Genomic DNA, 93,868 nt, shown 5'->3' with positions numbered 1-93,868 from the left:
GGCGGACTCCACTCGAACAAGAACGATCAAAAAGAAAAGAATAAGACGTTATTTATGTGACTCATGATTTTTTGGCGCCTGCGTCATCCACACTTGCTTCATGCTCAATTCAGACAGCAGACACACCACATAGCGCGGCGATGTATCCCGACGATCCCTCAAAAGGATCGCTGACGGGACCGCGGATCATAACCTAATCCGCCAAAGAGATCTTCCCCTTCTGCACAGTTTCGATCCTTTTTATCCACAGGCTATTCTTATCGCAGCTCCCTGCTGCACGCCAAATGGAAGGCGGGTACACATTTTACCCACTCCTTATTAAACGTATTCAAGCATACCCTCGGAGGCACGATCGTTACGGTGACATCGATCATGATCTTACTGGACAGATCGTAGGAGGATCCTTGCGCTTTGCAATAGAGTCCGTATAATTCCCTGCCCGCGCGTCTACGCCTTTTCTGTGCTCTGGCAGGCAGAAATTCCAAAAATAATCGGAATGGCTGGCGTGTGAAGTGTGATGTTAATTGACTCAGGACTGTACAATTATTACAATCCTGCCTCTTTCCGTTATATAGACTGTGATATGCGATTGAGGCGTCGGTCATTTTCACGCCGAACAGCCAAACGCGTTTACTGTGAAGTTATAATTTTCCAAGTTTAGGTAGAAATCGCCATGAAACGCACTTTCCAACCGTCCGTATTGAAGCGTAACCGTAGCCATGGTTTCCGTGCTCGTATGGCCACCAAGAATGGTCGTCAAGTTCTGGCCCGCCGTCGTGCGAAAGGCCGTGCTCGTCTGTCTGTTTCTAAGTAATAAAAGCTAACCCACCGAGTGGTTAAGCTCGCATTTCCCAGGGAGTTACGTTTGTTAACTCCCAGTCATTTCACTTTCGTCTTCCAGCAACCGCAACGGGCTGGCACGCCGCAAATCACCATTCTCGGCCGCCTGAACTCGCTGGGGCATCCCCGCATCGGTCTTACCGTCGCCAAAAAGCATGTAAAACGTGCTCATGAACGCAATCGGATTAAACGCCTGACGCGCGAAAGCTTTCGCCTGCATCAACATTCATTGCCTGCAATGGATTTTGTCGTGCTCGTGAAAAAAGGGGTATCTGAGCTGGATAACCGCACCCTGACGGAAGCATTGGAAAAACTATGGCGTCGGCACCGTCGTTTGGCTCCCGACTCCTGATCGGGTTGATACGTGGTTATCAACTCGTTATCAGCCCGTTACTCGGACCACATTGCCGGTTCCGGCCAACGTGCTCGCAATACGGGATTGAAGCAATACGCAGGTTCGGCATGATAAAAGGCTGTTGGTTGACGCTTAAACGCGTATTAAAATGCCATCCTTTGAACCCTGGTGGTGATGATCCCGTACCGCCAAAAACCGACAATAACAGAGAACATTAACGATGGATTCGCAACGCAATCTTCTTCTCATCGCTCTGCTATTCGTAACCTTTATGCTTTGGCAGGCTTGGGAAACGGATAAAAATCCGCCAGCAACCACGCAGGCCATACAGCAGGCGACGAACGCAGTGACCGGTGATGCTACCAACCAGGGCGTACCGGCTAGCGGTCAAGGCAAACTGATCACGGTGAAAACCGACGTGCTGTCGCTGACCATCAACACGCGTGGCGGCGACGTCGAGCAAGCGCACCTGCTGGCTTACCCGGATACATTGGGTTCAGATAAACCTTTCCATCTGCTGGAAACCACATCAGAGTTTGTCTATCAGGCTCAGAGCGGTTTGACCGGCAAAAACGGCCCGGACAACCCGGCTAACGGCCCGCGTCCGCTGTTTACCACCACACAAGATAGCTTCGAGCTGGCTGATGGCCAGAACGAACTGCGCATTCCGATGACGTACACCGCTGCGGACGGCGTAACCTATACCAAAACGTTTGTTCTGAAACGTGGCGACTATGCACTGAACGTTGACTACAGCGTCAACAACACCAGCGCTCAGCCTCTGGAACTCACGCTGTTCGGTCAGTTAAAACAGTCTATCGACTTGCCTAAGCACCGTGACACCGGCAGCAGCAACTTTGCACTGCACACCTACCGTGGCGCGGCGTTTTCTTCCAGCGAAGACAAGTACAAAAAGTACAGCTTCAGCGACATGGACGAAAATCTGAATATCACAACCAACAGTGGTTGGGTGGCGATGCTGCAACAGTACTTCGCAACCGCGTGGATTCCGACGACGGCAGGCGCGAATACGTTCTATACCAATAAGCTGGGCAACGGTCAGGCTGCGATTGGCTTCAAGGCTGCGCCAGTTGTGGTTGCCGCGGGCAGTCAACAGAATCTGAACGCCACCCTGTGGGTCGGCCCGGAAATTCAGGACAAGATGGCTGCTGTCGCGCCGCATCTGGACCTGACAGTGGATTACGGTTGGCTGTGGTTTATTTCTCAGCCGCTGTTTAAGCTGCTGAAATTCCTGCACGGCTTTATCGGCAACTGGGGCTTCTCCATCATTGCCATTACCTTTATCGTACGTGGCGTGATGTACCCGCTGACGAAAGCGCAATACACCTCAATGGCGAAAATGCGCTTGCTGCAACCTAAATTGCAGGCAATGCGTGAGCGTATTGGTGATGACAAACAGCGCATGAGTCAGGAAATGATGGCGCTGTACAAGTCAGAGAAAGTGAACCCACTGGGCGGTTGCTTCCCGCTGCTGATTCAGATGCCAATCTTCCTGGCGCTGTATTACATGCTGATGGGCTCCGTTGAACTGCGCCACGCACCGTTCGCGCTGTGGATTCATGACCTGTCTGCACAAGACCCGTACTACATTCTGCCGATCCTGATGGGCGTGACGATGTTCTTCATCCAGAAGATGTCACCAACCACCGTGACCGACCCAATGCAGCAGAAGATCATGACCTACATGCCGGTCATCTTTACGGTCTTCTTCCTGTGGTTCCCGTCAGGTCTGGTTATGTACTACATCGTCAGCAACCTGGTTACCATTCTCCAGCAGCAGTTGATCTACCGCGGTCTGGAAAAACGTGGTTTGCATAGCCGCGAGAAAAAGTAATCCGGTTGATAGCTAACCGATAGAAAGCGTAAGGCGGTCATTGACCGCCTTATTTTTTTATAAGCTGTTTTATCACCTAACGATACGTAAAATAGCCTGACAGACAGGCATCAACGCAGAGAGAATATCATGAGCAATACCGACACCATCGTCGCCCAAGCCACGCCACCGGGACGCGGAGGCGTGGGTATTTTACGCGTGTCAGGACGGGCCGCCGCCGAGGTGGCACAGGCCGTTCTAGGTAAGCTCCCTAAACCGCGTCACGCCGATTATCTGCCGTTCCGCGATGCCAACGGCACCACGCTCGATCAGGGTATCGCCCTCTGGTTTCCCGGCCCAAACTCCTTTACCGGTGAAGATGTGTTGGAGCTTCAAGGACATGGTGGTCCGGTCATTCTTGATTTGCTCCTGAAACGTATTCTGACACTGCCCAACGTGCGCATTGCACGCCCCGGTGAATTCTCTGAACGCGCCTTCCTGAACGACAAACTCGATCTTGCGCAGGCAGAAGCTATTGCTGACCTGATTGACGCCAGTTCGGAACAGGCTGCTCGCTCAGCGCTGAACTCTCTGCAAGGTGTATTTTCCACCCGTGTAAATCAGTTGGTGGAAGCACTTACTCACCTGCGAATCTACGTCGAGGCTGCCATCGACTTCCCAGATGAGGAGATCGACTTTCTCTCCGATGGCAAAATTGAGTCACAGCTCAATGGCGTGATGGCCGATCTGGATGCCGTCCGAGCCGAAGCGCATCAGGGTAGCCTGCTGCGTGAAGGAATGAAGGTCGTGATCGCGGGTCGGCCTAATGCGGGTAAATCTAGCCTACTCAATGCATTAGCGGGTCGTGAAGCCGCGATTGTGACGGATATCGCAGGAACCACGCGCGACGTATTACGTGAACATATCCACATCGACGGCATGCCGCTGCATATCATCGACACCGCCGGGCTACGCGATGCCAGCGACGAAGTGGAACGCATTGGTATTGAGCGTGCCTGGCAGGAAATCGAGCAGGCCGATCGCGTGCTATTCATGGTCGATGGCACCACCACGCAGGCAACTGAACCTGAGCAGATCTGGCCGGAATTTATGGCTCGCCTGCCAAAAACGTTGCCGATTACCGTAGTGCGCAATAAGGCTGACGTTACTGGTGAAACGCTTGGTATCGAGGATGTGAACACTCACTCACTTATCCGTCTTTCCGCCCGTACGGGTGACGGTGTGGATACGCTGCGCGATCATCTCAAGCAAAGCATGGGATTCACCAGCAACACCGAAGGTGGTTTTCTGGCACGACGCCGCCATCTGCAAGCACTGGAACTGGCAGCCCAGCATCTGATTCAGGGGAAAGAACAGCTGGTGAGCGCCTACGCGGGCGAACTGCTGGCAGAAGAACTACGGCTGGCACAGCAGTCTTTGAGTGAAATCACCGGTGAATTCACCTCTGACGACCTGTTAGGCCGTATCTTTTCGAGCTTCTGTATCGGGAAATAAGATAGTAAACGGAATTCAGCCCAGAAATTAGCCGCCCAGCTTTCGCCTGCCGTCCACCCGGAGTCACATCATGGAAAGGAGCAGGCAAATAGCCAGTGTAGGGCGGCACCATTTTTGCGGTTCAGTGGACAGAAAAAGGAATAAGCAGGACACATCTCAACAGCCCCCACTTTTCTTATCAGGTTGATGACATTCAAATATGGCAGAACTCTCTGATAACTCTTGCATAATTCCCCCACCAGCAAACCAATTTCTATTCAAATTAATCGTCCCCGCCGCTATTTTCCTTTCCCCAATTCCTCACAGATATAATCCGTTAGAGATAAATAAAATTCATTATAAAACGAATAGATAAAAGATAATAAAATGAAAAATTAAAAAACTATTTTGTGAACCAAAAGTTATTGTGGTATTAATAAATTGAAACCCAATTTTTACCTTGCAGGATAATTATTTATCCCTGCCATTTATTTTTCTTATAAAGAAACACGATTTTATTATATAGAGTGCTATTTATGCATTTTTTAATGATAGGCATCTTGTCTTATTTTTCGCATAACGCTTAAATAGGTGATAAGAGAAATGAACAATAACCTCATTGTAAAAGATGACAGTTCAAATTATTATCAAAGTAATCTTGTAATAAAGAGAACGGAAAAAGGTTATCTCCCTAACCTACCGTCTCTGAATGGTACTCGTATTATTGCAGCCCTTCTTGTGTATCTCTTTCACACATCGATCGGGAATATGCTAAACCTGTTCTCGGATGAATCTATCGGTGAAGCCTACTCTTTTGTCTTGAGTAAGGCGGGATGGGTAAGCGTATCGTTTTTCTTTATTCTGAGCGGCTTTGTCATGAATTGGTCATCGCCATCCGTTCGCAGCCCGCTTCAATTTTATAAGAAACGATTCGCAAAGATATACCCTGTAAGCATGTTAATTATCATCCTACTTGTTTTTACTGGAATAATAAGTGTTGGACGTGTTGATGTCTGGTTACCCAATTTATTATTGATACAGACATGGATACCACAGGGCGATATCTATATTGGTGGCAACGTCCCCAGTTGGTTTCTCTCCGTGATTGTTTTCCTTTATATTGTTTACCCTTTCCTGCTCAAGGTCGTCAAGAAAATACCGACGGAGTCTTTATGGGTGTCCGTATTATTATGCTACGCCGCCTTAATTGGCGTTTATGGCGCAATTTATACGTTATTACCCACCGTTCCACTGATCGAAGGTTGGCCTTTTGAAGTGGGTGAAATTCAATGGTGGTTTGCCTATACTTTTCCACCAACACGCGTTTTTGAATTCACTATTGGTATGTTACTGTCACGTATTATTCAGGAAGGAAAATGGATCTCCGTTTCAGTAACGACAAGCGTAATATTAACTGCACTGACCTATTGCATTGATCTTTTTATGCCTTTCCTGCTGAGTTTCAATTTGGTGACTCTTATTCCGCTGGTATTACTAATAGGTTCACTCGCGGCGAGCGATCTACAAGGGAAACGTTCGTTTTTACATGCGAAACCAATGCAATGGTTAGGAAGCATTTCTTTCTGCTTTTATCTGATCCATTTCTTAGTGCTTCGCTTGCTGAATGAATGGACTGATGGCAATCAATACGGTGTGGCAGACGCCGCGCTGCTGATCATTGCCGCTGGAGCGGTTAGTCTTATCGCCGGCTGGTTGCTTTATCAATTCATCGAGCAGCCTGTAGGCAATTTACTGACGGCCAAAAAGAAACAAAGCGTGAGTAACCAAGTGCAAGAAAGCACCCCAACATCTTGATAAATAAACGATGTGACTAAGGATAGGTCTGTTCTGACAAGGCAGTGCAATAATAGGCTCAGCATTCATGCTGAGCCTATCGTGACACTTACTTCAGCGTTGCTTTCACTACGGCTGACAGCGGCGTCGTTGGGCGACCAATCAGACGGCTCAGTTGCTTACCGCCATCGAACAGCCCGCCTTTGGATGCACCGACGTCAGAATCCGCAATAATCTGCGCGAAAACATCGGGGAGCCCAGCGGAAACCAGTGCAGCGGTGAACTCTGCTTCAGACAGGTTTTGATAACCGATAGATTTACCCGACTGTTTACTAATTTCAGCAGCCAGTTCCGCCAGCGTATAAGGTTCATCACCAGCCAGTTCGTAAACCTTGCCAGCCTGCCCTTCCTGCGTCAGCACCGCGACCGCAGCGGCGGCGAAGTCTTCACGGGTTGCAGACGTAATTTTGCCTTCGCCTGCGCTACCGATAAACACACCGTGTTCCAGCGCCGCAGGGATGCTGGCCGCATAGTTTTCGGTATACCAGCCGTTGCGCAACAGGACATGCGGTAAACCAGAGTCCTTCAGCAAGGCCTCCGTTTGACGGTGTTCTTCCGCCAGCGCCAGAGGGGACTTATCCGCGTGCAGCAGGCTGGTGTACGCAACCAGTTTCACGCCGGCTTTCACTGCGGCTTCAATGACGTTGCGGTGTTGCGCCGCACGCTGGCCAACCTCACTTGAAGAGATCAGCAGCACTTTATCCACACCTTGCAAGGCGGACGCCAGCGCTTCAGGTTGATTATAATCCGCCGCTTTCACCAGCACGCCTTTTGCAGACAGATCGGCAACTTTATTGACATCACGCACCAGCGCCACGATGTCGCCCGCCGGAACCTTCTCTAACAGTTGTGCAATGACTAAACGGCCCAGTTGGCCAGATGCACCAGTAATAGCAATCATCTCAAGCTCCTTTTATTGACTGTCTTTCATTAACCATCTTTTGTTAACCGTCTTTTGTTAACAACAACTGGATGGCATAATATCGGCAAAGCTAACTTTAAGTAAGTACATACATAAAGGTAAGTATAGTGAGTCAATCTAAAACGCCTATCGATTTATTGCCGCCCCTTCTGCCAACTGGTGATGTCTTCGCTGAGAAATGTCCCTCTCGCCAGATACTTAACCACGTTACCAGCCGTTGGGGCGTACTGATTCTGATTGCATTACTTGATGATACGCATCGTTTTAGTCAACTGCGTCGACGGATTGGCGGTGTGAGCGAGCGTATGCTGGCGCAGACTCTACAATGGCTGGAAAGTGATGGCTTTGTCCTGCGAACGGCCTATCCGGTTGTCCCACCACATGTTGAGTATAGCCTCACCCCATTAGGCAAAGAGGTTGGTGTGCGGGTAAAAGAGCTGGCGATATGGGTCGAAGGGAATCTGGACGAGATTATGGCGGCGCAGCAATCAAGTGAACAACCATCGGGTGAACAGCGGTCAGATAAACAACCGTCAGGTAAACTGCGCGCCTCTTGAAGCGCGGTCCTTGCTCAGTAAGAAGCGAGTATGAGGAACAGGCGGTGATATCAGAGAGAATGGCTTTCCTGCTCTCGTCATCAACCGCCATAAACCAAAATGCATCTTTAGTTGGTCACGACGATATATTGTCGATACCAACAATGATGCCGTGCTCATTGTGCCAAACACGCTGAATCTTGTTACGACTCAATTCCTGAGAAAATCCATCCGGTAAAGAAAAACTTCTGGCAACGCGTTCGGCATCTAGCGCATCAGCACGCGTTCTTTGTTCTTTTCTGGAACGATAGCGATAGTGCTCCAGTTTCCCCCAGGCAATTAAGAGCGACGCATTTACCAGGAATATGCATAAATGTATCGGTATAGTCCAACCATCAGAGGTAAAGGTAGGCAGTTCGGACATATGACTATTCAAAAAAGTTCCGATGAATACCTCGGAAAACAGCCAAATAAAAATTCCCCATCCACATAGCGTCAGGAAAGAATCAACAAAGAGTGGAAACCAGCGTCTTTCAGAAATGATTAAAGGTGAATGCATCATTTATCCTCTTTCAATACCACGATCTGGGCTTTCCCAACGCGCTCGTTTTTTACGGGAACGCAGCATGACCTTTGGAAAACTGATCAGGCTGGTACACAGACTCAACGTCCAATACACCATGGGATACCAGATTACCCAGAACAGATATTTGCCAATATCTTTCTCATAGCGTCGTTCGATCAACATACTGACGGCAAACTGGATTAAACAGACCACGCCAATCATCATGCCGGTAAACGCGGGAGGAAAGAGCGTTTCTACCCGAATCCCCTCAGGCAGTTGTATTAAAAAGCCTAATAAATACAACAAGACGCTCATGGCATAAGTGAAGGCCCATAATATTGAAATCGAGTATTCAAGGAATAACGGCCACATGCGGCGATAGCGCCATGACCATAAATGACGGAAGTTTTTTAAAAAGACCTCGGCACCGCCCTGCGCCCAACGTAGCCGCTGTTTCCACAAGCCAGAGAGTTTTTCCGGCATCAAAATCCAACACAGTGCTCTTGGCTCAAAAAATATCGACCAATGGCGCAATTGGAGCTTCCAGCTAATATCGATATCTTCCGTGATCATATCGGTACTCCAGTAGCCAACTTCTGCTAACGCACTGCGACGAAAAGCGGCGATAACGCCAGAAACGGTGAACACTTTGCCGTAAACGCGCTGTGTACGTTTGATCAACCCAATAATTGAGGAAAATTCACCAACCTGAATACGCCCAATCAGCGTCGAGCGCGTTCTTATTCTTGGGTTTCCCGTTACTGCGCCGACCCGAGGATTATTGATCAACGGGTTAACTAAATAGGCGACAGCATCGGGATCGAGAAGTGCATCGCCATCAATACACACCAGCAGATCGCTTTTGGCCGCGGCACACGCGGTTTGAAGCGCCACCGCCTTGCCCTGATTATTCGCCAGATGAATGACTCGCAGTTTGTCATATTGGTTCGCCAACCGATCGAGCACATCTCCCGTGTCATCATTGGAACCGTCATTCACCGCGATCACTTCGATATGGGTATAACGCTGTGCTAATGCCGCTTCAATCGTTTCACATACGTTAGGCCCTTCGTTATAGCAGGGGATCAGGATCGAAACTAACGGGCGACCGGCGGGTTCATCGGGTATCCCCTCTGCTCCCTTGCGCCAATGGCGTTCATAGTGAAACCAAAAATACAGCCCTCCCGTTATCCATATCCCCGACATAAATAAAGGCCAGAAAAAGGTAAAGTTAAGAACGACATCCCCCGTAAAGGAAAACATCGCGCCAAAAGGGATGCCGAGCATCAGACATAAGATTAAGAAAGCTAAGATTCTCTCTATCATGGCAGTGGATACCATTCTGGTGAAATCATGGGGCGGATGCTTTCCAATTCAGGTGAATTGTTAAGAAAATCATCCGGATAGTAACCGTAATTTTGCGCACCATTCAGTTGCAACACGGTCATCCATTTAACCAATTGTTCGGTGTCTAACCACGGCTCTTCCGGGACACGCCAATCCCGAGCCTGAAGTTCAAAAACCGTTTTATTCAGCGCGCCAGGGCGACGAGCCACTTCTTGTACCAACTTTTGCAACCACGCATTGCTGTCCTTGGGCGCGATGTTTTCCATCAATGGCATCGACATGGGGGCAACCCAATCATAAGCGGCAAGGAAGTCATCCAGATTTTGGGAGAACCATGCTTCACTTTCCGGTTCAATAATCGGTAATGCGAAAATGTTACGTGCGGTACGAACTTGCGGGCCACGAATGTCACGCACACGGGCCGCCAGGTCGAGCGTAAAGTCCGTTAGCGCTTTACTTTTAAACCGCGTCCAGCGTGCATTAAGCTCGGGATCACGACGAATGCTGGCAATCGAGTCGGGGAATCCAGCCTTCCGATATGCCTGCATCGCCGGATGGCTTGCATCTTCATCCTCTGCCAGCACGGCATCATCATGAAATAAGATGCCCTCGAACATGGCGTAGGCAGAAAGATCTTCATAGATATCACTAATTCGTCTTCTGGCTTCCGCATCCCATAGCGATAAACGTCTATATTGGCTACGGTTGATACTTCGCTGGCCGCTCTCGCTGTCAATCCGCTCAACGCGCGGCAACGTTTCATCATCCATATCAAAGGCCAGTACCGGCATCCAGGCATAAACGCGAACAAGCGCTCGCGATGCTAGCTGCCAGGCCACATGATTGAATAAATCTTCTCGAACGGGCATCCAACGATTAGGGAAGTAGAGTGACTTTACGTTGCCATCTCCTTTCGGATCGGAGAAAGCCTGAAGATAGACGGTATTAATACGCAAGTCGGCAATGCGCTGAACTAATGCATCGATATTACGAGACTGCTGCGCTTTATCGGTGTCATAAACATAATCCAGATCGATATGCGCAACCCGTATCATCTCAGGTTCACGGACATAGCTAACCAACAGCGCAAACTGCTGTACATCGGGATTGTTGTTAATCAGTATGCGAGGAACGCTATAGGGTGAGTCGGTTGATGCGGGCCCATTTTTAAGCGTGAGTGCCAGCTGATAACCCTGTTGCTTAACGATGTTTAGGGCATCGCCTCCTACCGCACCATAAGGCCAAACCCAAACCCGAGGCTTTTTCCCCGTCGCGTCAGCGATCCTTTTAGTAATGAGATTCGTATCATGCGCAAAACGTTTACGATACTCATCTCGCGTTTCGTATCGCTTGCTCTCAGGAAAATACTGACGAGTAACGGCGGCGGGCTCCATGTTGCCCTGCGGGTTTGCCTGAATCCCTTTATGTAAGTCATAGGTATGGGCACCAATTTCTACCAGACCAGATTGCGCCATTTCACCGACTTGCTGCCAGGTAAGAAAATGGTTGCGAGGTATTTGAACACCACTAAAATCCACCGGCTGATCTTCAGGTGTGTCCAACCAGCGCCCTACGGGTGCCAGTACTGCCGGCCAACCATAGGCTTTCAGCAGAGGGTAAACGCGATGATAAAAACTGCTGTAACCATCATCAAATGTCAGTAGCACCGCCCTGTCTGGTAGCGGTTTCCCCCCTGCGCCCGCAGCCAGAATGTCATCAACGGATACCGGGTGGTAACCATTTTCCCTCAACCAGGCAAAGTGTTCATTCAGTGCGCTGGTGCGTACCGCCATGAAACGTTGATCGGCTCCATTATCTGCCACATCGTGATAAGCAATAACGATATATTGATTGGCTTTCCACGGCTGTTCCTTGACCAAAACCGGGCGTTCTGCGGGTGAGCTATATTTCACGTCAACGGAATGTGCGCAGGCGGTGATCATTAACACCCCCAGCAGCATCACAACGTTTCGTAGTCGTATGAATGACATCACCTTTCTCCTCAAAACCGATAATTCAAATCAAAAGACAGCGACACATTCTGTTCCCGCTTGCCGTCGTAAGGCCGTTTATCCCACTGAACGCTCACCCCCGTATCCAGCACGTCGTTCCACCGTACTCTTTGCCCGTATCCGAGTTGGGTGATGGCGCCAGCGGAGGCGTCTTTCTGCCAGTAACGCCCGACACCCGCCGTTATCTCTTGATGCCACTCCGTCTGGTAATGTCGATAAAGCAAGTGATCGATGGCTAAGGCGGGTAATACGGCCACATACTTCCGTGGATTGTAATAAGGAGTGTTTTGCTGACTGTTCGCCCCCACACTGAGCGACGGGGTGAAATCGATGACTAAAGACGGTGATGAAAAGACGCGTTCTTGCCCACTCAGTGCATATTCCTGACGCCTGTTGCCATCAGAAAACCACCCGTGCGACAGGTCTGCTTGCCATGAGCGCCGTTCACTTTGCCGCCAGCGCACATACCCTCCAGCACCATTGGCCGTTACGCCATTTTTAAGTGCCTGTAGCGGTGTGCTGCGCATGAGCCGTTCGGCATTAAGGCCGACACGCCAAAAGTCATTAACATCATGGCGATAAGAGAGACGCCCGCCGATATCAGAACCCAATCCAAAATTTCGGTGTGAAAGCTCAGCCTCAGCCCAATGGTCACGATCGGTAAATTCCACGCCGCCGCGAAGAGTGCGGTGGGTCGCCTGCCCATCACTGAAATCGCTTTGATTAAAAGCCCCCCCAGAGAACACACGCCAATGGTCGGCAAACGGCGGACTATAGAGCACGGCATCAATCTCAGTGTCGTTCATTCCTTTCGTTGGACTGTCAGACTTGAGCCCCTGAGCGCCAGCAATACGCAACTCCGCCATGTGATGAACCTGACGCAGGCGCGCTAATCGTTTCACAGAGAAATCATCTGGGTAGCGGGTTACAGTATCGTCAGTCAGTTGTTCAAGTTGGCGCCATTCCTGCAATTCCAATGCAGTAAGTCCCTGGTGGGTTTCCAACCGGAATGATCTTGGCTCCAACAACTCAACTCGCTTTAATAACGTTTCGGCACGACGCGGCCATCCCCTGCTGAGATAAACTTCGGCCAAACGTATATTCAGCTCTTGGTTTCCTGGCCCGGTAAAAGCCAGACGTTCCGCCAGTCGTTGCGCCGCAGGAAAATCGTTATGAGAAACCAGTGACTGTATACGCAGGTATTTGATGTCAACCCAATCGTCGTTAGGTATGAAGGTTGATAAACCATAAACACTTTTCTTATAAGGTGTTTTTTCTCCAGCCTGAACGGACAACTGCGTTGCCTGTTCAACTTTTTCACTCTCCAGAATGCTGTAGAAAAAATCGCCTTGCCGCGCTATCTGCAAGCGTTGCGAAGGATCTTCCTGTATTACCGCGCTGAGAATCTGCTCTGCTTTCTCTGGCTGCTGCAAATAGAGATAAGCAGAAGCGACCCAGCGTCGAGCATAACTGGGAATATCTCCCTCTTTGAGGAGGGATTGATATTCCGAAATAACCTCTTCCATGCGATAGCGAACCAGCAATGCACCTAGCCGATCAATTCGCGCATGGCGATAACTGGCTTTTGCTGACGGATGCGTTCGCCATTGATTCATCAAGGCGCTATAACGCGCTAAAGCGCGATCCGCCACAACGAAACGTTCGTTCTCCGTTGTCGAGGCAATAAACGCAAGACGGACCAATTCCGCCGCCGCCTCCAGTTCTCGCTGACGCTGCCTTTCGTCGGTCTGGACGCCGTGGAGCTTGCCGTTTTCCAGAGCGTTTAACGCTGGCGCGCTAACATTATTGCTGGAGAGAATATCGCTGTAGTCATAGCGCAGGGCTTTATCCTGTGGTGCATAACGCATAGCCTGAATGATAGAAAAGAGAGAGTCAGTGTGCTTTCCCGCAATTCGTTGCACCCATGCTAATTCACGCCAATGGTTTGCCGTTGGCTCACGCTTAACGCGAGACTCAGCGAGTTCCAGCGCTGTTTTTGTCTGTCCGGCATCGGCGAGGGTGAGTATCAAACCACTACGTGCATCATCATCTCGTGGAGAACGTTGCAAAACCCGACTCCATAACGCCACTGATGGCTGCCACTGACGGAGATTACGGTAGGATTTCGCCGCCGCTCTCAGAGCAGGATCGGGCAGTGACATCGTTGGCGAATAGGCTTCCCAAATTCGCCTCACTTCAGCATCCTTTCCCGCCCAACCGTTAATTTGTAGCCAGTCGGTTACTTCAGCTGCGGTCAATACACGGTTTCTGGATTGCCCATCGAACCATGACGTCGCCGTGGATATATCCCCCTGACGAGCATTGATGATTAATGTGTCGTAATGAGATTCTGCCGCCACCACGCTGCCAGAAAAGGAAAAATAAACTAATGATTTAAGTAAGTTAAATAATATTGGGTTGAGTCTGCTTGAATGAGAATTAACGAAACTCATCGCTGAATCTCCCCACCAGTGATGACAGGATGACATTCAAATACATCGTTGAACGCTGGTTTCATGACTTAACACCTCTAATCGAGTCTAAACGCGGCATGCAGCTATCCCTCCCGTGATTCGAAGTCAGAGATAGACGCTAAGGCCAGTTTGGCGCATAATAATGCATATAGTTTTTTTATCAATATAATTTTTATACGCATATGGCGAAAACTTCAATGACAGGTTCAGAACAGGTAGTGAAAGGGCGCAGCTGGGGACTGGAACGTCGGCTTCAATTCATCGACTTTCGGTTACGGTGGAGTGGGCACATAAATCGTACAGATTTAACGTCTTTTTTTGGGTTATCTATCCCTCAGGCGTCGCTCGATATCGCTAAATATATTGAGCTCGCCCCTTATAATCTGGTCTACGATCGACGAACCAAAACTTACACGGCTACGCCAACATTCTCTGCGGTCTACCCACAGAATTCCGCCCAGCGCTATTTAGCAGAATTATTGGCAATGAAAACGGGCGTCCTTGAAGCAGATGCCAGTTTCATCGAGTCTGCTCCAGAAGTGTGCTGGGTGAATATCCCGCTCAACATCTACAATGAACAGGTTGTTGAAGTCATTGTCAGAGCGATTCGTGACAAAACGGCGGTGAACATCTGCTATCAATCCTCATCATCAATGGATAATTCGCCACGGCTGATTTCCCCACACGCTTTAGGCAATGATGGCGTTCGGTGGCGAGTGCGTGCCTACTGTCATATCAGGCAGCAATTTAGTGACTTCACGCTTACGCGCATCCTCAGCATTGAAGGCGTCGAACTTTCGACAATCGATCCCACTAGCGATTATTCGTGGCATACCTATCTTCAGTTAATTTTGGCTCCGAGCGATAAACTGCCGCTGGCACATCAACGCGCGTTGGAATTGGAATATGGTATGACCAATAGAGAGTTGAATGTATCCTGCCGTCTGGCATGTTTACATGAAACACTCAAGCAATTCCATATCAGCTTAACGGATGAAAATAACGAAGAAGATCAGCTGTTTGTATTGAAAAACAAAGAAGATATTCAAGCACTTCTGGGGGCGTGACCCCCACCCCTTCACGCCTATTAATTTCTCATCGGCACAACACATAGCAAGGTCATGATTAAGTGAATTCTTATATTGATTTCACTTAATCATCCTTGCGTCAGAAATTCATAAAATGATGTAAAATAAGAAGGTAATTTATAGTGATTCTGCTACAAAAGTGATGCAGGGCAAATAGGTTAACCGGGAAAAAAAATGAAAATTCGCGCATATGAATTATTAATTATTTTCAGTTCAACCTTACTAATGAGTTACTTAGGTTTGTCTTTTCGGCTACTTGACGATACCTCCCTATTCTGGCCAGCAGACATTCTATTATTTTGCTTTCTCATACGCTATCGCAGTCGAGATAAAAGCATAAAAAACAAATTATTGCATAGCGTTATTTTATGCATAGTCGGTTTTCTCGGCATGCTGTTGCCCGCTATTTATCTTGAAAACAATCAATCTTTTTTTGAAAAAATTATTCACTGCGCGATAAGTTCAGTTTTTTTCATTACTGCATGGATTACATTAATTATATTTTTTAAGATAAGGGGTAAGACTTACAGTCAATTAAGTAAAAACTACATTTTCTTTATATTTATTTCTATTTCTATAGGATCCATTTTTTCAGCTTTATTTTATGGGATGTATTTGTCCACAAAAACCAGTGATGACAATGTTTTCATCCTTTCAAGAAAGTGGTTTAGCGAAGAGCTAAGTTCTGGTGTTATTTTCGTTTTTTTATTCCTAAAAGTGACAAGGAATGTTAAAAACATTTTTAAAATATCAACATTTTCAATTAAAAAAACATTCAAAAAACCATTATTTATACTTTACCCTATCATTATTATCTTTTGCATAGCGTCGTTAAACATCACACTCAGCGTATTGGCAATATTGCCATTAACTTATCTTTCGTTATCCCATTCATTTAACAAGATTATTTTAATGTGCACTGCAACGGGTATTGCACTAAATTACATCTATATAAACAGATTAATAGATGTTCATAACACAATAGAAAAGGAGTATTTGTTCGAATTATCTTATTTATTTCAAATCAACACATCAGTGATTATCATCACCGTTCTTATCGCCTCTTTCTTTATTAACAAAAACAGAAAGAACATAAAAAGAATAGAATTAATCAGCAACCATGATGCTCTAACTGGCATGTTAAATAGACGTTCACTCAATCAGCACATGATGAATATCATTAACTCCACACGTGATGGGGATAATAAAGTCATGTCTCTGCTTGTTCTTGATATTGACCATTTTAAAAAAGTGAATGATACCTATGGTCATGCTGTAGGCGATAACGTCATCAGAGAATTTTCTACAACGCTTAAGCAATATACCCGACCTCAAGACCTGCTCTGTCGATGGGGTGGCGAAGAGTTTTTAATCATAATTCAAGGTCTCTCAGTCAACGACTGCTTAGATATCGCAGAGAGAATACGGTCTATTATAGAAGGGGCTCCATTAGCGATTTCAGATGGTCATATTGTTCGATGCACAACCAGTATAGGAGTCAGTTTTTTTCAACTGGAAAGAATTGAGGATTTCCATGAAGCGTTTAAGGAAGCAGACGAATTATTGTACATGGCAAAAGAGCAAGGACGTAATCGCGTAAATTCGGTACAAAACTAATATCATGGTGCCTGCATCCGTTTAGAATGCCTGATCGGTATAAACGGAGCACTATCCTACAGATGAAAACGAAAATCGACGGTAGAGAACTTGCTATGCAATCACCAAAGAAGTGGCTGATCCTGGCCATTGTTTCCAGTGCGCTGTTCCTGATTGTTATCGACATGACGGTGCTGTACACCGCACTCCCGACACTGACTCACGACCTACACGCCACCGCATCGGACAAGCTGTGGATCGTTAATATCTACGCGTTGGTTGCCTCCGGCTTGCTGCTGGGAATGGGTACGCTGGGCGATAAGCTGGGTCATAAACCTCTGTTTATTTCCGGATTGCTGGTCTTCGGCGCGGCGTCATTGTTCGCCGCCTATTCTCCCACTCCCCACATGCTCATCGCCGCACGCGCTCTGCTGGCGGTTGGCGCGGCGATGATGATGCCCGCCACGCTCTCGATTATTCGACTGACCTTTTCTGATGAACGGGAACGCGCACTGGCGATTGGTATCTGGGCTGCGGTGGCATCCGGCGGTGCCGCGTTTGGCCCCGTCATGGGCGGGATACTGCTTGAATACTTCTGGTGGGGCTCGGTTTTCCTCATCAACGTACCGGTCGTTCTGCTTGCGCTCATCATGGGAATCACCGTCATTCCCCACCGGCCGGGTAATGCTTCACACCGCTGGGATTTCATCGGTTCTCTATTAATTATGGTGGGTTTGATTGGTGTAACCTATGCCATAAAAGAGCTGGGCAAGCGGGTTCCGTCTTATGAAGATGCGCTAATCGCGCTGCTGATCGGCGTGGCGTTTATTACCCTGTTTGTGCGGCGTCAGCGTAACAGCCAGCACCCCCTAGTCGATTTCTCTCTCTTCCGCCTGCGACCTTTCAGCGCAGCAGTAGCCGCGGCTATCGTAGCGGCGGCCGCATTAATCGGAATGGAACTGGCTTTCACCCAGCGACTACAGCTTGTGGTCGGGCTGTCTCCGCTACAGGCAGGGCTGTTTATTTTGCCTCTGTCATTGGCGTCCTTTATCTCAGGCCCGTTAACCGGAAGAATGCTGCCACACGTAAATAGCGGGACAATGTTATCCGCAGGGCTGCTGGTTTCCGGGCTTGGTATGGGAAGCTATCTGCTGCTCCACAATGCCCCCATCATCGTACAAGTCATCAGCCTGATGGTGATTGGGGCTGGCGTAGGTTCGACCATGACGGCCGCATCGAGCACCATTATGCAGGTTGCTCCAGCATCAAAAGCAGGGATGGCGGCCTCAATCGAAGAGGTATCCTATGAATTAGGGGGCGCGACGGGCGTGACGCTGATGGGCAGTTTGCTGTCTTTCGCTTATTCTGCGACGTTTATGCTGCCTGCTGGGTTTACCGCACCGGACACCGCGTATGACAGCCTGGATGAGGCGTTAATTTTTGCCGAATCCTTACCGGAAAATATGCAGCAACTTCTGACCGCACAGGCACATTCCGCCTTTGACTCCGGGTTTTCCATCGTACTGGCAGCGGCAACGCTGATCCTGCTGTTAACGTCCGCCTTCGTCTGGACAACGCGCAATCATAAACAACATCGTAACCAGGCCGCTGACGCGTAGCATCACCGACGACCGGATTAAGGTAATAAAAAACGCCGTTCAGTAATGAACGGCGTTGATGATTTAGCGACGTACTATCTGGCAGATCAGTACGTTTCTTTACCGTATTGCAGTGAACGAGGCCCGTACAGCATCCCGCGTGGATGACCCGCCGCGAGCAAGCGCGAGCTGGTCACGCCAGCAACATCATGGCCTTTGTCAGAGATCGTGTCCGCAATCTGGCTCACCGCAGCCTGCACCAGAGCACCGATGATGCCGCCGTTAGAATTTGATTGCTGCTCGTTGCTGGACGCCGTTGCACTTCCGCTCCACAGCAGTTTTCCGGTACGCAGATCAACCAGACGTGCATCCGCAGAAACGCGGGTTTCGCTGCTAATCACGATGTATGACGTGCCGTATTCTTTTACGTCCAAATACAGTGCAGCATCAGCACCAAAGATTTGGTGCAGCTTCGCCGTACTCAGCGCATGAATATCCGCCGCGGTCGACAGACCATTCTGTTTGAACGTTTCGTCTACGACAGCGACAGGCAAGACGTAATAACCGGATTCCGCCAGCGGATAGGTAACTTGTGAAAGCAGGCTATAGCTCGCTTTCACATCCGGCGAATGATTAACCGGCGGCAATACCAAAATAGACTTAGGCTTGCTCTGCTTAAATGCCGTGTAGTCATAAGGCACAGGTTTAGCACAACCGGTCAGCACCAGCGCAAAAACCAGACCACATAATCCTAAGAAACGATTCATTTAATGCTCCCTTTATTTTTACTCAACAGAAAGTCCATAAAAGGTGCTGATTCAGGGAATTTCGCTTTTTCAGTTTCAAACTGTTGGCGAGCTTCGCTATCACGGCCAGTGTTGGCATACAGCAACCCAAGTTGAGCATAGAGTCCCGGTGGGACAGGTTTATTTGCGGCTTTCGCTTTTTCGATCGATTCATTCAAAGCAAGAATCTGCTGCTCAGGGCCAACTTTATCTTGCTGATAGTAATCGTAAAGAGCCGGCTGATATTTTTCCCAGCTGTAAATGGTTTTTGGCTGGGACGCACAGCCAGCCAGTACTGTCGCTGCAAGCAGCAGGACAATTTTCTTATGAGATAACATGGTTATATTCCTATTCCATTAGTTCGCTGGGCGCCAGGCACCACTTTCAATTCCCGCAACCAGATTATTGACGGCTTCACGAATAGCCAAATCCAGCACTTTACCGTTCAACGTAGAGTCATAGCTGGCCGTACCGCCGAAACCGATAATTTCACGGTTGGACAAGGTGTACTCACCGGCACCTTGTACGGAATACACGACTTCAGATGTTTGTACGTTCACCACATTCAACGTGGTTTTTGCGTAAGCAACCTGTGTTTTGCCGCGACCAAGGATGCCCCACAGTTGATGGTCACCCACTTCTTTGCGACCAAACTCGGTCACATCGCCGGTAACAACATAGGTAGCGCCTTTCAGCGTCTGCGTTTGCCCTTTAATGCCCGCTTCTGCTTTCAGCTCTTCCATATTGGTGCGATCCAACACGTTAAAGCGGCCACTCTGCTGAAGATGGCTAACAAGAATGGTCTTGGATTGATTACCTAAGCGGTCAACACCATCAGAAAAAATACCGTTCATGTAGTTAGAGCGGTTTTCAAATTTTCCGACGGAAATCGGGCTACGAACGCCCTGATAAGGCGTACTGTAAGAAGTAACTTTTTGTGCTTCTACGGTACGGGAAGACTCTGTAGCACATCCGCTCAATAACGCTGCTGACATGAATACAGAACAAAGAACGACTTTTTTATTCATAACACTATCCCTTAGTGACAATCCATTAACCCTGAGCAAAGCCCTGTTATTGATTCATAATGAAAATGCCGTAAAAACGTTATTTAGCTGCAACACTGTTTTGCTGCGTTTAAATAGCGCCCGACATTATGAGGGGCGTAAGGAAAAGTAACGAGTTATTTCATGAAAAAATTAACAAAAATCATGAAAACCAGAATTTTTACCTAGGGTAAACCACTGTAAACCAGATAAAAAACAAGGTTATATGCAACCATGACATTACTTTTGCATAACATCACAACTTACTGAAACGATTCAATAATTTCATTAATAACCTCTGCGATATTTAACATTAACCGACTTTTTACCTGCTCTATATCAAGGTCAGGGTGTTATCCAGCTATTAGGATAAAGGCAATGATCGAGGGATCCAGGGTGGGAGAAGGTAATGAACCGGTTTGTTATTGCCAGTACTCAAGACTGTATGGGGTGCCATGCATGCGAAATCGCCTGTGTCATTTCACACAACGATGAGCAGTATCCAGATAGCACCACGGTGTTTCAGCCCAGAATCAAGGCATTCAATACGCCAACGTTGCGGGCTGCCGTAACATGTCGCCATTGTGAAGATGCCCCCTGCGCCAGCGTGTGCCCAACGCAGGCCTTGATCAGAAAAGACAATAGCATTCAGCTCGTTCAGGAAAAGTGCATTGGCTGTAAAAGCTGTGTGCTGGCTTGCCCGTTCGGTGCGATGTCCATGGTGACAAATCCCGTGGACAATAGCACTGTCGCCCATAAGTGCGATCTCTGCGCCGATCGTCCAGAAGGGCAAGCCTGTGTCGCCGCCTGCCCAACACACGCCTTGCAGTTGGTCAGCGAACAAACGTTAGCGGCACGCCGTCAGGAAAAACAGCAGACGATGGCGCTGCGTTCAGCCTCCCACTGGCAGCGTGAAACACCCGTGCTGAAAGCGCTGACGACCAATCCGCTCAGTAAAAGAAAAAACTGGCCGCGCCGGGATGCTGAGAAAAAGCCGCTGACTCAGAGAACCTCCACGTTTGATGAAATCTATCACGGCTTCTCCGTTCAGCAGACGGAAGATCAGGCTGATCGCTGCCTTTCCTGCGGTAAACGTGCGATCTGCGAGTGGACCTGTCCGCTGCATAACAATATTCCCGAACTACTAAGTCTCGCGAAACAGGGGCGGATTCTTGAAGCCGTCGAGCTCTCACACCAAACCAGCAGCCTGCCGGAAATCTGCGGCCGGGTATGCCCGCAGGATCGGCTATGCGAAGGGGCCTGTACACTGGGTAAAGAGTACGGCGCCATCACCATCGGCAACGTAGAGCGCTACATTACCGATACCGCAATGGCAATGGGCTGGTCGCCCGATATGACGCGTGTCGTTCCCAGCGGCAAACGTGCGGCGATCGTCGGTGCTGGCCCGGCAGGGTTAGCCTGCGCCGATGTGCTGGCGCGCAACGGCGTGCAGGCTGTCGTGTTCGACCGCCACCCGGAAATTGGTGGGCTGCTCACATTCGGGATCCCGTCGTTCAAACTGGATAAAGAGGTGCTGATTCATCGCCGTGAAGTATTCAGCGCGATGGGAATCGAATTCCGGCTGAATACCGAAGTGGGGAAAGATATTTCTCTGGCTCAGCTTCTGGATGACTATGACACCGTTTTCCTCGGCGTAGGCACCTACCGCTCCATGAAGGCTAACATTGATAATGAAGAGGCTCCCGGCGTCTTCGATGCGCTCCCTTTCCTGATTGCCAATACCAAGCACGTCATGGGACTGCCTGAATTAGACGACGAGCCTTATATCTCGATGGCGGGCAAACGCGTCGTGGTGCTCGGCGGTGGAGATACCGCAATGGACTGCTTACGCACATCCGTTCGACAAGGTGCAGTATCCGTCACCTGCGCGTACCGTCGCGATGAAGCGAATATGCCCGGCTCGAAAAAAGAGGTAAAAAATTCCCGTGAAGAAGGCGTGGAGTTCATGTTTAACGTCCAGCCACAAAAAATCTGCCTCAATGAACAGGGCGAAGTGTGCGGGATTAGTCTGGTTCGCACTGAACTGGGCGAGCCAGACGCCAGCGGTCGTCGCCGTCCGCGCCCTATTCCCGGATCAGAATTTGTGCAACCTGCGGAAGCCGTGATAACCGCATTTGGCTTCCAGTCGCACAGCATGCCGTGGCTGGAAGAGGCCGAGATCGGTCTGGATAACTGGGGCTACATCACGGCTCCCCTTAATAATCAGATACCTTGCCAGACCAACCATCCACGTATTTTTGCTGGCGGTGATGCCGTACGCGGTGCCGATCTGGTGGTGACCGCCATTGCCGACGGGCGCAAAGCCGCACTGGGTATGATTGCGACAATGGGGCTGACCGCCGCCACGGGCGCCATTCCCGCACACCCGCAGCGTCCCGAAACGAACGCAACTCGCGAGGAGGTTCGCTCATGAATCAATTTGTTATCGCCGAAGCAGAAAAGTGTATCGGCTGCCGGACCTGTGAAATCGCCTGTGCGGTCGCCCATAGCGGAGGCCAAAGCGCGCAACTGCGGCCTTCTCACTTCTTTCCGCGCCTAAAAGTCGTTAAAAGCGCCAGCGTCAGCGTACCCGTTCTGTGCCGACAGTGTGAAAATGCGCCCTGCGCCAGCGTGTGTCCAAATGACGCGCTGGTGCGCGATCGGGACAGCATTCAGGTGATTCAGTCCCGCTGTATCGGCTGCAAAAGCTGTGTGGTCGCCTGTCCTTTCGGCGCCATTAATGTGGTGACAAAAGCGTCGAATGACGAAGGGGAAACGCACCTCACGCAAAGCGAGGTTCACAAATGTGATTTGTGCGCGGATGTCGCCCAGAGTCCCTCCTGCGTCAGCGTGTGTCCGACATCGGCGCTGCGATTAGTGACAGCGGATGAGTTGCGCAAGCAGACGCTGGAAAAACAGCGGCGTTCCGCACTGGGGTGGCCGAGCCATTAAAACAAACGGGACAGGTGGTGGACAGGGAGGGAGCGCCACAAAACACACGATGCAGGAAATTCGTTGTGTCTAATTAATAATTATCGCCGATTTATCCATCGATTTTTCTTTAGATCACATATTAGTCTGATAATATGCATTGGTAATGCCTGATAGGTTCCCATCTTTTATCACGATCACGGAGTGAACAATGACCTGCCATTTTGTCAGGTGGACAAGCACGGAAGCGCTTCCTGACTTACAAAGACTGCCCGATAGGCTCATCTCATCAACACAGGGTTTTTCAGCCAAACGCCGCGAGCGTTATCTGAAAAGTCGCGTGCTGCTGGCTGAGATGATGTTCTATTTTTTCGGCTATCCACTGTTACCCACACTACTGGAGTCCCCTGAAGGACGCCCTTATTTTGCCGATCCCAACATGCCCAATTTCAGCATCGGCTATGCAGGCAATACCATCGCTATTCTCCTGAGTGAAGAAGGGAGCGTGGGTATGGATATCGAAATCGTTCATGTCAGGCCAACAAATCAGGCTGTTCCACAGATGCAGGCGCAGACGCAGGCCGAACAAGCGTGGATCGATGCTCAGCGCGATCCGCTGGAAGCAGCAACGCAACTCTGCACCATTCGCCAGTCATTGATGAAAATCCCTGGCGTAAACAGCCATCCTCCCAATAACCTGAAACTCCACCCCGCCTCTGGCAGACTGCGTTCAACCTGCACCCCCGCCGTAGAAGTGATGAGCGATGTTGATGATTATCTTGCCTGGGCCTGCGCCCATATCCCTACACTTAACCGATTGATCATGTGGAAATATACATCGACATCGGGCATGAGAAAATCGGGAGAAATTCTACAGCAGCAGCGCCAGTCTTTGCGCTATATGAAATTAACCAGTCATACGATAGAAAAAGCCATCTCTACCGCCTCACTGTAGCCAGCCGCTTCATCACAGGCTGAGGCTCCGGGAAAACCCCGGAGCCACGAACGGATTAATGCGCGTCGATAAACACGATTTTCAGCAGGAACAGCAGCGCAACCACAACCACACATGGGCTGATTTCACGCCAGCGTCCCGTCGCTAACTTCATCACACAGTAGGAAATGAAACCCAGTGCGATCCCTTCGGTAATCGAGAAGCTGAACGGCATCATCACCGCGGTAATAAAGGCTGGAACGGCTTCCGTCAGGTCATCCCACTTCACACGCGCCAAGCTGGATGTCATCAGTACACCCACGTAAATCAGTGCGCCAGCGGCCGCATAGGCAGGCACCATACCCGCCAGCGGTGACAGGAAGATCACCAGCAGGAACAGCAGACCCACCACCACTGCGGTCAGGCCAGTACGTCCACCAACGGACACGCCAGAAGAGCTTTCAATATACGCCGTAACGGAGGAGGTCCCGATAAACGAACCAGCCACAGAGCTAACGCTGTCAACATACAGCGCCTGCTTCATACGCGGGAACTTACCGCGCGCATCGACCAGACCGGCTTTATCCGTCACGCCAATCAGCGTACCGGAGGAGTCAAACAGGTTAACCAGCATGAAAGAGAAAATAATACCGGACATTCCGAGGTTCAGCGCCCCAGCCAGATCAACCTGACCAACCACCGACGTTACGCTCGGTGGCATAGAGAACACGCCAGCAAATTTAACATCGCCCAGCAGCAGGCCAATCGAGGTGGTTACCACGATCGAGATCAGTACCGCGGCGTGAATATTACGTGACGCCAGCGCCACAATAATGAAAAAGCCCAGAGCGCCCAGCAGCACGCTGTGTGAGGTCAGATTGCCAATCGTCACCAGTGTTTCTGGGTTAGGAACGATAATACCGGCATTTTTCAAGCCCATCATAGCAATGAACAGCCCGATACCGCTGGCGATCCCCAAACGCAGACTGAGCGGAATATTGGCGATCATCCAGTAGCGAATCTGGAAGATGGTCAGCAACAGGAAACCGATTGCGCCCCAGAAAATAGCACCCATCGCAACCTGCCATGGCAGCCCCATCGCCCCCACGACAACAAACGCGAAAAACGCATTCAGCCCCATTGCCGGAGCCAGCGCCACAGGCAGGTTAGCCAGCAATCCCATCAAAATACTACCAAATGCTGCGATCAGGCAGGTGGTCACAAAAACCGCTTTGGTATCCATCCCCGCCGCACCCAGGATTTGCGGGTTAACAAAAACGATGTAGACCATCGTCAAAAACGTCGTGAAACCGGCAATCGTTTCCGTACGTGCTGTCGTGCCGTGTTGTTTAAGTTTAAACACGCGCTCCAGCAGGCCCTGCTCGGTAGCAAGACCGGGTTGTGATTTATTCATTAGTACCAATCCAAAGAAGGGAGTAACTGTCGTCGGGTATCCTATAACAAAACGCTACGTTTTTACGTTGATCCCACGTTTTTTTTCATCGAATAAGAAGAACCTATTAACGTCATCGTTTTCTCTCGGTTAAATCCCCCTGATTTTACGCAAGATAGCGTTAAAAATGGCTTTGTAGGTCGCAATATCGGGTCAATTGGTTAAAGTAAGGGCTTCATCTTTTATTTCATCGATAAGGATTGGTCATGCCCCGTATTGAATGCGTCTTCTTCGACTGTGATGGCACGCTGGTTGATAGCGAAGTGCTGTGTTGCCAGGCTTATGTGAATATCTTCATCCCGTATGGGGTGAACTTATCGCTGGAGGAGGTGATAAAAACCTACAAGGGCGTGAAGCTGTACGAGATTATTGCCCGCATCAGCCAGCAGCACGGTTTAACCGTATCGGTAGAAGATGCGGAGCGTCATTTCCGGCAAGAGGTGAAACGTCTTTTTGATGAATCTCTGCAACCTATCGAGGGCGCACGTGAGCTAGTGCAGTCCATCACCGTTCCGATGGCCGTGGTTTCCAACGGCCCGGTCAGTAAGATGCAGCATTCGCTCGGCCTGACGCAGATGCTTGATCTGTTTGGCGACCATCTCTACAGCGGCTACGATCTGAAAAAGTGGAAGCCCGATCCAGCGGTGCTGTATCACGCTGCCGAGCAGCTACAGCTTCCCATCGAGCACTGCATTCTGGTTGAAGATTCCGCCGCTGGCGTACAGGCTGGCATCGCGGCGGGTATTCCGGTGTTCTATTACTGTGCCGATCCCCACAACCAGCCGATTCATCACCCGCTGGTCACGATGTTCGACGATATGCGCGAACTGCCGCAAATCTGGCGCGAGAAAGGCTGGAATATCACGATGTAGCAGTACCACTCAGGCGACCAGACTCAGGCTTAATACCGATCGTTTCAGCATCGAGATACTCGGGGCGACCACAGGGGTGAGGCCTCCCTACGGGAACCTCCCCCTGTGTTTCCCCTAATAACGGGCTTCAGTGACCCGTATTCGTCTCAGGCTGGTTTATTCCGCCACCACAGCAAACGGCGCTTCGGCTGTTTTTCCTGCTGGTTAAAACGGGCGTTAACCCGGTTAGCCAGCAGTTCAAGCGACAGGCAAAACACGAAGTAGACCAGCGCGACAAACAGGAAAACTTCCATCGGATAAACCATGCTGCGGTTATTGACCTGGGTAGCGAGAAACGTCAGCTCGCCGACGCCGACAATGTAGGCCAGTGAGGTGTCTTTAATCAGGGAAATCCACTGGTTAATGAAGGAGGGCACCATCATCCTCAGCGCCTGCGGCAGGACAATCTGCCACAGCACCTGCCAGCGGCTTAATCCCAGCGAGAGCCCAGCCTGCCACTGGCCGCGTCCAATCGCGACAATGCCCGCCTTCACCCCATGCGCCAGATACGCCGAGGCGATCAGCGCCAGCGCACACACCACCGTAGTGATTTCAGGGATATCAACGCCAAAAACGATCGGCAGCAGGAAGTAGGTCCAGAAAATCAGCATGATGACGGGAATCGCCCGAAAAAACCCTAGCACCATCGCCAACAGCGCGCTCCATACGCCTCGTGACATCGCCAGCGCCACGCCCAATATCGTCCCCAAAACGGCAGACGCGATGCCCGCCAGCAGGCTCATCAGCAGCGTCAGCGCCGCGCCGCCCAGCGGGCCCTCCGGGAACGTGCCCCACATCAAATAGCCGAGGTTATCGGTGATAACGGTAAAATCCATCTTAGTGTCTCTCCGCCAAACTACGCTGCTGACGCCACATGCCCCAGCCTTCCATCACGGCAATAATCACGATGTACAACACCGTCGCCACGCCAAACGCCTGAAAAGTACGTAAGGTTTCCGTCTCCACCTGACGCGACGCGTAGGACAATTCAGCGACGCCAATCGCCATCGTCAACGACGAGTTCTTAACGATATTCATGTATTGCCCAAGCAGCGGCGGCAGGGCAATTTTTAGCGCCTGCGGCAGCACCACATAGCGCATGGATTGCCAACCGGTTAACCCCAGAGCATGCGCCGCGTACTTCTGCCCACGCGCCACACCGCGAATACCGGCGCGAATTTCCTCGGCAATAAACGCGCTGGAGTAGAGCGTCAGCCCAGCCAAGCCCGCCAGAAACTCAAAAGAGGGCCACGCTAACGTCATGCCCAACAGCGAAATAACATGCGGAGTGTTCAGCCATTGCATCATCTCTGAGGGAAAAAGCTGACCGGCACCGAAATACCAGAAAAACAGCTGCACCAGCAGCGGCGTATTACGGAATAGCGAGCTGTAAGCGACAACGACGCTGCTCAGCACCCGAACCTGACTGTCTCTGGCGGCTGCCAACAGAAAGCCCAGCACCGTGGACAAGGCGATCGTACTGAGGGAAATACCCAGCGTAATCAGGAAACCGTGCCACAGCCAGATGAGGTATTGAGGAGCCAACAGCCACGACTCAAGCGATTGCAGCGCCGTATCCATGCGTTTTATCTCTCTTTGTCATTATTACGAGGTACAAATAGAAATGCCCTCTGCATGCAGAGGGCTAAGATCATAGCACTGAAGATGTCAGCTATCAGGATTTAGGTTGCTGATCCAACGGGGCAAAGGTGAAGTCGCCGCGCGGCTGAGCCGATTTCGTGCTTGGCCCAAACCAGCGATCGTAGATCGTCTTCGCTTCGCCCTGTTTTTCCAGATTAATCAGCGTGTCGTTAATCTTCGCTGTCAGGCGCTCTTCGCCCTTCGGAATCCCGACGCCCTGATACTCTTTGGTGATGCTGAACGGAGAGATTTCAAACTCCGCTTTCTGGGCATCTGGCACATTAGCCAGTAAGCCGACTAACTTGGCATCATCCTGCGTGATGGCCTGAACGTTACCGTTACGCAACGCAGCGAAGGCCAGCGGCGTATCGTCGTAGGAAATCACTTTGGCTGTCGGGTAATGTTCACGCAGGGTAATTTCCTGCACGGTGCCTTTATCCGCGCCGATACGCAGCGTTTTGATGTCTTCCGGCGTTTTCAGCACGCCTTTACGGGCGATGAATTTTTGTCCGGTCGCGAAGTAAGGGATACTAAAGTTAACCTGCTTGGCTCGTTCATCCGTAATGGTGAAGTTCGCGGCAATCAGATCGACTTTCTGCGAGCTTAACAACGGAATGCGGTTAGCCGGGTTCGTCGCGCGCAGTTCAACCTTCACACCCAGCGCCTTACCAATCGCCTCGGCGATATCCACGTCATAGCCCACCAGTTTTTTACTCTGTGGATCGACATAGCCAAACGGCGGGTTGCTGTCGAAGACAGCGATTTTCACCACGCCCGCCTTCTGAATGTCATCTAATTTATCTGCCTGTGCAGCACCAGAAATGGAAGCCAACCCGGCCAATAAAGTCACTGTCAAAATCTGCTTTTTCATTCCCTGCCCCTTGATTATCGCTGTATTAACAGCAGGCTATCAGCAGGGTGAAAACGCGGGAAATAACATAAATAGCTATAATATAACCTTATGTTACTTCGGTATTCTGGCAGATTATCCTGATTCAGGTACGGCTGGATAGATTGATGGAACGCAGCAAACTACCGGCGAGTACGTCATTAATCTGGCAGGCTACCTCATCAAAGAGCGCATAGCGTCGGCGGTATTCTGCCCGCTTGCGGCTGGGAATGTCCTGTTCAGACTTTCTCGGCAGAGATAGCGGTAGCGCAATGTTGCCATCAGGTCGCGGTTGACCGCCGTGGGCGAAGAGGAACGCATTGTAGTCGGCCAGAAAAACATGGCGTTTCTTACTGCGATAGCGCCAGTGTTTATAGATATGCGTTTCGTTACTGACCGCGATAACGTGCGCCAGATTAAGGCCTTGAGCCAGGTTAAGCAGGCATTCCAGAAGAATACGTTTGGGAAACAGACTATGGCAATCTCGCGTCGCGCCCTGAATAACCTGATGCGGCGTTTGTGCATCCGGCCCCTGAATCCCACCGATAAACAGGCCCATTTCCCCTTCAATGCGCAGGATGGAGAACGTCATCTGTGCCAGCACGTGCTCGCTGTTCTCAAGCTGTAGAGAGAGCTCGCCTTCCTTACACATTTGATCGTTAGTCATCAGGCGAAGCGTGTAATTTTCATCGCTTTTTCCCTGAAAACTGGCCAGCACGTTACCGCCCCCGTTCTGGCTATATAACAAGCGCTGGCGATGTAACGGCAACGTTTGAATAAAGCGGTAATGATCCATTAAGGCCGTACAGGTTTGATCTGTCGGTAGCGACGCCATCAGGTAGGGGCGCTGGAGCTTACTATAAAGCTCATTGCCGTCACGTCGAAAAATATCCTGTACGGGATAATCGACGATAAAACTGAGCCATTTCATGGTCAGCAGCGGGTGAAGCATCACTCGGGCGGTATATTTTATACGCCATTGGAGACTCTCCCAGCGCCGATCCGGCTTGTGTTTACCCGTTGCCAATGCCAGCAACAGGGAAAATGCGGCCCGAAACTGAGTCTTCGTATTTCCAAGTGATTGTGTAGAAGTAATGTCCATGAATGTCACCATGATTAAGATGACGAAATCGTAGCGGGACATTCATCAATGAAACTAAAATCGCGACGCCTAAAAAGCAGCGTTCTCTTATTCGTTGAGGATTAATTTAAGATAAGCGCTCGCCTAATGGCGATCGTTTAAGCATCGAGATACACGGGCGACCACAGGGGTGAGGCCTCCCTGCGGGAACCTCCCCCTGTGTTTCCCTAACAACGGGCTTAAGTGACCTGTATTAGGTGCTAGCCTGTTTTCCTGGTGCACTTAGCGTAACGCCGCTTTTCCCCCAGACAGCACCAGCCAGGTCATCATCCCCCCAATCAGCCCCCAAAACGCCGCGCCAATTCCCCACAACGTTAATCCAGAAACGGTAATCAGGAAAGTGACCACCGCCGCATCACGCTGTTGTTCATCCAGTAAAGCGCGATACAAACTACCCGAAATGGTGCTAAGCAGCGCCAAACCGGCGATAGCGTGAATCAGCGGCTGCGGCAGCGCCGTGAAAAGCTGCCCGATAGACCCACCGAAAACACCCGCCAGCAGATAAAATCCACCAGCGGCGACGGCGGCAAGATAGCGTTTTTTCGGATCGGGATGCACATCCGACCCCATACAGATCGCGGCGGTAATCGCGGCGATACAAACGGAAAAGCCACCGAACGGCGTCAATACCAGCGCGATTAATGCTGTAATGGCAATCAGCGGCGACACGGGAACCTGATTGCCAGCGGCTTTTAGCGTGGCAAAGCCCGGTGCGTTCTGCGACGCCATGGTGACAATGAAAAATGGAATACCGACGCCCAACAGCGATGCCCACGAAAAATGCGGCGTAATAAACTCCGGTACGGCAAACACCAGCGGCGAATCAGAAACCGCAATTTGCCCACGCCATAAAGCCAGCAACAGGCCAGCGAACAGCGTTAACACAATGGCAAAGCGAGGGATCAGCCGACGACTGAGCAAATAGATCGCGCACATCGTGAAAGCCAGCCAGAAATCCTGTTGCAGGGAAAGAAAGGCATCCGCACCAAAGCGCAGCAAAATCCCCGCCAGCATCGCGGCAGAAATGGCCTGTGGAATCACATTCATCAGGCGGGCAAAAAGACCGGTGATCCCGCAGATAAAGATAAGCGCGGAAGCAAACAGGAACACGCCAATCGCTTCATTGAGCGATGTACCCGGCAGACTGGTAACCAGCAGCGCCGCTCCCGGCGTTGACCAGGCAGCCAGTATCGGCGCGCGGTAATAGAGCGACAGGCTAATGGACGCCACCCCTTGCGCAATCCCCAGCACGCTTAACCAGCCGCCGATTTGCGCCGCACTGGCACCCGCGGCTTCCGCCGCCTGAAAAATGATGGCGGCCGAACTGGTGTAGCCCACCAGCACCGCAACAAAACCGGCGATAAAGGCCGAAAAAGTGACATCTTTTAGCGCAAATGACACAGGCATGATATACCTTCACTCTTATCGTGCGCTATAACGCACAGAAAGCGTTAACATAGCAGCGTGCGTTATAACGCACAAGCAGGAGTAGCATTGATGTCTGATGAGCTAACCCACCGTATTGGCAATACCCTGAAAACGTTGAGACAGGAGAAAGGCTGGAGCCTCACACGCGCGGCAGAAGAAACCGGCGTGAGCAAAGCGATGCTGGGTCAGATCGAGCGTGGCGAATCCAGCCCAACGGTCGCCACCCTGTGGAAAATTGCAACGGGACTGAATGTGGCGTTTTCCACCTTCATTCAACCGACGCTCGCCGAAGAAGACGTGGCGTATCGTTCGGTAGCAAGTTCAGCATTCAGGGAACGCGAAGCTGGTATGCACGTTGTGCCGATCTTCCCCTTCGATAAAAAACTGCGTTTTGATATGTTTGTTATTGAGCTGGCAGCGGGTGCCAGTAGCACCTCATCGGCGCATGAAAGCGGGGTGATCGAGCATATTATTGTGCTGGAGGGCCAACTGGAAATGACCGTTGATGGGCAGACGCAGTTATTATCCGCGGGGGATGCCCTGCGTTTTGCCGCCGACAGAGAACACCGCTACCACAACCCTGCCGATACTACTGTTCGCTTCCACGATCTGATTCACTATCCTGATAAAAATTAAATCGTGATAAAAAATAACGCCCTGCAAGCAGGGCGTCAGCATGATAAGCCTAAGAACGGGCTTACTCTTCTTCTTTCTTCTCTTTCTGCGCCAGCAGCTTCTCCAGCGCATCGCCACCGAGGTGACGGAAGTCCTGACCTTTAACGAAGTAGAAGATAAATTCGCAGATGTTCTGGCAACGGTCACCGATACGCTCGATAGAACGGGCGCAGAACAGCGCGGTCAGTACGCTTGGGATGGTGCGGGAATCTTCCATCATGTGAGTCATCAGTTGACGCACAATGCCTTCGTACTCTTTATCCACTTTCTTGTCTTCGCGATAAATACGAATCGCTTCGTCCAGATCCATACGGGCAAAAGCATCCAGCACGTCATGCAGCATTTGCACGGTGTGGCGCCCTAATGATTCCAGGCTAACCAGCAGCGGCTGATGCTGATGGGAGAATTTCTCCAGCGCGGTGCGACAGATTTTATCCGCTACGTCACCGATACGTTCCAGTTCAGAGATGGTTTTGATGATCGCCATCACCAGACGCAAGTCGCTCGCAGTAGGCTGACGCTTCGCGATAATGCGCACGCAGGCTTCATCGATCGCCACTTCCATCATGTTAACTTTGGAATCGCCTTCAATGACCTGCTGAGCCAGCTGCGCGTCCTGATTATGCATCGCGGTAATCGCGTCAGTCAGCTGTTGCTCCACCAGCCCGCCCATTGTCAGGACCTGCGTGCGGATATGTTCCAGTTCGGCGTTAAACTGACCGGAAATGTGTTTGTTCAGATTCAGATTATCCATGATGCTTCCTAATCAACCGTAACGGCCGGTGATGTAATCTTCAGTCTGTTTCTGCCGTGGAGCAGTAAACAGGGTATCAGTATCGCTGAACTCAATCAGCTCACCCAAATACATAAACGCCGTATGATCGGAACAACGCGCCGCCTGCTGCATGTTATGCGTCACAATGACCACGGTGTAGTCTTTTTTCAGCTCGGAGATCAGCTCTTCAATGCGGCCAGTCGAAATCGGGTCGAGTGCAGAACAGGGTTCATCCAGCAGCAGGACATCCGGGCGAATCGCAATACCGCGCGCAATACATAAACGCTGCTGCTGACCACCAGACAGGCTATAACCGCTCTGGTGCAGTTTATCTTTCGTCTCTTGCCACAGCGCCGCTTTGGTCAGCGCCCACTGCACACGCTCATCCATATCGGCGCGGGACAGTTTCTCAAACAGGCGAACGCCAAACGCGATGTTATCGTAAATGGACATCGGGAACGGGGTCGGTTTCTGGAAAACCATGCCGACCTTGGCGCGCAGCAGCGCGATATCTTGCTTATCCGTCAGGATGTTATTGCCATCCAGCAGGATATCGCCTTCGGCGCGCTGCTCAGGGTAGAGCTGGTACATTTTGTTCAGCGTACGCAGCAGTGTGGATTTACCACAGCCGGACGGGCCGATAAACGCGGTAACCTGATTCGCGGCAATATCCAGCGTGATGTTTTTCAACGCATGGAATTTTCCGTAATAGAAATTCAGATCGCGTACCTGGATTTTGTTGGATGTCTCAGTTGCCATACTCATCAAGACTTCTCTCTTTTTCCTGGCGCTGCCTTGCAACACCTTGAATTTATTTAATGTTTCTTAGCGGAGAAAATAACACGCGCCAGAATGTTCAGCAGAAGAACACACAGTGTAATCAGTAGTACGCCCGCCCAGGCCAACTGTTGCCACTCCACAAACGGGCTCATGGCAAACTTAAATATGGTGACCGGCAGGTTAGCAATCGGATGCATCAGATCCGTGCTCCAGAACTGATTCGACAGCGACGTAAACAGCAGCGGCGCGGTTTCCCCCGCGATACGCGCGATAGCCAGCAGCACCCCAGTGATGATGCCTGATACCGATGCCTTCAGCGTAATCGCAGAAATCATTTTCCATTTCGGCGTACCCAGTGCATAAGCCGCTTCACGCAGGCTATCCGGCACCAGTTTAAGCATGTTCTCAGTAGTACGAATCACAATTGGCACCTGCAACAGCGCCAGCGCAATGACTCCCGCCCATCCCGAGAAATGCTGCATCTTTGCCACCACCAATGTGTAGACAAACAGGCCAACCACAATCGAAGGGGCGGATAGCAGAATATCGTTGATGAAACGAATCACTTCGGCGATCCAGGATTTACGACCGTATTCCGCCAGATAGATGCCCGCCATAATCCCCAGCGGCGTACCCAGCAGCGTCGCCCACAGGATCAGCAATCCGCTACCAACGATGGCGTTCGCCAATCCACCGCCTGCCGTATTGGGCGGCGGCGTCATCTCGGTAAACAATGCCAGAGACATACCATCTACGCCTCGAGTCACTGTTGAGAACAGGATCCAGATCAACCAGAACAGGCCAAATGCCATCGTGGACATGGATAAGAACAGCGCAATGCGGTTTTTCTGGCGACGCCAGGCCTGCATTTTACGCCGCGAGCGTGCCAGTTCGGCTTCTTGCTCTATGCCTAATGTTGCCATTAGCGCGCTCCCTCATTTTTTGCCAGACGCATCACCATCAACTTTGAACACGCCAGAACAATAAAGGTGATCACAAACAGAATCAGACCCAGCTCCATCAGCGCCGCCGTGTGCAGACCCGATTCGGCTTCGGCAAATTCATTCGCCAACGCAGAAGTAATACTGTTGCCCGGCATATACAGCGACGCGCTGTCGAGCTGGTAGGTGTTACCGATGATGAAGGTGACCGCCATGGTTTCCCCCAGAGCACGCCCCAATCCCAACATCACCCCACCGATCACACCGTTTTTGGTGTAAGGCAGTACAATGCGCCAGATCACTTCCCACGTCGTACAGCCGATGCCATAAGCGGACTCTTTCATCATGACTGGCGTTTGCTCAAACACATCACGCATGACCGCTGCAATGTACGGGATAATCATGATGGCAAGAATGACGCCAGCAGCCAGAATACCGATTCCGAACGCCGGGCCGGAGAACAGTGCGCCAACAATAGGAATGCCGGACAGGACGTTGCCTACCGGCTGTTGGAAGTATTCGGCAAACAGCGGAGCGAAAATGAACAGCCCCCACATGCCGTAAACAATACTCGGTATGGCCGCCAGCAATTCAATCGCCACGCCAAGCGGACGCTTCAGCCATGCGGGTGCCAGTTCGGTGAGAAATAACGCAATCCCGAAGCTAATCGGGATGGCAATAATCAGTGCGATCAGTGAGGTCACGACGGTTCCGTAAATCGGCACCAGTGCACCAAACTGCTCTGCGGGCGCATCCCACTCTTTCGTCCACAAGAAGGCAAAACCGAACTTCTCGATGCTAGGCCAGGACGCCACAATCAGGGAAACAATGATGCCTCCCAATAGCAGTAGCGTGACCAGCGCCGCCAGTTTTACCAGCGTGCTGAAGAGGATATCGCCATATTTTCCCGGGGCTTTGATAGTTGGCTTGTACTCCGCCATACGTCTCTCTTCTCGTTTTAACTGCATTTAATAAGCTATTGAAGGCAGAGAGGTTGCTATCACCTCTCCGCCCCGATACGACTTGTTATTCCACTACCGTATTTCCAGCACCTGACAACCTCATCACGCTCTGGTTATCAACCTGTCGATACAATAATTAATACTGTGCTTTACCGCTGCTGTCTTTTACCTGAGTTTTCCAGGCAGCACGGATTTGCTCAACCACTTCTTTAGGCAGAGTGGCGTAATCCAGCGCTTCTGCTTGCTCGCCGCCTTTCTTGAACGCCCAGTCGAAGAATTTCAACACTTCAGCGCCCTGTTCAGGTTTTTCCTGTTTGGTATGAACCAGGATGAACGTCGTTGAGGTGATCGGCCATGCATCAGCGCCTTTCTGGTTAGTCAGATCCTGAGCAAAAGACTTGCTCCAATCGATCTCTTTAGCCGCATTGCTGAAGCTTGTACCAGTTGGGCTAACCGCTTTGCCATCGGCAGAAATCAGTTTGGTGTAAGCCAGGTTGTTCTGCTTGGCATACGCATATTCTACGTAACCGATAGAACCAGGCAGACGCTGTACGAACGCTGCGATACCGTCGTTACCTTTACCGCCCAGACCGGTTGGCCAGTTCACAGTAGAACCTGCACCAATCTTCTCTTTCCACTCTGGGTTCACTTTCGCCAGGTAGCTGGTGAACACGAAAGACGTACCAGAACCGTCAGCACGACGAACAACAGCGATATCCTGATCCGGCAGCTTGGCATTCGGGTTCAGTTTGGTGATCGCCGGGTCGTTCCATTTTTTGATGTTGCCCAGGTAGATATCACCCAGTGTTTTACCATCCAGCGTCAGTTCGCCAGATTTGATACCAGGAATGTTCACTGCCAGTACCACGCCACCGATAACGGTAGGGAACTGGAATAAACCATCCTGTGCTAATTTGTCGTCAGCCAGCGGCGCATCAGAAGCACCGAAATCTACAGTTTTAGCGATAATCTGTTTTACACCGCCAGAAGAACCGATTCCTTGATAGTTAACTTTATTGCCGGTTTCTTTTTGATAAGAGTCAGCCCATTTGGCATAAACAGGCGCAGGGAATGTCGCACCGGCACCGGTGAGGTTAGCAGCAGCAAAAGCAGAGAATGCCGTCAGAGAAAAGGTTGCCGCAACAACACTGGCAAGAGTGGTACGCATCAGTTTCATAATCCCTCCTGTGGGATAATCGACGTGTCGACGTGGAGTCGTTATCAATCAGAGTTATCAAATCAGAGTGTAGTTCGCAGGAGGAAAAATAGGACAATTTGGTGACAGTAAAATGTACGCAATATGACAGTTTTATGACAATGAGAAAGGGCGCGGGAAAATTCAGGTACCACCAGCCAGAACACGCGTCCTGACTGGTTCCGGAGATCGGTCAGTGAGTCTGACTATGACTAAGTAATTTATAAATGGTATCAGGCTTATAGCTATCGCCTTGATAATAAATCGCCCAATCAGTTACCCTTGATATATCAACAGAATACACACCACCTTCCTGCATATCCTCAACGTAGAACGGATGATTGATTAATGTTCCCGTCACTACCGTGTCGTGGATTGCTTCGGGTATAAACCACATATGTTCACGCTCTTCGCCTTCTTCACCATGAGGAATGCCAAACTTCACCATGAAACGCCATTCACTCTCGACAGGCTTCGGTGATTTTTTTAACAGCTTAGCTAAAAAACCCTGCTTAGCCGGTTCATCACTCACATGGTAGTTTTCAAACATATTGACGAAATAGCGCCAGCGCAGCTGCGCTTTACGCGACATTTCCGCCGTCTCCGCATTGGTACGCCAGAACATGATGGCATTCTGCTCATCAAACCCTTTAAAGAACGTTTGCAGTACCGGATTTTCTTCGTTGGTACGAAACAGCATACAGGAAGGTTCCTGATGCACATCATCCCGATCGGCACGATCGCCCAGAAACACACCCTCCGGTGTCCCTTCCAGATCGTAGCGCATCTCTTCCAGAGGCCGCAGTTGGTCAATCGGCGTGGATTGATTCACATGCCGCAGCCCTTCTTCAAACGGTAATGCCACCAGATATTCATAGCCGCTGTCCGTTTGCCCGCACAGAATCGGCTCGTTAAAGGTAATTTGCTGATTTTGAATGGCATTATTGACAAAACTTCTGAATAAATCCGGGATGCCGTAATACGAACTCAGCGTCTCTGGAATGACAAGTTCCGCTTCCGTCAGCCCGCATCGCGCCAAACCATGCGAGTGAAACCAGAATGTTGTTGGTGGATCGTTTTCGGTGTCGTACACGGCATGAATGGTATACAACGATTCAATTTCCGGCAGAACATCATCCTCTAGCTGAAAATTCAGCCATTCGCGGGTAAACACGTTACCAGCGGCAGAAATATCGATCCCCAGGAGAAAATCCGGTACCACGGCGCTTAATAAACGAAGCTGATGAACGTAGTCTTCCAGCGGATTTGACCCAAAAAGACACTCGACCATCACTTCCTGCGTTGCCGCATTAGCCTGCGCCAATAGCTCAGGTGAAATCGGATCGGTTGAATGTATCGGCGTGATTTTATTCTCAGGATCGCGCTCCGATACCTCAAGATAAAAGGTCAGCTCTCTATCATGATGGCGACAGGTATAAAAGAATCCGCCCTGTCCCTGCTCGGTATAGCTTATTTCACCCTCGGTAAAGAATGACTGCGCCTCTAATAGGCTTTCCAGTAGCGGATAGTTCATCTCTCGTGAGGAAAAAGCAACCATCGTTGAAGGCGCTTTTTCGCCCTTTCCCTCGGCGATATCCAGGTATTGTTGTTTGTTATTCATATTAAGAACGAGTCAGTATTCAATATGGGTAAACCAATATACCGAATAAATTTTAATGAGGAGAGTTCAGTGAGCGTAAAAAGAGTGGAGTATAGAAAATGGGTGGTGATATAAAAAATAAACGAAGGTAAATAGCGCCAAGGCTACTTACCTTCATTCTTTAAAAATTACTCAACAGTAACTGATTTCGCCAGATTGCGTGGCTGATCAACGTCAGTGCCTTTAATCAGCGCAACGTGATAAGACAGCAGCTGCAACGGCACCGTATAGAAGATTGGCGCAATCACTTCTTCGATATGCGGCAGCGGAATAATTTTCATATTTTCGCTGCTGGTGAAACCGGCATCTTCATCAGCAAAGACATACAGCTCACCGCCGCGCGCCCGAACTTCTTCGATGTTGGATTTCAATTTCTCCAACAGTTCGTTGTTCGGTGCCACCACCACAACCGGCATATCCGCATCAATCAACGCCAGCGGGCCGTGTTTCAGCTCGCCTGCTGCATAGGCTTCAGCGTGGATGTAAGAGATCTCTTTCAGCTTCAGCGCGCCTTCCATCGCGATCGGATACTGATCGCCACGGCCAAGGAACAGCGCATGGTGCTTATCAGAGAAACCTTCTGCCAGAGATTCGATGAGTTTGTCCTGAGACAGCATCTGCTCAATACGCGCTGGCAGCGCCTGCAAACCATGAACGATATCATGCTCAATCTGCGCATCCATGCCGCGCAGACGGCCAACGCGCGCCACCAGCATCAGCAGAACGGTAAGCTGGGTGGTGAAGGCTTTGGTCGAGGCCACACCAATCTCTACGCCCGCTTTGGTCATCAGCGCCAGATCGGATTCACGCACCAGAGAGGAACCCGCCACGTTACAAATAGCCAGAGAACCCAGATAGCCCAGTTCTTTGGACAAGCGCAGCGCCGCCAGCGTATCCGCCGTTTCGCCGGATTGAGACAGGGTAATCATCAGGCTGTTCTTACGTACCGCTGGTTTGCGGTAGCGGAATTCTGAGGCGATTTCTACGTCGCACGGAATCCCCGCCAGCGCTTCAAACCAGTAGCGGGAAACCATGCCGGAGTTGTAGGACGTCCCGCAGGCGATAATCTGAACGTGCTCAACCTTCGCCAGCAGTTCATCCGCTTTCGGGCCTAATTCAGAAAGATTGATCTCGCCGTGACTGAAACGCCCTTCAAGGGTGTTCTTGATTGCCATCGGCTGTTCGTAGATCTCTTTCTGCATGTAGTGACGATACGCGCCTTTGTCACCGGCATCGTAATTCACTTTTGATTCGATTTCTTCGCGTGTGGCAAGTTGGCCGGATTTATCAAACACGCGCACGTCACGGCGGGTGATTTCCGCCACGTCGCCTTCTTCCAGGAACATAAAGCGACGCGTCACAGGCAATAGCGCCAGCTGATCGGAAGCAATGAAGTTCTCACCAACACCACGGCCAATCACCAGCGGGCTACCAGAGCGAGCAGCAACCAGTACGCTTGGATCGCGGTTATCCAACACCACCATGCCATACGCACCGCGCAGCTGTGGGATCACACGCTTAACCACCTCAACCAGCGTTCCACCGTTTTGCTTCTGTTCAAAATGAACCAAATGGGCGACCACTTCCGTATCGGTTTCAGAAACAAAACGATAGCCGCGGCCGATCATCAGTTCGCGCAGCGGTTCGTGGTTTTCGATAATGCCGTTATGGACGATGGTGATATGTTCAGAAACATGCGGGTGAGCGTTCTCTTCAGAAGGTTCGCCGTGCGTTGCCCAGCGGGTATGGGCAATCCCCGTACCGCCGTGCAGATCGCTTTCTTCAGCAGCCTGAGACAGTACCTGTACTTTCCCCAGACGGCGTAAACGGGCGACGTTGCCTTCGCTATCAACAACCGCTAACCCCGCAGAGTCATAGCCGCGATACTCAAGACGACGTAAACCTTCCAACAAAATTTCAGCAACATCACGTTGCGCAACTGCGCCTACAATTCCACACATCGATGGTATTCCTATAAAAGTGACATATTGTGTCACCAGGGATGTCTTAGACCTGATTGTTCCGGTTTTTCCGGGTTCCCCGAGCCTTGTAGAGAGTTGGGGATTATTATGTTTTGTTCTGTACTCTGGGCTCGACCAATACAGGGGAGCAGCCAACGTACAGGACAAAACCGCCTCCGCCGTGTGCGGAGGCATAGCATAACTATTTCTTCTTCACCGGACGCTGCCAGCCGGAAATATGCCGCTGTTTCACGCGGCCGACCACCAGCTCATTCTCCGCCACATCGTGCGTGACGGTCGTTCCCGCGCCGATTGTCGCGCCGTTGGCTACGCTAACGGGCGCCACCAGTTGACTATCAGAACCGACAAACACGTCATCACCAATTACCGTCTTGTGTTTATTCGCACCGTCATAATTGCAGGTGATCGTTCCCGCGCCAATATTAACACCGGAACCGATATCCGCATCACCCAAATAGCTAAGATGACCGGCTTTTGATCCTTTGCCCAAGCGCGCCTTTTTCAGTTCGACAAAATTGCCAACATGCGCACCTTCAGCTAGTTCCGACCCCGGACGCAAGCGGGCAAACGGACCAACGGTACACTCAGCGTCTAATACAGCGTCTTCCAACACAGAGTAAGGACTGATCTCACAGTCGTCGCCAATAATACTGTTTTTGATCACACAGCCCGCACCGATTTTCACCCGGTTGCCTAGCTTAACATTGCCTTCCACGACAACATTGACATCAATCACCACATCACGACCATGAGTCAGTTCGCCACGCAGATCAAACCGTGCCGGATCGAGCAGCATGACACCAGCCAGCAGCAGTCTATCCGCCTGTTCACGCTGATAAACCCGCTCCAAGGCCGACAGTTGCAGGCGATTATTAACGCCTTCCACTTCGCTCAACCGTTCAGGATGAACCGCCTCAACACACTGGCCTTCTTCCGCTGCCATCGCAATGATATCGGTGATATAAAACTCGCCCTGTGCGTTGTTGTTATTCAATTGGCTTAACCAACGCTTCAGATCCTTACCGTTCGCAATCAAAATTCCGGTATTGATCTCGTTAATTTGGCGCTGTTCTTCACTGGCATCTTTGTGCTCAACGATCCCGACTACAGCACCGTTTTCACGCACAATCCGCCCATAGCCCGTTGGATCGTCCAATTTCACCGTCAACAGACCGATACCGCCCTGCGGCTTAGCTTGACGTAAACGCCCCAGCGTTTGCGACGAAATTAGCGGCACATCGCCATATAGCATCAGGATATCTTCATCATCGGCAAAATAAGGGGCAGCTTGCTGCATCGCATGGCCAGTTCCCAACTGTTCAGCCTGTAGCACCCAATTCAATGCCGGATCGGTCAATTCATGCTTTAACAAATCGCCGCCGTGACCATATACCAAATGAACGTGCTGTGCGCCTGTCGTCATTGCGGCATCAATGACGTGCTGAACCATCGGCTTACCTGCCAGTTTGTGTAACACCTTAGGAAGGTCGGAATACATACGGGTTCCCTTACCCGCAGCAAGGATCACCACACTCATAGCACTATTTGACATAAGCATCCTGACAGTGCGAAGCCATCGCTCCGCAAGAATAAAAATGGCTAGCCTGTTACGGCATGAATAACCAGAGTTTACCGAAACTCATGCATAACGCGGATACTTTTTGGTGAGTTTTTTCTGAAAATCTCGCACAAAACGATGAATACCTATGGCGAGAGTGTGATGTCCCCAACAACAGAAATGGCACAGGGTTTCATAAAAAACAGACTTTATTTTTAAGTATTTCCATTTGTGACACACACAAAAGAAACAGCGTTTCATTTATAGCAATATACGCGGGCGAATAATTCAATAACGAAGGAGACACAATGAAACGTTGTTCTTCACCAAAATGTCATTCTTTACGGAAACACCGTTCTTCACGCCTCGCAGCCGTCGCGTTGACGAATGCATTACTTTTCAGCTTCAGCACACACGCCGCGACAGAATCAACGCCAGTCTGGCACGGTATCGCCTTTGGTCAGTCAACAGACGTAAACTTTTCATCCAATGTCCTGCCGGAAAAGATTGGTGTCAACGACGTCACCATTAACGGCAAGAAATTAGCCCCAGGGGATAACGCTGATTTGTCCGCCCCCATCACGATTGAGAGCCGTGGCGGAAAGATTGCCAACACCCATGACGGGCTGACGTTCTTCTATACGCAACTGCCTGCCAATGTGAATTTTACGCTTCAGTCTGATATTACCGTGGAACAGTTTGGGCCAGAAAACGGCGCCAAGCCCGCGGCTCAGGAAGGAGCGGGAATTCTGGTGCGCGATATTATTGGCGTACCGCGTCAGAATCCGCTGAAAGAAGGGTATGAAGAGTTCCCTGCCGCGTCCAACATGGTGATGAACGCCATCATGACGCAGGATAAAAAGTCTCATACCGAAATTAAACTACAGGCTATTTTGCGCAATGGCGTGACGCAGCCGTGGGGTAATGCGGGCGCGAAAATTACCAAAACCAGCTATCAGGAAAATGTGAATCTGGAGCAAACGCCGACGTTCCGCCTGAAACTGGAGCGTACCAACGATGGCTTCATCACCTCTTATGCACCGAAAGGCACAGATAACTGGGTATCGAAAGAAGTCAAAGGCGCGGACGTCGTCACCAAGCTGGATAAAGACCATTACTACGTCGGTTTCTTTGCCTCCCGTAACGCCAAAATCACCGTCAGCAATGCACAGTTGACCACCACGCCAGCACAAACCAAAGCTTCACCGGCGTTTAAAGCTAAGGACTACGATCCTTTACTTCAGGTGATGTCATCGCCTAAAACCACCAGCGAACACTATGTCGTGCAGGCCAAAGCCAATTACAACGGCACGATCGCGGTTTCACAAGACGGTAAATCTCTGGGTGATGCTAAGCAGATAAAAGCAGGAGAGACCTTCTCTCTGCCAGCGAAAATTGCCGGCAACGGTGCTGAATTCAAGATAGCCTACCAGCCTGTGGAAGGGGATGATAAAGCGGTAAAAGAGAGCACATTGAAAGTTGAAAGAGTGGCTTACGCAGACGCTAAAAATCTGTATGTTTCGCCACAAGGTTCAGCCAGTAATGACGGCAGTAAAAATGCCCCGCTCGATTTAGCCAGCGCCGTCGCCGCTCTACCAGCAGGCGGCACCATTTGGCTCAACGATGGCGATTACAGCGCGTCTGAAATCCCTGTCAGTGCCAGCGGCCAGCAAAAAGCCGTCAAGAATCTGTTTGCTGTCGGCAATAAAGCCGTCATTCACGGCCTGCAACTGAAAGCGAGCCATTGGCATGTTAAAGGGATTGAAATCACCGAGAAACCGTTCCGTATCGAGGGAAGCTACAACACCATCGAACGCGTTATAGCGCACCACGCTGACGATACTGGTATTCAGGTGACCTCGACGGCCGATGTAGGCAGACCGCTGTGGGCCAGCCATAACCTGATCCTGAACTCAGAATCTCACAGTAATCAGGATCCAGGCAAAATTAACGCCGACGGTTTCGCGGTGAAAATGCGTGTCGGTGAAGGCAACGTGATTCGCGGCGCGTTCTCGCACAATAACGTCGATGACGGCTTCGACCTGTTTAACAAAATCGAAGACGGCGCAAACGGCGTTGTGGTGATCGAGAACTCAATTGCCATGAACAACACCAGCAACGGCTTCAAAATGGGTGGGGAAGGTCAGCCAGTGGCGCATCAGGTTAAAAACAGCATTGCTGTGGGTAACAAACTTGATGGTTTCACCGACAACTTCAACCCTGGCGCCTTGATCGTTGAAAATAACATTGCGTTAGATAACGAACGCTTTAACTTTATTTTCCGTCCAAGCCCTTACTCTGGCCCGGAAAAACAAGGCGTCTTCAAGAACAACATGTCGCTGAAAACCAAAGCGGGTAAATATGATGATGCGGTTGTCGGCAGTATCGATAACACCAACTACTTCATCAAAGGCGACCGCTCTGTTAACGCGCAAGGTAAGGAAATCACAGTAAATAATTTCGTGTCGGTAACCATCCCTGAAACGTTTACGCGTGATGCCAAAGGCAATCTGGTACTTGGCGACTTCCTGAAGAAAAAATAAGTTTGTGCAGAGAGCACCACAGATTTTGCCATTATCCGGCGCAAAAAATTATGCTGAGGAGATAGCAGGCTTAGGATGAGCAGCATGGACGCTGCGAAAGCTTGCGCCACGTCAGGAACGTGTCGCAAGCGGTCCGTTAAGCCTGATACCGACGAAGGTACCGCGTAGCGGCATAATTTAGCCGGAAGCCAGGGTTCGCAGGGCGGCGGCGACTGAGCGTCCCTGCGTCGGGCGCGTGATACGGAATAGCATGAAAATGGCGAAATTATCGCGCACGAAACCATCTCTTAGTCTGCATAAAAATGTAACTAAGAGGTGAATCTGTGAAGGCAGGCAGGAAAGAGGCATCACCTTAAATGCAAAAAGGCCAGTCAGTGTGAACTGACTGGCCTTCAATCATTGCAAGCTTATCTGTTACATCGCTTTTCTGGTCAGCTCGATAACGCGCAGCTTCGCAATCGCTTTGCTCAGCTCTGCTGAAGCCTGAGCATAATCCACATCACCATGCGAATTACGGATATGATCTTCAGCTTTGCGTTTAGCTTCCAGCGCACGAGCTTCATCCAGATCCTGCCCACGGATTGCGGTATCAGACAGTACGGTAACGGTATTCGGCTGCACCTCAAGGATGCCGCCAGAAAGATAAATATACTCTTCCTCACCGTGCTGCTTAACGATACGAACCATACCAGGTTTAATGGCAGTAAGCAGAGGGGCATGTCCCGGATAAATACCCAGTTCGCCTTCGCTCCCCGTTACCTGGATCTTCTGCACCAGACCGGAGAACATTTGCTGTTCTGCACTCACGACATCCAGATGGTAAGTCATAGCCATGTCACCCTCCTACAAGGCGTTACAGTTTCTTGGCTTTTTCCACGACTTCGTCAATGGAACCAACCATGTAGAACGCCTGCTCTGGCAGGTGGTCGTATTCGCCTTCCATAATCCCTTTAAAGCCACGGATAGTGTCTTTCAGGGCAACGTATTTACCCGGAGAACCGGTAAATACTTCCGCTACGAAGAACGGCTGTGACAGGAAGCGCTGAATTTTACGTGCACGAGATACCACCAGCTTGTCTTCTTCAGACAGCTCGTCCATACCCAGAATCGCGATGATGTCTTTCAGTTCCTGATAACGCTGCAGAATAGACTGCACGCCACGGGCAACATCATAGTGTTCCTGACCAACAACCAACGGATCCAGCTGACGGCTGGTGGAATCCAGTGGGTCAACGGCCGGGTAGATACCCAGAGAAGCGATCTGACGGCTCAGTACCACGGTTGCATCCAAGTGAGCAAAGGTGGTGGCTGGAGATGGGTCAGTCAAGTCATCCGCAGGAACGTAAACGGCCTGAACGGAGGTGATAGAACCGGTTTTGGTTGAAGTGATACGTTCTTGCAGAACGCCCATCTCTTCCGCCAGCGTCGGCTGATAACCTACCGCAGAAGGCATACGACCCAGCAGTGCGGATACTTCCGTACCGGCCAGGGTATAACGGTAGATGTTATCGACGAACAGCAGTACGTCACGGCCTTCATCACGGAATTTTTCCGCCATGGTCAGACCGGTCAGTGCTACGCGCAGACGGTTACCTGGTGGCTCATTCATCTGGCCATAAACCAGTGATACTTTGTCGATTACGTTGGAATCGGTCATTTCGTGGTAGAAGTCGTTACCTTCACGGGTACGTTCACCCACGCCTGCAAACACGGAGTAACCGGAGTGCTCGATCGCGATGTTACGGATCAGCTCCATCATGTTTACGGTTTTACCTACGCCCGCACCACCGAACAGACCCACTTTACCGCCCTTGGCAAACGGACACATCAGGTCGATAACCTTGATGCCGGTTTCCAGCAGCTCTTGTGAGTTTGACAGCTCTTCATAGCTCGGAGCAGCGCGGTGAATAGCCCAACGCTCTTCTTCGCCGATGTCGCCTTTCATGTCGATGGGTTCACCCAACACGTTCATGATACGACCCAGCGTTGCTTTACCTACCGGCACTTCGATCGGGTGGTCCAGGTTATTCACATTCAACCCGCGACGCAGACCGTCAGAAGAACCCATTGCGATACAGCGAACAATACCGCCGCCCAACTGCTGCTGCACTTCCAGCACCAGTTTCTCAGCGCCGTTCTCTACCTCAAGCGCATCGTACACCTTTGGTACGGCATCTTGCGGGAACTCGACGTCCACCACGGCGCCGATTACCTGGATAATCTTTCCAGTAGCCATCTTGAATCCTCTACGTAATTCGACAATACGTAATTCGTAAACCTGCTTTAAACCGCGGAGGCTCCCCCGACGATTTCGGTGAGTTCCTGAGTAATGCTGGCCTGACGAGCTTTGTTGTATACCAACTGCAGCTCTTTGATCAGGCTACCGCCGTTATCGGTCGCGGCTTTCATCGCAACCATTCGCGCGGCCTGCTCACTAGCCAGATTTTCTACGACGCCCTGATAAACCTGAGATTCCACATAACGGCGCAGCAGGGTATCCAGCAGCGACTTAGGATCGGGTTCATACAGGTAATCCCAGGATTTCTTCTTCAACTCACCGTCATCCGAAGGCGGTAACGGTAACACTTGAACAACAAGCGGTTCCTGAGACATGGTATTGATAAACTTGTTGCTTACGATATACAGCTTGTCCAGACGACCTTCGTCGTAGGCTTGCAGCATAACTTTAACCGGACCGATCAATTCTGATACGGAAGGGTTGTCTCCCATACCGGTAACCTGAGCAACAATGTTTCCGCCTACCGAACCGAAGAAAGAAACCGCTTTGGAACCAATCAGCGCTAAATCAGTTTCAACGCCTTTGTCACTCCAGGATTTCATATCAGCCAGCAGCTTCTTGAACAGGTTAATGTTCAAACCACCGCACAGGCCACGGTCAGTAGACACCACCAGATACCCAACGCGCTTAACATCTCGTTCTTCCAGGTACGGGTGTTTATATTCCAGATTTCCTAACGCAAGGTGACCAATCACATTGCGTATGGTTTCCGCATAAGGACGGCTGGCCGCCATACGATCCTGCGATTTACGCATTTTGGAAGCGGCGACCATTTCCATTGCTTTGGTGATCTTCTGCGTATTTTGGACGCTTGCGATCTTACTACGTATCTCTTTTGCGCCGGCCATCTTTGCTTCTCCTCAAAGCCTTGCGGCCTGCTTTACAGCAGGCCACCGGGCGTTACCAGGACTGGGTTGCCTTAAAAGTATCGAGGATGCCTTTAAATTTGCCCTCGATCTCATCGTTATAAGCGCCAGTCTGGTCGATTTGTTGCAGAAGTTCGCCATGCTCACGATCGGCGTAAGCCAGCAGTGCCGCTTCAAAGCTACCGACTTTCGACAGCTCAACATCTTCCAGATAACCACGTTCTGCCGCAAACAGAACCAGAGACTGCTGTGCGACAGACATCGGCGCATACTGTTTCTGTTTCAACAGCTCGGTCACTTTCTGACCGTGGCTCAACTGCTTACGGGTTGCATCATCAAGATCGGACGCAAACTGAGAGAATGCTGCCAGCTCGCGGTACTGTGCCAGTGCGGTACGAATACCACCGGACAGTTTCTTCATGATCTTGGTCTGTGCTGCACCACCCACACGGGATACGGAGATCCCTGGGTTAACCGCAGGACGAATACCGGCGTTAAACAGGTTGGATTCCAGGAAGATCTGACCATCGGTAATAGAAATTACGTTGGTCGGAACGAACGCAGAAACGTCACCCGCTTGGGTTTCGATGATCGGCAGAGCGGTCAACGAACCGGTTTTCCCCTTCACTTCACCCTTGGTGAATGCTTCAACGTAATCAGCGTTAACACGCGATGCACGCTCCAGCAAACGGGAGTGGAGATAGAAAACGTCACCAGGATAAGCTTCACGGCCTGGCGGACGACGGAGCAGCAGAGAAATCTGACGATAAGCAACGGCCTGTTTGGACAGGTCATCATAAATAATCAGCGCATCTTCACCGCGGTCACGGAAGTACTCGCCCATCGCACAACCGGCATACGGTGCCAGATATTGCAGAGCAGCAGACTCAGACGCGGTAGCGACAACGACAATGGTGTTTTCCAGTGCGCCATGCTCTTCCAGTTTACGCACCACGTTAGAAATCGTGGAGGCTTTCTGGCCGATAGCGACGTACACACATTTGATGCCGGAATCACGCTGGTTGATGATGGCGTCGATAGCCAGAGCGGTTTTACCCGTCTGACGGTCACCGATAATCAGCTCACGCTGACCACGACCGATTGGAATCATGGCGTCAACGGACTTATAGCCCGTTTGTACTGGCTCATCAACGGACTGACGTTCGATAACGCCAGGCGCAATCGCTTCAACCGCAGAGAAACCGTCGTGATCCAGTGCGCCTTTACCGTCAATCGGTGCGCCCAGCGTGTTGACCACACGACCTAACAGGCCACGGCCAACCGGAACTTCAAGAATACGGCCGGTGCATTTTACTTTCATGCCTTCAGCCAGATCCGCATACGGGCCCATGACTACCGCACCAACGGAGTCGCGCTCCAGGTTCAGTGCGATCGCATAACGGTTACCCGGCAGAGAGATCATCTCCCCCTGCATCACGTCTGCCAGACCGTGGACGCGGATGATTCCGTCACTGACGGAAACAATAGTACCTTCATTGTGAGCTTCGCTCACCACATTGAACTGAGCAATGCGCTGCTTGATCAGTTCGCTGATTTCGGTGGAATTCAGTTGCATGCTCCAGTCCCCTTAAGACTGCAAGACGTCTGCCAGACGTTCCAGACGACCGCGAATGCTGCCATCTATCACCATGTCGCCCGCGCGGATAACCACGCCGGCCATGACAGACTTATCAATTTTGCAATTCAGCTTCACTTTGCGTGACAGACGTTTTTCCATAGCGGCAGCGATCTTCGACAGCTGCTGCTCACTCAACGTGTTGGCAGAAATCACATCGACGTCAACCGTCGATTCCAGTGCTGCCCGCAGTTGAATAAATTGTTCCAGTACTTCAGGAAGCACCGGTAAACGTCCGTTCTCGGCCATCACCTTAATCAGGTTCTGACCGGCTTCATCAAGTTGATCACCACAAACGGCAATGAACGTTTTCGCCAGCTCAATCGGTGCTACTGCACCAGAAAGCAATTCGGCAATTTGTTCATTGCGCGCTACTTCGGCCGAAAACGCCAGCATGTTCTGCCAGCGATCCAAGGCCTGATTCTCAACCGCAAAGTCAAAAGCTGCTTTGGCGTAGGGGCGAGCTACCGTGACAAATTCAGACATCAGCCCCTCCCTCCTTACAGTTCAGCGACCAGTTTATCAACGATGTCGCTGTTAGCAGCTTCATCCACGGAACGTTCAATAATTTTCTCGGCACCGGCAATCGCCAATACGGCAACTTGCTTACGCAGCTCTTCACGAGCGCGTTTACGTTCGGCTTCGATTTCAGCCTGCGCCTGCGCCACAATCTTGTTACGTTCAGCTTCCGCTTCAGCTTTCGCCTCATCCAGGATCTGAGCACGGCGTTTGTTCGCCTGCTCGATGATAACCTGAGCATCCGCTTTGGCTTTCTTCAGTTGATCTGTCGCATTGGCCTGAGCCAAGTTCAAATCTTTTTTGGCACGTTCAGCAGAAGCCAGACCGTCAGCAATTTCTTTCTGACGTTTCTCGATGGCTGCCATCATCGGCGGCCATACATACTTCATGCAGAACCAGACAAACAGGACGAACGCAATGGCCTGGCCGAGGATTGTTGCATTAATATTCACAGCACAATGCCTCTTTCAAAGTTAAATAAGTTGATGTTTTAACCTCAGCAGAAAACATTCTGCTTAGGCCACCGCAAACATCACATACAGCCCCAGACCAACAGCGATCATCGGGATGGCGTCAACCAGACCCATGACGATAAAGAACTGTGTACGCAGTAAAGGAATCAGGTCAGGCTGGCGAGCAGCACCTTCCAAGAATTTACCACCCAGAATGCCGATACCGATCGCAGCACCGATTGCCGCCAAACCCATCATTAACGCGGCAGCCATGTACAGCAGATCCACACTCAGGTTTTCCATGACAGTCTCCAGTTTGTTTCAGTTAAAAACGTTATTTGTTGAAAGAAAATCAATGCTCTTCAGATGCCATCGAGAGATAAACAACCGTCAGAACCATGAAAATAAAAGCCTGAAGCGTAATAATCAAAATGTGGAAAATAGCCCAAGGCACATTTAACAGCCATTGTGACCACCACGGCAACAGACCGGCAATCAGGATGAAGATCAACTCACCCGCATACATATTGCCAAACAGTCGCAAGCCTAAGGAAATAGGTTTGGACAGCAGGCTGACACCTTCAAGAATCAGGTTAATAGGAATAAATACTGGATGGTTGAACGGCTGCATGGTCAGTTCTTTAACAAAACCACCGAGACCCTTCATTTTGATGCTGTAGAACAGAACCAGGATAAACACCCCAAGCGCCATCGACAGCGTAATATTAACGTCAGCCGTCGGAACCGCACGCAGATACGCATGCGCCGGATCGTATCCCAGCAGACTATAGATACCTGCCCAGGCTTGCGGCAACAGATCGATAGGCAGCAAGTCCATCAGGTTCATCAGGAAAACCCAGACGAAAATGGTCAGCGCCAAAGGAGCAATCAGTTTGCTTTTGCCATGGAACATATCGCGCACGGTACCATCAACGAAACCGATAATCAGTTCGACGGCCGTTTGCAGCTTACCTGGCACACCGCTGGTGGCGCGCCTAGCGACACGGTGAAAGATAACCAGAAAGAGGATCCCAAGAGCGATGGAGAAAAACATCGAATCGACGTTGATCGACCAAAAACCCGTCCCTACCTGCAAATGGTGCAAGTGGTGACTGATATACTCTTGCGGAGTAGAGATTTCTCCAGCAGCCATGATGTCCCTTACCCTTTTGTTGTTAACTACGGTAACGATTAATTACGGCCGGTGCCACGATCTGCATAACCAGCACCGATAAATAAGTCAGGCCAAGCGGAAAAAATGCCGCTTTAAATACGCCCAACGCCACCACTAACAATGCAATGGTGATAAATACCTTAAGCGCTTCACCAATCGCGAATGACCAGGCCACACGCCCATCAGCAGGCTTATGCGACTGATGACGCAAGGCGAAGAGCACAAACAAAACATTCGGCAACCAGGCTGCCAATCCCCCACCTAATGCAGAAGCGGCAGCATTGACGCTATTGAGGCTGAAAGCAGCACTCAACAAAGCAAAAGTCACTAACTGTAACAACAGCAGCCTGAAGGCCACTTTTCCGCTGTAAAGGGATACAGGCATGACGTTTGCTCTCTCCGTACCTTTTCAGAGGTATACCGAATGACGTATAAAACTGCCTTTACACCACTGAGTCAAGCAGCAAAAAACGAGCAAATTATACGGGTCATACCTGCGAATTCAATCGATAAGTAGCGAAAAGGTGAACAATTATTTAAATTTCTTTCTGAAGCCCCGTTTTTGCTAACAATCATCCTTGTTCATACCTAGTGTAATTAATTTCTAAAGCCCTCCAATCTGTGATGTGACTCACATAAAAGGCTTTACGACTATTTATAACAGAACGTGTTTTTTTTTGTCTTTAGCAAAATAAGCTATTTATTTTATTTAACTTCAATAAGTTACAAAAAAACCCATTCCAAAAATGCAACAAACAACGTTTCAACGACCTATTGACATTATTGATATCGTTTTTTTACTCAATTAACACAAAAATAACTAAATTTTGATACTGATGATTTATTTTCGCTCGTTATTATTCAGTACGAAAGTAAAAGAGCCGCGCTGAAAAAACCAAGATGTAAAATTTCAGTGATCGCAATGCGTTCTGGAACGATGCCCTCCGTAAACGAGATGGCTGGCTGATACGCAATATTTAGTTATAATTTTTTTGATAAAAGACAAAATTAGTTTGGTTTAAGCACGACCAAATGGCGTTCACCTTCCAGATCAGGAACAGATAAACGGACAACCTGATCTAATGAGACACCTTGTGGCAAAGATGACAATTCATCCTCTGGAAGTACGCCTTTTAGGGCATAAAATCGCCCTGCAGGTCTGGCTGGAAGATGATTGCACCAGCTAATCATGTCATGCAGAGAGGCAAATGCACGACTGATTACACCATCAAAAGGCGGCTCCGCTGGAAATTCTTCAACGCGACTTTGCACCGGAGTGATGTTTTCAAGCTGCAGTTCATGCTGAACCTGACGCAGGAAACGTACACGCTTACCCAGACTATCCAGCAAGGTAAAATGCGAATCAGGGCGAACAATCGCCAATGGAATCCCCGGTAGTCCAGGCCCCGTTCCCACATCGATAAAACGCTGACCGTGTAAATGCGGTTCAACCACGATACTGTCCATGATATGGCGGACAAGCATTTGCTGCGGGTCGCGTATAGACGTCAGGTTATAAGCCTTGTTCCACTTATTCAGCATGTCAACATACTGTATCAGAAGATTTTTTTGCTTATCTGAAATCACAATACCAGCCGCATTGAGCAGATTATCGAGTGTGTTGCGCACTATAAGATCCCGATGAAAAATATAAGGTTAATAATAAAAATAGCCGGATAACCGGCTATTTAGGGGATAAGTTTACCTTAAATCAGGCGCTGCGGCGCAGCAGACCCTGTTTTTTAAGCCAGATCAGCAAAATGGAGATTGCCGCAGGCGTTATGCCGGAAATACGCGAGGCCTGACCGATAGACGAAGGTTTGTGATCGTTCAGTTTGGCAATAACCTCGTTGGACAACCCGTTAACCTGCTTGTAATCCAGATCGGCAGGCAGCAACGTATTTTCATTACGCAACTGCTTCTCGATTTCATCCTGTTGACGAGCAATATACCCTTCGTATTTGACCTGAATTTCAACCTGCTCGGCAGCCTGCTCGTCGGTTAATCCCGGAGCGAACAGCGGTAGCGCAGTAAGTTGAACGTAATCCACTTCTGGACGACGGAGCAGCTCTTCACCGTTCGCTTCACGGGACAACGGTGTTTTCAGCAGTGAGTTAACTTGATCTAACAGCTCAGACTGCGGGTGAACGTGAATATCGCGCAGGCGCTGACGCTCTTTTTCAATACTCTCAAGTTTCTCGTTGAAACGTGCCCAGCGATGATCGTCGACCATCCCTAGTTCGCGACCGATTTCAGTCAAACGGAGATCGGCGTTATCTTCGCGCAGCATCAGACGATATTCGGCACGCGACGTAAACATACGGTAGGGTTCTTTCGTCCCCAGCGTACAGAGATCGTCAACCAGCACGCCGAGATAGGCCTGATCGCGACGCGGTGACCAGCCTTCCTTATCGGCAGCCAATCGAGCCGCATTCAGTCCTGCCAGCATGCCCTGTGCAGCGGCTTCTTCATACCCTGTGGTACCGTTGATTTGTCCAGCGAAGAACAAACCATGAACAAATTTGTTTTCCAGCGTTGGCTTCAGATCGCGCGGATCGAAGAAATCGTACTCAATGGCATAGCCAGGGCGGACAATGCGTGCATTTTCCATTCCCGTCATTGAACGAACAATCTGCCACTGAACGTCAAACGGCAAACTGGTTGAGATCCCGTTAGGATAAATTTCATTGCTGGTCAGTCCTTCTAGCTCAAGAAAGATCTGATGTGTGTTTCGATCGGCGAAACGCATGACTTTGTCTTCGATCGAGGGGCAATAACGCGGGCCGATCCCTTCGATGATCCCGGCATACATCGGGCTACGATCCAGATTATTACGGATCACGTCATGGGTTTTCTCGTTAGTGTGCGTGATGTAGCACGGCATTTGTGCCGGATGCTGGCTCGCATTCCCCAGGAACGAGAAAACTGGCATTGGGTTGTCACCGTGCTGTTGAGCCAGCACGCTAAAATCGATCGTTCTGGCGTCAATACGCGGCGGAGTACCGGTCTTCAGGCGGTTAACACGCAGAGGTAGTTCACGAAGGCGACGCGCCAGCGGAATAGAAGGCGGATCGCCTGCACGCCCACCGCTGTAGTTATCCAGGCCAATGTGAATCTTGCCGTCGAGGAAAGTGCCTACCGTTAATACAACGGCTTTTGCACGAAACTTTAGTCCCATCTGAGTAACGGCACCGACGACACGATCGTTTTCTACAATCAGATCGTCAACTGCTTGCTGGAAGATCGTCAGGTTTGGCTGATTCTCCAGAGCGGTGCGAATTGCCTGACGGTAGAGCACACGATCTGCTTGTGCGCGAGTGGCTCTGACCGCTGGGCCTTTACTGCTGTTTAGTATCCTAAACTGTATCCCTGCCTGGTCGACAGCACGCGCCATCAACCCTCCCATGGCATCGATCTCTTTAACCAGATGACCTTTTCCAATACCGCCAATCGCCGGGTTACAAGACATTTGTCCTAGCGTATCGATATTGTGTGTGAGTAAAAGCGTCTGTTGGCCCATTCGGGCAGAAGCCATCGCAGCTTCTGTTCCGGCATGACCGCCACCGATCACGATGACGTCAAATGGATCTGGATAAAACATGGTACTGCTCCTCGCATTATTGCGAATGATAAGTGGCGAACGATCGTTATTTGCCCTGGGGTGGGGGATTCTACTCAACTTTGAGCCAACGACCAAGTCCGTTGGATCCTCGTTAATTAAAGAAAGATCTTTTTATTTAAAGATCTCTTTATTAGATCTCTTATTAGGATCGTCGTGTTGTGTGGATAAGTGATTATTCATATTAAAGATCAAGAGAATGGCGTTGATCCTTACCTGTGAATGATCGGTGATCCTAGCCAGTATAAGCTGGGATCTTAATGTGGGTTTATACACAGGACAAAAAACGCACTCGGGTTGTTATTGGGATAACTACGGCTTTTACACCAGAATTAAGCATAGTTATCCACATTCAACTGCCGAATATTTAACCTTACTTGAGTAAATTAACCCACGATCCTAGCCATTCTTCAGCCGGATCTTCAGGAACCTGATGCTGAGTGATGTCGATCTCGAGGACTTCACCGATCCGTTTAGCCCCTAATTGGGTTAGCACACGATCCGCTGTTTGGATCGCGCCACAGAACGTGTCGTACTCTTTACTACCGATCCCCACCGCACCGAAACTCACCTGAGAAAGATCGGGCTTTTGCTGTTCCAACTGCTCAAACAGCGCTTTCAGGTTATCAGGAAATTCTCCTGCACCGTGGGTGGATGTCACCAACAGCCATACACCGCTTTCAGGCAATGCATCGAGCTCAGGACCGTGCAGAAGCTCAGTGGAAAAATCATCCTTCTCCAGCAGTTCAGCCAAATGCTCTGCGACGTATTCGGCGCTGCCAAGGGTACTGCCACTGATCAAGGTAATGTCTGCCATAGCGATCCCATCCGATAAAAGACGGGACATTGTACGCTGTGATCTGGCTGGGATCTACCTGTGGATAATATGGGTATAGGAAAAAAGTGTTACGGCGCGATCGTCCGCATAATGGGGTTTTGCAGGGAGATGAGCGTTTCGGTGGACTGAATTTCATCAATTGTTTGGATCTTGTTGATAAGTACGTGTTGCAACGCCTCGATCGAACGACACATGACCTTAATAAAGATACTGTAATGCCCAGTGGTGTAGTAAGCCTCAACCACTTCTTCCAGATTGTTTAGCTTCTCCAGCGCCGAAGGATAATCTTTGGCGCTTTTTAGAATGATGCCGATAAAGCAGCACACGTCATAGCCCAGCTGTTTTGGATTCACGTCCAGACGCGTGCCGACAATGATGCCCGCCTGTTTCATTTTTTCCACTCGAACGTGGATTGTTCCTGGACTGACGGAAAACTGTTTTGCCAGTTCGGCATAAGGGATGCGTGCATTTTCCATTAAGGCGGAAAGAATGCCGCGATCGAGATTATCGATCTGATAAATTTCTGCCACTTTGAGCCTCCTATTTTAGCGAATAATTATTTTATACCGCTATAAAATGACGGATTAAAAGCACAAGAGCAATTTATCCATAAGATTATTGAATGGCTAGCGCTTTTTATTGCTTAATGAATAACTAAATACGATGAATAAGAGACGCGGCAATGAAAAAGCAGTACATCGAAAAACAGCAGCAAATCAGCTTCGTTAAATCTTTCTTCTCCAGCCAGCTGGAGCAACTTCTGGGATTGATTGAAGTCCAGGCACCGATTCTTAGCCGTATCGGTGATGGTACGCAGGATAACTTGTCCGGTACGGAAAAAGCGGTACAGGTTAAGGTTAAAGCGCTGCCAGACGCCACATTTGAAGTCGTGCACTCACTGGCTAAATGGAAGCGTAAGACGCTGGGCGCGTACGATTTTAGCAGCGGTGAAGGCATTTATACCCATATGAAAGCATTGCGCCCGGACGAAGATCGTCTGAGCCCGATCCACTCGGTTTATGTCGATCAGTGGGACTGGGAACGTGTGATGGGAGACGGCGAGCGTCATGCGGAGTACCTAAAATCGACGGTTACGCGTATTTATCAGGGAATCAAAGCGACAGAGGCTGCGGTACATCAGGCATTTGGCATTCAGCCTTTCCTGCCGGAACAGATTCATTTTGTGCACACCGAAACGCTGCTGAAGCGCTATCCCGATCTGGATGCCAAAGGGCGTGAGAGAGCGATTGCCAAAGAATTGGGTGCCGTTTTCCTGATTGGGATTGGCGGTAAGCTGTCCAACGGGCAATCTCACGATGTGCGTGCGCCGGATTATGATGACTGGACGACGCCAGGTGAGCAGGAACTGGCGGGTCTGAACGGCGATATCGTCGTATGGAACCCGGTACTGAACGATGCGTTTGAGATTTCATCCATGGGGATCCGCGTGGATGCTGAAGCGTTAACACGCCAGCTGGCGCTGACGCAGGATGAAGAACGTCTGAAGCTGGAATGGCATCAGGCGCTGCTGCGCGGTGAGATGCCGCAAACGATCGGTGGGGGAATCGGTCAGTCTCGCCTGGTCATGCTGTTGCTGCAATTGTCGCACATTGGCCAGGTTCAGTGCGGCGTGTGGCCACAGCCGCTGCGTGAGTCGGTTTCCGGCCTGCTTTAATACGCTTTGCCGTGCTGCCAGCGGCGTATTAAGCGGCTTTTTAACCCGGTATCAAAGCGCCAGATATGGTCAAAGATGTGCATGATGCCGGGTTTGCCATGATCGGACATCGCTACAGCATGGAAACGATGTTGTAGCTGCGTCTGGCGACTTTTCACCTTATTTACCACCTCATCCGGCAATCGTTGGGCGATAAAATCTGAAATCACTACGGCGTCGGCATCATGCCAAAGCGCGTCATCCATTTTATCTAGCAGCGCTGACAGACAGGCACTCATATCCGTGCCGCCGCGGAAGGACTGGCTGAGAAAACGTATTGCCTGCTCTAATCCATCCGCAGACGTGAGCTCATATTTCACCACGCCGGTAGAAAACAGCATGATATAGCAGCGGCGGTTATCGGCGAGCGCGATGCGCATCAGCGCCAGACAGAAGGCTTTGGCACAACGTTCATTAAAGCCACCCATCGAGCCTGACGTATCGACGCAGACGATAAATGGGCCGCGCGGCTGCTGTTCATTTTGCTGATGAACCACTGGGCGTTCCGTGATTTTTTCTCGCCAGCTCTCACCTTGTAAGCGATACGTCAGCAGCCGATGTTCCAGAAGACGACGATAAAATTCGTATTCCAGCTCGCTGATGCCCAGCGTGACCAGCTCTGTCGGCATCAAGCGCAAAATATCGTCGCTCTGATGCACACCGCTCACTTGCTCAGGCACGGTGGCTGGTTCCCTTACGCTTACCCGGAAAGCTTCTTTCGGAGCTTCCTGTGTGAGGATCGATTTGGTTTCCCTGCTGCGTCCCAGACGTTCCGCCAGTTTTTGCAATGCGGGCTGGCGCTGCAGGAAGGCGCCAAAATCCAATAACGGGCGGGGATCGGTTTGAATACGCTGTGCGGCGCTGAGATCCCAGAGCCGCCCGGCCGCATTTTCATTTTCGGCCAAAATCGGTTCGAGCTTGCCGCTGAGCGTCAGGCGTTGTTGCAGCTCATCCAGCAGGATTTCCCGTTCTTGTTCCATTAACTGCTGATGCAGTGAAACGGTTTGCAGTGTGAGGCTCAACCGCCAGCGTTGAAGAAAGAGTGCGTGGAGCCCACTCGTTACCTTCTGTCCTAAGGTTCGCTCTGGGGCAGTGATAAGCTGTGAGGCCTGCGTCAGAAACGGTGACTCCACGTTGCTCAGCGTATCCATAATCGCAGGCAGGCGTGTCTGAAAGGCCTGATTGTCGATCGATTGTGAACGTTGGTAGCAGCTAAATTCTTTTTCCAAATCTGGCGGTACCTGAGTGGTACGTAAGCGCTGCTTTAAGGTTTCTTTCCAGTGAGGAAGATCATTGAGTAACGCTGACTTCAGGCTGGGGTACTTTTCAAAGAAGAAAGCGAGCTGAGGCGTCGCCAGCAGCGTGACGACAAGATCGTCCAGTAGCTCGTTTTCATCAATAGACAGCAGCATTTCCAGTGATTCCAGCGTGATCATCGGCGTTAATCCTGTTGCTCTGATTGCTGGATTTGCTCGGCAACCTGCTGCAGGCTGGCCTCTATTTTGGCCAACCACTCGCTCGGAACGAACAGGCAAGGCTGATGCTGGCTGAATAAGCGGCGCTGTTCACGCAGCTGCATGTTCAGTTTTTCATATTCATCGGTAATTTCGGCAGGAAGCGCAATGTCGCGCTTTTCCGGCAGAGAAAGAATAGAGGATTGCAGGCTAATATCGCGAATGGCCAGATGCTGGCGATCGTCCACCAGCAGATCGAGGCGCTGGGTAAAACCAATACCGTTGAGCTTACCCCGGATTTCCCCGCCTTTTTGTAGCCAGCCTTGCAGGGCATTCTTGTCAATGATCAGGTGGTTAACTTCAATATCGTGCAGGATCAACGGGCGTTGCAGCACCAGTTCCAATGTTTCAGCGTCGATGGTGTCAGGTAAGGCATAATGGAATTTCCGGCCGAGGAAATGCCCTTGTTTCTCTACCGAAAAGGCCTGTAATTCGCTTTGCTCACGCTGGTATTGCTGGCGTTTGGTATTTACCTGCTGCAAACGGAACAACAGGCTTTTTTGCTGGTAGGCGTGTTCGGTAATCAGCAGTTCAAGCTGGTGTTCGATAAGCGTCAAGGTGCTTTGGTCATGCCAGAGACAGTCTTTCAGCAGAATGATATCAACCGGTGTAATGGCATCCCGGCCGCAGAAAAATGCGCTGGCCTGAAGCAGACGAAGGGCTTTTTTCCAGCGTCGATCGGAAATGTAAGGGGCCTGCTCCAGCGCATCGAGCTGTTGGCGCAGTGTGTAAATCAGCTCGAAACCTGCTTCCGGCAATGCGATGTGTTCAATGTCCTTCTGCCACTGTTGGTACTCTTCATCGCTGACGCTGAGAGCGGGCGGAACGGGGTTATCGCGTTCGCTGCTGTTGTTCACAAGTAGCGCTCGGAAATTCTGTTTTTCCTGAACACGATCGAGCCACAGGCGGATGAGCATGCGGTCGTAAAGCGCTTCCAAACCGCCATCCGCTTCTGGTAACTCATTCGAGGCTGCGACCAGCAGGCGCATTGGGATGGTATCTTCGCTGTTGCCGTTACGGAAACGTCGCTCGTTAATGGCCGTCAGCAGGGTGTTCAAAATGGCGGGGCCCGCTTTCCAGATTTCATCCAGAAACACGATTTCGGCTTCTGGCAGGTAGCCAGCGGTGAGGCGCTGATAGCGACCTTCATCTTTTAACGCCTGAATGGAAAGGGGACCGAATACTTCTTCCGGGGTGGAAAAGCGGGTCATCAGGTACTCAAACGCATTCGCATGACGAAACGCGAATTTAAGACGCCGGGCGATCATACTTTTAGCTATACCTGGCGGCCCCAGCAGAAAAACACTTTCCCCGCTTAGCGCTGCCAGCAGACAGAGGCGAATGGCGTGTTGTCTTTCGTAGAGTCCGTGTTCTAGCGCATGGCTGAGACGAGAAATTCTTTCAGCCAATGCCGCAGTTTGACGCATAATTAATCCGTTAGTCCCATGATGTGATGTATTGAAATCGTTTATGTCTCAACCCGATTACTTCGCGGAAAGCGGTCTCTCAGAAAAACCCTACTTTCAGAAAGACAATAGTAATAATAAACGGCAGATCACAGATTTTTATTAGAATACTTTTACGGATTATTACACCCTAACGGGGTGAGTAAGCAATAAACCACTTTTTACAGGATGTTTCGTGTACAGGTGGATCGCACAATAAAAATGGGTTTTTAGCCTGATTTGTGCATACTGTGCGCTCTTGGACGAGTTGCTGTGAATGACGCGCTTCGCGGACTGATTAATAACAGAAGATAGGTTTATGAGCTCAGAACATAAACGTTCGCTTCCGGCTGTCACGCTGGCGGCCATCGGGGTGGTTTATGGAGATATAGGAACCAGCCCTCTTTATACGTTAAGGGAATGTTTATCAGGGCAGTTTGGTTTTGGGGTCGAGCCTGATTCGGTCTTTGGTTTTCTTTCACTGATCTTTTGGCTGTTAGTTCTCGTTGTTTCGCTGAAATACCTGACCTATGTGATGCGTGCTGACAACGCTGGCGAAGGTGGGATTCTAACCCTTATGTCGCTAGCTGGGCGCAATACTTCCGATCGCATGACGTCCGTGCTGGTCATCATGGGGTTGATTGGTGGCAGCTTCTTCTATGGGGAAGTGGTCATCACGCCAGCCATCTCGGTGATGTCGGCGATGGAAGGGCTGGAAATTGCCGCGCCATCAATGGACAGCTATATCGTCCCGCTATCTATTGTCGTTCTGACATTACTCTTTATCATTCAAAAACACGGTACAGGCAGTGTTGGTAAGCTGTTTGCGCCTGTGATGCTGATTTGGTTTTTAACGCTCGGCGTGCTGGGGGCGCGAAGTATTATCGCTAACCCTGAAGTCTTGCAGGCGTTGAACCCGATGTACGCCGTTCGCTTCTTTATCGAATATAAAGCCGTATCGTTCTTCGCGCTGGGAGCGGTGGTGCTGGCAATTACCGGGGTTGAGGCGCTGTATGCCGATATGGGGCACTTCGGTAAATTCCCGATTCGTCTGGCCTGGTTTACGGTGGTGCTGCCGTCGCTGGTGTTAAATTACTTCGGACAGGGCGCGCTGCTGTTGAAGAACCCGGAGGCGATCAAGAACCCCTTCTTCCTGCTGGCGCCAGATTGGGCGCTGATTCCACTGATGATATTGGCGACGCTGGCGACAATCATTGCTTCGCAGGCGGTGATTTCCGGTGTTTTCTCCCTGACGCGCCAGGCAGTGCGGCTGGGCTATTTGCCGCCGATGCGTATCGTACACACGTCAGATATGGAGTCCGGTCAGATTTATATTCCTGCCATTAACTGGATGCTGTATATCGCTGTCGTCATCGTGATTGTCAGCTTTGAGCATTCGAGCAATCTGGCTGCGGCTTACGGGATTGCGGTAACGGGCACGATGGTGATTACCAGTATTCTGTTCTGTACGGTGGCGGTGAAGAACTGGCTCTGGAACCGCTACTTGGCGTGGGTATTGCTGGCGGGATTACTGGTTATTGATGTACCGATGTTTTTGGCGAATGTGGTCAAAATTCTGTCCGGCGGCTGGTTGCCGCTAGCGCTGGGCATGGTGATGTTTATTATCATGACGACGTGGAAAAGCGAGCGCTTCAGGCTGCTGCGTCGGTTGCATGAACACGGTAACTCGCTGGATGCCATGATTGCGTCGCTGGAGAAATCGCCGCCGACACGTGTACCGGGAACTGCCGTCTATTTCTCGCGTGCGACTCGCGTGATCCCGTTTGCGCTGTTGCATAACCTTAAACATAACAAGATCCTGCACGAGCGCGTGGTGCTGTTGACCATGCGAACGGAGGATGCGCCTTATGTGCTGAACGCTCGCCGCGTGACGGTTGAACAGCTTTCGCCGACGTTCTGGCGCGTGATTGCCAACTATGGCTGGCGTGAAACGCCGGATGTGGAAGAGGTCTTTCAGCGCTGTTGGCAAGATGGGTTAACCTGCCAAATGATGGAAACGTCTTTCTTTATGTCCAATGAATCGCTGATTATCGGCGAACGCCCGTGGTATCTGCGCCTGCGCGGTAAGCTATTCATGATGCTCAGCCGCAATGCGCTGCGAGCGGCGGATCAGTTTGAAATACCGCCGAACAGGCTGATTGAGCTGGGGATACAGGTCGAGATTTAAGTGAACCGAATAGATGATCTTATGTTGGGATAAGATCGAGATATACGGTCGACCACGAGGCGAGGCATCCCTGCGGGAACCTCATCCTCGTGTTTCCCTAATAACAGACACCGAGTTGCTGCTAGTACGTTAACTATTTTACCAATTCACCGACACAATTAGCCCCCCTTCGGGCTGGTTGGTGAATGTCACCCGCATCTGGTGCAGTTTGGCGATGTTGTTCACGATGGAAATCCCAAGACCGCTGCCGGATTTCTCCTGCCCCGGCGGACGATAAAAGCGTTCGCCAATTCTTGCCAGCGCCTCCTCGCTAATGCCCGGTCCGTTGTCGGCGACCTTAAAGCTATTTTCTGTTAGCGTCAGACTTACCGTCCCCCCTGCATTGCTGTAGCGAATGGCGTTATCCAACAGATTGCGCACCAGCAAAGTCAACAGCAACGGATGACCCTGCCGAATAACCGGGGTGTCCGGTAAATCCAGCGTCAGTTCGATACCTGCGGTTTGTGCTGTGTGGTAATGCGCGATCACCGCCTGTTGCAGTAATTCATTGAACTGAATGGGTTGCATCCCTTCGGGGGACGATTCGGCATCCAGCCGCGACAGCGTCAGGAGCTGATCCACCAGCCGCGTGGCGCGATCGATACCTTTGTCCAGATTGAGTAGAGCATGGTGCCGCATGGTTTCATCGTCACGTGCCAACTGGGCGACTTCGGTTTGAACTTTCAACGCCGCCAGCGGGCTACGCAATTCGTGAGCCGCATCGGAGGTAAAACGGCGCTCACGAACCAGCATGTCGCTGATGCGGGAAAACAGATGGTTTAATGCGTTAATCAGCGGGCGAACTTCTTGCGGGATGTTCTGCGTTGCCAGCGGGGTGCTGTCATCGGGGGAACGCTGCTGAAGCTCGGCGGTAATGCGTTTTAGCGGTGAGAGTTCACGCGTCACCAGCCAGAACAGCAGTGCCAGCATGATCGGTAGTGCAAATAGCCAGGGCATCAGGTTGGTTTTTACAATATCCAGTGTCATATCCTGACGGTATTCCCATTCCTGACCCACAGCAATCACGTAACGATTGTCCGCCGTCGTCAGCCAGACGATGCGCCATGCGTCGTTATCATCGCGTAATTTGCCGTCGATGAAGCCGTTGCGCGTATAGTCAAAAATGAAATCTTTGCCGTTATCACCATCGTTCAACACCATTTTCCCATCGCGGGTAAAAATAGCGAAGGCCAGCGCATCATCGTCCTGCTTGCCGCGGTTCTTATGTACCAGACTCTTGGTTTTGGGCAGGGACACTGGCTGGATTCGCAATTCATCAGGATTCATGGTGGCCAGACGTTTGGCGAACAGCATTTGCTGGGTATCAAATAGCTCATTGATATTATGGCGTGTTTGATACCACGAAAGCAGACTGGCTACGCCCCAGCAGATCAAGGTCAGCAGCGTAAAACCGGTAATCAGGCGTAGGCGCAGGCTGAGTCGGTTCATGGTGCGTCTCCCAGAATATAGCCAACGCCATGCACGGTGCGGATAAACCCGCTGCCCAGCTTTTTGCGCAGATGGTGGATGTGTACTTCTACCGCATTGCTGGAGACATCATCGTCCCAGCCGTAGAGCTTTTCTTCCAACTGTGCGCGCGTGAGCACGCGGTTCGGGTTGAGCAAAAACAGCTCCAGCAATGCCAGTTCGCGGGATTTTAGTATCAACGGTTCATTGTTTAGCGTGACGCTTCGTGAGCCCGGCTCAAGGGAAACCGTACCGTGCGTTAATGCCGGTTGAAGCTGGCCGTGACGACGGCGAATCAGCGCCTGCAGACGAGCGGCAACCTCCGTTAGTGCAAAGGGCTTACATAAATAATCATCGGCGCCTTGGTGCAGACCTTCAACACGCTGTTCCAGCGCATCTCGGGCGGTCAGAATCAGCACCGGTTCGTCATGCCCATCCTGACGCCACTGGCGCAGGATATCCATCCCATCCATGCCCGGCAGGCTAAGATCGAGCACCACCGCATCATAGGGGGCTGCCTTCAAGGCAGCGGCACCTGCTTTACCTTCCGTAAACCAGTCAATATTAAAACCCAGTTTGTTAAGCCCTGCTTTCAGGCCGTCGCCAATCAGGCGATCGTCTTCAATTAACAATATTCTCATTGCTGCCTCGCAAGGAATGTGTCGCTGTCGCGTTTGCGCCTTTTCCGGTTTTATACGAAATCGGGGGGCGACGTGTACAGGACAAATCGCTGAAAGCGGGCGATTTCGGCAATATAAAAAAATAAAAATGCAGAGGCTGATTCCTTAAGATTCTGTTAAGAACGGTTTGTTTTAATCCTTCCCGAAGACCGATTACTCCCGCAGGTTGACTGCGAAACAGTTGACTGTGAAACGACAGGCAAAATAAGGAAGGTAAAATATGAAAAAAGCAGCTGCGTTACTCGCCATTACCGCTCTGGTTTCTGCTCCGGTATTTGCTGCGCAAAGCGGCGGTGGTTTCGTCAATCCTGAAACGCCAGCGGTTGGTACACATAAAGGGGGATTTGTTGATCCCCAAAATTCCCTCACCACGGTAGATAAGGCTAAAGATCTGCGTGACGATAGTTGGGTTACGCTGAGCGGCAATATTGAAAAACGGATCGGTGATGAGAACTATCTGTTCCGCGATGCGACGGGCACGATGGAAGTCGAGATTGATCACAAGCGCTGGAATGGCCAGATGATTTCACCCACCGATAAAGTGGAAATTCAGGGTGAACTGGATAAAGACTTCAATTCCGTCGAACTGGATGTGAAGCAGATTCGTAAACTCTAAATCGTTATCCTCTATTCCCTATTGGCGGGCCAGTGCCCGCCATTTCTCTATTTATCAGTCAGCTATACCCGTCATACTTCAAGTTGCATGTGCGTTGGCTGCGTTCACTCACCCGAATCACTTACCTGTGTAAGCTCATCGGGATTCCTTCCCTTGCCGCCTTCCTGAAACTCGAATTATTTAGGGCATATAACGGCCTCTTGTTCTCTTTGTTTTTTTGTTAGCGAAACGTTTCGATAACGATCACATTTTTTTTATCTCTTCGTTGCCTTTCTCTCTTCTTTTTCTAGAATGTTATTAGCGAAACGTTTCGCTGGTGGGGTGAGAAGATGAAAAAAGCAGCATTATTGAATTCAGATATTTCTTCCGTGGTTTCTCGACTGGGGCATACCGATAGCCTGGTTATTGGTGATGCGGGTTTGCCAATTCCTGAAACGACGACGCGTATCGATCTGGCTTTGACGCATAACGTGCCGACGTTTTTGCAGGTGGTGAGTGCTGTCACCAGTGAAATGCAGGTCGAGGCCGCTATTCTGGCGGAAGAGATTATTGAAAAAAACCCCGCAGTCCATGACGCATTACTCGATCAATTGAAGCAACTTGAACAACACCAGGGAAACTCAATTGCATTGCACTATGTCAGCCATGAAGAATTTAAAACCCAAAGCGGCAAAAGCCGGGCCATCATTCGCAGCGGAGAGTGCTCTCCGTATGCCAATGTCATCCTTTGTGCTGGCGTAACGTTCTGAGGCATCCATGCAACCTTTACTGCAACTGCAAGGCATCACGAAATCTTTTCCCGGCGTTAAGGCGCTGTCCGGTGCGGCGCTCAACGTCTATCCGGGAAAAGTGATGGCGCTGGTGGGCGAGAACGGTGCGGGCAAGTCCACCATGATGAAAGTCCTGACCGGGATCTACCGTAAAGATGCCGGCAGCATCCATTTTCTGGGGCAGGAGGTGGATTTCAACGGGCCGAAAGCGTCTCAGGAAGCTGGTATCGGTATTATCCATCAGGAACTTAACCTGATTCCCCAGCTTACGATTGCCGAGAATATTTTTCTCGGGCGTGAGTTTACCAACCGTTTTGGCCGCCTCGACTGGAATAAGATGTATGCGGAAGCCGACAAGCTGCTGAAGCGCCTTAATCTGCGCTACGACAGCCGCCGTATGGTCGGGGATTTATCGATTGGCGATCAGCAAATGGTGGAAATTGCCAAGGTGCTGAGCTTTGAGTCGAAAGTCATCATCATGGATGAACCTACCGATGCTCTGACGGATACCGAAACCGCTTCGCTATTCAGCGTGATCAAAGAGCTGCAATCTCAAGGATGCGGCATTGTCTATATTTCCCACCGCCTGAAAGAAATCTTTGAAATCTGCGATGACATTACCGTTTTCCGCGATGGTCAGTTTATCGGCGAACGCCCAGTCAGTGACCTACAGGAAGATACGCTGATTGAAATGATGGTGGGCCGCAAGCTGGAAGATCAGTACCCACGTTCGAGTAAAGCGCCAGGAGAGGTTCGCCTTAAGGTGCAAAACCTGTCCGGGCCGGGCGTCGACAGCGTCAGCTTTACAGTGCGGAAAGGCGAAATCCTGGGCGTCGCTGGGCTGATGGGCGCGGGTCGTACCGAACTGATGAAGATTCTTTACGGCGCACTGCCGCGCACTGGCGGCAATGTGACGCTTGATGGCCGTGATGTGGTGGCCCGGAAACCGCAGGATGGTTTAGCGAACGGCATCGTTTATATCTCGGAAGACCGTAAGCGTGATGGCTTGGTGTTGGGCATGTCGGTAAAAGAAAACATGTCGTTAACCGCACTGCGCTATTTCAGCCATGCGGGCGGTCGTCTGAAACATGCCGAAGAGCAATTAACGGTTGCCGACTTTATTCGCCTGTTCAACGTTAAAACGCCGTCAATGGAGCAGCCTATCGGCCTGCTTTCCGGTGGTAATCAGCAAAAAGTGGCGATTGCCCGCGGCCTGATGACGCGTCCGAATGTCCTGATCCTCGATGAACCGACGCGTGGCGTCGATGTCGGGGCGAAGAAAGAAATTTATCAGTTAATCAATCAATTCAAAGAAGAGGGGCTGAGTATCATATTGGTGTCATCCGAAATGCCCGAAGTCTTGGGAATGAGCGATCGCATCATTGTGATGCACGAGGGGCGCTTGAGCGGTGATTTCGCGATTGAGCAAGCAACCCAGGAAGTACTGATGGCTGCGGCCGTTGGTAAGCAATACGGCGCAAAGCAGGAGTAAGTCAGACATGAGTTCTCAATCTATCGCGGCAAAACGCTGGTTCAGCAAAGAGTGGTTACTGGAGCAGAAATCGCTGATCGCGCTCCTGATCCTTATTGCGATTGTTTCCGCCATGAGCCCTAACTTTTTCACCCTGAACAACCTGTTCAATATTCTTCAGCAGACGTCAGTGAACGCCATTATGGCTGTCGGCATGACGTTGGTGATTCTGACCTCGGGCATCGATTTGTCAGTGGGGTCGCTGCTGGCGCTGACCGGTGCGGTAGCGGCTTCTATCGTCGGGCTTGAGGTCAATGCGCTGGTGGCTGTATTTGGCGCGCTGGCGCTGGGGGCGCTGATTGGTGCGGGCACAGGCGTCATCGTTTCGAAAGGTAAAGTGCAGGCATTTATTGCCACGCTGGTCATGATGCTGTTACTGCGCGGTGTGACGATGGTTTATACCAACGGCAGCCCGATTAATACCGGCTTTTCCGATGTGGCGGATGCTTTTGGCTGGTTCGGCATCGGCCGTCCGCTGGGGATTCCGACGCCAATCTGGATCATGGCTATCGTGTTCGCAGCGGCCTGGTACATGCTGCACCATACGCGTCTGGGACGCTATATCTATGCGCTGGGCGGCAATGAATCTGCTACCCGTTTGTCCGGTATCAGCGTTGATAAAATCAAGATTATTGTCTATTCCCTGTGTGGGCTGCTGTCTGCTCTGGCGGGAATTATCGAAGTTGCACGTTTGTCCTCTGCACAACCTACGGCGGGGACAGGCTATGAACTGGATGCCATCGCGGCGGTGGTATTGGGCGGCACCAGTCTGGCTGGAGGAAAAGGGCGTATCGTTGGCACGCTGATCGGCGCACTTATCCTTGGTTTCCTCAACAACGGACTGAATTTATTAGGTGTTTCTTCTTACTACCAAATGATCGTTAAAGCAGTCGTCATTTTGCTGGCGGTTCTGGTAGATAACAAAAGCAGTAAATAACCTTCATTCACACAGGAATTGAGTTATGAATATGAAAAAGCTGGCTACTCTGGTTTCCGCTGTTGCGCTGAGCGCGACTGTCAGTGCTAATGCCTTGGCCAAAGATACGGTTGCTCTGGTGGTTTCTACGCTGAATAACCCGTTCTTTGTTTCAATGAAAGAGGGTGCGCAGAAAGAAGCCGACAAACTGGGTTACGAGCTGATCGTGCTGGATTCACAGAATAACCCAGCGAAAGAACTGGCTAACGTTCAGGATTTGACGGTACGTGGGACCAAAGTTCTGCTGATCAACCCGACCGATTCTGATGCGGTCGGTAATGCGATTAAAATGGCGAACCAGGCCAAGATCCCTGTTATTACGCTGGACCGCGTTGCCAGCAGTGGTGAAGTGGTGAGCCACGTTGCTTCTGATAACGCCTTCGGTGGTAAAGTGGCTGGTGACTTCATTGCCAAGAAACTGGGTGAAGGCGCTAAAGTTATTCAACTGGAAGGGATTGCCGGAACGTCTGCCGCGCGCGAACGCGGTGCGGGCTTCATGAAATCTGCTGAGAAAAATAAATTCGTTATGTTGGCCAGCCAACCGGCTGACTTCGATCGTACTAAAGGGCTGAACGTGATGCAGAACCTGCTGACCGCGCACCCTGACGTTCAGGCGGTATTTGCTCAGAACGATGAAATGGCGTTGGGCGCACTGCGTGCGCTGCAAACTGCAGGCAAGACTGATGTGCTGGTCGTCGGTTTTGACGGTACTCAGGATGGCGTGAAGGCTGTTGAATCAGGCAAGCTGGCGGCAACGGTTGCTCAGCGTCCCGATCAGATCGGTGTGATCGGCATCGAGACAGCGGCGAAAGTGCTGAAAGGCGAAAAAACGCAGGCCATCATTCCGGTTGACCTGAAGCTGGTAGCAAAATAATTAAAGAATAAAGCAGGGCTCGCGCCACCTGTTTGTGGTGGCGCATTATTAACGTAGTAGCGGGATTCGACATAATGAAAACGGGTAAGCTGGTGGTGCTGGGCAGTATTAATGCTGACCATATTCTCAATCTTGAGCAATTTCCCCGCCCGGGTGAAACGGTGATCGGTGAGCAATATAGCGTTGCTTTCGGTGGGAAAGGTGCCAATCAGGCCGTTGCCGCTGGCCGAAGCGGTGCAGACATTGCCTTCATTGCCTGCGTTGGAGACGATGATATTGGTGCCCGTATTTGCCAGCAGCTATCCAAAGACAATATTGATGTTTCCTCCGTTGAGGCTATCTCCGGGGAAACGACCGGCGTTGCGTTGATTTTTGTTAACGCTGACGCTGAGAACATGATCGCGATTAACGCAGGCGCGAATGCGGCCGTGACGCCTGATTATCTCCGTCGTCATCAGCAGCACATCATTGATGCCTCGGCGTTGCTTATGCAGCTTGAGTCGCCGCTGGAAACGGTCATCGCAGCAGCCAAACTGGCGCATGAACACCAGACGAAAGTGATTCTTAACCCCGCCCCTGCGCGTGAACTGCCTGATGAATTGTTGTCGCTGGTCGATATGATCACGCCGAATGAAACAGAAGCGCAGTTCCTGACGGGAATTACCGTCGAGACGGAAGACGATGCAGCTCGCGCAGCACAGGTTCTTCACAACAAAGGCATTCAAACGGTTCTCATCACATTGGGTAGCCGTGGCGTATGGTTGAGTGAAAACGGCCAGGGGCAGCGTATACCGGGGTATCGTGTAAAAGCCGTGGATACTATCGCTGCCGGAGACACGTTTAATGGCGCGCTCGTTACCGCGTTGCTGGAAAATAAACCGATGTCCTCCGCCGTAAAATTTGCCCATGCGGCAGCGGCGATAGCGGTTACTCGCCGGGGTGCTCAGCCTTCTGTCCCGTGGCGTGAAGAGATCGACGAATTTTTGCAAACTCAGGGGTGATCTTTGGCCACCATGAAAGATGTCGCCCGTCTTGCGGGCGTTTCTACTTCTACTGTATCCCACGTTATTAATAACAATCGCTTTGTCAGCGATACCATTCGCGAAAAAGTGATGAAGGCCGTTGAGGATCTCAACTATGCGCCGTCGGCGCTGGCCAGAAGTCTGAAGATAAACCAGACTCGCACCATCGGCATGTTGCTCACAGCCAGTAATAACCCGTTTTATGCCGAAGTGGTACGTGGCGTTGAGCGTTGTTGCTATGAGCGGGGCTATAGCCTGATTCTGTGTAACACCGAAGGCGATCGCGACAGAATGAGCCATAGCCTTGAAACGCTGCTGCAAAAGCGCGTCGACGGCGTACTGCTGATGTGTACTGAAAGCCATCGCCCTTTGCCCGAAATGATGAGCCGCTATCCTTCTATTCCTATGGTCATGATGGATTGGGCCCCCTTTGAAGGCGTCATGGACGTCATTAAAGATAACTCTCTGCTCGGTGGAGAGATCGCAACGAATTACCTCATCTCGCGTGGTTATAAGAAGATAGCCTGTATTGCAGGCCCGAAAGATAAGACGACAGCTTATAACCGACTGGAAGGTTATCGGCAGGCGATGCAGCTCGCCGGGCTCTCTGTTCCCGCGGACTATGAAATTTTTGGCGATTTTGAATTTGAAGCAGGCTATCGCGCTATGCAGCAGTTGTTAGCGCTGGAAGATAAACCTGAAGCGGTGTTCACCAGTAATGATGCGATGGCTGTCGGTGTTTATCATGCGCTTTATCAGGCTGGGCTTTCGATCCCTCAAGACATGGCGGTTGTGGGTTACGATGACATTGAACTGGCTCGCTATATGTCCCCACCTCTTACTACGGTTCATCAACCGAAGGATGAACTTGGTGAACTGGCGATTGATACACTCTTGTATCGCCTGGAACATCCTAATACTGAACCGAATGTGTTGGTGCTGACGCCGGAATTAATGGTACGTCAGTCTGTACGGTGAAGTTTTAGCTAAGAAAACGCTGAAAAATCCCGCATAACGGCGTCTTTTACTGCGCTTTGCTGAAAAAATCCTCACTCGAAAATTATTTTGCATTTAGCGCTTGTCAGGCGGCGAGAAGTCCCTATAATGCGCCTCCACTGACACGGCAACAGCGACACGCGGTTGCGGTAACAGGAAAAAAAGATTCAACGAAGGCGGTCAGTAATGACTTGACTTCACAGCGGAAAAGCATAATATATGCGGCCCGCGCCACGGAAGATGTGGCACTGCTCTTTAACAATTTAATCAGACAATCTGTGTGGGCACTCACAAGACCGTATCTTAACGATATAAAAAGTCTTGAAGAGTGAACAACAGTAAATTCATTACGAATAAACAGTTACTAATTCTTTGAGCATCGCTGACGAGTTCAGCAAATCAAACAAATCTTAAATTGAAGAGTTTGATCATGGCTCAGATTGAACGCTGGCGGCAGGCCTAACACATGCAAGTCGAGCGGTAGCACAGAGAGCTTGCTCTCGGGTGACGAGCGGCGGACGGGTGAGTAATGTCTGGGAAACTGCCTGATGGAGGGGGATAACTACTGGAAACGGTAGCTAATACCGCATAACGTCTTCGGACCAAAGAGGGGGACCTTCGGGCCTCTTGCCATCAGATGTGCCCAGATGGGATTAGCTAGTAGGTGAGGTAATGGCTCACCTAGGCGACGATCCCTAGCTGGTCTGAGAGGATGACCAGCCACACTGGAACTGAGACACGGTCCAGACTCCTACGGGAGGCAGCAGTGGGGAATATTGCACAATGGGCGCAAGCCTGATGCAGCCATGCCGCGTGTGTGAAGAAGGCCTTCGGGTTGTAAAGCACTTTCAGCGGGGAGGAAGGCGATGAGATTAATACTCTCATCGATTGACGTTACCCGCAGAAGAAGCACCGGCTAACTCCGTGCCAGCAGCCGCGGTAATACGGAGGGTGCAAGCGTTAATCGGAATGACTGGGCGTAAAGCGCACGCAGGCGGTTTGTTAAGTCAGATGTGAAATCCCCGAGCTTAACTTGGGAACTGCATTTGAAACTGGCAAGCTAGAGTCTTGTAGAGGGGGGTAGAATTCCAGGTGTAGCGGTGAAATGCGTAGAGATCTGGAGGAATACCGGTGGCGAAGGCGGCCCCCTGGACAAAGACTGACGCTCAGGTGCGAAAGCGTGGGGAGCAAACAGGATTAGATACCCTGGTAGTCCACGCTGTAAACGATGTCGATTTGGAGGTTGTGCCCTTGAGGCGTGGCTTCCGGAGCTAACGCGTTAAATCGACCGCCTGGGGAGTACGGCCGCAAGGTTAAAACTCAAATGAATTGACGGGGGCCCGCACAAGCGGTGGAGCATGTGGTTTAATTCGATGCAACGCGAAGAACCTTACCTACTCTTGACATCCAGAGAACTTAGCAGAGATGCTTTGGTGCCTTCGGGAACTCTGAGACAGGTGCTGCATGGCTGTCGTCAGCTCGTGTTGTGAAATGTTGGGTTAAGTCCCGCAACGAGCGCAACCCTTATCCTTTGTTGCCAGCGGTTCGGCCGGGAACTCAAAGGAGACTGCCAGTGATAAACTGGAGGAAGGTGGGGATGACGTCAAGTCATCATGGCCCTTACGAGTAGGGCTACACACGTGCTACAATGGCGTATACAAAGAGAAGCGACCTCGCGAGAGCAAGCGGACCTCATAAAGTACGTCGTAGTCCGGATTGGAGTCTGCAACTCGACTCCATGAAGTCGGAATCGCTAGTAATCGTAGATCAGAATGCTACGGTGAATACGTTCCCGGGCCTTGTACACACCGCCCGTCACACCATGGGAGTGGGTTGCAAAAGAAGTAGGTAGCTTAACCTTCGGGAGGGCGCTTACCACTTTGTGATTCATGACTGGGGTGAAGTCGTAACAAGGTAACCGTAGGGGAACCTGCGGTTGGATCACCTCCTTACCAAGAAGATGTGTGTTAAGTGAAGTGCTCACACAGATTGTCTGATGAAAATAATGAGCAAAAGCGTCAACAAAGTACGGTGTCGTGTCCCCTTCGTCTAGAGGCCTAGGACACCGCCCTTTCACGGCGGTAACAGGGGTTCGAATCCCCTAGGGGACGCCAGCGCATCCGACCATTCCGGTGAAAGCGGGGGTCTTCAGTAAGTCAACTACTTACCTCATATCTTAAAACTGATTAGCAATAGTCAGGGTTTAAGATATTGCTCTTTAACAATCTGGAACAAGCTGAAAATTGAAACATGACAGCTGAACGTGCGTTGATACCTTTGGGTGTCGATGGCGATGCAGTCTGTCAATGAGTCTCTCAAATAATCGCAGCGCGACAGTGACTTTGATTTATCAAAGACACCTTCGGGTTGTGAGGTTAAGCGACTAAGCGTACACGGTGGATGCCTAGGCAGTCAGAGGCGATGAAGGGCGTGCTAATCTGCGATAAGCGTCGGTAAGCTGATATGAAGCGTTATACCCGACGATACCCGAATGGGGAAACCCAGTGTGTTTCGACACACTATCATTATGTGAATACATAGCGTAATGAGGCGAACCGGGGGAACTGAAACATCTCAGTACCCCGAGGAAAAGAAATCAACCGAGATTCCCCCAGTAGCGGCGAGCGAACGGGGAAGAGCCCAGAACCTGAATCAGTTTGTGTGTTAGTGGAAGCGTCTGGAAAGTCGCACAGTAAAGGGTGATAGTCCCGTACACAAAAATGCACAAGTTGTGAGTTCGATGAGTAGGGCGGGACACGTGACATCCTGTCTGAATATGGGGGGACCATCCTCCAAGGCTAAATACTCCTGACTGACCGATAGTGAACCAGTACCGTGAGGGAAAGGCGAAAAGAACCCCGGCGAGGGGAGTGAAATAGAACCTGAAACCGTGTACGTACAAGCAGTGGGAGCATCCTTCGGGGTGTGACTGCGTACCTTTTGTATAATGGGTCAGCGACTTATATTCTGTAGCAAGGTTAACCGAATAGGGGAGCCGCAGGGAAACCGAGTCTTAACTGGGCGTTAAGTTGCAGGGTATAGACCCGAAACCCGGTGATCTAGCCATGGGCAGGTTGAAGGTTGGGTAACACTAACTGGAGGACCGAACCGACTAATGTTGAAAAATTAGCGGATGACTTGTGGCTGGGGGTGAAAGGCCAATCAAACCGGGAGATAGCTGGTTCTCCCCGAAAGCTATTTAGGTAGCGCCTCGTGAACTCATCTTCGGGGGTAGAGCACTGTTTCGGCTAGGGGGTCATCCCGACTTACCAACCCGATGCAAACTACGAATACCGAAGAATGTTATCACGGGAGACACACGGCGGGTGCTAACGTTCGTCGTGAAGAGGGAAACAACCCAGACCGCCAGCTAAGGTCCCAAAGTCATGGTTAAGTGGGAAACGATGTGGGAAGGCATAGACAGCCAGGATGTTGGCTTAGAAGCAGCCATCATTTAAAGAAAGCGTAATAGCTCACTGGTCGAGTCGGCCTGCGCGGAAGATGTAACGGGGCTAAACCATGCACCGAAGCTGCGGCAGCGACACTTAGTGTTGTTGGGTAGGGGAGCGTTCTGTAAGCCTGCGAAGGTGGCCTGTGAGGGTTGCTGGAGGTATCAGAAGTGCGAATGCTGACATAAGTAACGATAATGCGGGTGAAAAACCCGCACGCCGGAAGACCAAGGGTTCCTGTCCAACGTTAATCGGGGCAGGGTGAGTCGACCCCTAAGGCGAGGCTGAAAAGCGTAGTCGATGGGAAACAGGTTAATATTCCTGTACTGGGTGTTACTGCGAAGGGGGGACGGAGAAAGCTAGGTTATCCGGGCGACGGTTGTCCCGGTTTAAGCGTGAAGGTGGGTGACTTTGGTAAATCCGGGTCATCATTAACACTGAGGCGTGATGACGAGTCACTACGGTGATGAAGTAACTGATGCTACGCTTCCAGGAAAAGCCTCTAAGCTCCAGGTAACACCGAATCGTACCCCAAACCGACACAGGTGGTCAGGTAGAGAATACTCAGGCGCTTGAGAGAACTCGGGTGAAGGAACTAGGCAAAATGGTGCCGTAACTTCGGGAGAAGGCACGCTGATGGTAAGTGAAGTGACTTGCTCATGGAGCTGAAATCAGTCGAAGATACCAGCTGGCTGCAACTGTTTAATAAAAACACAGCACTGTGCAAACACGAAAGTGGACGTATACGGTGTGACGCCTGCCCGGTGCCGGAAGGTTAATTGATGGGGTCAGCCGCAAGGCGAAGCTCTTGATCGAAGCCCCGGTAAACGGCGGCCGTAACTATAACGGTCCTAAGGTAGCGAAATTCCTTGTCGGGTAAGTTCCGACCTGCACGAATGGCGTAATGATGGCCAGGCTGTCTCCACCCGAGACTCAGTGAAATTGAACTCGCTGTGAAGATGCAGTGTACCCGCGGCAAGACGGAAAGACCCCGTGAACCTTTACTATAGCTTGACACTGAACCTTGAGCCTTGATGTGTAGGATAGGTGGGAGGCTTTGAAGTGTGGACGCCAGTCTGCATGGAGCCAACCTTGAAATACCACCCTTTAATGTTTGATGTTCTAACGTAGACCCGTAATCCGGGTTGCGGACAGTGTCTGGTGGGTAGTTTGACTGGGGCGGTCTCCTCCCAAAGCGTAACGGAGGAGCACGAAGGTTAGCTAATCCTGGTCGGACATCAGGAGGTTAGTGCAAAGGCATAAGCTAGCTTGACTGCGAGAGTGACAGCTCGAGCAGGTGCGAAAGCAGGTCTTAGTGATCCGGTGGTTCTGAATGGAAGGGCCATCGCTCAACGGATAAAAGGTACTCCGGGGATAACAGGCTGATACCGCCCAAGAGTTCATATCGACGGCGGTGTTTGGCACCTCGATGTCGGCTCATCACATCCTGGGGCTGAAGTAGGTCCCAAGGGTATGGCTGTTCGCCATTTAAAGTGGTACGCGAGCTGGGTTTAGAACGTCGTGAGACAGTTCGGTCCCTATCTGCCGTGGGCGTTGGAAGATTGAGAGGGGTTGCTCCTAGTACGAGAGGACCGGAGTGAACGCACCACTGGTGTACGGGTTGTGATGCCAATTGCATTGCCCGGTAGCTAAGTGCGGAAGAGATAACCGCTGAAAGCATCTAAGCGGGAAACTTGCCTCGAGATGAGTCTTCCCTGGGCACTAGATGCCCCTGAAGGGCCGTTGAAGACGACGACGTAGATAGGCTGGGTGTGTAAGCGTAGCGATACGTTGAGCTAACCAGTACTAATGACCCGAGAGGCTTAACCTTACAACACCGAAGGTGTTTTGTGAGACGACTCATAGAGAACGATATTCAGCTTGTTCAAAGATTGGTTCTGATGGTTACGGAGATGACAAAGAAAAAAGTCATGTTAAGTAACGGTCGGAATAAAACAGAATTTGCCTGGCGGCGATAGCGCGGTGGTCCCACCTGACCCCATGCCGAACTCAGAAGTGAAACGCCGTAGCGCCGATGGTAGTGTGGGGCTTCCCCATGTGAGAGTAGGGAACTGCCAGGTATCAAACAAGTGGAAAGCCCCTGTCGGAAGACAGGGGCTTTTTGCTGTGCGCGTTGCGGAGAGTACTTATTTACGCGTGTCCCGTGGCGAAGACCGCCGATAAGCAGGTTATCGACGGCCATTTTGAAGCCATTGGTGAATAAAATTAGCAACCTGCTCCGGGTGATTGATATCAAGTACCGGAAGTACAGTGGTTATCTCAGTATCCGTTGCGATCGCGATAACATATTCATCGATCAAGTCACTTAATTCTCTGCCCAACGATTGGCGAAATAAGGCTATTTTAGCGATCTTTTCATGTTTAAAGCCCTCAACCAGTATCAGATCGAGGGTCGAGGCATCCATTTTCCCTACCAACTCGTAAATATTGGGTTCTTCCTGTTCTGGGGTCTCCGTCATTAATGCCCATCTTTGATTGCTGGCAACGATGGTTTGCGCCGCGCCCGCTTTACGCAGTTCATAGCTGTCTTTGCCGGGCGTATCAATATCCATTTGGTGATGCGTATGCTTAATTAATCCGATTCTAACGCCATGATTAATCAGTAGAGGGATGACGTGTTTAAGTAATGTTGTTTTACCTGTACCGCTATAAGCAGCAACGGCAAGTAATGGGAGATGATTAGAATGCACCGCGTTGATCCTCCCAATTTGATAAGTCTTCAGGTGAATTCAGATTACGAAAGGCCTCAGGCTGATCGTTAAATGAAACGGCTTTTGCTCCAACCTGTTCCATAAACAGCATCAGCTTACGATTTCCGACATGCAGGTAGGTTTCTAGTGGTTCAATAAGGTTTTTATTGATTAAGAGTAATGTGGGATGTGGGCGCTCTCCGTCAGTGGCATAAGCTGCATTTGCTTCCTCTCGTGCTTGCCACAAACGGTGTACTAGATCGAGAGGGAAAGTTGGTACATCGCAGGGGACGAATACCACCCATTCGGACGTAGAGGCATGTAATCCGCTTAGAATACCTGCCAGCGGGCCAGAAAAGTTTGTATCAAAGTCGCCAATAATTTGGCATCCGCTTTGTGCATAGATAGCCTGATTGCGGTTGGCACTGATAATAACCTCGTCGACCTGTGCTTTAAGCCGAGAGAGAACGTGTTGGTATAGTGGCTGACCGTTCAGTGTTATCAGCCCCTTATCGTTTCCACCCATGCGCGTTGCACGTCCGCCTGCAAGAATAACGCCTGTAATCATTTTACTTTCCAAGTATCTATACCCACTTTCCTTTATTCTGAAAGTTTTTGAGGGATAAGTTCCACGCTATTCTCTGAAAACTTTCGTAGAAGACCAAGTTCTTTCCTCATGTACACAAGGCTGTTATTTTTATCACTATATGCTCAATATCGATCAAGTAGCTTTCTGCATATTGAAATTTATTGAGTACAAATCGTTTTTAAGGAGAAAAAAATGAAATGTCATCGTGTTAATGAGTTGATTGAGTTACTGCACCCAGCCTGGCAAAAAGAACCCGATTTAAATCTGGTGCAATTTTTACAAAACCTTGCACAGGAGGCGGGGTTCGAGGGGCAGTTAAATGAACTGACTGATGATATCCTTATTTACCATCTAAAAATGCGTGATGCAGATAAAGAACAAGTCATTCCCGGTTTGAAGAAAGACTATGAAGAGGATTTTAAGACAGCTTTGCTTCGTGCCCGGGGAGTGATTAAAGACTAGTGGAAAGGAATAACACGTTCATGATGCTAACTATTGCACGCGTATCTTTTATGTTGTCTCTGACCCGTTGTGGCTGTGATGAATAGTCCGGTATTTAATTTCCAGACGCTGTTCCCTGATCTGATCATGGATGCCTTGCTGGATGTTGGGCTGCGTGTTGATTCTGGCCTGACGGCGTTAAACAGCTATGAAAATCGGGTGTATCAGTTTGCGGATGAAGATCGTAAACGATTCGTGGTGAAATTTTATCGCCCTGAACGGTGGAGCACAGCGCAGATTCAGGAAGAGCATATTTTTGCCCAGCAATTAGCAGAAGATGAAGTCCCTATTGTCGCGCCCATTTTGCTTAATGGGCAGACTCTGAACGTCTACGAAGGATTTCATTTTGCCGTATTCCCTAGCGTAGGTGGTCGGCAGTATGAAATGGATAATGAAGACCAGCTAGAGTGGGTCGGCCGTTTTCTTGGAAGGATTCATCAGACGGGGCAGAAATCGTTATTTACCGAACGTCCAACGATTGGGGTAAATGAATATCTGCATGAACCTTATCGGCTGTTGGAGACATGTCCGCTCATACCGCAAATACATCGACATGATTTTTTACAGGCAACCCGTCAACTGATTGATACAGTTGAAACTTATTGGCACAGCGACTGGCGACCACTGCGTTTACATGGGGATTGCCACCCTGGAAATATTTTGTGGCGCGATGGCCCGCTATTTGTGGATTTGGATGATGCCCGTAATGGCCCGGCAATACAGGATTTATGGATGTTGTTGCATGGCGATCGCCGTGAACAACGCATTCAATTGGATATCCTGCTCGAAGCCTATAGCGAATTTGCAGAATTTCAGGAGAAAGAACTCGCGCTGATTGAACCACTTCGTGCAATGCGACAGATTTATTATCTGGCTTGGGTTGCTCGTCGCTGGGAAGACCCCGCTTTTCCGAAAAATTTCCCCTGGATGACGGATGCTGATTTTTGGTTGAAGCAAACGGCAATATTTATTGGGCAAACTCAGCTGTTGCAGGAGCCTCCTCTACAGCTAATGCCAATGTACTGAAATTAAATGGAGAGAGTGAAATTTATGAAAAGATTATGTCTTGCGCTGATTGGCATGGTTCTGGCTTTTAGTGCTTCTGCTGCAGAATTTTCTGACGGCAAACAATATGTAGAATTAGATAAACCTGCGACGCAAGAACCTCAGGTTCTCGAGTTTTTCTCATTCTATTGCCCGCACTGCTATCAATTTGAGCAGGTTTACCATGTTCCAGATGCAGTAAAAAAAGCGCTGCCAGAAGGGACGAAGATGACACGTTATCACGTGGACTTCCTGGGCCCATTGGGTAAAAACCTGACTCAAGCCTGGGCTGTGGCCATGGCGCTGGGCGTAGAAGATAAAATTACCCCTCTGATGTTTGATGCGGTTCAGAAAACACAGACCGTACAAAAGCCGGAAGATATTCGCGACGTCTTTGTTAAAGCTGGCGTGAGTGCGGAAGAGTTTGATGGTGCGCTGAATAGCTTTGTTGTGAAATCTCTGGTTGCCCAGCAGGAAAAAGCGGCCGCAGATTTACAATTACGCGGCGTTCCTGCCATGTTCGTTAACGGTAAATATATGATCAAGAATGATGGTCTTGATACCAGTTCAATGGACGGATATGTAAAACAGTACGCTGAGGTAGTGAAGTTCCTCGTTACCAAGAAGTAATTATTTAATAAGTCATGCGGGTAAAACCGCATGACTGTATACCTTTTCGCTGTTCACCTTCTTATCTTTATATCTCCCTAACCTACAATAGCTATTTATCTCTTTGTTTATATCCACAAATTGGATGACGGTTTATCATGCCTCAAAAATAAACAATTTATATTATAACTGCATGAAATTAATGAATATAAAAAAACGCCGTAAGATAACAGAAGAAATTAATAATTAACGGGATAAAATTATTCACAAAGTTATCCACAGGAAGATCTTGCGAAGATCCATGCAAAATCAGCCAATATCTTACGTTAAGGATCGTCTCTTTCCCTGACCTATGGCATGCTTAGCGGCATGACAGACAACAACGATCACGGCAGGCTATGGCTCAGATTGCAGAAAACCCTTTAATACTGGTAGACGGTTCATCCTATTTGTATCGTGCTTATCACGCTTTTCCACCGTTAACAAATAGCGCGGGAGAAGCCACCGGTGCAATGTATGGCGTACTGAATATGCTACGCAGTTTGCTGCTGCAATATCAGCCCAGCCATGTTGCCGTTGTTTTTGATGCGAAAGGGAAAACGTTTCGCGATGAGCTATTCGAAAACTATAAGGCTCATCGCCCACCTATGCCAGAGGATCTGCGCGAACAGATAGAGCCTCTGCATAATATGGTGAAAGCGATGGGGCTGCCGCTTTTGGCGGTTTCTGGCGTAGAAGCGGATGATGTGATCGGCACGCTCGCCGTTCAGGCGGAAAAAGCAGGTAAGCCAGTGCTGATCAGTACCGGCGATAAAGATATGGCACAGCTGGTGACGCCAAGTGTGACGCTCATTAATACCATGAATAACAGCATTCTTGGCCCACAGGAAGTGTGTGATAAATACGGTATTCCTCCAGAGCTGATTATCGATTTCCTTGCGCTAATGGGAGATGCGTCGGATAACATTCCCGGCGTACCCGGTGTGGGTGAAAAAACGGCGCAGGCGCTGTTACAAGGGATCGGTGGACTGGATTCGTTGTATGCCAATCTGGATAAAATTGCCGAGCTCTCTTTCCGTGGTGCGAAAACCATGGCGCCGAAGCTGGAACAGCATAAAGACGTGGCCTACCTCTCTTATCAGCTTGCCACCATTAAAACGGATGTTGAGCTGGATCTTAGCAGCGAGCAGCTTACCGTTAATGAACCGGACGTGGATGAGCTGCATCGTCTCTTTTCCCGTTATGAATTTAAACGCTGGTTATCAGATGTTGAATCCGGTACCTGGCTGGAAGGTAAAAAAAGCAGTCAGCCTGTTCCGGCTGTGAGCAAAGTGGTTGTTGAGCAGGCTGCTGAAGAGAGCAACGCGCCAGCGCTTTCTGCCGACGGTTATGTCACGATTCTTGATGAAGAAACGCTGCTCGATTGGATTGAGCGTCTAAAACAAGCTGAGGTTTTCGCTTTTGATACGGAAACCGACGGGCTGGATACGCTCACCGCCAATCTGATTGGTTTGTCATTTGCGATTAAGCCAGGTGAAGCGGCTTATTTGCCATTAGCGCATGACTATCTGGATGCGCCGGAACAGTTGGATCGCGCCAAGGTACTGGCCTTGTTCAAGCCGCTACTGGAAGATGAGAAGCTGCTTAAGATTGGTCAGAATCTCAAATTTGATAAAGGCGTGATGCAGCGGTACGACATCGATTTGCGCGGTATCGCGTTTGATACCATGTTGGAATCCTACGTGCTCGACAGCGTGGCGGGCCGCCACGATATGGATAGTCTGGCCGAACGCTATCTGAACCACAAAACCATTACCTTTGAAGAGATCGCGGGTAAGGGGAAAAATCAGCTGACGTTTAATCAGATCGCACTGGAACAGGCTGGGCCTTATGCGGCCGAGGATGCGGACGTCACGCTGCATCTGCATCAGAAGCTGTGGGGGAAACTGCAACCGCATGCCGACCTGTGTCAGGTCTTCCAGACTATCGATATGCCGCTGGTGCCAGTTTTATCCCGCATCGAGCGTACAGGCGTGCTGATCGATCCTGCGATTCTGGCGGAGCACTCAAAAGAGCTGACAACCCGTCTGGCGGAGCTGGAAACACAAGCGTATGAACTGGCGGGCGAAGAGTTCAATCTCTCATCGACCAAGCAGCTACAGGGTATTCTGTATGAAAAGCAAAAGCTGCCGATTCTGAAGAAAACGCCAAAAGGCGCACCGTCAACTAATGAAGAAGTGTTGGCTGAACTGGCGCTGGATTACCCTCTGCCGAAGCTGATTCTGGAATATCGTGGCTTGGCCAAGCTGAAATCTACTTACACTGACAAGTTACCGCTGATGATCAATCCGGCGACGAAGCGTGTGCATACGTCTTATCACCAGGCTGTCACTGCGACCGGGCGTTTGTCTTCCAGCGATCCTAACCTGCAAAACATCCCGGTGCGTAATGACGAAGGGCGCCGTATTCGTCAGGCATTCATTGCGCCGAAGGGCTACAGCATTGTGGCGGCGGACTACTCGCAAATCGAACTGCGTATCATGGCGCACTTATCCGGTGATAAAGGGCTGTTGAACGCGTTTGCGAACGGACTGGATATCCACCGGGCAACGGCGTCAGAAGTGTTTGGCACCGCGCTGGATAAGGTGACATCAGAACAGCGTCGCAGTGCGAAAGCGATCAACTTTGGTTTGATCTACGGCATGAGCGCGTTTGGTCTGTCGCGTCAGTTGAATATTCCCCGTAGCGAATCGCAGAAATACATGAACCTGTATTTTGAGCGCTATCCAGGCGTGCAGGATTACATGGAGCGCACGCGCCAACAGGCCGCGGAACATGGCTATGTGTCTACATTGGATGGTCGCCGTCTCTACCTGCCAGACATCCATTCTCGTAATGCGATGGCGCGTAAAGGTGCGGAACGTGCGGCGATTAACGCCCCGATGCAGGGCACCGCTGCTGACATTATTAAGAAAGCAATGATCGCGATTGACGATTGGCTACAGAAAGACGCACCGCAGGTGAAAATGATCATGCAGGTTCACGATGAGCTGGTTTTCGAGATCCATGATTCGGTTATTGAAGAATCCATTAGTAAAATCAAAACATTAATGGAAGGTTGTATGGAATTGAATGTCCCGCTGCAGGTTGACATTGGTACGGGCATGAACTGGGATGAAGCACATTAATGGCCGATTCTTGTGCTATTTCTGTAATTAAATAACAGTATTGTGTGACCTGGTTTAACTTTGTGTAATCGATAACCATTTTCTATGAAAGTAAACAACAAAAAATCCTTTGTTCCCGTGAAAAAATAGAGTAGAGTTAAAGACGTAGGGTACAGAGGTAAGATGTTCTATCTTTCAGACCTTTTACTTCACGTAATCGGATTTGGCTGAATATTAGCCGCCCCGCTCAGTTTTGAGCGGGGCGTTTTTTATGGGCTTTATTCAGGTTTTTACCCTCAAAACGGCGATAGCTACGTGACGGGTAGCAAGGTGTCTTCACGAATTCGAGTGTGAAAAGAAGGTCTCTGGTGGGTGATCATTGCGGGAACGTAGGGGCGTGATGCGAGTTATTATTCTCAGCACCACGCGAAAGGATTATTCTGCTTCTTGTTCTTCTTCAGCGTGTTCCAACGTGCTGAACCAGTTGTCTAACTTCTGTCGTAGTTTATCGACACCGAGTTTTTTCAGTGATGAAAACGCTTCGACCTGAATATCACCCATAAATGGCAAGACAGCCTCGCGAACCATATTCAACTGTGCCTTACGTGCACCTGAAGCCAGCTTATCGGCTTTGGTCAGCAGCACTAAAACTGGAAGTTCGACATCGACTGCCCACTGAATCATTTGCTGATCGAGATCTTTTAGCGGATGACGAATATCCATTAGCACAACCAGACCTTTCAGGCTGTTGCGCTTTTGCAGGTATTCACCGAGCGCACGTTGCCATTTGATCTTCATTTGCTCCGGCACTTCAGCATAGCCATAGCCGGGGAGATCGACCAAACGCACGCCGTCGGTCACCTCGAACAGGTTGATCAACTGGGTACGGCCCGGTGTTTTACTGGTTCGAGCCAGGTTCTTCTGGTTGGTCAGCGTGTTCAGCGCGCTGGATTTTCCGGCGTTAGAGCGCCCAGCAAAGGCCACTTCAATACCGCTATCTGTTGCCAGATGGCGAATATCCGGGGCGCTGATGATAAAACGCGTCATGTGGTAGTTATATTGCTGGGTCACGATGGTTATCTCTATCTGGATCTCTGTCTGGTTGGGGATTATACCTGTAACTGACAATAAAGGCGGGTTTATCTGCCTTAAAGTGCAGCAGACTGATGTGAAAAGAAAAGCTCAGCCGTCTGATGTGGACGCTTTTTTATTACCCAGCTTTCTGCTAGATTCCGCCGCACTTCCCTTATATCTGTGTACCTGAGAACAACATTATGAACCGACCTGTCAAAGGGGCTGCCGATAAGGCAGGAAAACCCAAAGTAAAAAGAAAGACTCGTGAAGAGTTAGAGCGTGAAGCGCGTGAGCGGAAGAAAGATAAAAAGCATCGTGGTCACGTGGCGGGCAGCCGAACTCAGGAAAAAGCGTCTACCGATCAGCGTTCTGGTCAGCGTAAAGCCGCCGATCCGCGTATTGGTAGTAAAAAGCCTGTACCGCTTGGCGTGTTAGATAGCGCCGTTGCGAAACCTAAACCTAAGTCGAAGCCTTCTGCGCCTGTGGAGAACGTCGTTGCTGCCAAACCGACAATGTCTCCGGAAGAAGAGCTGGAAATGTTAGAAAACGATTCACGTCTGGATGCCTTGTTGGATCGTCTGGATAGCGGTGAAACGCTGAGCGCCAAAGATCAATCATGGGTTGATGAAACGCTGGATCGTATCGATATCCTGATGGAAGAGCTTGGCATTGAGCTAGGTGATGATGACGAAGAAGAGCCGCAGGAAGATATGTTGCAGCTTTTGAAACGTAATAACCCGAAAGACGCGTTCTAATCAATGAAATGGCTGTTTCTGTTCCTGATATTGCTGGTTACGTTTTATCTGCTCTATCTGTTCAGTAAACTATGGCTATTGTCGAAGCGTAAGCACCGATTGCACCGCGCCCTATTTAACGGGCGCGTAAATCAGGTTCGGCGCCCCAGACAAAAACGCCGGGAGCGTTTTTGAACGTCACAACGTGGCGGCCCTTTAGGGCGAGTCTCAAGGATGAGACGAGTAACAAAACGCCGGGAGCGTTTTTGAACGCCATTGTCGGCGATCTAAAGGAGGGGAAGGATAACCCACCGAGTAAAAACTGGAAGGAGTGAGCGAATATGTCGATACCGTCCGTTGACTGGGATCTGGCCCTGATTCAAAAATATAACTATTCCGGGCCGCGTTATACGTCTTATCCCACAGCGTTAGAATTCAGTGAAGCTTACGATGAGCCAGCGTTTCAGCAGGCCATCGCCCGTTATCCTCAGCGACCGCTGTCGCTGTACATCCACATCCCTTTTTGCCATCGGCTGTGCTATTTCTGTGGCTGTAATAAGCTGGTTACGCGTCAGCAGCATAAAGCGGATGAATATCTTGATGTGCTGGAGCAGGAAATTCGCCAGCGTGCGCCGCTATTCGCTGGACGAACGGTGACGCAATTGCATTGGGGCGGCGGTACGCCAACCTACCTGAATAAAGTACAAATCAGCCGACTGATGTCGCTGCTGCGCGAACTGTTCTCTTTTTCCGAGCAGGCTGAGCTGTCGCTTGAAGTCGATCCGCGAGAAATTGAGCTGGATGTCCTCGATCATTTGCGTGCCGAAGGGTTTAACCGCCTGAGCATGGGCGTGCAGGATTTTAATAAAGACGTTCAGAAGCTGGTTAATCGCGAGCAGGATGAAGACTTTATTTTTGCCCTCATTGAGCGAGCAAAAGCGCTGGACTTCACTTCAACTAACATCGATTTGATTTATGGCCTGCCGAAGCAAACGCCGGAAAGTTTCGCCTTTACGCTACAGCGCGTTGCGGAATTAAGCCCGCACCGGCTGAGCGTTTTTAACTATGCGCATCTACCCAGTCTGTTCGCGGCACAGCGCAAGATTAAAGAAGCGGATTTACCGAGCGCGGAGCAAAAACTGGATATTCTGCAACAGACGATTGGGTCGCTGACGCAATCGGGCTATCAGTTTATCGGTATGGATCACTTTGCTCGCCCGGACGATGAGTTGGCGGTAGCACAGCGAGAAGGGAAACTGCACCGCAATTTCCAAGGCTATACGACACAGGGCGATAGCGATCTGCTTGGGATGGGCGTTTCGGCGATTAGTATGATCGGTGATAGCTATGCTCAGAACCAGAAGGAGCTGAAGCAGTATTATGCGCAGGTCAAAGACAAAGGAAATGGCCTGTGGCGCGGGTTACAGCTGACGCGTGACGACTGCCTTCGTCGTGATGTGATTAAGACGTTAATCTGTAATTTCCAGCTCAGCTATGCGCCCATTGAAGCAGAATATGCGATCGATTTTAAAACCTACTTTGAGCAGGATTTAGCGTTGTTGGCTCCACTGGTGGCTGATGGGCTGGTCGATAGTCAGGAAGACGGGCTGGTGGTGACGCCGAAAGGGCGTCTGCTGATCCGCAATATCTGTATGTGCTTTGACGTCTACCTGCGTAACAAGCTCAGAACGCAGCAATTTTCCCGCGTGATATGACCCGTTTCGTTGATGAATGAGTAAAAATATTGTTTGTGAGCAGTAGAAAATAAGATGCGTATCTACCCTGAATAATGTGAGTCTCAGGAAGACGACAAGGCAGGAATCCTGATGAGCCTACTCAGATAAGTATTCGGGGGACGGACAATTATATCAGCGGCTGATTTGAACGCTGCTGGTGGTAATCACTACGGGACCAGACACACACAAGTGTGCCTGGTCCCGCTGCCAACGCACATGCAACTTGAAGTATGATGGTATAAAAAACTTCGGTGTGTGAAAAACCGCACACATTGGAGTGATATTTATATATTGATTCACAATATGAGTAAAAATACTTCGTACCTTTATAATTCTATAATTATAATCCTCCCATTTCTAAAAATATATTTTCATGAGATTTTATAAAGATTGAGTGGTAGAAAATAGGAAATATAGAGGATATCTAGTTTTTACATGAAAATAACTAGATAGAATAAAGAAATAAATGGAAGTAGAAATGATTTAGATATGTTAATAAGTGAGAATAGTTATGCGTAAACTTATTGATTTCAGGTCATTGTTTTTTAAGGTTATTGTTTTACTTTTACCATTGTTTTCTTTATTTTTTTTAACTGGCTGGGGTGTTTATGAATTTTATCTGAAGAGTGTGATGAACACAGATAAGATGAGATTGGACATGTATAAGGCAACGCTACATTCAACAATAGAACAATATTATTACCTGCCTTATATGATGGCGATGGATCAAGTCGTTTTTTCTGCTGTCAGAAATCAGAATGAAAAAGAAAAACTCCATGAGCTAAATCTGCATTTAAAGAAAATGAATGAGCTGACTAAAGCTGCCGCACTTTATGTCGTTGATGTGAATGGTAAGACGATTGCATCCAGTAATTGGGATGAACCTGGAAGCTATGTTGGGCATAATTACAGTTTTCGTCCTTATTTCATTCAGGCGATGAAAGGAATACTAGGGAAGTTTTATGGTATAGGAGACACGACATCTAAGCCCGGTTTTTTCATTTCATGGGCGATTGAAGATAAGGGGAAAAAAATTGGCGTCATTGTTGTTAAGATAAACCTGAAGGTGTTGGAGAATGCTTGGTCTGAAGGTCCTGATAATATTATGATTTCCGATGAGAATGGTATTGTCTTCCTCAGTTCTGATGAAGATTGGCGTATGAAAGTGCTACAGCCACTTAGCGTGCAAACTAGAAAAAAACTACAAGAAACCCGACAGTATTTTATTCAATCTTTAGAGTCCATCAACATATACACTTGTTTTTCTACTAATGATTTTATGGTCTTGAATTTTACCGCCAAAGAAAACTGTTATTTTCCAAGTCATTATTCTCAAAAAATACTTATGCCGGAATTTAACTGGACAGTGACCTTACTGTCTAATATTGAAGGTGAATATTGGTCTGTAGCGATCGTCTTTTTTGTCGTGATAAGTACTTACTCTATATTACTTGTCATTATTGGTTATGTCCGTATGAAGATGCGATCGCAATCATTGCTGAAAGAAGCAAATGAATTGCTGGAACTCAAAGTTAATGCCAGAACGCAGGAGTTAAAGGAGATTAATCAGCAGCTCATTCTGGAAATGAATGAACGAATTCAGGCGGAGAAAGGGCTGCAGAATATCCGGGAAGCATTAGCGGAGTCCAGTAAGTTAGCCGCTCTGGGGCAGATGGCAACGGAGATGGCTCATGAACAAAATCAACCGTTAGCCGCTATCCGGGCGCTAACGGATAATGCTCGAAAAATGCTAGAAAAAGAGATGTATACGCAGCTCGACCAGAATTTGAAATATATCATTTCACTGGTTGAGAGAATGACCCAGTTAATTACTGAACTCAAAACATTTGCGTGTCGGCACCGGGTACCGAAAGGACAGGCTGACGTGGTAAAAGCAATTTATAAAGCGGTAGCGTTACTTAATCACAATCTGGAAAAAAATAACGTCATTCTGCGAGTTAATGCACCATCAACCCCCTTAATCGCAATCTGTGATGAGCTAGGATTGGAACAGATATTTAGCAATCTGTTAATTAATGCGTTGGATGCAATGGAGTTATCTCCGGTAAAGCGATTGGATATTCATTTAAAACGAATGGCGGGCCGGATTTTGGTCACGATTAAGGATTCAGGGCCAGGTTTTGCACATGATGTGGTGGATCGAGTATTTGACCCATTTTTTACCACTAAAAAGCGGGGAATGGGTCTGGGGTTGGCGATAGTGAAAGAAATTATTCGTAATTCTGAAGGCAATATACAGGCAGAAAATCATGCCGATGGTGGAGCCATTTTTACTATTTCCTGGCCGGAAAGGAGAGACTCGTATGAATCAACCGAAAATTAACGTCAAAATCGTTTATGTGGAAGATAGCCCAGATGTGCGTTTTGCTTGTGAGCAGACAATGCAACTTGCTGGATATGAAGTTGTTTCCGTAGCGGATGCGGAACAAGGGCTTGCCATGATCAATCAGGAACCGACATCGATTCTAATGACTGATTTGCGCTTGCCTGGGATGTCTGGCTTGGAACTGATGAACCGCGTCCTTCAGTTGGATCCCGATATCCCGGTAATCCTGATCACCGGTCATGGTGATGTTGAGATGGCTGTAGAAGCGATGCGTGAAGGCGCTTTCGATTTTATCGAAAAACCCAGTACGGCGGAAAAAATACTGGCGGTTATTGAAAAGGCGAGGGAAAAACGGCGTTTGATTTTAGAAAATCGTGAACTGACATCTCGGTTACAACAAGGGCAAGGTCCGCTGTTGATAGGGCACAGTCATGGCATGAATCAACTGCGTGAAGCCTTAGCCAATGTCGCTGATACTTGTGCTGATGTGCTAATTCAAGGAGAAACAGGCTGCGGGAAAGAGGTGGTGGCACGCACGCTGCATCATTGGAGCTCATGTCGTAATGGTAATTTTGTTGCGCTTAATTGTGCAGCATTGCCGGAACCGTTGTTTGAGAGTGAAATATTTGGTCATGAACTTGGGGCGTTTACCGGTGCGGCTAAACGTCGGGTTGGTAAGATTGAACATGCGAATGACGGCACATTATTTCTGGATGAAATAGAAGGAATGCCGCTCAGTATGCAAAGCAAATTGTTAAGGGTATTGCAGGAGCGGACTCTTGAACGGCTTGGCGCGAATCAATTGATTCCGGTTAATTGCCGAGTGATTGCCGCAACGAAAGATGATCTTCTGGCACTGAGTAAAGATGGGCATTTTCGTCTTGATCTCTATTACCGTCTGAATGTTGTGGCGATTCGTGTCCCCCCGCTACGCGAGCGACGTGAAGACATCCCTGAACTATTTTATTGGTTTGCCAGTCGGGCGGCACAGACTTACCGTCGTCCATTGCCGGATATTTCCCCAATGTTGCTTGCCTGGCTACAAGCTCAGAGTTGGCCCGGCAATGTGAGGGAGCTGAAACATTATGCGCAGCGTTTTGTTTTGGGATTAAACACACCAGATGAAATTTCTATTACCTGCCGTGAGGCGCTGGGGTTAACTGCCAGTATTGATGCGTTTGAAAAGAAGCTTATTGAAGACATGTTGCGCCAGACGGGGGGACAGGTGAGTTTGACTGCGCGGCAGTTGATACTGCCGCGCAAAACACTCTATGACAAACTCAATCGCCACAACATCAATCCGCAGGATTTCCGTTTTACCGAATTGCCTAACAAATAAGATCGGCGGTCTGATGACGTACATCGAGGCTGATGCCTTTAGCGGTGTAAGTCATCGTTAGCCATTGCCAAAATGAAGATGACAAGGTCAGCGATTGATTCCGCTGACGTGACGCGGCTTCTGGCATTCCAGGATAAACCACCTCTGAGTTTCCTGACTGTGGTTGAGTTGCCAGAAGGTATTCCATGAAATACGCGCATTTTTGCGATGATTGATCGCAAAAATGCTCAGGTGAGAGCAGTAAGGCGAAAAAGTTATTGTGGGGCGAACCTGATTCTGCCTGATCTTCTGCGATGGTTTCTCCACCAGAGAGTATTCCCGCCATCAGTTCGATCATCAACGCCAGACCAAAGCCTTTATGCTGACCGAACGGCAGCAGCGCACCGGCTGGAGTGGTGAACAGTACTCCCGGGTCGTTTGTTGGGCAGCCACTGGCGTCAATTAACTGCCCTGCTGCGACATATTCCCCTTGTTCTGCCAGTATTCTGGCTTTATTTAGCGCCATACTGCTCGTGGCGAAGTCAACCAAAACAGCAGGCTTTCCGCCGGGAACGGGCCAGGTGAAACAGAACGGGTTGGTGGTCAGACGAGCCTCCGCGCCACCCCAGGGGGCGACGGTCGGACTTCTGCCAGTAACGTTACTAAATGACAACATGCAAAGTTCATTGTCGGCGGCGAGCTGGCCGTAATGCCCTAATCGACCGAGATGGTGACAGTGGCTAAGGGTTAAAATGCAGTAGCCATCTTGTTTCGCTTTATTAATGGCCGCTTTTGTTGCCGTTTTAGCGATGTGTTGCCCGAAGCCGCCCTGTCCATTTATTTGCAGTAAACCGTGGGTGGAGGCAGTAATATCCGCACGGGCATTCGGTTTGACCTCGCCTTTAGCGATACTATCGAGATACTTTGGTAGCAGTGCTACCCCGTGGCTGGCGTAGCCGTTTTGTTCGGCTTCGATCATATGCTCGGCGATATCCTGCGCAATATCTGCGGCACAGCCGTTAAGTTCAAACAGCCCTGTGACTAACCAGCGTAATTTTTCGGAAGAGATCGTGATTGACATGATTTTTTCTCCGTTACATGAGTCCCAGCATTGGCCATAAGGTTGCCGCGAACAATAGCAGCGTCAGGTAACCAATGATGGTCAAGCTAATACCGATACGTGTGAACTGGCGCGGGCTGAATGTGTCCGTTCCCAGACAGACCATATTTTGTGGCGCGTTGATTGGCAGGATAAAACCAAAGCTGACACTGAAAGCTAGAATGACGGTCATCCCGACTGGGTTGACGCCAAGTTCTGGCGGCAGGCTAATCAGCAAACTGATCAGAATAGGTAGAAGCGCAGCGGTCAATGCGGTGGCGCTGGCAAATCCCAGATGAATAATAATGAGGAACGCGGTCAGTACCGCCAAAATACCGATGGGGGGTAATGCGTGCAGGTTAAACCCTTTGACGACATAATTCGCCAGCCAGGATGCCGCTTGTGTATCCAACAAGGCAGAGCCGAGGCTAATTCCAATACCGAACATGAGCAACGTGCCCCATTGCACACGCTTTTCTACATCCTTCCAGTTCATCACGCCGATTCCCGGCATCAGCATGATTGCCAGCCCAGCCAGGGTCACAGAAGTCGTATCGATATTGTGCAACTTGCCTTCCGTCGCCCAAAACAAAAGCAACAGAACCGAAATGGCGATTAGACGTTTTTCCGCACTTTTTGCCGGGCCAAGTTCAGCCAGTGATTTTTTTATCGCATCTGTACCACCTTCTATCGCTTCAGTTTCCGGTGGCATCATCTTTCTCACCAGAAAAAATAGCACTACAGACATGGTGAGGCTCCAGGGCGCACCCGCCAACAACCAATCGAGCCAGCTGATCGTATATTCAGCGCCGAATGTTTTGTTGATAAAGCCAATCGAGAGTAAATTTTGCGCGGCTGATGTTTGAATACCAACATTCCAGATGCTAGTGGCTTGTGCGACAACGATCATCATAGACGCCGCCAGCCGGGAGTGTTTATCAACATTGAAGGCAGCGATCACGCCCATCATGATCGGGACAACGCAGGCGGTACGGGCTGTCGCGCTGGGGACAACCAGACTCAGCACGATAGTCACGACGATCGCGCCGATCAGAATACTGCTACTGCTGGCGCCGATGCGAGACATCGTGAACAGCGCGATGCGTTTGTCCAGCCCGGTGATGGTCATTGCGGCGGCGATAAACATCGCTGCTGCTACCAATGCCAGTGCAGAGTTCGAGAAGCCAGACAGGGTCATTTTCAATGCATTGACCGTGCCAGTCATCGTTTCTGGCTGGTGGATATCCGGCGAGAAGCCAATCATAAAAATGATCAGCGCGGAAATGACAATGGCGCTGGAAGTGTAGTCCATCGCTTCGCTGATCCAGACGATGATCGCAAACACCAGAATCGCGATCATATTTTGGCCAGCTTTGGGAATATCGTCTCCTAATGGAAGTAGCGTGATGGCGATTGCGGCGATAATCGCGATGTAGAGACCCAGATAAGCGGGTAGCTTGCTCTTCTTAATTATTGGTTTTGATACGTCAGTCATAATAACCTCGTCGTA

At 50.0% G+C, this 93,868-nt stretch carries 77 protein-coding genes, 1 tRNA gene and 3 rRNA genes; 37 read left to right on the top strand and 44 right to left on the bottom strand.

Features of this window, described 5'->3' with window-relative positions:
- The first annotated feature begins 673 nt into the window (after window positions 1-673).
- The 6 genes from rpmH to AB8809_RS23760 all read left to right on the top strand — a co-directional run bounded on the left by rpmH (window position 674) and on the right by AB8809_RS23760 (window position 6,338).
- A complete protein-coding gene (gene rpmH / locus AB8809_RS23785; protein WP_015842368.1) occupies window positions 674-814 on the top strand; it encodes a 50S ribosomal protein L34 in 141 nt (46 codons plus the stop codon).
- Window positions 815-832: 18 nt separating this feature from the next.
- Window positions 833-1,192, top strand: coding sequence for a ribonuclease P protein component (rnpA, locus tag AB8809_RS23780; protein WP_071821045.1), 360 nt, complete (start codon window positions 833-835; stop codon window positions 1,190-1,192).
- Window positions 1,156-1,413: a membrane protein insertion efficiency factor YidD gene (yidD, locus tag AB8809_RS23775; protein ID WP_071821043.1), complete on the top strand. Its 258-nt coding sequence runs from the start codon at window positions 1,156-1,158 to the stop codon at window positions 1,411-1,413. Before rnpA ends, yidD begins: the two co-directional genes overlap by 37 nt.
- A 2-nt stretch (window positions 1,414-1,415) precedes the next feature.
- The gene (gene yidC / locus AB8809_RS23770) at window positions 1,416-3,050 is read left to right on the top strand and encodes a membrane protein insertase YidC (protein ID WP_015842366.1); all 1,635 of its coding nucleotides are present in this window, start codon (window positions 1,416-1,418) and stop codon (window positions 3,048-3,050) included.
- Window positions 3,051-3,179: 129 nt separating this feature from the next.
- Entirely contained in the window at window positions 3,180-4,544 is a 1,365-nt protein-coding gene (mnmE, locus tag AB8809_RS23765; protein WP_015842365.1) for a tRNA uridine-5-carboxymethylaminomethyl(34) synthesis GTPase MnmE, read from the top strand.
- Between the two features lie 582 nt (window positions 4,545-5,126).
- Window positions 5,127-6,338 carry an acyltransferase gene (locus AB8809_RS23760; RefSeq protein ID WP_205947317.1) on the top strand — a complete coding sequence of 404 codons (1,212 nt, stop codon included), beginning with the start codon at window positions 5,127-5,129 and terminating at the stop codon, window positions 6,336-6,338.
- 88 nt (window positions 6,339-6,426) lie between these two features.
- Here the strand turns inward: AB8809_RS23760 and AB8809_RS23755 are convergent, their stop codons facing one another.
- The gene (locus AB8809_RS23755) at window positions 6,427-7,278 is read right to left on the bottom strand and encodes an SDR family oxidoreductase (RefSeq protein WP_015842363.1); all 852 of its coding nucleotides are present in this window, start codon (window positions 7,276-7,278) and stop codon (window positions 6,427-6,429) included.
- A 128-nt stretch (window positions 7,279-7,406) separates the two neighbouring features.
- Between AB8809_RS23755 and AB8809_RS23750 the strand changes: the two genes are divergently transcribed.
- Complete coding sequence (locus AB8809_RS23750) at window positions 7,407-7,856, top strand: helix-turn-helix domain-containing protein (protein ID WP_181830446.1); 450 nt, start codon at window positions 7,407-7,409, stop codon at window positions 7,854-7,856.
- 115 nt (window positions 7,857-7,971) lie between these two features.
- Here AB8809_RS23750 and pgaD read toward each other — a convergent pair whose 3' ends face one another.
- The 4 genes from pgaD to pgaA are packed head-to-tail and all read right to left on the bottom strand — an operon-like array spanning window position 7,972 to window position 14,212.
- Window positions 7,972-8,397, bottom strand: coding sequence for a poly-beta-1,6-N-acetyl-D-glucosamine biosynthesis protein PgaD (pgaD, locus tag AB8809_RS23745; protein WP_228483959.1), 426 nt, complete (start codon window positions 8,395-8,397; stop codon window positions 7,972-7,974).
- Window positions 8,398-9,726, bottom strand: a complete 1,329-nt coding sequence (gene pgaC, locus AB8809_RS23740; protein WP_100017886.1) for a poly-beta-1,6-N-acetyl-D-glucosamine synthase — start codon at window positions 9,724-9,726, stop codon at window positions 8,398-8,400. It lies immediately after the preceding gene.
- Entirely contained in the window at window positions 9,723-11,738 is a 2,016-nt protein-coding gene (pgaB, locus tag AB8809_RS23735) for a poly-beta-1,6-N-acetyl-D-glucosamine N-deacetylase PgaB (RefSeq protein WP_349855526.1), read from the bottom strand. The genes pgaC and pgaB overlap by 4 nt, the downstream gene beginning before the upstream one ends.
- An 11-nt stretch (window positions 11,739-11,749) precedes the next feature.
- Window positions 11,750-14,212 (bottom strand): poly-beta-1,6 N-acetyl-D-glucosamine export porin PgaA, encoded by a 2,463-nt coding sequence (gene pgaA / locus AB8809_RS23730; RefSeq protein ID WP_349855525.1) that lies wholly within the window; start codon window positions 14,210-14,212, stop codon window positions 11,750-11,752.
- Window positions 14,213-14,415: 203 nt separating this feature from the next.
- Between pgaA and AB8809_RS23725 the strand changes: the two genes are divergently transcribed.
- The 3 genes from AB8809_RS23725 to AB8809_RS23715 all read left to right on the top strand — a co-directional run bounded on the left by AB8809_RS23725 (window position 14,416) and on the right by AB8809_RS23715 (window position 18,536).
- Window positions 14,416-15,300 carry a WYL domain-containing protein gene (locus AB8809_RS23725; RefSeq protein ID WP_349855524.1) on the top strand — a complete coding sequence of 295 codons (885 nt, stop codon included), beginning with the start codon at window positions 14,416-14,418 and terminating at the stop codon, window positions 15,298-15,300.
- Between the two features lie 195 nt (window positions 15,301-15,495).
- Complete coding sequence (locus AB8809_RS23720) at window positions 15,496-16,938, top strand: GGDEF domain-containing protein (protein ID WP_349855523.1); 1,443 nt, start codon at window positions 15,496-15,498, stop codon at window positions 16,936-16,938.
- Between the two features lie 95 nt (window positions 16,939-17,033).
- Entirely contained in the window at window positions 17,034-18,536 is a 1,503-nt protein-coding gene (locus AB8809_RS23715) for an MFS transporter (RefSeq protein WP_225181719.1), read from the top strand.
- Between the two features lie 86 nt (window positions 18,537-18,622).
- Here the strand turns inward: AB8809_RS23715 and AB8809_RS23710 are convergent, their stop codons facing one another.
- Genes AB8809_RS23710 through AB8809_RS23700 form a run of 3 tightly spaced genes read right to left on the bottom strand, consistent with a single transcriptional unit; the run spans window position 18,623 to window position 20,328 of the window.
- Window positions 18,623-19,282 (bottom strand): DUF799 domain-containing protein, encoded by a 660-nt coding sequence (locus AB8809_RS23710; RefSeq protein ID WP_015842354.1) that lies wholly within the window; start codon window positions 19,280-19,282, stop codon window positions 18,623-18,625.
- Window positions 19,279-19,638, bottom strand: coding sequence for a DUF4810 domain-containing protein (locus AB8809_RS23705; RefSeq protein ID WP_015842353.1), 360 nt, complete (start codon window positions 19,636-19,638; stop codon window positions 19,279-19,281). Before AB8809_RS23705 ends, AB8809_RS23710 begins: the two co-directional genes overlap by 4 nt.
- 18 nt (window positions 19,639-19,656) lie before the next feature.
- Complete coding sequence (locus tag AB8809_RS23700) at window positions 19,657-20,328, bottom strand: CsgG/HfaB family protein (RefSeq protein ID WP_015842352.1); 672 nt, start codon at window positions 20,326-20,328, stop codon at window positions 19,657-19,659.
- Window positions 20,329-20,755: 427 nt separating this feature from the next.
- Between AB8809_RS23700 and aegA the strand changes: the two genes are divergently transcribed.
- From aegA to AB8809_RS23685, 3 genes are all read left to right on the top strand, one after another.
- Window positions 20,756-22,780: a formate-dependent uric acid utilization protein AegA gene (gene aegA / locus AB8809_RS23695; RefSeq protein WP_349855522.1), complete on the top strand. Its 2,025-nt coding sequence runs from the start codon at window positions 20,756-20,758 to the stop codon at window positions 22,778-22,780.
- A complete protein-coding gene (locus AB8809_RS23690) occupies window positions 22,777-23,298 on the top strand; it encodes a 4Fe-4S dicluster domain-containing protein (RefSeq protein ID WP_015842350.1) in 522 nt (173 codons plus the stop codon). The genes aegA and AB8809_RS23690 overlap by 4 nt, the downstream gene beginning before the upstream one ends.
- Window positions 23,299-23,488: 190 nt before the next feature.
- Complete coding sequence (locus tag AB8809_RS23685) at window positions 23,489-24,232, top strand: 4'-phosphopantetheinyl transferase superfamily protein (protein WP_015842349.1); 744 nt, start codon at window positions 23,489-23,491, stop codon at window positions 24,230-24,232.
- A gap of 55 nt (window positions 24,233-24,287) precedes the next feature.
- Here AB8809_RS23685 and AB8809_RS23680 read toward each other — a convergent pair whose 3' ends face one another.
- A complete protein-coding gene (locus AB8809_RS23680) occupies window positions 24,288-25,625 on the bottom strand; it encodes an NCS2 family permease (protein ID WP_015842348.1) in 1,338 nt (445 codons plus the stop codon).
- Between the two features lie 245 nt (window positions 25,626-25,870).
- On the opposite strand from AB8809_RS23680, the gene yieH reads away from it, so the two are divergent.
- The gene (gene yieH, locus AB8809_RS23675; RefSeq protein WP_015842347.1) at window positions 25,871-26,536 is read left to right on the top strand and encodes a 6-phosphogluconate phosphatase; all 666 of its coding nucleotides are present in this window, start codon (window positions 25,871-25,873) and stop codon (window positions 26,534-26,536) included.
- A 146-nt stretch (window positions 26,537-26,682) separates the two neighbouring features.
- Here the strand turns inward: yieH and AB8809_RS23670 are convergent, their stop codons facing one another.
- The 5 genes from AB8809_RS23670 to AB8809_RS23650 all read right to left on the bottom strand — a co-directional run bounded on the left by AB8809_RS23670 (window position 26,683) and on the right by AB8809_RS23650 (window position 31,653).
- The gene (locus AB8809_RS23670) at window positions 26,683-27,411 is read right to left on the bottom strand and encodes an amino acid ABC transporter permease (RefSeq protein ID WP_181830437.1); all 729 of its coding nucleotides are present in this window, start codon (window positions 27,409-27,411) and stop codon (window positions 26,683-26,685) included.
- A 1-nt stretch (window position 27,412) separates the two neighbouring features.
- The gene (locus AB8809_RS23665; protein WP_015842345.1) at window positions 27,413-28,156 is read right to left on the bottom strand and encodes an amino acid ABC transporter permease; all 744 of its coding nucleotides are present in this window, start codon (window positions 28,154-28,156) and stop codon (window positions 27,413-27,415) included.
- Between the two features lie 94 nt (window positions 28,157-28,250).
- Window positions 28,251-29,087, bottom strand: a complete 837-nt coding sequence (locus tag AB8809_RS23660) for an ABC transporter substrate-binding protein (protein ID WP_015842344.1) — start codon at window positions 29,085-29,087, stop codon at window positions 28,251-28,253.
- Window positions 29,088-29,211: 124 nt separating this feature from the next.
- Window positions 29,212-30,207 carry a VirK/YbjX family protein gene (locus tag AB8809_RS23655; protein WP_349855520.1) on the bottom strand — a complete coding sequence of 332 codons (996 nt, stop codon included), beginning with the start codon at window positions 30,205-30,207 and terminating at the stop codon, window positions 29,212-29,214.
- Between the two features lie 261 nt (window positions 30,208-30,468).
- Window positions 30,469-31,653, bottom strand: a complete 1,185-nt coding sequence (locus AB8809_RS23650; protein ID WP_349855519.1) for a benzoate/H(+) symporter BenE family transporter — start codon at window positions 31,651-31,653, stop codon at window positions 30,469-30,471.
- A 90-nt stretch (window positions 31,654-31,743) separates the two neighbouring features.
- Between AB8809_RS23650 and AB8809_RS23645 the strand changes: the two genes are divergently transcribed.
- On the top strand, window positions 31,744-32,310 hold the full coding sequence (locus AB8809_RS23645; RefSeq protein ID WP_180779453.1) for a helix-turn-helix domain-containing protein: 567 nt from the start codon (window positions 31,744-31,746) through the stop codon (window positions 32,308-32,310).
- Between the two features lie 61 nt (window positions 32,311-32,371).
- On the opposite strand, the gene phoU is transcribed toward AB8809_RS23645, so the two are convergent.
- The 8 genes from phoU to glmU all read right to left on the bottom strand — a co-directional run bounded on the left by phoU (window position 32,372) and on the right by glmU (window position 42,196).
- Window positions 32,372-33,103, bottom strand: coding sequence for a phosphate signaling complex protein PhoU (gene phoU / locus AB8809_RS23640; RefSeq protein WP_205947308.1), 732 nt, complete (start codon window positions 33,101-33,103; stop codon window positions 32,372-32,374).
- 12 nt (window positions 33,104-33,115) lie between these two features.
- The gene (gene pstB / locus AB8809_RS23635) at window positions 33,116-33,889 is read right to left on the bottom strand and encodes a phosphate ABC transporter ATP-binding protein PstB (protein WP_010681437.1); all 774 of its coding nucleotides are present in this window, start codon (window positions 33,887-33,889) and stop codon (window positions 33,116-33,118) included.
- A 50-nt stretch (window positions 33,890-33,939) separates the two neighbouring features.
- A complete protein-coding gene (gene pstA / locus AB8809_RS23630; RefSeq protein ID WP_015842339.1) occupies window positions 33,940-34,827 on the bottom strand; it encodes a phosphate ABC transporter permease PstA in 888 nt (295 codons plus the stop codon).
- Window positions 34,827-35,786, bottom strand: coding sequence for a phosphate ABC transporter permease PstC (gene pstC / locus AB8809_RS23625; protein ID WP_015842338.1), 960 nt, complete (start codon window positions 35,784-35,786; stop codon window positions 34,827-34,829). Before pstC ends, pstA begins: the two co-directional genes overlap by 1 nt.
- A gap of 157 nt (window positions 35,787-35,943) precedes the next feature.
- On the bottom strand, window positions 35,944-36,984 hold the full coding sequence (gene pstS / locus AB8809_RS23620; RefSeq protein ID WP_349855518.1) for a phosphate ABC transporter substrate-binding protein PstS: 1,041 nt from the start codon (window positions 36,982-36,984) through the stop codon (window positions 35,944-35,946).
- 211 nt (window positions 36,985-37,195) lie between these two features.
- Window positions 37,196-38,623, bottom strand: a complete 1,428-nt coding sequence (locus AB8809_RS23615; RefSeq protein WP_181830431.1) for a DUF4026 domain-containing protein — start codon at window positions 38,621-38,623, stop codon at window positions 37,196-37,198.
- Window positions 38,624-38,790: 167 nt separating this feature from the next.
- Window positions 38,791-40,623 (bottom strand): glutamine--fructose-6-phosphate transaminase (isomerizing), encoded by a 1,833-nt coding sequence (gene glmS, locus AB8809_RS23610; protein WP_181847279.1) that lies wholly within the window; start codon window positions 40,621-40,623, stop codon window positions 38,791-38,793.
- 202 nt (window positions 40,624-40,825) lie between these two features.
- Window positions 40,826-42,196 (bottom strand): bifunctional UDP-N-acetylglucosamine diphosphorylase/glucosamine-1-phosphate N-acetyltransferase GlmU, encoded by a 1,371-nt coding sequence (glmU, locus tag AB8809_RS23605; RefSeq protein WP_349855516.1) that lies wholly within the window; start codon window positions 42,194-42,196, stop codon window positions 40,826-40,828.
- Between the two features lie 314 nt (window positions 42,197-42,510).
- Between glmU and pelX the strand changes: the two genes are divergently transcribed.
- Complete coding sequence (gene pelX / locus AB8809_RS23600; protein WP_015842333.1) at window positions 42,511-44,745, top strand: pectate disaccharide-lyase PelX; 2,235 nt, start codon at window positions 42,511-42,513, stop codon at window positions 44,743-44,745.
- 414 nt (window positions 44,746-45,159) lie between these two features.
- Here the strand turns inward: pelX and AB8809_RS23595 are convergent, their stop codons facing one another.
- The 13 genes from AB8809_RS23595 to asnC all read right to left on the bottom strand — a co-directional run bounded on the left by AB8809_RS23595 (window position 45,160) and on the right by asnC (window position 56,624).
- The gene (locus AB8809_RS23595; RefSeq protein WP_015842332.1) at window positions 45,160-45,579 is read right to left on the bottom strand and encodes a F0F1 ATP synthase subunit epsilon; all 420 of its coding nucleotides are present in this window, start codon (window positions 45,577-45,579) and stop codon (window positions 45,160-45,162) included.
- A gap of 19 nt (window positions 45,580-45,598) precedes the next feature.
- A complete protein-coding gene (atpD, locus tag AB8809_RS23590) occupies window positions 45,599-46,981 on the bottom strand; it encodes a F0F1 ATP synthase subunit beta (RefSeq protein ID WP_015842331.1) in 1,383 nt (460 codons plus the stop codon).
- A 47-nt stretch (window positions 46,982-47,028) separates the two neighbouring features.
- Window positions 47,029-47,892 carry a F0F1 ATP synthase subunit gamma gene (atpG, locus tag AB8809_RS23585; RefSeq protein ID WP_015842330.1) on the bottom strand — a complete coding sequence of 288 codons (864 nt, stop codon included), beginning with the start codon at window positions 47,890-47,892 and terminating at the stop codon, window positions 47,029-47,031.
- A gap of 52 nt (window positions 47,893-47,944) precedes the next feature.
- Window positions 47,945-49,486, bottom strand: coding sequence for a F0F1 ATP synthase subunit alpha (atpA, locus tag AB8809_RS23580; protein WP_005976551.1), 1,542 nt, complete (start codon window positions 49,484-49,486; stop codon window positions 47,945-47,947).
- Between the two features lie 12 nt (window positions 49,487-49,498).
- Window positions 49,499-50,032 carry a F0F1 ATP synthase subunit delta gene (gene atpH, locus AB8809_RS23575; protein ID WP_014917153.1) on the bottom strand — a complete coding sequence of 178 codons (534 nt, stop codon included), beginning with the start codon at window positions 50,030-50,032 and terminating at the stop codon, window positions 49,499-49,501.
- Window positions 50,033-50,046: 14 nt separating this feature from the next.
- Window positions 50,047-50,517: a F0F1 ATP synthase subunit B gene (atpF, locus tag AB8809_RS23570; protein ID WP_010681466.1), complete on the bottom strand. Its 471-nt coding sequence runs from the start codon at window positions 50,515-50,517 to the stop codon at window positions 50,047-50,049.
- A 63-nt stretch (window positions 50,518-50,580) separates the two neighbouring features.
- Complete coding sequence (gene atpE / locus AB8809_RS23565) at window positions 50,581-50,820, bottom strand: F0F1 ATP synthase subunit C (protein ID WP_005976545.1); 240 nt, start codon at window positions 50,818-50,820, stop codon at window positions 50,581-50,583.
- A gap of 49 nt (window positions 50,821-50,869) precedes the next feature.
- Complete coding sequence (gene atpB / locus AB8809_RS23560; protein ID WP_349855514.1) at window positions 50,870-51,670, bottom strand: F0F1 ATP synthase subunit A; 801 nt, start codon at window positions 51,668-51,670, stop codon at window positions 50,870-50,872.
- Between the two features lie 22 nt (window positions 51,671-51,692).
- On the bottom strand, window positions 51,693-52,076 hold the full coding sequence (gene atpI / locus AB8809_RS23555) for a F0F1 ATP synthase subunit I (RefSeq protein WP_180779458.1): 384 nt from the start codon (window positions 52,074-52,076) through the stop codon (window positions 51,693-51,695).
- A gap of 623 nt (window positions 52,077-52,699) precedes the next feature.
- Entirely contained in the window at window positions 52,700-53,320 is a 621-nt protein-coding gene (gene rsmG / locus AB8809_RS23550) for a 16S rRNA (guanine(527)-N(7))-methyltransferase RsmG (RefSeq protein ID WP_349855512.1), read from the bottom strand.
- Between the two features lie 82 nt (window positions 53,321-53,402).
- On the bottom strand, window positions 53,403-55,292 hold the full coding sequence (gene mnmG, locus AB8809_RS23545; protein ID WP_349855511.1) for a tRNA uridine-5-carboxymethylaminomethyl(34) synthesis enzyme MnmG: 1,890 nt from the start codon (window positions 55,290-55,292) through the stop codon (window positions 53,403-53,405).
- Between the two features lie 391 nt (window positions 55,293-55,683).
- Complete coding sequence (gene mioC, locus AB8809_RS23540; protein ID WP_181830426.1) at window positions 55,684-56,127, bottom strand: FMN-binding protein MioC; 444 nt, start codon at window positions 56,125-56,127, stop codon at window positions 55,684-55,686.
- A gap of 89 nt (window positions 56,128-56,216) precedes the next feature.
- Entirely contained in the window at window positions 56,217-56,624 is a 408-nt protein-coding gene (asnC, locus tag AB8809_RS23535) for a transcriptional regulator AsnC (protein ID WP_369987626.1), read from the bottom strand.
- A gap of 206 nt (window positions 56,625-56,830) precedes the next feature.
- Between asnC and asnA the strand changes: the two genes are divergently transcribed.
- Entirely contained in the window at window positions 56,831-57,823 is a 993-nt protein-coding gene (gene asnA / locus AB8809_RS23530) for an aspartate--ammonia ligase (RefSeq protein ID WP_342413419.1), read from the top strand.
- Here the strand turns inward: asnA and viaA are convergent.
- Together viaA and ravA are read right to left on the bottom strand one after the other, a co-directional pair.
- Window positions 57,820-59,298: an ATPase RavA stimulator ViaA gene (gene viaA / locus AB8809_RS23525; protein WP_349855509.1), complete on the bottom strand. Its 1,479-nt coding sequence runs from the start codon at window positions 59,296-59,298 to the stop codon at window positions 57,820-57,822. The genes asnA and viaA overlap by 4 nt on opposite strands.
- A gap of 5 nt (window positions 59,299-59,303) precedes the next feature.
- Window positions 59,304-60,803 carry an ATPase RavA gene (gene ravA / locus AB8809_RS23520; RefSeq protein WP_181830423.1) on the bottom strand — a complete coding sequence of 500 codons (1,500 nt, stop codon included), beginning with the start codon at window positions 60,801-60,803 and terminating at the stop codon, window positions 59,304-59,306.
- Between the two features lie 337 nt (window positions 60,804-61,140).
- On the opposite strand from ravA, the gene kup reads away from it, so the two are divergent.
- Entirely contained in the window at window positions 61,141-63,009 is a 1,869-nt protein-coding gene (kup, locus tag AB8809_RS23515) for a low affinity potassium transporter Kup (protein ID WP_015842321.1), read from the top strand.
- A 138-nt stretch (window positions 63,010-63,147) separates the two neighbouring features.
- Here the strand turns inward: kup and qseC are convergent, their stop codons facing one another.
- Both qseC and qseB read right to left on the bottom strand, forming a co-directional pair.
- Window positions 63,148-64,497, bottom strand: coding sequence for a quorum sensing histidine kinase QseC (gene qseC, locus AB8809_RS23510; protein ID WP_349855508.1), 1,350 nt, complete (start codon window positions 64,495-64,497; stop codon window positions 63,148-63,150).
- Window positions 64,494-65,156: a quorum sensing response regulator transcription factor QseB gene (gene qseB / locus AB8809_RS23505; protein ID WP_349855507.1), complete on the bottom strand. Its 663-nt coding sequence runs from the start codon at window positions 65,154-65,156 to the stop codon at window positions 64,494-64,496. Before qseB ends, qseC begins: the two co-directional genes overlap by 4 nt.
- Window positions 65,157-65,415: 259 nt before the next feature.
- On the opposite strand from qseB, the gene AB8809_RS23500 reads away from it, so the two are divergent.
- The 11 genes from AB8809_RS23500 (at window position 65,416) to rrf (ending at window position 77,510) form a co-directional block, all read left to right on the top strand.
- Window positions 65,416-65,811 (top strand): YgiW/YdeI family stress tolerance OB fold protein, encoded by a 396-nt coding sequence (locus AB8809_RS23500; RefSeq protein ID WP_180779464.1) that lies wholly within the window; start codon window positions 65,416-65,418, stop codon window positions 65,809-65,811.
- 329 nt (window positions 65,812-66,140) lie between these two features.
- A complete protein-coding gene (rbsD, locus tag AB8809_RS23495) occupies window positions 66,141-66,560 on the top strand; it encodes a D-ribose pyranase (RefSeq protein ID WP_349855506.1) in 420 nt (139 codons plus the stop codon).
- A gap of 7 nt (window positions 66,561-66,567) precedes the next feature.
- Window positions 66,568-68,073 carry a ribose ABC transporter ATP-binding protein RbsA gene (gene rbsA / locus AB8809_RS23490; protein WP_349855505.1) on the top strand — a complete coding sequence of 502 codons (1,506 nt, stop codon included), beginning with the start codon at window positions 66,568-66,570 and terminating at the stop codon, window positions 68,071-68,073.
- 7 nt (window positions 68,074-68,080) lie between these two features.
- Window positions 68,081-69,049, top strand: a complete 969-nt coding sequence (gene rbsC / locus AB8809_RS23485; RefSeq protein ID WP_015842315.1) for a ribose ABC transporter permease — start codon at window positions 68,081-68,083, stop codon at window positions 69,047-69,049.
- 25 nt (window positions 69,050-69,074) lie between these two features.
- Window positions 69,075-69,962: a ribose ABC transporter substrate-binding protein RbsB gene (gene rbsB / locus AB8809_RS23480; protein ID WP_015842314.1), complete on the top strand. Its 888-nt coding sequence runs from the start codon at window positions 69,075-69,077 to the stop codon at window positions 69,960-69,962.
- Window positions 69,963-70,036: 74 nt separating this feature from the next.
- Window positions 70,037-70,963 carry a ribokinase gene (gene rbsK / locus AB8809_RS23475; protein ID WP_256599181.1) on the top strand — a complete coding sequence of 309 codons (927 nt, stop codon included), beginning with the start codon at window positions 70,037-70,039 and terminating at the stop codon, window positions 70,961-70,963.
- Window positions 70,964-70,966: 3 nt separating this feature from the next.
- Window positions 70,967-71,962: a ribose operon transcriptional repressor RbsR gene (rbsR, locus tag AB8809_RS23470; RefSeq protein WP_043881853.1), complete on the top strand. Its 996-nt coding sequence runs from the start codon at window positions 70,967-70,969 to the stop codon at window positions 71,960-71,962.
- Window positions 71,963-72,392: 430 nt separating this feature from the next.
- Window positions 72,393-73,932, top strand: a 16S ribosomal RNA gene (locus tag AB8809_RS23465).
- A gap of 86 nt (window positions 73,933-74,018) precedes the next feature.
- Window positions 74,019-74,094 (top strand) — tRNA-Glu (locus AB8809_RS23460).
- 259 nt (window positions 74,095-74,353) lie between these two features.
- Window positions 74,354-77,260, top strand: a 23S ribosomal RNA gene (locus AB8809_RS23455).
- A gap of 134 nt (window positions 77,261-77,394) precedes the next feature.
- A 5S ribosomal RNA gene (gene rrf / locus AB8809_RS23450) occupies window positions 77,395-77,510 on the top strand.
- The 16S, 23S and 5S rRNA genes sit together here with 1 tRNA gene alongside, the layout of an rRNA operon.
- A gap of 108 nt (window positions 77,511-77,618) precedes the next feature.
- On the opposite strand, the gene mobB is transcribed toward rrf, so the two are convergent.
- Window positions 77,619-78,140: a molybdopterin-guanine dinucleotide biosynthesis protein MobB gene (gene mobB / locus AB8809_RS23445; protein WP_349856930.1), complete on the bottom strand. Its 522-nt coding sequence runs from the start codon at window positions 78,138-78,140 to the stop codon at window positions 77,619-77,621.
- Window positions 78,130-78,708: a molybdenum cofactor guanylyltransferase MobA gene (gene mobA, locus AB8809_RS23440; protein WP_181830079.1), complete on the bottom strand. Its 579-nt coding sequence runs from the start codon at window positions 78,706-78,708 to the stop codon at window positions 78,130-78,132. The genes mobB and mobA overlap by 11 nt, the downstream gene beginning before the upstream one ends.
- A gap of 213 nt (window positions 78,709-78,921) precedes the next feature.
- Here mobA and AB8809_RS23435 point away from each other — a divergent pair, with 213 nt between their 5' ends.
- The 4 genes from AB8809_RS23435 (at window position 78,922) to polA (ending at window position 84,071) form a co-directional block, all read left to right on the top strand.
- Complete coding sequence (locus tag AB8809_RS23435) at window positions 78,922-79,191, top strand: YihD family protein (RefSeq protein WP_005968263.1); 270 nt, start codon at window positions 78,922-78,924, stop codon at window positions 79,189-79,191.
- Between the two features lie 78 nt (window positions 79,192-79,269).
- A complete protein-coding gene (locus AB8809_RS23430) occupies window positions 79,270-80,256 on the top strand; it encodes a serine/threonine protein kinase (RefSeq protein ID WP_349856928.1) in 987 nt (328 codons plus the stop codon).
- A gap of 24 nt (window positions 80,257-80,280) precedes the next feature.
- Window positions 80,281-80,904 (top strand): thiol:disulfide interchange protein DsbA, encoded by a 624-nt coding sequence (dsbA, locus tag AB8809_RS23425; RefSeq protein ID WP_349856942.1) that lies wholly within the window; start codon window positions 80,281-80,283, stop codon window positions 80,902-80,904.
- A 377-nt stretch (window positions 80,905-81,281) separates the two neighbouring features.
- Window positions 81,282-84,071, top strand: coding sequence for a DNA polymerase I (gene polA, locus AB8809_RS23420; protein WP_349856927.1), 2,790 nt, complete (start codon window positions 81,282-81,284; stop codon window positions 84,069-84,071).
- Between the two features lie 414 nt (window positions 84,072-84,485).
- On the opposite strand, the gene yihA is transcribed toward polA, so the two are convergent.
- A complete protein-coding gene (yihA, locus tag AB8809_RS23415) occupies window positions 84,486-85,121 on the bottom strand; it encodes a ribosome biogenesis GTP-binding protein YihA/YsxC (protein WP_015842306.1) in 636 nt (211 codons plus the stop codon).
- A 203-nt stretch (window positions 85,122-85,324) separates the two neighbouring features.
- Here yihA and yihI point away from each other — a divergent pair, with 203 nt between their 5' ends.
- The 4 genes from yihI to AB8809_RS23395 all read left to right on the top strand — a co-directional run bounded on the left by yihI (window position 85,325) and on the right by AB8809_RS23395 (window position 91,280).
- Complete coding sequence (gene yihI / locus AB8809_RS23410) at window positions 85,325-85,879, top strand: Der GTPase-activating protein YihI (protein ID WP_015842305.1); 555 nt, start codon at window positions 85,325-85,327, stop codon at window positions 85,877-85,879.
- Window positions 85,880-86,199: 320 nt separating this feature from the next.
- Window positions 86,200-87,573: an oxygen-independent coproporphyrinogen III oxidase gene (gene hemN / locus AB8809_RS23405; protein ID WP_349856925.1), complete on the top strand. Its 1,374-nt coding sequence runs from the start codon at window positions 86,200-86,202 to the stop codon at window positions 87,571-87,573.
- Window positions 87,574-88,105: 532 nt separating this feature from the next.
- Window positions 88,106-89,938: an ATP-binding protein gene (locus AB8809_RS23400; RefSeq protein WP_349856924.1), complete on the top strand. Its 1,833-nt coding sequence runs from the start codon at window positions 88,106-88,108 to the stop codon at window positions 89,936-89,938.
- Window positions 89,919-91,280, top strand: coding sequence for a sigma-54 dependent transcriptional regulator (locus tag AB8809_RS23395; RefSeq protein ID WP_349856922.1), 1,362 nt, complete (start codon window positions 89,919-89,921; stop codon window positions 91,278-91,280). Before AB8809_RS23400 ends, AB8809_RS23395 begins: the two co-directional genes overlap by 20 nt.
- Here the strand turns inward: AB8809_RS23395 and AB8809_RS23390 are convergent.
- Complete coding sequence (locus AB8809_RS23390) at window positions 91,270-92,340, bottom strand: Ldh family oxidoreductase (protein WP_300996808.1); 1,071 nt, start codon at window positions 92,338-92,340, stop codon at window positions 91,270-91,272. The two genes, AB8809_RS23395 and AB8809_RS23390, sit on opposite strands and share 11 nt — an antisense overlap.
- A gap of 13 nt (window positions 92,341-92,353) precedes the next feature.
- A complete protein-coding gene (locus AB8809_RS23385) occupies window positions 92,354-93,853 on the bottom strand; it encodes a DASS family sodium-coupled anion symporter (protein WP_300996807.1) in 1,500 nt (499 codons plus the stop codon).
- Window positions 93,854-93,868: the final 15 nt, after the last annotated feature.

The organism is Pectobacterium aroidearum (assembly GCF_041228105.1).
GTDB lineage: Bacteria > Pseudomonadota > Gammaproteobacteria > Enterobacterales > Enterobacteriaceae > Pectobacterium > Pectobacterium aroidearum.
This window is presented reverse-complemented; position numbering and strand designations above follow the sequence as displayed.

Coding starts and splice junctions, on each gene's coding strand:
- aegA (WP_349855522.1), top strand. CDS start 20,756: ATGAACCGGTTTGTTATTGCCAGTACTCAAGACTGTATGGGGTGCCAT.
- ravA (WP_181830423.1), bottom strand. CDS start 60,803: ATGCGTCAAACTGCGGCATTGGCTGAAAGAATTTCTCGTCTCAGCCAT.
- glmS (WP_181847279.1), bottom strand. CDS start 40,623: ATGTGTGGAATTGTAGGCGCAGTTGCGCAACGTGATGTTGCTGAAATT.
- rbsC (WP_015842315.1), top strand. CDS start 68,081: ATGAGTTCTCAATCTATCGCGGCAAAACGCTGGTTCAGCAAAGAGTGG.
- AB8809_RS23400 (WP_349856924.1), top strand. CDS start 88,106: ATGCGTAAACTTATTGATTTCAGGTCATTGTTTTTTAAGGTTATTGTT.
- AB8809_RS23755 (WP_015842363.1), bottom strand. CDS start 7,278: ATGATTGCTATTACTGGTGCATCTGGCCAACTGGGCCGTTTAGTCATT.
- yieH (WP_015842347.1), top strand. CDS start 25,871: ATGCCCCGTATTGAATGCGTCTTCTTCGACTGTGATGGCACGCTGGTT.
- AB8809_RS23645 (WP_180779453.1), top strand. CDS start 31,744: ATGTCTGATGAGCTAACCCACCGTATTGGCAATACCCTGAAAACGTTG.
- mioC (WP_181830426.1), bottom strand. CDS start 56,127: ATGGCAGACATTACCTTGATCAGTGGCAGTACCCTTGGCAGCGCCGAA.
- AB8809_RS23615 (WP_181830431.1), bottom strand. CDS start 38,623: ATGAATAACAAACAACAATACCTGGATATCGCCGAGGGAAAGGGCGAA.
- AB8809_RS23670 (WP_181830437.1), bottom strand. CDS start 27,411: ATGGATTTTACCGTTATCACCGATAACCTCGGCTATTTGATGTGGGGC.
- pgaC (WP_100017886.1), bottom strand. CDS start 9,726: ATGATAGAGAGAATCTTAGCTTTCTTAATCTTATGTCTGATGCTCGGC.
- atpD (WP_015842331.1), bottom strand. CDS start 46,981: ATGGCTACTGGAAAGATTATCCAGGTAATCGGCGCCGTGGTGGACGTC.
- pstS (WP_349855518.1), bottom strand. CDS start 36,984: ATGAAACTGATGCGTACCACTCTTGCCAGTGTTGTTGCGGCAACCTTT.
- dsbA (WP_349856942.1), top strand. CDS start 80,281: ATGAAAAGATTATGTCTTGCGCTGATTGGCATGGTTCTGGCTTTTAGT.
- AB8809_RS23660 (WP_015842344.1), bottom strand. CDS start 29,087: ATGAAAAAGCAGATTTTGACAGTGACTTTATTGGCCGGGTTGGCTTCC.
- mnmE (WP_015842365.1), top strand. CDS start 3,180: ATGAGCAATACCGACACCATCGTCGCCCAAGCCACGCCACCGGGACGC.
- qseB (WP_349855507.1), bottom strand. CDS start 65,156: ATGAGAATATTGTTAATTGAAGACGATCGCCTGATTGGCGACGGCCTG.
- AB8809_RS23700 (WP_015842352.1), bottom strand. CDS start 20,328: ATGAATAAAAAAGTCGTTCTTTGTTCTGTATTCATGTCAGCAGCGTTA.
- atpG (WP_015842330.1), bottom strand. CDS start 47,892: ATGGCCGGCGCAAAAGAGATACGTAGTAAGATCGCAAGCGTCCAAAAT.
- AB8809_RS23595 (WP_015842332.1), bottom strand. CDS start 45,579: ATGGCTATGACTTACCATCTGGATGTCGTGAGTGCAGAACAGCAAATG.
- atpB (WP_349855514.1), bottom strand. CDS start 51,670: ATGGCTGCTGGAGAAATCTCTACTCCGCAAGAGTATATCAGTCACCAC.
- atpE (WP_005976545.1), bottom strand. CDS start 50,820: ATGGAAAACCTGAGTGTGGATCTGCTGTACATGGCTGCCGCGTTAATG.
- pstB (WP_010681437.1), bottom strand. CDS start 33,889: ATGAGTATGGCAACTGAGACATCCAACAAAATCCAGGTACGCGATCTG.
- AB8809_RS23720 (WP_349855523.1), top strand. CDS start 15,496: ATGAAAATTCGCGCATATGAATTATTAATTATTTTCAGTTCAACCTTA.
- AB8809_RS23705 (WP_015842353.1), bottom strand. CDS start 19,638: ATGTTATCTCATAAGAAAATTGTCCTGCTGCTTGCAGCGACAGTACTG.
- rbsB (WP_015842314.1), top strand. CDS start 69,075: ATGAATATGAAAAAGCTGGCTACTCTGGTTTCCGCTGTTGCGCTGAGC.
- rpmH (WP_015842368.1), top strand. CDS start 674: ATGAAACGCACTTTCCAACCGTCCGTATTGAAGCGTAACCGTAGCCAT.
- kup (WP_015842321.1), top strand. CDS start 61,141: ATGAGCTCAGAACATAAACGTTCGCTTCCGGCTGTCACGCTGGCGGCC.
- AB8809_RS23390 (WP_300996808.1), bottom strand. CDS start 92,340: ATGTCAATCACGATCTCTTCCGAAAAATTACGCTGGTTAGTCACAGGG.
- viaA (WP_349855509.1), bottom strand. CDS start 59,298: ATGATCACGCTGGAATCACTGGAAATGCTGCTGTCTATTGATGAAAAC.
- phoU (WP_205947308.1), bottom strand. CDS start 33,103: ATGGATAATCTGAATCTGAACAAACACATTTCCGGTCAGTTTAACGCC.
- hemN (WP_349856925.1), top strand. CDS start 86,200: ATGTCGATACCGTCCGTTGACTGGGATCTGGCCCTGATTCAAAAATAT.
- yidD (WP_071821043.1), top strand. CDS start 1,156: ATGGCGTCGGCACCGTCGTTTGGCTCCCGACTCCTGATCGGGTTGATA.
- AB8809_RS23650 (WP_349855519.1), bottom strand. CDS start 31,653: ATGCCTGTGTCATTTGCGCTAAAAGATGTCACTTTTTCGGCCTTTATC.
- rbsK (WP_256599181.1), top strand. CDS start 70,037: ATGAAAACGGGTAAGCTGGTGGTGCTGGGCAGTATTAATGCTGACCAT.
- rbsD (WP_349855506.1), top strand. CDS start 66,141: ATGAAAAAAGCAGCATTATTGAATTCAGATATTTCTTCCGTGGTTTCT.
- rbsA (WP_349855505.1), top strand. CDS start 66,568: ATGCAACCTTTACTGCAACTGCAAGGCATCACGAAATCTTTTCCCGGC.
- AB8809_RS23435 (WP_005968263.1), top strand. CDS start 78,922: ATGAAATGTCATCGTGTTAATGAGTTGATTGAGTTACTGCACCCAGCC.
- pgaB (WP_349855526.1), bottom strand. CDS start 11,738: ATGTCATTCATACGACTACGAAACGTTGTGATGCTGCTGGGGGTGTTA.
- AB8809_RS23500 (WP_180779464.1), top strand. CDS start 65,416: ATGAAAAAAGCAGCTGCGTTACTCGCCATTACCGCTCTGGTTTCTGCT.
- AB8809_RS23680 (WP_015842348.1), bottom strand. CDS start 25,625: ATGAATAAATCACAACCCGGTCTTGCTACCGAGCAGGGCCTGCTGGAG.
- yidC (WP_015842366.1), top strand. CDS start 1,416: ATGGATTCGCAACGCAATCTTCTTCTCATCGCTCTGCTATTCGTAACC.
- AB8809_RS23715 (WP_225181719.1), top strand. CDS start 17,034: ATGCAATCACCAAAGAAGTGGCTGATCCTGGCCATTGTTTCCAGTGCG.
- AB8809_RS23710 (WP_015842354.1), bottom strand. CDS start 19,282: ATGAATCGTTTCTTAGGATTATGTGGTCTGGTTTTTGCGCTGGTGCTG.
- AB8809_RS23395 (WP_349856922.1), top strand. CDS start 89,919: ATGAATCAACCGAAAATTAACGTCAAAATCGTTTATGTGGAAGATAGC.
- atpH (WP_014917153.1), bottom strand. CDS start 50,032: ATGTCTGAATTTGTCACGGTAGCTCGCCCCTACGCCAAAGCAGCTTTT.
- AB8809_RS23655 (WP_349855520.1), bottom strand. CDS start 30,207: ATGGACATTACTTCTACACAATCACTTGGAAATACGAAGACTCAGTTT.
- pelX (WP_015842333.1), top strand. CDS start 42,511: ATGAAACGTTGTTCTTCACCAAAATGTCATTCTTTACGGAAACACCGT.
- AB8809_RS23760 (WP_205947317.1), top strand. CDS start 5,127: ATGAACAATAACCTCATTGTAAAAGATGACAGTTCAAATTATTATCAA.
- pgaA (WP_349855525.1), bottom strand. CDS start 14,212: ATGAGTTTCGTTAATTCTCATTCAAGCAGACTCAACCCAATATTATTT.
- asnA (WP_342413419.1), top strand. CDS start 56,831: ATGAAAAAGCAGTACATCGAAAAACAGCAGCAAATCAGCTTCGTTAAA.
- AB8809_RS23725 (WP_349855524.1), top strand. CDS start 14,416: ATGGCGAAAACTTCAATGACAGGTTCAGAACAGGTAGTGAAAGGGCGC.
- mnmG (WP_349855511.1), bottom strand. CDS start 55,292: ATGTTTTATCCAGATCCATTTGACGTCATCGTGATCGGTGGCGGTCAT.
- polA (WP_349856927.1), top strand. CDS start 81,282: ATGGCTCAGATTGCAGAAAACCCTTTAATACTGGTAGACGGTTCATCC.
- qseC (WP_349855508.1), bottom strand. CDS start 64,497: ATGAACCGACTCAGCCTGCGCCTACGCCTGATTACCGGTTTTACGCTG.
- AB8809_RS23690 (WP_015842350.1), top strand. CDS start 22,777: ATGAATCAATTTGTTATCGCCGAAGCAGAAAAGTGTATCGGCTGCCGG.
- AB8809_RS23685 (WP_015842349.1), top strand. CDS start 23,489: ATGACCTGCCATTTTGTCAGGTGGACAAGCACGGAAGCGCTTCCTGAC.
- AB8809_RS23665 (WP_015842345.1), bottom strand. CDS start 28,156: ATGGATACGGCGCTGCAATCGCTTGAGTCGTGGCTGTTGGCTCCTCAA.
- atpA (WP_005976551.1), bottom strand. CDS start 49,486: ATGCAACTGAATTCCACCGAAATCAGCGAACTGATCAAGCAGCGCATT.
- pgaD (WP_228483959.1), bottom strand. CDS start 8,397: ATGATGCATTCACCTTTAATCATTTCTGAAAGACGCTGGTTTCCACTC.
- pstA (WP_015842339.1), bottom strand. CDS start 34,827: ATGGCAACATTAGGCATAGAGCAAGAAGCCGAACTGGCACGCTCGCGG.
- glmU (WP_349855516.1), bottom strand. CDS start 42,196: ATGTCAAATAGTGCTATGAGTGTGGTGATCCTTGCTGCGGGTAAGGGA.
- mobA (WP_181830079.1), bottom strand. CDS start 78,708: ATGATTACAGGCGTTATTCTTGCAGGCGGACGTGCAACGCGCATGGGT.
- asnC (WP_369987626.1), bottom strand. CDS start 56,624: ATGGAAAATGCACGCATCCCTTATGCCGAACTGGCAAAACAGTTTTCC.
- AB8809_RS23385 (WP_300996807.1), bottom strand. CDS start 93,853: ATGACTGACGTATCAAAACCAATAATTAAGAAGAGCAAGCTACCCGCT.
- pstC (WP_015842338.1), bottom strand. CDS start 35,786: ATGGCGGAGTACAAGCCAACTATCAAAGCCCCGGGAAAATATGGCGAT.
- atpI (WP_180779458.1), bottom strand. CDS start 52,076: ATGCCTGTATCCCTTTACAGCGGAAAAGTGGCCTTCAGGCTGCTGTTG.
- AB8809_RS23430 (WP_349856928.1), top strand. CDS start 79,270: ATGAATAGTCCGGTATTTAATTTCCAGACGCTGTTCCCTGATCTGATC.
- yihI (WP_015842305.1), top strand. CDS start 85,325: ATGAACCGACCTGTCAAAGGGGCTGCCGATAAGGCAGGAAAACCCAAA.